At 41.6% G+C, this 113,556-nt stretch carries 99 protein-coding genes, 1 tRNA gene and 1 CRISPR repeat array; of the genes, 46 read left to right on the forward strand and 54 right to left on the reverse strand.

All coding sequences use genetic code 11. The annotated features are described in order from the left end of the window. Positions 1–257: 257 nt before the first annotated feature. From BV372_RS23055 to BV372_RS23085, 7 genes are all read left to right on the forward strand, one after another. The gene (locus BV372_RS23055) at positions 258–2,237 is read left to right on the forward strand and encodes a CHASE3 domain-containing protein (protein ID WP_086688830.1); all 1,980 of its coding nucleotides are present in this window, start codon (positions 258–260) and stop codon (positions 2,235–2,237) included. Beyond that, positions 2,197–3,741 (forward strand): ATP-binding protein, encoded by a 1,545-nt coding sequence (locus tag BV372_RS23060; RefSeq protein WP_086688831.1) that lies wholly within the window; start codon positions 2,197–2,199, stop codon positions 3,739–3,741. Before BV372_RS23055 ends, BV372_RS23060 begins: the two co-directional genes overlap by 41 nt. A gap of 2 nt (positions 3,742–3,743) precedes the next feature. After that, entirely contained in the window at positions 3,744–4,196 is a 453-nt protein-coding gene (locus tag BV372_RS23065; RefSeq protein WP_086688832.1) for a response regulator, read from the forward strand. Between the two features lie 66 nt (positions 4,197–4,262). Then, positions 4,263–6,782: a response regulator gene (locus BV372_RS23070; RefSeq protein ID WP_086688833.1), complete on the forward strand. Its 2,520-nt coding sequence runs from the start codon at positions 4,263–4,265 to the stop codon at positions 6,780–6,782. A 445-nt stretch (positions 6,783–7,227) separates the two neighbouring features. After that, positions 7,228–7,884 carry a DUF1361 domain-containing protein gene (locus BV372_RS23075; RefSeq protein WP_086688834.1) on the forward strand — a complete coding sequence of 219 codons (657 nt, stop codon included), beginning with the start codon at positions 7,228–7,230 and terminating at the stop codon, positions 7,882–7,884. 294 nt (positions 7,885–8,178) lie between these two features. Further along, a complete protein-coding gene (locus BV372_RS23080) occupies positions 8,179–9,351 on the forward strand; it encodes a host attachment protein (RefSeq protein ID WP_086688835.1) in 1,173 nt (390 codons plus the stop codon). Between the two features lie 51 nt (positions 9,352–9,402). Continuing rightward, the gene (locus BV372_RS23085) at positions 9,403–10,224 is read left to right on the forward strand and encodes a hypothetical protein (RefSeq protein ID WP_086688836.1); all 822 of its coding nucleotides are present in this window, start codon (positions 9,403–9,405) and stop codon (positions 10,222–10,224) included. Between the two features lie 138 nt (positions 10,225–10,362). On the opposite strand, the gene BV372_RS23090 is transcribed toward BV372_RS23085, so the two are convergent. Then, complete coding sequence (locus BV372_RS23090) at positions 10,363–12,768, reverse strand: putative PEP-binding protein (RefSeq protein ID WP_086688837.1); 2,406 nt, start codon at positions 12,766–12,768, stop codon at positions 10,363–10,365. A 1,002-nt stretch (positions 12,769–13,770) separates the two neighbouring features. On the opposite strand from BV372_RS23090, the gene BV372_RS23095 reads away from it, so the two are divergent. After that, the gene (locus tag BV372_RS23095; RefSeq protein WP_086688838.1) at positions 13,771–14,211 is read left to right on the forward strand and encodes an MgtC/SapB family protein; all 441 of its coding nucleotides are present in this window, start codon (positions 13,771–13,773) and stop codon (positions 14,209–14,211) included. 48 nt (positions 14,212–14,259) lie between these two features. Here the strand turns inward: BV372_RS23095 and BV372_RS23100 are convergent, their stop codons facing one another. From BV372_RS23100 to BV372_RS23110, 3 genes are all read right to left on the reverse strand, one after another. Continuing rightward, positions 14,260–14,673: a hypothetical protein gene (locus BV372_RS23100; protein WP_086688839.1), complete on the reverse strand. Its 414-nt coding sequence runs from the start codon at positions 14,671–14,673 to the stop codon at positions 14,260–14,262. A 437-nt stretch (positions 14,674–15,110) separates the two neighbouring features. Further along, complete coding sequence (recF, locus tag BV372_RS23105; RefSeq protein WP_086688840.1) at positions 15,111–16,244, reverse strand: DNA replication/repair protein RecF; 1,134 nt, start codon at positions 16,242–16,244, stop codon at positions 15,111–15,113. Positions 16,245–16,404: 160 nt separating this feature from the next. Continuing rightward, positions 16,405–19,263 carry a cation-translocating P-type ATPase gene (locus tag BV372_RS23110; protein WP_086688841.1) on the reverse strand — a complete coding sequence of 953 codons (2,859 nt, stop codon included), beginning with the start codon at positions 19,261–19,263 and terminating at the stop codon, positions 16,405–16,407. Positions 19,264–19,561: 298 nt separating this feature from the next. On the opposite strand from BV372_RS23110, the gene BV372_RS23115 reads away from it, so the two are divergent. Continuing rightward, entirely contained in the window at positions 19,562–21,232 is a 1,671-nt protein-coding gene (locus BV372_RS23115; protein WP_086688842.1) for a transglutaminase domain-containing protein, read from the forward strand. Between the two features lie 291 nt (positions 21,233–21,523). Here the strand turns inward: BV372_RS23115 and BV372_RS23120 are convergent, their stop codons facing one another. Next, the gene (locus BV372_RS23120; RefSeq protein ID WP_086688843.1) at positions 21,524–22,378 is read right to left on the reverse strand and encodes a PD-(D/E)XK nuclease family protein; all 855 of its coding nucleotides are present in this window, start codon (positions 22,376–22,378) and stop codon (positions 21,524–21,526) included. Between the two features lie 104 nt (positions 22,379–22,482). Between BV372_RS23120 and BV372_RS23125 the strand changes: the two genes are divergently transcribed. Further along, complete coding sequence (locus BV372_RS23125; protein WP_086688844.1) at positions 22,483–23,910, forward strand: phosphoglucomutase/phosphomannomutase family protein; 1,428 nt, start codon at positions 22,483–22,485, stop codon at positions 23,908–23,910. 49 nt (positions 23,911–23,959) lie between these two features. After that, positions 23,960–24,238: a DUF1049 domain-containing protein gene (locus BV372_RS23130; protein ID WP_086688845.1), complete on the forward strand. Its 279-nt coding sequence runs from the start codon at positions 23,960–23,962 to the stop codon at positions 24,236–24,238. A gap of 35 nt (positions 24,239–24,273) precedes the next feature. Here BV372_RS23130 and BV372_RS23135 read toward each other — a convergent pair whose 3' ends face one another. Then, positions 24,274–24,516, reverse strand: coding sequence for a type II toxin-antitoxin system RelE/ParE family toxin (locus BV372_RS23135; protein WP_256973411.1), 243 nt, complete (start codon positions 24,514–24,516; stop codon positions 24,274–24,276). A gap of 25 nt (positions 24,517–24,541) precedes the next feature. Then, the gene (locus BV372_RS23140; protein ID WP_086688847.1) at positions 24,542–24,784 is read right to left on the reverse strand and encodes a CopG family ribbon-helix-helix protein; all 243 of its coding nucleotides are present in this window, start codon (positions 24,782–24,784) and stop codon (positions 24,542–24,544) included. A 238-nt stretch (positions 24,785–25,022) separates the two neighbouring features. On the opposite strand from BV372_RS23140, the gene BV372_RS36590 reads away from it, so the two are divergent. From BV372_RS36590 to BV372_RS38430, 6 genes are all read left to right on the forward strand, one after another. Then, entirely contained in the window at positions 25,023–25,196 is a 174-nt protein-coding gene (locus BV372_RS36590; protein WP_179198198.1) for a hypothetical protein, read from the forward strand. 32 nt (positions 25,197–25,228) lie between these two features. Further along, positions 25,229–25,447 carry a hypothetical protein gene (locus BV372_RS23145; RefSeq protein ID WP_086688848.1) on the forward strand — a complete coding sequence of 73 codons (219 nt, stop codon included), beginning with the start codon at positions 25,229–25,231 and terminating at the stop codon, positions 25,445–25,447. Beyond that, positions 25,444–25,713 carry a type II toxin-antitoxin system RelE/ParE family toxin gene (locus BV372_RS23150; RefSeq protein ID WP_086688849.1) on the forward strand — a complete coding sequence of 90 codons (270 nt, stop codon included), beginning with the start codon at positions 25,444–25,446 and terminating at the stop codon, positions 25,711–25,713. Before BV372_RS23145 ends, BV372_RS23150 begins: the two co-directional genes overlap by 4 nt. Before the next feature lie 64 nt (positions 25,714–25,777). Then, entirely contained in the window at positions 25,778–26,008 is a 231-nt protein-coding gene (locus tag BV372_RS23155; protein ID WP_086688850.1) for a DUF433 domain-containing protein, read from the forward strand. After that, positions 26,005–26,292 (forward strand): DUF5615 family PIN-like protein, encoded by a 288-nt coding sequence (locus tag BV372_RS23160; protein WP_086688851.1) that lies wholly within the window; start codon positions 26,005–26,007, stop codon positions 26,290–26,292. Before BV372_RS23155 ends, BV372_RS23160 begins: the two co-directional genes overlap by 4 nt. Positions 26,293–26,353: 61 nt before the next feature. After that, entirely contained in the window at positions 26,354–26,509 is a 156-nt protein-coding gene (locus tag BV372_RS38430; RefSeq protein ID WP_256973412.1) for a BrnA antitoxin family protein, read from the forward strand. Positions 26,510–27,196: 687 nt separating this feature from the next. On the opposite strand, the gene BV372_RS23170 is transcribed toward BV372_RS38430, so the two are convergent. The 5 genes from BV372_RS23170 to BV372_RS23190 form a co-directional block, all read right to left on the reverse strand. Next, positions 27,197–27,919 (reverse strand): Uma2 family endonuclease, encoded by a 723-nt coding sequence (locus BV372_RS23170; protein WP_179198199.1) that lies wholly within the window; start codon positions 27,917–27,919, stop codon positions 27,197–27,199. 150 nt (positions 27,920–28,069) lie between these two features. After that, entirely contained in the window at positions 28,070–29,644 is a 1,575-nt protein-coding gene (locus BV372_RS23175) for an NAD(P)H-quinone oxidoreductase subunit 4 (protein WP_086688853.1), read from the reverse strand. Between the two features lie 235 nt (positions 29,645–29,879). Then, entirely contained in the window at positions 29,880–31,979 is a 2,100-nt protein-coding gene (locus BV372_RS23180; RefSeq protein WP_086688854.1) for an NAD(P)H-quinone oxidoreductase subunit 5, read from the reverse strand. Between the two features lie 417 nt (positions 31,980–32,396). Then, entirely contained in the window at positions 32,397–32,777 is a 381-nt protein-coding gene (locus tag BV372_RS23185; RefSeq protein WP_086688855.1) for a co-chaperone YbbN, read from the reverse strand. 399 nt (positions 32,778–33,176) lie between these two features. Further along, positions 33,177–33,893, reverse strand: coding sequence for an NnrU family protein (locus BV372_RS23190; RefSeq protein ID WP_179198201.1), 717 nt, complete (start codon positions 33,891–33,893; stop codon positions 33,177–33,179). 215 nt (positions 33,894–34,108) lie between these two features. Here BV372_RS23190 and BV372_RS23195 point away from each other — a divergent pair, with 215 nt between their 5' ends. Continuing rightward, a complete protein-coding gene (locus BV372_RS23195) occupies positions 34,109–35,122 on the forward strand; it encodes a LysR family transcriptional regulator (RefSeq protein WP_086688856.1) in 1,014 nt (337 codons plus the stop codon). A gap of 25 nt (positions 35,123–35,147) precedes the next feature. Here the strand turns inward: BV372_RS23195 and BV372_RS35385 are convergent, their stop codons facing one another. Further along, positions 35,148–35,501 carry a hypothetical protein gene (locus BV372_RS35385; RefSeq protein ID WP_143845249.1) on the reverse strand — a complete coding sequence of 118 codons (354 nt, stop codon included), beginning with the start codon at positions 35,499–35,501 and terminating at the stop codon, positions 35,148–35,150. 114 nt (positions 35,502–35,615) lie between these two features. Then, entirely contained in the window at positions 35,616–35,744 is a 129-nt protein-coding gene (locus BV372_RS37810; RefSeq protein WP_256973413.1) for a hypothetical protein, read from the reverse strand. Positions 35,745–35,978: 234 nt separating this feature from the next. On the opposite strand from BV372_RS37810, the gene BV372_RS23200 reads away from it, so the two are divergent. The 3 genes from BV372_RS23200 (at position 35,979) to BV372_RS23210 (ending at position 39,695) form a co-directional block, all read left to right on the forward strand. Then, positions 35,979–37,385 (forward strand): serine/threonine-protein kinase, encoded by a 1,407-nt coding sequence (locus BV372_RS23200; protein ID WP_086688857.1) that lies wholly within the window; start codon positions 35,979–35,981, stop codon positions 37,383–37,385. Positions 37,386–37,544: 159 nt separating this feature from the next. Continuing rightward, positions 37,545–38,573, forward strand: coding sequence for a PstS family phosphate ABC transporter substrate-binding protein (locus BV372_RS23205; protein WP_086688858.1), 1,029 nt, complete (start codon positions 37,545–37,547; stop codon positions 38,571–38,573). 75 nt (positions 38,574–38,648) lie between these two features. Next, the gene (locus BV372_RS23210) at positions 38,649–39,695 is read left to right on the forward strand and encodes a PstS family phosphate ABC transporter substrate-binding protein (RefSeq protein ID WP_086688859.1); all 1,047 of its coding nucleotides are present in this window, start codon (positions 38,649–38,651) and stop codon (positions 39,693–39,695) included. A 28-nt stretch (positions 39,696–39,723) separates the two neighbouring features. Here the strand turns inward: BV372_RS23210 and BV372_RS23215 are convergent, their stop codons facing one another. Continuing rightward, entirely contained in the window at positions 39,724–40,482 is a 759-nt protein-coding gene (locus tag BV372_RS23215; protein WP_017654928.1) for a Crp/Fnr family transcriptional regulator, read from the reverse strand. A gap of 221 nt (positions 40,483–40,703) precedes the next feature. Between BV372_RS23215 and BV372_RS23220 the strand changes: the two genes are divergently transcribed. Next, positions 40,704–41,666 carry a DALR anticodon-binding domain-containing protein gene (locus BV372_RS23220; RefSeq protein WP_143845251.1) on the forward strand — a complete coding sequence of 321 codons (963 nt, stop codon included), beginning with the start codon at positions 40,704–40,706 and terminating at the stop codon, positions 41,664–41,666. 208 nt (positions 41,667–41,874) lie between these two features. Here BV372_RS23220 and BV372_RS23225 read toward each other — a convergent pair whose 3' ends face one another. Then, positions 41,875–42,750, reverse strand: a complete 876-nt coding sequence (locus tag BV372_RS23225; RefSeq protein ID WP_086688860.1) for a Cof-type HAD-IIB family hydrolase — start codon at positions 42,748–42,750, stop codon at positions 41,875–41,877. A 280-nt stretch (positions 42,751–43,030) separates the two neighbouring features. After that, positions 43,031–43,738, reverse strand: a complete 708-nt coding sequence (locus BV372_RS23230; RefSeq protein ID WP_086688861.1) for a choice-of-anchor E domain-containing protein — start codon at positions 43,736–43,738, stop codon at positions 43,031–43,033. 395 nt (positions 43,739–44,133) lie between these two features. On the opposite strand from BV372_RS23230, the gene polA reads away from it, so the two are divergent. Then, complete coding sequence (polA, locus tag BV372_RS23235) at positions 44,134–47,061, forward strand: DNA polymerase I (protein ID WP_086688862.1); 2,928 nt, start codon at positions 44,134–44,136, stop codon at positions 47,059–47,061. A 248-nt stretch (positions 47,062–47,309) separates the two neighbouring features. Here the strand turns inward: polA and BV372_RS23240 are convergent, their stop codons facing one another. The 3 genes from BV372_RS23240 to cofH form a co-directional block, all read right to left on the reverse strand. Then, on the reverse strand, positions 47,310–48,809 hold the full coding sequence (locus tag BV372_RS23240; RefSeq protein WP_086688863.1) for a family 10 glycosylhydrolase: 1,500 nt from the start codon (positions 48,807–48,809) through the stop codon (positions 47,310–47,312). Positions 48,810–49,275: 466 nt separating this feature from the next. Next, complete coding sequence (gene psb27, locus BV372_RS23250; protein WP_086688865.1) at positions 49,276–49,671, reverse strand: photosystem II protein Psb27; 396 nt, start codon at positions 49,669–49,671, stop codon at positions 49,276–49,278. Positions 49,672–49,780: 109 nt separating this feature from the next. Further along, positions 49,781–50,920: a 7,8-didemethyl-8-hydroxy-5-deazariboflavin synthase subunit CofH gene (gene cofH, locus BV372_RS23255; protein WP_086688866.1), complete on the reverse strand. Its 1,140-nt coding sequence runs from the start codon at positions 50,918–50,920 to the stop codon at positions 49,781–49,783. A gap of 632 nt (positions 50,921–51,552) precedes the next feature. Here cofH and BV372_RS23260 point away from each other — a divergent pair. Beyond that, entirely contained in the window at positions 51,553–52,827 is a 1,275-nt protein-coding gene (locus BV372_RS23260) for a glycosyltransferase (protein ID WP_086688867.1), read from the forward strand. A gap of 72 nt (positions 52,828–52,899) precedes the next feature. Here BV372_RS23260 and BV372_RS23265 read toward each other — a convergent pair whose 3' ends face one another. After that, positions 52,900–53,505, reverse strand: a complete 606-nt coding sequence (locus tag BV372_RS23265; protein ID WP_086688868.1) for a DUF3318 domain-containing protein — start codon at positions 53,503–53,505, stop codon at positions 52,900–52,902. A 253-nt stretch (positions 53,506–53,758) separates the two neighbouring features. On the opposite strand from BV372_RS23265, the gene BV372_RS23270 reads away from it, so the two are divergent. Further along, positions 53,759–54,019, forward strand: coding sequence for a hypothetical protein (locus tag BV372_RS23270; protein WP_086688869.1), 261 nt, complete (start codon positions 53,759–53,761; stop codon positions 54,017–54,019). A 103-nt stretch (positions 54,020–54,122) separates the two neighbouring features. Here BV372_RS23270 and BV372_RS23275 read toward each other — a convergent pair whose 3' ends face one another. From BV372_RS23275 to BV372_RS23295, 5 genes are all read right to left on the reverse strand, one after another. Continuing rightward, positions 54,123–55,868, reverse strand: a complete 1,746-nt coding sequence (locus BV372_RS23275; protein ID WP_086688870.1) for an iron uptake porin — start codon at positions 55,866–55,868, stop codon at positions 54,123–54,125. Between the two features lie 147 nt (positions 55,869–56,015). Further along, a complete protein-coding gene (locus BV372_RS23280; RefSeq protein WP_086688871.1) occupies positions 56,016–56,624 on the reverse strand; it encodes a Crp/Fnr family transcriptional regulator in 609 nt (202 codons plus the stop codon). Between the two features lie 1,157 nt (positions 56,625–57,781). Further along, positions 57,782–58,450 (reverse strand): phosphate signaling complex protein PhoU, encoded by a 669-nt coding sequence (phoU, locus tag BV372_RS23285; protein ID WP_086688872.1) that lies wholly within the window; start codon positions 58,448–58,450, stop codon positions 57,782–57,784. Between the two features lie 29 nt (positions 58,451–58,479). Further along, positions 58,480–59,811, reverse strand: coding sequence for a cell wall metabolism sensor histidine kinase WalK (locus tag BV372_RS23290; RefSeq protein ID WP_086688873.1), 1,332 nt, complete (start codon positions 59,809–59,811; stop codon positions 58,480–58,482). Positions 59,812–59,864: 53 nt separating this feature from the next. Continuing rightward, complete coding sequence (locus BV372_RS23295; protein ID WP_086688874.1) at positions 59,865–60,617, reverse strand: winged helix-turn-helix domain-containing protein; 753 nt, start codon at positions 60,615–60,617, stop codon at positions 59,865–59,867. A gap of 473 nt (positions 60,618–61,090) precedes the next feature. On the opposite strand from BV372_RS23295, the gene BV372_RS23300 reads away from it, so the two are divergent. Together BV372_RS23300 and BV372_RS23305 are read left to right on the forward strand one after the other, a co-directional pair. After that, positions 61,091–62,074 carry a hypothetical protein gene (locus BV372_RS23300; RefSeq protein WP_086688875.1) on the forward strand — a complete coding sequence of 328 codons (984 nt, stop codon included), beginning with the start codon at positions 61,091–61,093 and terminating at the stop codon, positions 62,072–62,074. A gap of 67 nt (positions 62,075–62,141) precedes the next feature. Further along, positions 62,142–63,221, forward strand: a complete 1,080-nt coding sequence (locus tag BV372_RS23305; RefSeq protein WP_086688876.1) for a hypothetical protein — start codon at positions 62,142–62,144, stop codon at positions 63,219–63,221. Between the two features lie 451 nt (positions 63,222–63,672). Here BV372_RS23305 and BV372_RS37815 read toward each other — a convergent pair whose 3' ends face one another. From BV372_RS37815 to BV372_RS23320, 4 genes are all read right to left on the reverse strand, one after another. Next, entirely contained in the window at positions 63,673–63,798 is a 126-nt protein-coding gene (locus BV372_RS37815) for a hypothetical protein (RefSeq protein ID WP_256973415.1), read from the reverse strand. A gap of 500 nt (positions 63,799–64,298) precedes the next feature. Continuing rightward, a complete protein-coding gene (hisA, locus tag BV372_RS23310) occupies positions 64,299–65,072 on the reverse strand; it encodes a 1-(5-phosphoribosyl)-5-[(5-phosphoribosylamino)methylideneamino]imidazole-4-carboxamide isomerase (RefSeq protein WP_086688877.1) in 774 nt (257 codons plus the stop codon). A gap of 32 nt (positions 65,073–65,104) precedes the next feature. After that, positions 65,105–65,419 carry a DUF3593 domain-containing protein gene (locus BV372_RS23315; protein ID WP_086688878.1) on the reverse strand — a complete coding sequence of 105 codons (315 nt, stop codon included), beginning with the start codon at positions 65,417–65,419 and terminating at the stop codon, positions 65,105–65,107. After that, a complete protein-coding gene (locus BV372_RS23320; protein WP_086688916.1) occupies positions 65,416–65,763 on the reverse strand; it encodes a DUF2499 domain-containing protein in 348 nt (115 codons plus the stop codon). Before BV372_RS23320 ends, BV372_RS23315 begins: the two co-directional genes overlap by 4 nt. A gap of 224 nt (positions 65,764–65,987) precedes the next feature. On the opposite strand from BV372_RS23320, the gene csaB reads away from it, so the two are divergent. Then, complete coding sequence (gene csaB, locus BV372_RS23325; protein WP_086688917.1) at positions 65,988–67,028, forward strand: polysaccharide pyruvyl transferase CsaB; 1,041 nt, start codon at positions 65,988–65,990, stop codon at positions 67,026–67,028. Between the two features lie 169 nt (positions 67,029–67,197). Here the strand turns inward: csaB and BV372_RS23330 are convergent, their stop codons facing one another. After that, positions 67,198–68,316, reverse strand: coding sequence for a GTP-binding protein (locus BV372_RS23330; protein WP_086688879.1), 1,119 nt, complete (start codon positions 68,314–68,316; stop codon positions 67,198–67,200). Between the two features lie 246 nt (positions 68,317–68,562). On the opposite strand from BV372_RS23330, the gene cysS reads away from it, so the two are divergent. The 5 genes from cysS (at position 68,563) to BV372_RS23355 (ending at position 73,770) form a co-directional block, all read left to right on the forward strand. Then, positions 68,563–70,029, forward strand: coding sequence for a cysteine--tRNA ligase (gene cysS / locus BV372_RS23335; protein WP_086688880.1), 1,467 nt, complete (start codon positions 68,563–68,565; stop codon positions 70,027–70,029). A 32-nt stretch (positions 70,030–70,061) separates the two neighbouring features. After that, positions 70,062–70,397, forward strand: a complete 336-nt coding sequence (locus BV372_RS23340; RefSeq protein WP_086688881.1) for a hypothetical protein — start codon at positions 70,062–70,064, stop codon at positions 70,395–70,397. Next, positions 70,394–70,819: a type II toxin-antitoxin system VapC family toxin gene (locus BV372_RS23345; RefSeq protein WP_086688882.1), complete on the forward strand. Its 426-nt coding sequence runs from the start codon at positions 70,394–70,396 to the stop codon at positions 70,817–70,819. The genes BV372_RS23340 and BV372_RS23345 overlap by 4 nt, the downstream gene beginning before the upstream one ends. Before the next feature lie 95 nt (positions 70,820–70,914). Continuing rightward, a complete protein-coding gene (locus BV372_RS23350; RefSeq protein ID WP_086688883.1) occupies positions 70,915–72,354 on the forward strand; it encodes a TldD/PmbA family protein in 1,440 nt (479 codons plus the stop codon). 69 nt (positions 72,355–72,423) lie between these two features. After that, positions 72,424–73,770 carry a TldD/PmbA family protein gene (locus tag BV372_RS23355; RefSeq protein WP_086688884.1) on the forward strand — a complete coding sequence of 449 codons (1,347 nt, stop codon included), beginning with the start codon at positions 72,424–72,426 and terminating at the stop codon, positions 73,768–73,770. Positions 73,771–74,033: 263 nt separating this feature from the next. Then, a CRISPR array of direct repeats spans positions 74,034–75,151; the repeat unit is 37 nt; unit sequence GTTGAAATACAATCAAATCCCTATTAGGGATTGAAAC. 15 nt (positions 75,152–75,166) lie between these two features. Here BV372_RS23355 and BV372_RS23360 read toward each other — a convergent pair. The 3 genes from BV372_RS23360 to coaD all read right to left on the reverse strand — a co-directional run bounded on the left by BV372_RS23360 (position 75,167) and on the right by coaD (position 77,121). After that, positions 75,167–75,508 carry a Ycf66 family protein gene (locus BV372_RS23360; protein WP_218776758.1) on the reverse strand — a complete coding sequence of 114 codons (342 nt, stop codon included), beginning with the start codon at positions 75,506–75,508 and terminating at the stop codon, positions 75,167–75,169. Positions 75,509–75,991: 483 nt separating this feature from the next. Then, positions 75,992–76,660 carry a DivIVA domain-containing protein gene (locus tag BV372_RS23365; RefSeq protein WP_086688885.1) on the reverse strand — a complete coding sequence of 223 codons (669 nt, stop codon included), beginning with the start codon at positions 76,658–76,660 and terminating at the stop codon, positions 75,992–75,994. Further along, on the reverse strand, positions 76,570–77,121 hold the full coding sequence (coaD, locus tag BV372_RS23370) for a pantetheine-phosphate adenylyltransferase (RefSeq protein WP_086688886.1): 552 nt from the start codon (positions 77,119–77,121) through the stop codon (positions 76,570–76,572). Before coaD ends, BV372_RS23365 begins: the two co-directional genes overlap by 91 nt. Before the next feature lie 509 nt (positions 77,122–77,630). Here coaD and lgt point away from each other — a divergent pair. From lgt to BV372_RS38435, 5 genes are all read left to right on the forward strand, one after another. Continuing rightward, positions 77,631–78,536: a prolipoprotein diacylglyceryl transferase gene (gene lgt / locus BV372_RS23375; RefSeq protein WP_086688887.1), complete on the forward strand. Its 906-nt coding sequence runs from the start codon at positions 77,631–77,633 to the stop codon at positions 78,534–78,536. 177 nt (positions 78,537–78,713) lie between these two features. Beyond that, positions 78,714–79,520 carry a precorrin-4 C(11)-methyltransferase gene (gene cobM / locus BV372_RS23380; RefSeq protein WP_086688888.1) on the forward strand — a complete coding sequence of 269 codons (807 nt, stop codon included), beginning with the start codon at positions 78,714–78,716 and terminating at the stop codon, positions 79,518–79,520. Between the two features lie 202 nt (positions 79,521–79,722). Next, positions 79,723–80,076: a phenylpyruvate tautomerase MIF-related protein gene (locus BV372_RS23385; RefSeq protein WP_086688889.1), complete on the forward strand. Its 354-nt coding sequence runs from the start codon at positions 79,723–79,725 to the stop codon at positions 80,074–80,076. A gap of 300 nt (positions 80,077–80,376) precedes the next feature. Further along, complete coding sequence (gene rlmN / locus BV372_RS23390; protein ID WP_086688890.1) at positions 80,377–81,447, forward strand: 23S rRNA (adenine(2503)-C(2))-methyltransferase RlmN; 1,071 nt, start codon at positions 80,377–80,379, stop codon at positions 81,445–81,447. 2 nt (positions 81,448–81,449) lie between these two features. After that, positions 81,450–81,557, forward strand: a complete 108-nt coding sequence (locus tag BV372_RS38435) for a hypothetical protein (RefSeq protein WP_373270809.1) — start codon at positions 81,450–81,452, stop codon at positions 81,555–81,557. A gap of 385 nt (positions 81,558–81,942) precedes the next feature. Here BV372_RS38435 and BV372_RS37820 read toward each other — a convergent pair whose 3' ends face one another. From BV372_RS37820 to BV372_RS23430, 8 genes are all read right to left on the reverse strand, one after another. Beyond that, positions 81,943–82,122 carry a replication restart DNA helicase PriA gene (locus BV372_RS37820; RefSeq protein ID WP_086688891.1) on the reverse strand — a complete coding sequence of 60 codons (180 nt, stop codon included), beginning with the start codon at positions 82,120–82,122 and terminating at the stop codon, positions 81,943–81,945. A gap of 985 nt (positions 82,123–83,107) precedes the next feature. After that, on the reverse strand, positions 83,108–84,979 hold the full coding sequence (gene uvrC / locus BV372_RS23400; RefSeq protein ID WP_086688892.1) for an excinuclease ABC subunit UvrC: 1,872 nt from the start codon (positions 84,977–84,979) through the stop codon (positions 83,108–83,110). Between the two features lie 726 nt (positions 84,980–85,705). Next, positions 85,706–86,119 carry a response regulator gene (locus BV372_RS23405; protein ID WP_086688893.1) on the reverse strand — a complete coding sequence of 138 codons (414 nt, stop codon included), beginning with the start codon at positions 86,117–86,119 and terminating at the stop codon, positions 85,706–85,708. Positions 86,120–86,612: 493 nt separating this feature from the next. Continuing rightward, on the reverse strand, positions 86,613–87,812 hold the full coding sequence (locus BV372_RS23410; RefSeq protein ID WP_086688894.1) for an LL-diaminopimelate aminotransferase: 1,200 nt from the start codon (positions 87,810–87,812) through the stop codon (positions 86,613–86,615). Positions 87,813–88,048: 236 nt separating this feature from the next. Next, a complete protein-coding gene (locus tag BV372_RS23415; RefSeq protein ID WP_086688895.1) occupies positions 88,049–88,384 on the reverse strand; it encodes a co-chaperone YbbN in 336 nt (111 codons plus the stop codon). Positions 88,385–88,588: 204 nt separating this feature from the next. Next, a complete protein-coding gene (locus BV372_RS23420; protein WP_086688896.1) occupies positions 88,589–89,368 on the reverse strand; it encodes a PspA/IM30 family protein in 780 nt (259 codons plus the stop codon). Between the two features lie 160 nt (positions 89,369–89,528). Further along, positions 89,529–90,242, reverse strand: coding sequence for a PspA/IM30 family protein (locus BV372_RS23425; RefSeq protein WP_086688897.1), 714 nt, complete (start codon positions 90,240–90,242; stop codon positions 89,529–89,531). 198 nt (positions 90,243–90,440) lie between these two features. Next, positions 90,441–91,706, reverse strand: a complete 1,266-nt coding sequence (locus BV372_RS23430; protein ID WP_086688919.1) for a hypothetical protein — start codon at positions 91,704–91,706, stop codon at positions 90,441–90,443. Between the two features lie 267 nt (positions 91,707–91,973). Here BV372_RS23430 and BV372_RS23435 point away from each other — a divergent pair, with 267 nt between their 5' ends. Both BV372_RS23435 and BV372_RS23440 read left to right on the forward strand, forming a co-directional pair. Then, positions 91,974–92,528 (forward strand): DUF721 domain-containing protein, encoded by a 555-nt coding sequence (locus tag BV372_RS23435; protein ID WP_086688898.1) that lies wholly within the window; start codon positions 91,974–91,976, stop codon positions 92,526–92,528. Between the two features lie 1,304 nt (positions 92,529–93,832). Then, on the forward strand, positions 93,833–94,147 hold the full coding sequence (locus tag BV372_RS23440; protein ID WP_086688899.1) for a hypothetical protein: 315 nt from the start codon (positions 93,833–93,835) through the stop codon (positions 94,145–94,147). A gap of 222 nt (positions 94,148–94,369) precedes the next feature. Here the strand turns inward: BV372_RS23440 and menB are convergent, their stop codons facing one another. Next, a complete protein-coding gene (menB, locus tag BV372_RS23445) occupies positions 94,370–95,203 on the reverse strand; it encodes a 1,4-dihydroxy-2-naphthoyl-CoA synthase (RefSeq protein ID WP_086688900.1) in 834 nt (277 codons plus the stop codon). A 139-nt stretch (positions 95,204–95,342) separates the two neighbouring features. Between menB and BV372_RS23450 the strand changes: the two genes are divergently transcribed. Further along, positions 95,343–96,194 (forward strand): Rpn family recombination-promoting nuclease/putative transposase, encoded by an 852-nt coding sequence (locus tag BV372_RS23450; RefSeq protein ID WP_086688901.1) that lies wholly within the window; start codon positions 95,343–95,345, stop codon positions 96,192–96,194. A gap of 137 nt (positions 96,195–96,331) precedes the next feature. Here the strand turns inward: BV372_RS23450 and menD are convergent, their stop codons facing one another. Then, complete coding sequence (gene menD / locus BV372_RS23455; RefSeq protein WP_086688902.1) at positions 96,332–98,113, reverse strand: 2-succinyl-5-enolpyruvyl-6-hydroxy-3-cyclohexene-1-carboxylic-acid synthase; 1,782 nt, start codon at positions 98,111–98,113, stop codon at positions 96,332–96,334. Between the two features lie 124 nt (positions 98,114–98,237). Between menD and folB the strand changes: the two genes are divergently transcribed. The 3 genes from folB (at position 98,238) to BV372_RS23470 (ending at position 101,700) form a co-directional block, all read left to right on the forward strand. Beyond that, positions 98,238–98,606: a dihydroneopterin aldolase gene (folB, locus tag BV372_RS23460; protein WP_086688903.1), complete on the forward strand. Its 369-nt coding sequence runs from the start codon at positions 98,238–98,240 to the stop codon at positions 98,604–98,606. 1,000 nt (positions 98,607–99,606) lie between these two features. Continuing rightward, positions 99,607–100,887, forward strand: coding sequence for a diguanylate cyclase domain-containing protein (locus tag BV372_RS23465; RefSeq protein ID WP_086688904.1), 1,281 nt, complete (start codon positions 99,607–99,609; stop codon positions 100,885–100,887). A gap of 252 nt (positions 100,888–101,139) precedes the next feature. Further along, on the forward strand, positions 101,140–101,700 hold the full coding sequence (locus tag BV372_RS23470) for a sugar O-acetyltransferase (protein ID WP_086688905.1): 561 nt from the start codon (positions 101,140–101,142) through the stop codon (positions 101,698–101,700). A 180-nt stretch (positions 101,701–101,880) separates the two neighbouring features. On the opposite strand, the gene BV372_RS23475 is transcribed toward BV372_RS23470, so the two are convergent. From BV372_RS23475 to ilvD, 4 genes are all read right to left on the reverse strand, one after another. Continuing rightward, on the reverse strand, positions 101,881–102,261 hold the full coding sequence (locus BV372_RS23475) for a calcium-binding protein (RefSeq protein ID WP_086688906.1): 381 nt from the start codon (positions 102,259–102,261) through the stop codon (positions 101,881–101,883). A gap of 400 nt (positions 102,262–102,661) precedes the next feature. Then, positions 102,662–103,441: a hypothetical protein gene (locus tag BV372_RS23480; protein ID WP_086688907.1), complete on the reverse strand. Its 780-nt coding sequence runs from the start codon at positions 103,439–103,441 to the stop codon at positions 102,662–102,664. Between the two features lie 8 nt (positions 103,442–103,449). Next, on the reverse strand, positions 103,450–104,766 hold the full coding sequence (locus BV372_RS23485) for a cytochrome P450 (RefSeq protein WP_086688908.1): 1,317 nt from the start codon (positions 104,764–104,766) through the stop codon (positions 103,450–103,452). Between the two features lie 381 nt (positions 104,767–105,147). Beyond that, on the reverse strand, positions 105,148–106,836 hold the full coding sequence (gene ilvD, locus BV372_RS23490) for a dihydroxy-acid dehydratase (RefSeq protein ID WP_086688920.1): 1,689 nt from the start codon (positions 106,834–106,836) through the stop codon (positions 105,148–105,150). Positions 106,837–106,957: 121 nt separating this feature from the next. Here ilvD and BV372_RS23495 point away from each other — a divergent pair, with 121 nt between their 5' ends. Together BV372_RS23495 and BV372_RS23500 are read left to right on the forward strand one after the other, a co-directional pair. Next, positions 106,958–107,839: a LysR family transcriptional regulator gene (locus tag BV372_RS23495; protein ID WP_086688921.1), complete on the forward strand. Its 882-nt coding sequence runs from the start codon at positions 106,958–106,960 to the stop codon at positions 107,837–107,839. 171 nt (positions 107,840–108,010) lie between these two features. Next, positions 108,011–108,643, forward strand: a complete 633-nt coding sequence (locus tag BV372_RS23500; protein ID WP_086688909.1) for a Uma2 family endonuclease — start codon at positions 108,011–108,013, stop codon at positions 108,641–108,643. A gap of 84 nt (positions 108,644–108,727) precedes the next feature. On the opposite strand, the gene BV372_RS23505 is transcribed toward BV372_RS23500, so the two are convergent. From BV372_RS23505 to BV372_RS37200, 6 genes are all read right to left on the reverse strand, one after another. Next, on the reverse strand, positions 108,728–108,970 hold the full coding sequence (locus BV372_RS23505; protein WP_086688910.1) for a hypothetical protein: 243 nt from the start codon (positions 108,968–108,970) through the stop codon (positions 108,728–108,730). 190 nt (positions 108,971–109,160) lie between these two features. After that, positions 109,161–109,245: transfer RNA gene (locus tag BV372_RS23510), tRNA-Ser, on the reverse strand. Positions 109,246–109,388: 143 nt separating this feature from the next. After that, positions 109,389–111,749, reverse strand: a complete 2,361-nt coding sequence (locus tag BV372_RS23515; RefSeq protein WP_086688911.1) for a ComEC/Rec2 family competence protein — start codon at positions 111,747–111,749, stop codon at positions 109,389–109,391. Between the two features lie 124 nt (positions 111,750–111,873). After that, positions 111,874–112,353: a DUF4079 domain-containing protein gene (locus tag BV372_RS23520; RefSeq protein WP_086688912.1), complete on the reverse strand. Its 480-nt coding sequence runs from the start codon at positions 112,351–112,353 to the stop codon at positions 111,874–111,876. A gap of 114 nt (positions 112,354–112,467) precedes the next feature. Next, complete coding sequence (glyQ, locus tag BV372_RS23525; protein ID WP_086688913.1) at positions 112,468–113,346, reverse strand: glycine--tRNA ligase subunit alpha; 879 nt, start codon at positions 113,344–113,346, stop codon at positions 112,468–112,470. A gap of 30 nt (positions 113,347–113,376) precedes the next feature. Beyond that, on the reverse strand, positions 113,377–113,556 hold a 180-nt coding region (locus tag BV372_RS37200; protein WP_218776759.1), incomplete at its 5' end, for a hypothetical protein.

Here is a 113,556-nt window from a genome sequence, read left to right on the forward strand (position 1 = left end):
TACCCAAAAGATTTGCCTGCTCTACCTCCTGCCATTTTTTAGTTCCATCGAACTCACGTTGCATTAGACTTCTTGCAGAAGTCAGTAAAAGGGAAAGGGGAAAAGGGGAAAGGAACTCAAAACCCTTTCCCTTTAACCTTTTCCCTTTCCCCCCTCTTGCAAAAATATATTTTTGCAAGAGGTCTATTGATAAAGCTGTTCTTGTTAAATGAAATTAGGACAAACCTAACTGTTCAGCTTTTCCAGTAGTGTTGGCAATGCTGCAAATTACTCAAGTTGCATTCAGGCGGAGACTGATCAGCGCGATCGCTCTGCCGATTATTCTGCTATTGCTATTGTCAGGAGCCTCGATCTGGCAAATTACCCGCCTGTTCTCAGCTATGCAATGGGTTGATCATACTGACCGGGTGATTGCTCGGGCAAATCATTTGCAAAAATTGTTGCTGGATATAGAAACTGGAGTACGGGGTTATCAAATTGCGGGAACTCCAGAGTTTTTGGGACCTTACCAGCAGGCTAGCGCTCAGATTAATACTGCTTTTGATGAGTTGGGTGATTTAGTTGCCGATAATCCTACACAGGGTAAACGCTTAACACAGATCCAGTCAGAGCAAACAGTATGGAAAAGCTCGATTACCCAAGCGATCGCTCGTAAACAAGGCGGTGAAGTTGAACTCCTATCAGGGCTGAAGTCTCGCAAACAGAGAATGGACGCGATGCGCCGTCAGATTGCTGATTTTATCGCTACCGAAGAGCAACTACGTAATCAACGCGCCGAAACAGCACAAAAGACTACTGAGCGAGTTGTCTTCAGCAGTATTATTTTGTCGGTAGGAATTGGTAGCTTTCTTGGCTACTTTATCAGGTGGCAGTTGGCAAAAGTTTCCCAGAGTTATGAAAAAGCCCTCTCAACTGCTCAAGAACAAACAGAAATTGCTCAACGTTCTGCTCAAAGACTCGTTGCTTTACATGACATTGATCTGGCAATTTTGGCAGCCGAGTCTATTGAATTGCTGATCCGAACTGCTCTGACACAAATGCATCAATTAGTACCCTACCAGCAGGCATTTGTTGCTCTGTTTGACTTTGATACAGGAACTGGCCGGATTATAGCTGGCAAAAGTGTCGCTGGAGAATTGCAACCTCCTAAAGGTACTCAGATGCCACTGGCAGACTTTGCAGCTGAGCAAAGCTCGCAGCAAGAAATCTACTATGTAGAAGACTTGACAACTGTCAATTCTTATCCACCTGTTTTAGCTCAGTTGCGCTGTGAGGGAATTCGCTCTTGTCTCTGTATTCCCATGCTGGTAGAAGAAACACTGCTTGGGGAACTCTACCTAACCACATCTGAAATCGCCGCTTTTGACAATCAGATTCAGGATATTGCGCGTGAAGTCACAGCACAATTGGCGATCGCTATCCAACAATCTCTGCTACGTGAGCAACTCCAAAGCTATGCCTCAGAGTTAGAACAGCGTGTTAGCGATCGCACTGCTGATTTGCAAGCAGCAAATCAAGAGCTAGAAGCTTTTAGTTACTCCATTTCCCATGATTTACGGGCACCATTACGCACTATGCAGGGTTTTGCCCAGGCATTGCTAGAAGACTACAACACTCAGTTAGACTCGGTTGGGCAAGAATACCTTCAATATATTACTGAAGGTGCCGTGCAAATGGATACTTTGATTTCTGATTTGCTTGCATACAGCCGTCTCAGCCGTGTTGACATCCAACTGCAACCTGTGGATTTAACTTCTGTTGTAGAAGCAGGCTTAAAGCAAATTAGCAGCCAAATTCAGGAGCAACAAGCCAAGGTAACAATAATTCCACCCCTCCCACAAGTAATAGCGCACCGCCCTACCCTAATCCAAGTAGTCACGAATTTACTAAGTAATGCGATTAAGTTTGTAAAGCCAGGAATACAGCCAAAAGTCGAGGTTTATGCACAGGAACAACAGAATTGGATACACTTATGGGTGATAGACAACGGCATCGGTATTGCGCCCGAACATCAGGAGCGTATATTCCATGTCTTTGAGCGACTGCATGGTGTTGAGACTTACTCCGGTACAGGAATTGGTTTAGCCATTGTGCGGAAAAGTATTGAGCGCATGGGCGGACGAGCTGGGGTAGAGTCGCAAATAGGTATCGGCAGTCGTTTTTGGATTGCTCTGCCAAAAGCTACTTTCTATCCTCATGCCACAAACGAATCAAGCACTCCGCATTCTAGTAATTGATGATAATCCAGGCGATCGCGCTTTAGTCATTCGGCAATTGCGACTAGAGTTGACGCAACTCCAAGCACAAGAAATTCGCGATGCCGCAGAATTATCAAATGCGCTAGCAATAGATAATTTTGACTTGGTGATTACCGATTACCAACTGTTATGGAGTAATGGACTAGAAGTTTTACGAACCATTAAACAGCACTATCCTTCCTGTCCGGTGATTATGTTTACCAATACAGGCAGTGAGGAGATTGCCGTTGAGGCCATGAAGTCTGGCTTAGACGATTATGTTCTCAAACAACCCAATCGCTACACGCGTCTATCATCGACTGTACGAGTAGTTTTAGAACGGGTAGAAATTCAACGACGAGCCACCTTGTTGGAAATTCGCCTCCAAGCATTACTTAACCAATTGAAGTTAGGGGTTTTTCGTTCCAACTCATTGGGAGATTTGCTGGAGTGCAACAGAGCCTTTCTGGAGTTATTGGGTGTAAATACATTGGCGCAAGCGCAGGCAATCCAGCCATTTAACTTACAGGAGAATTATGCACAACTAGTAAGTCAGCCTCCGCCTCAGCACCAAGAACTTGAAGTACAGTTACGCCGTGCCGATGGAACGCTGATATGGACTTTGTTGACTACAACCTTGAGCATAATTGAAGGTGAAACCGTAATTGATGGCTTAATCGAAGATATTACTACTCGCAAACAGGCTGAAATTGAAAAATCTCAACTTAACGAAATCCTAGAGCAGCGAGTTAGGGAACGTACCATACAGCTACAGGAAGCAAATTACCAGTTGAGCGAGACTAATCAGAAATTAGCTGTTGCCAATCAAGATTTGGAAGAATTTGCTTACAGTATTTCCCACGACTTACAAGAACCATTACGTGCCATTTCTGGTTTCAGTTCCATCTTGCTCAGTAACCAAGGCGAACAGTCCGAAGTCAATCGTCAAGACTATTTGCGGCGCATTATTACCAGTACAGAACAAGCAGACCGACTCATTGAAGATTTACTGGCTTACAGTCGTCTTAGCCGCACTGATATACCAGTGCAACCGATTAATCTATCTATATTAATTCCAGAAATTCTCAGGCAGTTACAACCAGAATTCCAGCAGCGTCAGGCACAAGTGCGGATTGAAGCGCCTTTAGCTGAAGTTATCGGCAACCGCACCATTTTGATACAAGTTCTTACCAACCTCCTAACTAACGCTATCAAGTTTGTCTCACCAGGAGTGAGACCCCAAGTACGTGTATGGAGTGAGCAACGAGATAGCTTAATCCGCCTTTGGGTGGAAGACAACGGTATTGGGATTGCACAAGAGTATCAACAGCAAGTGTTTCAAGTATTTAATCGCCTACATAGTAATGAAGTTTATCCTGGTACAGGCATCGGTTTAGCTATTGTGCGCAAAGGAGTTGAATGTCTGGGAGGAAACGTTGGTGTGGAATCCCAGTTGCAACAGGGAAGCCGATTTTGGATAGAATTACCAAAAGCTGTAGATTGAAAATGAATCCAGATCCAGACCATATTCTGCTTGTAGAAGACAATCCCAAAGATGTTTTGCTGATGCAACGAGCGCTGCGTAAGGCCAACATCTTCAATTCGCTGCAAGTGGTAAATGATGGCGATGCCGCAGTTTTGTATCTGTCTGGACAAGAACCTTATAGCGATCGCAATATTTATCCTTTACCTGTGCTAATCTTACTTGATCTCAAACTACCGCGCAGGTCAGGGCATGAAGTGTTAATGTGGTTACGACAACAACCACAACTTAAGCGCATACCTGTAGTGGTTCTCACCTCTTCTAAGGAATATGCCGACATCAACCTTGTCTACGACCTGGGTGTCAATGCTTACATAGTCAAACCTGTTGCGTTCAACGATCTAGTAGAAATAGTTAAAACACTTAACCTACATTGGATCATTTTTAATGAAAAGCCACAAGTCGGAACTGCCTAACATCTTTATTCCACTGTTTTGGGCATTTTTCTTACTTGTAATTTGATGCAAGTGCATGGAACTTCGATGTTGCGCATTCTCCTAATAGATGACAATCCTAACGATCGTCATTTGGCTATTTATGCCCTACAGCAAGAGTTTTCTCATCTTCAGATCTACGAGATTGGTCAAGCACAAGATTTAGAGCAGGCAATAACGGCAGGGCAATTTGACCTAGTAATTACCGACTACCAACTGCGGTGGAGTGATGGCTTGACTGTTCTTAAGGCAATTAAAAGCCGCTATCCTGATTGTCCAGTGGTGATGTTTACCAATAGTGGCACCCAGGAAATTGCCGTTGAAGCGATGAAGTCAGGGTTGGATGATTATGTCATCAAGTCTGCCAACCACTCTCTGCGGTTACCTAAAGCTGTTCGCCGCGCCTGGGAAAATACTCAAGCTCAACGCAAAGTAGCAGGACTAGAGACACGCTTGCAAACCCTGCTGAATAATTTAGATGTGGGGGTGTATCGTTTACAGGCGGATGGAACTTTATTAGAAGGTAATCCCGCGTTTTTGCGTCTAGTCGGTTTAAATCATCTTAATAATATTCCCGAAAGTAAAACTCTCGAGTCTTATTTTCAGCCAGAAGAGTATGCCAAACTGCTGAGTCAATTAAAACACAATAGCCAAAGACGCGATGCCTACGGCGGGCTTTGCCTACGCCAAGCTCCAGAGAAAGAGGTGTGCGAAATCCCACTGCGACGAGCTGATGGCACAGTAGTATGGGTACTGTTGAGCAAAACCTTCACGACAGTTAATGGCATCATCACCATTGACGGGTTGATGGAGGATATCACCGAGCGCAAACTCTCTGAGCAGCAACTGCGGGACTCGCTGGCACGCGAACAAATACTTCGTACTAAAGCTGAGGCACTAGAGCACCGCTCCAGCATTCTGGCTGAAGCCAGTCGTCTGTTGGTTTCTTCTTTAGACTACCGCACCACCTTAGCTCTGGTGGCATATTTGGCAGTGCCTACTCTCGCTGATTTATGTCTGGTAGATGTTGTTGGCGACAATAAGTTAATTACGTATAGCGAACCAATTGTAGCGGCATCTAACTCAGAACTAGAAGCACTAGCACTCGAACTCAGGCGAAGCAACCCACCGCCAGGCAATGCCAATTATGGCTCCCCCAAGGTGCTACGAACTCAACAGCCAGAATTGGTAATGGAAATTCCTGATGCCTCTACACGCTTTAGTACACAAGATGCAGCGCATCTCAACTTTATTCAACAACTCAATATCACCTCTTACCTGATCGTGCCACTGCTAGCACGAGAGCGAAAACTAGGCACAATGACATTTGCTTTAGTTCAGTCGCAACGTCGTTATGGTCGAGCAGAACTAGAAATATGTCAAGAACTGGCTCAACGGGTTGCCTTGGCAATTGATAACGTCAGACTTTACCTCGATGCCCAAAAAGCTAATCGGCTCAAGGATGAGTTTTTGGCGATCGTTTCCCACGAACTGCGCACACCGCTCAACGCTATGCTGGGATGGACGAACTTGCTCAGAACTCGGCAGATGGATGCTGCAACTACGGCGAAAGCGTTGGAGACTATGGAGCGCAATGCCAAACTCCAAAGCAAGCTGATCAATGACATTCTGGATATTTCCCGCATTACTCAAAAAAGCCTGCTTTTGAATCTACACCCGCTTTACCTGCCTCCAGTTGTCAAGGCTGTGATTGATGACTTACAGCTAATCGCCCAAGCTAAGTCCATCATTGTTGAGTCAAGTTTTGATGCTGCGGTTGAGCAAGTATTAGGCGATACAGAGCGATTGCAGCAAGTAGTTTGGAATTTACTGTCAAATGCTCTTAAGTTCACGCCGCAGGGCGGACGCGTAAGCGTTGAACTCAAGCAAATTAATTCCTTCGTTCACCTGACTGTCAGCGACACAGGACATGGAATTAGTGCTGACTTTCTCCCCTATATATTCGATGCCTTCCGTCAGGCAGATGCAACCACGACTCGAACACATACAGGATTGGGATTAGGACTAGCGATCGTCCAACATTTAGTTGAAATGCATAACGGCATAGTTTTTGCCACTAGTGATGGCGTAGGCAAGGGAGCCACATTCACAGTGCAATTGCCTGTCTATCAGCCTAAACTAAGGCAGGCCAATCAAGGCGACCAAGTTAGAAGGGAGAATTTTCCATCGCTTCATGGCTTACAGATACTAGTAGTAGATGATGATGAAGACACCCGTGAAATACTCACGTTCATCCTTGAGCAATGTGAAATACAGGTGACCACAGCAGCATCTGCCACTGAAGCTTTAAAAGTAATTTCCCAATCCAAACCTGATATTCTGCTGTGTGATGTGGGAATGCCAAATGAAGATGGTTACTCGTTGATTAGCAAGGTAAGAAGCCAAGAAAAAGACAGAGAAATGATACCAGCCGTTGCCTTAACTGCCTTTGCAAGAGATGAAGATCAACAAGAGGCAATAGCAGCAGGGTTTACCAAACATCTAGCTAAACCTGTCAATCCCTATGAATTAGTGGCAGTAGTCGCCAGCTTGGCTCAACCTACTTAAACTACCTGAGTATGTATTGGTGACTAATGAAAAACTTTATTTTTAATAAATAGTAGTTGTGAATCAAAACATGAAGTTGGCTTTTAAGTGTTATTACTATAAAACTAAGTAGTATTAAATACTTTATATGTTATTTAAGTGCAACAGATTTGTCTCTAATAATTTTCTAGCTATACTAATGGGTTAACCCGCTTAATTAAGAAATGAGATAGTAGCCATTTTCTTTATTTGAGTTAGAACTTATGGTACCCCTTTAATTTTTTCCATCTTATTGTGTGTATTAGGTTCTTACGAACCTAAAAATCTTATTTGGAGTCTAAGAAAATAGATTTTATTGGGGAGTCACAAAAATAGCAGTCCGATTTGAAATTTTTCTCAATCAATAACTGAAATTAACAACATATAGCAAATCGACATCAATCACACCATTGCGAGTGCAGCATCTATGAAAGCGGAATTGATTGAATTGATAGCCAGATTTCTCCAGGTCTTACGAATTAATATGAGATGGATGACTTGGAATCTGTTCCTAGCTTTTATCCCTTTGGCATTGAGTGTTTGGCTATTTCGGAGAAATCGCGGTCGGTCTTGGGTTTGGTGGTTAGGATTCATAGTTTTCTATGCTTTTTTACCAAATGCACCTTATTTATTGACCGATGTCATTCATCTGATAGATGATATCCGCACAATTCAATCAGTGTGGGTAATTACCTTGGTGTTAATTCCTCTTTATTTATTAGTAATCCTGGCTGGATTTGAAGCTTACGTAATATCTTTAATTAATTTAGGTTATTATTTACACCGAATTGGCAAGAGTCAATGGATTATATGGGTTGAGTTGATAACTCATGCTCTTTCTGCTGTGGGTATTTATTGGGGCCGCTTCTTGCGTTTCAATAGTTGGGATTTCATTACACAGCCAGATGCTGTGGTCACAAAAGGTGTAGAGGAACTCCTTGGTAAACAGCCCTTAGTAATTACTTTGGTTACTTTTGTGATCCTTATAGGTTTATACGCGATTATGAAACGAGTGACTTTAGGGTGGGTTCGGCAACCACATACTGAGATACCCATCAATTCACAACAAACGAAAAATGGGTAGCACAGGAGCAGAGGCAGGCCAAAAAGACAAGGGGACACGGGGACAAAGGAGAAATAACCAAAACCACTGACTATTACCTGTTCACCTTTGACCTTAATAGCAGAAGGTAGAAGATATATTTGCCAGTTGGGTAAGTCCTGAGAAAGATGAAACTTCTCTCTCCTTGACGTGAAATAAATCCAGGTAAAACGATTGTGGCTGCAAATGCCGCATCTAGAACGAATTTCATCAAACTTTGGAAATAGTAACGTTCTGATGTGATGTTTCTGGTCACGTTGCTAGGAGGGATATTATATGCAAATAATTTCTAGAGAGGAAATCAAGCCGCTGCTAGAACAGCCAAAGGGAAATTGCGTTTCAATTTATATGCCAACGCACCCAGCTGGTCCAGAAGTACGACAAGATCCAATTCGGTTTAAAAATTTAATTAAAGAAGCTGAAGCGCGCCTGATTGATGCAGGTCTGGAACCGCAAGAAGCAACAGCATTGTTGCAACAAGCCATTGATCTTGATACCCAAGAATTTTGGGAGCAAATGGGAGAGTTGGGACTGGCAATTTTTATCTCTAAAGATTTTTTTCGTTACTATAGCCTGCCAGCCAATTTTCAAGAGTTGGTTGTAGTTACAGACAGATTTCATATCAAGCCACTGCTACCGTTTTTAAATGGTAATGGTCGTTTCTACCTCTTGGCTTTAAGCCAACAAGATGTCAGGTTTTTTGAGGGCACACACTACACCATTAACGAAGTGGAGGTAGAAAATCTGCCTAAAAGCCTAGAAGAAGCTCTTAATCAAGATGAAACTGCCAAAGAAGGTCAGTTCCGCATTGCCACATCTAAGGGAGGAACTGCTAATTCCTTTGTACAGCCAGGTGCGTTTCACGGACAAGGAAGCCCTGATAGAGATCAGCACCAGGAACAAATTCGACAATTCTTTTACGTCATTGATAAAGCATTGCACGAGAAACTGCGAGACGAAACAGCGCCTCTGGTAATAACTGGGGTAGAGTATCTCCTACCTTTGTACAGACAGGCAAATTCTTATCAGCATTTGATGGAAGAAGGTATTACTGGTAATCCAGAAATTCTCAGTGCTCAAGAGTTACATGACAAAGCTTGGCCGATTGTTGAGGCTAATTTTCAAAAGTCACAACAAGAATTTATGGAGCGTTTCCAGCAATTGTTTGGTGGTGATAGTGACAAAGCTACCAACGACCTTAAACAAATCATTCCAGCGGCTTATTATCAACGAGTGGATTCATTGTTAGTTGCAGTTGGTCAGCAGCAATGGGGTTTGTTCGATCCGAGTTCGGAAACTGTTTATCTACACGAAGAAAAAGAAACTGGTGATGAGGATTTGTTAGATTTGGTTGCTACTCATACCTTATTAAACGGTGGTACTGTCTACGCCGTTCCACCAGAACAAATACCTTACAGCACTCCTGTTGCAGCAATTTTCCGATATTGAAGATTATCATGGTGTTGTATAAAATCAGTCTTCATATATACAACACCAATAATGATTTCTATTCGTTCCTTCTTCAATCACTCGTTAATCGCTTTTGCGCTTGTGAGTGTTGCTGCTGTATTGGCTCAAACTGCTACAGCCGCAACACTCACTGGCAAATCCGGCAATGTACAGGTACAAATATCCTATGAGAAACCACAGGAATATCAGTATAAAAATGTGCGGTTAAAAATTATCCGCTCAGGCCAAACGGTTTTAGATCAAAAGCTGCCCCAAGACAGTGAATATGACCGACCTGTGGGGGATTTGTTGGAAGCGCCGGAAAATAAGTTACCAGTGCTAGATTTAGACGGTAATAAAGAACCAGAAGTAATTGCTGATTTCTTTACAGGGGGAGCACATTGCTGTACTTATTCGCTAATTTACCGTTACGACAGTAAATCGAAGCAGTACAACAAGATTCGTCATGAATGGGGTAATGGTGGCTATCGACTCCGAGATTTAGACAAGGATGGATTACCAGAGTTTGATAGTCGAGACGATCGCTTTGCTGCTGCTTTCACTGCTTATGCGGCTTCTGGCTACCCACTGCAAATTTGGCAGTATCGTCAAGGCAAGATGGTTGATGTTACGCGTCGCTATCCCAAGTTAATTGCCAATAATGTCACAGAGCTATGGCAAACTTACACTCAGGCACGCCAACAAGGTGATGACGGTAAGGGATTTCTCTCAGCATACTTGGCGGATAAGTATATGCTGGGTCAGGGAGAAGATGGTTGGCAGCGAGTACAGCAAGCTTATAAAAAAAGCGATCGCTCTCAATTTTTCGCGGAATTACGCAAGTTTTTACGTGAATCTGGATACATTAAATAGTCATTTGTCATTTGTCATTCTTACAAAGTTGAGGCAGTCCGTTGGCGGGGGAACCCGCCCACACGACTGGCTCGACTTTGCGCTTTGTCATTTGTTTTCCCTGTCCCCCTTGTCTTCCTTGTCCTCCTTTCCTAACCCCTACCCACCCTTGATTTGACGCCGTGCGGCTTCTAAAATTAGGCGTTGTTCGGCACGGGCGATCGCCTGATATGTTCGTTCAACTGCTTCTGGTTCTACAGAAATTGCTGTAATGCCCCATTGCACAAGCCGGTCGATGATTTCTGGATACAATGCTGGTGCTTGACCGCAGATTGCACAAGGAATTCCGGCATCTTTGGACATCTGGATCAGTTGGGCGATCGCACCCATGACGGCGGGATGCAGCTCATTAAATCTTCTTGCTAGCTGTTCTTGCTCTCGATCTACTCCAAGCAGAAGTTGTGTGAGGTCATTTGTCCCAATTGAAATTCCAGCTACACCTGCTTTGACATATTCTGGAAGCAAAAACAGTACGCTTGGGACTTCTGCCATAATCCATAGTTGAAACTGCGGTACTTGGGTTAATCCTGCTTGCTCAACTTTTTGGCGGCAAAGGGAAAACTCTTCTACACTACGAACAAAGGGCAACAAGAGCTGGATATTGCTGTAACCAGCTTTCTGTACAGCTGCTAAGGCAGCCAATTCCAACTCAAACACTGCGGGATTGACTAAATAGCTAAAGATGCCGCGTTCACCCAAGACAGACTTTGGCGAAGGTTGGACTACATTAGGAAATGATGGCAACTCATGCGATCGCCAATCCAAAGAGCGATATAAAACTGGTCGCGGTGCAAAACCACGGGCAAATTGCATAATCTGCTCAGTCCAGCGTTCTAACAATTCTGCCTGACGCCCATCTGCTAGCCAGCTATTGGGGTGTTTTCCGTCTAGTATGGTTAGCGTCATCAATTCTGAACGCAATAAACCTACCCCATCTACAGGTAAATCTTGTAGTTGTTCTATTAAGCTGGTTTGGCTCAAATTCAAGAGTAATTGGGTCGCAATTACCGTTTGAGGGCGAGTTAAATCAGAAAGAGGCGCTATAGGTTGCCAAGAATTGCTGTTGGGAGACAATGAGGGTAAGGAGGAATGAGAGTGATTAAGCTGTGAATTTTCTCTTGCACTCCATTTTTGCGGAATGCCTTCTGATGCTATATGTTCTTTCATCCGAGAAACTTCTCCGCGATCGCCATCTACAAGTAATCTGTCTCCAGATTGAATTAAGGCAGTGACATCTGTTGCACTAACAACTGCGGGGATTCCCAATTCTCTAGCCAGGATTGCGGCATGACTGGTCAATCCTCCTTGCTCTGTAATAATACCTACGATTTTTTGTAATAACGGCAACCAATCAGGTTTAATCGTGCGTGCCACTAAAATCACTTCCTGAGGTAGCTGTTCTGGTTTCGATGAAGAATTAGCAGTAATCACATAGGCAGTTGCCGTCACCCGTCCTCTTGCTGCCCCTAGCCCCTTGATAATCTGGAGATGGGGAATTGCAGATTGGGGGGCGCTAACTTGTGTGAGGTAGAGTTTAGGAGTTACAGATTCCTGTGAAATAGTCCATTTGATATAAAATTTTTTACCTAATTCATTTACGAGTTGATTTCCTAAAACAATTACTTGTTGCAAGAAATTCTCTGGCAAAGCATACTGTTTTTGTTGAGTTTCCTCAAGGAGATAGGCAACTAGACAAGTATTATCTAATGCCAATTCTGACTGCGGCAATGATTGCAAGTCATCTTTAGCTGCTGTATTGTCAACACGATAAGCTAAAATTTTACTGCCTAGCTGTTGCTCGATTAATTTCCCGGTTTCTGGTTGGATATAGTAAACATCGGGTAAGACTTCCCCATTAGCGATCGCTACTTCCAATCCCCAAGTAGCGGCAATTTCCCATCCAGAGGTATTGGCGTTGAATAAGCCGCTAGCAATGGCATTGCGTATAGGTTGTACTAAAACTGCTAAATTAACTTGTTGCAAGTTAGTGCCTAAGCGCTGCCAATACAGTAGACTTCTCGCACGAAATAACTGACTCCAAGCACGCTTTAATCCAAGAGCGATCGCCTCCTCATTACATAGGCAAAATACTGACTCTAGCAACCCAGATATATTCCCTACTGCCTGTGTACTATTTGACACCATCACAGTTGGGCGCAAAATCAGATAGTTACTTTCCCATTCTCTAGCTGCTGTGAGAATTTTACCCACCCAAGGCGACGGTACAGTGGCAGTAATAATTTCCTGACGCAAGCGACCAGCTACCTGCTGAAGTTGACGCCAATTAGCGACATCTAGATGCAATGAAGAATGGGGTAAGTCGGCGACCAATGACTCTGAACTATTAAGAGTTTCTAAAAATTCTTGCAGAACTTCTGCCCCAACTACAAAGCCAGGTACTACAGGGTAGCCGCGCTGCATAATTCGGCTCAAGTAAAACGCTTTATCACCTACTTTGGCGCGGTCTTGAAGTTTAATTTGGTCAAGCCAGTAGAGTTTGTCCACTCAATTTTTTTGTTCTTAGTTGTCATTCATTTGCTAAAGCCACTGTCGTGACCATTGCTGTAGCACTTCAGATGAAATCCTCTCTGGTACTTAAGTCAAATCCCTCTTTTTTCTCTGACTGTGCCTTAAACTCCACGCTTTCTTAGCGATGTACGCCTACTGTTTTACCCAATTTTTGGCACAACTAAATATCTAGAGAATCAAAAGTTAAATCGGAAAACTATACCAGTATTAGCTTTTTCCAAATCTGACACTCTTAGTTATTGCCTGAGTCTCCTTACCTTGTAAATGCATAGTTTTCTTTGATTCACGCTACCCGCACTCCCCAAAAGTGATATCTCATTCATTTAATTATTGAGTCTATAGTTAAATCTAGCAATTTGCAGTAAAATGTTAAGATTAGATGATTTTGCAAAATTCAATATTCCTACAATTAATAAGCTTTAATTTACTGGCTGTTACCAATATCATAAATATTACTGCGACTGTTTATTAAAATCATCTATCTCTAGTCGAAATGATCAGTTTCTGTCCTAGAATCCACACAATTATAAATTTTTATCGAGTGTTATCAAAAAAATGTCATACCAAAATTTTGGGTATGAATTAGGTATGAGATATTCTCATCCAGACAGTGGAGTTAAACTCATCAAAGAAGTTAGATTATTTTTTATTACTTTTAATAAGTAAATTACCAATTAACGTAAGATATATAATTACCTATATCTAAAGCAAGTATTGTTCAGTACTGACTATATAGTAATCCGATTTGATTCCTGAACTACTCGTAGAGGTAGGGAACAAGAAACTAGGAACAGGTGAAGTAGTGACGGGTACGCAGATGGAGAACTCTCAATCACGGCTCTGTGGTTCCCCAAATCCCCGATGAGTAACTGCACCCAGCCTTTCGCTGAAAGCGTTCCCAAAGGGTAGGGAAACAACAGAGGTATAGGTGTACCTAGCTTCGCAAAAATCATATAGAAGTACTATATTTGAAGTTCAATGAGCAATGATGATCTGCTAAATGTCACCTTTAGGCTATGCATGGCACTATTGTGTGGGGGAATTATCGGCTTAGAACGGCAGATGAGACATAAACCAGCTGGTTTAAGAACTCATATGTTAGTCAGTCTAGGTTCAGCTCTTTTTACTGTCATACCTCTGCATACAGTAGGACTCAAACCCGGTGCTGACGCACTTAGCCGAGTTATTCAAGGTATTGCAACTGGCGTAGGATTTCTTGGTGCTGGAGAGATATTGCGCGAATCTTCTCAAGAATTAAAGCGACCTGAAGTTCACGGACTAACATCAGCTGCGGCTATTTGGGTTTCGGCAGCTCTAGGAATTGCTGCTGGGTGTGGCTTGTGGCAATTAGCCTTAATTGGCGCTTTGCTAACTTTTTTAGTTCTTAATGTTTTTAAAAAATTTGAAACAAGGAATTAGTAATTAGTCATTACTAAGTATGACTATCAACTGAGAAATAAACAAAAATTAATTAAACAATTTTAAGGCTTTCGTAAAAATATTTTCTGTTGCTCTAGTTTCAAGAATTGATCTCACTAAATTAACAAATTCCCAATTAGTTTGAATATCATTTTCAATTGTTTTACTAGCAGCATAAAAGCTGACATCGTTGTAATTTAGTTCATTAGTAGTGCCAGTTTGAAATCGCGCTTTTCTACTATCCCAAGAAAGGGATTTACCACGTAAAGTAAATTGAAACCATAAGATTTCATCATCTTTTAATTCAAAGAAAACATCAAAATAAGGTTCTTCCCCCTGGAACCACATTCTGGTTATACCTGTTTGCTGTGATTGTTTAAGTAGCTTCTGCTCAATTCCTCTTAATGATGCACCTAGTGCAGCAATCTCATCTTTATTTAATATCTGATTTTGTTGAGACATATCTAAAATTTACTGTAATTCATAATGTTTATAGGTTGGAGATAATATGCTCTATTAAAGGCATAAGTAATAGTACCGTTATCCAATGACAACCCTTCCAGAAATGCGTAATTCAAAATTTGCAAACTTTATTTTAGGCTTTCTAGCTCTTTTTAAGCCTCTCTGTATTGCTGCTGAGGTGTACTAAATTATTGTATTCCATCCACATCAACTCACTGGAATTTATGATAAACGAAAACTAAGTTACTGTGAAATAATGCTAAATAATTTCAGTAAATTCAACTAGAAAATTGGAGTTTTTACTAATAATAAATTATGTTAAAAATATTATAGTTTTCTTTAACTTTCTTAAACAATATTTATGACAAACTGCTCGACATTTACCTTCTGGGCATGAATGATAATTGCCAGCAACGATTTTATTTTTGTTTCTGAATTTAGTAAATAGCATTAGGCAATGAGATCTCTCCTGACTTGACAAGCAGAATTTGGGATGAATTCAACCACTGTGAGTCAAAAGAGCCTAAGTGAGTTGTTGTAATTAAAGTTTGAAATCGATCTTGAATAGCATCAAGTAACTGATTTTGACGGTATGGATCTAATTCTGCTAAAACATCATCTAGCAATAACAGTGGTGCCTCTCCCACAACTTCTTCAATGAGTTGTAATTCGGCTAATTTGAGGGCTAGCACCAAGGTTCGCTGCTGACCTTGGGAACCGTATTGACGAGCGGGTGTTTGGTTAATAATTAATTCTACTTCGTCGCGATGAGGGCCAACAAGAGTAGTGCCTTGGCGAAGTTCAGCAACTGCTCGCTGCTGAATTTTTTCTAGAAAAGCTTGCTGCACTTCTTGGGGATAGTTTTCCCCCAAAGGCACACTAGGCGCATATTTGATCTGAAGCATTTCCGTACTACCGCTGATGCTAAAGTGCCACTTGGTAGCAATCGGTGCCAATCTTTGTATAGCTCGTTCGCGCCGTCTAATGACTCTTGTACCTGTGGTAGCTAACTGTGCATCCCATACAGCCAATTGTTCTGAATGCTGAGTACTGAGTGCTGAGTCTTGAGTATTTTTTAAAAAAGCATTGCGCTGCCGCAAAACTTGATTGTATTGCTGCAAAATATGAGCATAAACAGGTTCAAGTTGAATTAATAGAGTATCGAGCCAGCTGCGACGACCTTCGGGACCGCCACGCACTAGGTCTAAATCTAAACTAGAAAACTCCACTGCATTCAAAACGCCGAGAAAATCCATTTGACGGCGCACAGACTCACCATTAAGAGCAACGCTGCGACGACCATTACGACGGAGACTTAATGTGAGGTCACTAACACCAGCTTTGCGTTCTAAGGAGGCATTAATTTGGGCGATTTCCTCTCCTTCTTGAACTAAATCACGATCGCGAGCTATTCGGTGCGATCGCAATGTCGCCAGCAACTCCACCGCCTCCAACAAATTCGACTTTCCCTGAGCATTGTTACCTAGCAAAATCGTTTTGGCAGCAGTAAACTCCACTTTTTGGTCTTTGTAATTGCGAAACTGTCGGAGGTGAATGGATTTGAGATACATAGTGGAGAGTTGAGAGCAAGGGGAGAGGGGGGAGACAAGGGAGAGGGGGGAGACAAGGGAGAAGGGGGAGACAAAGCAGTATTTTTGGCTTATCCTCCTTGTCCTCCCTATCCCCCTGTCCTCCTTGTCCCTCATATCCTCCTCATCTTCCATCTCCTGGTCACACAGTCTTTTTGCCAACTAATCGGAAGAATATCTTCTCCAATTCCACCCAAACAAACATTAAGGCACTAAAGCCAATACAAACAGCCAATTCCGTACCATTTAGGAAGTGAGTTCCGAAGAAATTTCGCAGCGGTGGAACGTAAATTAGCATCAGCTGCAAAATTGTGGTGACAACCACAGCTCCTAAGACAAAGAGATTAGAGAAGGGATTCATCTCTATGGTTAGTCGGTTATTTGAGCGAATAGCTATCGCATGACCCATTTGGGCAATACACAGGGTAGTAAATACCATTGTTTTCCAAGCATCGCGATCGCCTTGATATCCGGCTGCATGGGTATGGTTGTAAGCCCACCACATTAAAGCAATTGAGATAATCGCAAAGATGATACCAATGCGAATCATGTAAGAACCCAATCCCCTAGCAAAAATACTTTCACGAGGGCTGAAGGGTGGACGCTTCATCACATCTGGCTCAGGGGGTTCCACAGCTAATGCAAGAGCTGGTAAACCGTCTGTTACCAAGTTCATCCAAAGAATTTGTAAAGGTGTGAGGGGAACACCTCCCAAACCAATTAAAGGTGCAGCAGCAATTGTCAGCACTTCACCGATGTTACTGCCCAGGATGTATTTGATAAAGCGGCGAATGTTGGTGTAAACGACTCTACCTTCTCTAGTGGCGGCGACAATTGTGGCGAAGTTGTCGTCAAGTAGCACCATGTCGCTGGCTTCTTTACTGACATCGGTGCCGGTGATGCCCATAGCAATCCCGATGTCTGCTTGTTTCAAGGCTGGCGCATCATTCACACCATCGCCTGTCATCGCCACAAATCTACCCCGACGTTGGAGTGCTTTCACGATTCGCAGTTTGTGTTCTGGGGAAACACGAGCATAAATACTTACTAGGTCAACATGTTGCTCTAGTTCCTCGTCGCTCATCCGCTGTAATTCCTGGCCTGTGAGGACACGAGCGCCATCCTCGGCTATACCCAAATCAGTAGCGATCGCTCTGGCTGTCAATTGGTGGTCACCAGTAATCATTACTGGGCGGATACCTGCTTCTCGACATTCTTGGACTGCTGCTCTTACTTCTGGGCGTGGTGCGTCCAGCATTCCTACCAATCCCAACCACACCAAATTTTGCTCTGATGTCTCATCTGAGCCTTCTGGTGGTACTTCCATAAGGGGTTTGTAGGCAAAACCTAGCACCCGCAAACCTTTACTCGCCATTTGGTCGTTTTCTGAGAGAATTTTTTGGCGTTGTTCTTCAGTTAAGGCCACTGGGTGCGTACCCAGATAAATTTGACTGCAACGCGCCAAAATTAACTCTGGGGAACCCTTAGTAAACATTAAATAATTTTCTGATTGCAGAAAACCCGCGATCGCTGGGTCAATTCCCGTCGAAGAAGATTCACCTGTAGCGACTTCTTCAACCTGAGAAATGACACTCATGCGCTTGCGTTCTGAAGAAAAGGGAAACTCCGCCACTCTAGGTAATTTACTACCCCACTGATCTTTTTCGATCCCAGCTTTTCCTGCCAGAGTGAGCAACGCACCTTCGGTGGGGTCGCCTAAAATCGCCCATTCCCCTGTTTCTTTTTGCAGCACAGAATCATTACAAACAGCACAGGCGACTAGCAAAGCTGCGATTTCGGGATGCTCATCCACAGAAATTTTCTGCCCGTTCAATTGAAAATCGCCTGTGGGTGCGTAACCTTCGCCTGTAACGCGAAAAGTAGAATTGTTTGTATAAACTGATTGCACCACCATTTTGTTCTGAGTTAGCGTCCCAGTTTTATCAGAACAAATGGTAGTTACAGAACCCAAAGTTTCTACCGCTGGCAGTTTGCGAATTAAGGCATTACGGCGTACCATGCGCTGAGTTCCCAATGCAAATGTCACAGTAATCACGGCGGGTAAACCTTCTGGTACTACAGCCACCGCCATACTCAAGGAAACTTCTAAAAGTTCTTGTAAGTTGCTAAAACCTCTAGCCTGGATGATACCGCCGATAACAACTATTCCGACGAGAATCAAAGAACCGGTAACTAGGACATTGCCTAGTTGAGTCATGCGCTGTTGTAAAGGTGTCGGCTCAGTTTCCACTGACTGCAACATGGTAGCAATTTTACCTAGTTCTGTTTGCATTCCAGTGTTGGTGACCAGAACCTTGGCGCGTCCTTGGACAACTTCCGTTCCTTGAAATACTACATTCAGGCGATCGCCTAATGATGTATCTTCCGGCAATTGTAATGTTGCTTGTTTATTCACGGCTTCGGCTTCACCAGTCAGTGCCGATTCCCGAATTTGTAAATTAGATTGTTCAATTAAGCGCCCATCTGCGGCTATCTGCACCCCAGCTTCCAGCAGCATCACATCCCCTGGAACTAATTCTTTAGCTGCGACATCAAGCAGTTTGCGATCGCGGATAACTCGCACTAAAGGAGAGGAGAGTTTTTTCAGGGCTGCAAGGGCTTTTTCTGCACGGCTTTCTTGCACATAGCCTAGGATGCCATTGAGGATGACAATGGCCATAATGGCGATCGTATCTTTGAATGGCACTTCACCAGGCTTTAAGTTGCCTCCTCGCCAAGCCACAAGATCTAAAACCCCAGAAATTATGGCTACAGCAATCAGCATCAACAACATGATGTTCTTGAACTGATCCAGCAGAATCTCCCAAGCGCTACGGCCACCATGTTCTTCAAGTTCATTGGGTCCGTATTTATGCAACCGCTGTTCAACTTCTTGGGGTGTCAAGCCACTGTCTGCATTACTATCAAGCAGGTCTAGCGCTTTATCAACTTCTAAACTATGCCAAACGGCGGCACCTTCAGGCAGAGAATTAGCAGACATCGTGTAAGTCACAGGAAATGGTTACAAAATTCGATCATAATCATAATGTTAGTGATGACTGGAAAACCATCAACTAAAGTAACATTAAGGCTTTCGTTAAGCTGTATTAGTGTAGATGTGATTCCTGGCATTTGTCACTTTCTCCTCTGGGGATTTGTGTGTGTTATTTCCTACGGAAGAGTTTTTTTGGAACGCATTCCACTGATAATTGTAAGTAACACCAGTCTGAAGCTTGGTCACATGGGACCTACTACAATTTATTCTAGGCGTGCTAAACGGTTAAATGAATATGCTTAATATGAGTTTTGCACTCCCCAGTATGACCGTTAGCCAGATGTTTGGGCAAAGAACAATTCGACCGCTTAGTGCTGCCGCATTGGGTGGCATTGCTTTCATTAAAGATACACTCATTGCGATTGATACTGTTAAAGGTCATCTGCTAGAGATTGACCCTATATCTGATAACAGCAAAATTCTGAATCCTCACCAAGTCAAGGAATTTACTGAAGTCACAGGTCTAGCAGTATGGGAAGATACCCTTTGGGTAACCCGTGGCAACAGTGTTTATCGTTGCAAGCTAGATGCTTTAGGTCTAGAACATTTCGTAACATTGCCTTACCCGGCTGACGGTGTTGCTGTTTGGGAATCAACTGTCTATGTCAGCTGCCAAAAGTTAGGTTATATCTTGATTTATGAATCCAATACCCGCAAAGAAATTACTAGATTTTATGCGCCTGGAGTTGGTGTCGAAAATTTAGTAGTTAGCCAAGACACTCTGTGGGTTAGCGATCGCACAGAACAAACAGTTTATTGTATTGATCGGGCAACTGGGGAAATTCAATTCAGTGTGCTGACCCCCTTTGACTCGCCCACAGGTATAGCCATACATAAAGATGCTGAGACAGAGAAAGAAAGTCTTTATGTCGCTTATGCTTCTGAGGAACCTTATATTCGGGATAATCCTAATGCCGATCCCAATCATGAGCTAACATATCGCGATCGCACTTTTATTCATCCCCTGTATTATCATTACGAGCCAGAGAAGCGTTACGCCCTCTCTAATGGCTATCTCATCGAAATGTCCTACGCTGAGGAAATTTCACCCTTAGAAGAGGTCTATTTAACAGATTTAGAGTGGCGGATAGCCTTACCCTCAGAAACCGAACGCCAAAAGGTGAAACAAGTTGAACCTATTGGTTTACCTTTTACAGAAGAAGTGATCGATGGGCAAAGGGTAGCTGTATTTAAATTTGCTACCCTTACCCCGGGTGAACGCCATATATTTGGCTGGAAAGCAATTTTGGAAGTTCGAGGAATTAAATATCGCATCACACCTAAAGATGTGGAAAATATTCCCGAACTATCACCAGAATTTGAAACTCGTTACCTGGTGGATGATGATGATTTAGCAATGGATAGTACCATTGTCCGCCGTGCTTCTCGGGACGCAGTTGGTTCGGAAACCAATCTGCTGCGGAAAATGTACAACATCCGCAATTACGTCTACGATGAGTTGTCCTATGGTATTAAACCGTACATTGATACGCCAGATATTGTTTTAGAACGGGGTGTTGGTTCCTGTGGCGAGTATGTTGGCGTATTGCTGGCTCTGTGTCGTTTAAACGGTATTCCTTGTCGCACAGTCGGTAGATATAAATGCCCCCCGCATGGTGAACTGCAAGGTGTGCCACTGCAACCAGACTTTAATCACGTTTGGTTAGAGTTCTATATACCGAATATTGGCTGGTTACCAATGGAATCTAACCCTGATGATATCGGGAACGCCGGCCCTTATCCTACACGCTTTTTCATGGGCTTGTGCTGGTATCACATCGAAATTGGCAAGGGTATTTCTTTTGAAACTCTAAGCAGTCAAGGTGTACGTCTCACCAAAGAAGATATCCCCCTTGGCGACTTGGCGATTAATCATATTCGGTTCACAATTCTTAAAGAATTACCACCTTTTTGAAGAGTCAAGGGTCAAGACTCAAGGGTCAATAGCCATTAAGTATTTCATCCTTGCCTTGTCCTGCTTTTCCCTTCTAGCTCATATTTCTTATTGCACCAAATTTGTTGAAGATTGCTGGAGGAGCCTTTAGATAAGAGACTTTCAAATAAAAAAATATCCCATCGCTGTTAGAGCAGGAAAGCAGGAAGCAAGGGGGAGGAAAAGTCGTGTTGAGAACAGAAATTGGGATAACTGATCTTTTGGAGATACCTTAAGAGTTTTTAATCCAAAATCTAAAATCCAAAATTGGTATTAGCCATTAACCTTTAATATGGGCATAGCGAAAGATTGAGGCTGTTGAATATCAGCAAAATCGCAGATAGAGCGAAATGGGCAAAAGTGGCAGTGAGAGCCGGGATTGGGCGGAAATATCTTACTGAAATCACTAGTCTCTTGGTGATATTTTTGTAAATCTCGCTGGTGCTTTTGGGCAATGTGAGCTAACTCAAATTCTAAGGATGCTAATTCGCTATGATTGATCCGAATTAATTCGGATTTTTTACAAAGTTCTAAATTATAGAACGATGCGACAGCTTCATGTGCAGGATAAAGATAACGAGCAGCTAAGAGATAAACTAATGCCTGGCGCTGGTCAAAAGCAGCTTTACCAGTTTTAAAATCTAAAATATGTAACGTGCGATCGCTATCAATAAACACACAGTCCATAGCCGCATATAAACGGAAGCAATAATCATCCTGGTCAATTAAAATTGGTTTGGGAAAGCCTTCATCTCCTGGAGTTAATTGGAGGATTTGTTTATTCAACAGCAAAGGAGCGTCGTGATATTTTTGCAAGATTTGCAGCACGCGCTGTTGAACTTCATCAGAGGAATGGCTTAATTTTAGCAACTGAGCAACTTTGGCTACACCGTCTGTTTGGTTTAACAGATGTCGATGATGATGAAATTCGTACACGCCTTTTTGGGCGAGTATACCAATTCGCTGGGGTGCCGTAGCTTTGGCTAATAATGCTTTAACTTGTGGTTCATGCTGACGTGCTTTGACAAACCCCCGTCTCATCTGGCAATGCCAGCGTTCTTGCCCTATAGCTGGGGCAACTAAAGACCAAAGGTGATAACTGGCAAAAGGTCGGTCGGGGATTGACATTGCTAACGCGCAGTGAGAAAAATAACGGTGGAGATACTTGCGGCTACGCACGCTTTGCGCGAAGCTTCCTATAGTAGTGAAGTTGGACGGGAGACTGTGGCAAAATGAGCAACCGTAGCAATTCCAGCAAGATTAAATTTGGCACGGATGGATGGCGAGGCATTATCGCTGATGATTTTACTTTCCCCAATGTGCGGAAAGTTACAAGAGCGATCGCTAGTTACCTTGAAACGGCCTATAGCAAAGACAGGCCAGTACTTGTTGCCTACGATACTCGATTTTTAGCTGACCAGTTTGCCCAAACAGCCGCCCAAGTCTTGGCTGACTTGGGATGGACGGTAAAAGTTACGGATCGGGATTGCCCCACACCAGTAATTGCCTACAACGCCCGTCACCTAAATTCGGCAGGGGCGTTGATGTTTACGGCAAGTCATAATCCTGCACCTTACTGTGGGATTAAATATATCCCTGACTATGCTGGTCCTGCCACTCCAGAGATTACTGATACTATTGTGGCAAATATCGAAAGTGCATCGGATGAGCCACCAAGTGGTAGCTCATCGGGTTCTATTTCTATTTTCGATCCGAAACCAGATTATCTGCAATTTCTCTACACCCTAATTGATGTAGAAAAAATCAAAAGCGCCCAGCTGAAGGTAAAATACGACGCTTTGTATTCTACTTCTCGCGGTTATTTAGATGAAGTTTTGCAACAAAGTGGTGTTCAGTTAGAAAGTTTCCATACTTGGCGGGATGTTTTGTTTGGTGGCGGAATGCCAGAACCTAAAGGTGAACAACTCGTTGAGTTAGTTGAAGCAGTACGGGCTGGTAAAGCAGATTTAGGTTTAGCAACCGATGGCGATAGCGATCGCTTTGGCATTGTCGATGAACAAGGTAATGTCCTCACCCCTAACACTGTGCTGCTATTACTAGCACGTCATTTAATAAAAAATAAAGGTAAAAGTGGCGCTATTGTCCGCACTGTAGCTACAACTCACCTATTAGATAATTTCGCAGCTAAATACGGGCTGCCAATTTATGAAACAGCAGTAGGCTTTAAATACATTGGTGAAAAAATGCGGGAAACCACCGTATTGATTGGTGGAGAAGAATCAGGCGGTTTGAGCGTTATCGGACATATTCCCGAAAAAGATGGCGTTTTAGCCGATATGTTAGTAGCAGAAGCGATCGCCTATGAAGGTAAACCCCTAAGTCAACTAGTCAAAGAAGCGATCGCAGAAGCCGACGGCCCGCTTTACAACAACCGCCTCGACTTGCACCTTACAGAAGCCCACAAAACTGCTGTTATCGACTTCTTCACCAAAAACCCACCCACAGAAGTTGTGGGAATTAAAGTTAAAGAAGTTGGTCGCAAGGACGGTATTAAGCTCTACTTAGAAGAAGGTAGCTGGATACTCTTGCGTCCCTCCGGTACAGAACCACTGGTACGCGTATATCTAGAAACCAATTCACCCGAAAAACTCACCAAAATTGCCCAAGAGATGGAGAGTGCGATCGCTAAACTAGAGTAGAACCTCACCCCCAACTCCTCTCCGTATACGGAGAGGGGAGTAACTAATTATGAAAAGTATTGCTAATTTGTTGATATCTATAGTTGTAGCTGTGTGGGTAATGGCGATCGCGCTTCTTTCAGTCCAAAATGCCACACTAGTACGGTTAAAATTCTTGTCATTACAATCGATTCAAATACCAGTAGGTTTAGTGCTGGCTTTTTGTGTTTGTATCGGCTTAGTTGGTATAGCAGTGCTGCAACCTCTGTGGGGTCTTGCTGATTCTAGAAAAGGGAATTCTCGGTTTGATGAAGATGCCGAGTTCTTTGTTGATGATGAAGATTTTTAAAGTGTGAAATTATACGCATATTTGCCCAAAGGGTTTCAATTTGGATAACGCTTTGACGTATGAAGTACGCGAATAATTTCTACTGACTCTTCTTTTATTCGATAAATAATAATGTACGGAGTGTTAGGTATGACAAGCTCTCTTGTACCTTCCACACGTCCAAGTCGGCCGATAAAAGGATAATTCTCCAGTTGGCTTGCAGCAGCTTGAATCCTCAATATTAATTCCTTTGCTGCTTCTAGATTGTCTTTTTGGATATAGCTATGCGCTTGTTCCAAATTACGAAGCGCACGACGCAGCCACCTAATTTGCATTGGTGAGTCTGGTAAAAGTTGCCTTTACTTCTTCATCACTGGCAAAGTCTCCAGCATCCGCTTCAGCGATTCCCTTTTGAATCTCTTCGATTTGCCACTGATGCATCTGTATATAAGCTTCTATCGCTTCATTCAATACGTAACTGCGATCGCGGTTTATTCCTGCGGCAATTAAATCAAGTGTGGCTTTCTTATCGCTATCTATCCGAAAGGTTATGTTTTCTTTGCTCATTGTCTTATCAGAACAATTTGTATTGCATAATATTATCTTGCATTATTTGGCAATGCAACGCAAGACAAAGTCAAATAAGGGTATGGGCGTTAATTTCTGAGGCTTGGAAGCTTGGTGCTGGAAAAAAAGCCTGCATTCACAGGCTTTTAGAGTTTTTGGGAAGGCGATCGCTCTACGATAAAATCAAAATGTCCACTCATGGTCTGGATCATCAAGAGCAGCGCGGACAGAAGCTAAGTTGGCAAGTTCTTTAAATGGGCTTGATTTAGCTATTTCTGTGATTGAATTTAAGGTAAGTGCTAGTTGTTCGTTATTACCAGATGCGATCACCTACACATCACCAGATAAGCTAAAAATGAGCGATCGCTGGAAAATACCCAAACCTGTGAACTATAACAGAACGGTAAAATAAATAGCAGGTCTTTTTTACAGCAGCTTTACAGTATGAGCCAGCTACTTGAACAGGCGATCGCACGAATAAAACTACTTCCGGAGAATGAGCAAGATGCTATTGCTGCGCTGATCTTGGAAGAACTTGAAGACGAAGCCCGTTGGGACAGAGCATTTGTACAATCTCATGATGTGCTGGCTAAACTTGCAGCTGCGGCTTTGGTTGAAGATCAAGCAGGAACAACCCAAGAGTTAGATCCAGAAACTCTGTGAAATCTAGAACAACCGCTCAGTTTCGCAAAGCATTTGCTCATCTTCCCAAACAGGTTCAGCAACAGGTACGCGAAGCCTATCGACAGTTTAAGCAAGATCCCTGGCATCCTAGCCTTCGTTTCAAGCAAGTGCATCCCAAGCTACCTATCTACTCTGCTCGTGTTAGTAAAAGTTATCGCGCTGTTGGTGTGCGAAACGAAAGCGGTATTGTATGGTTTTGGGTTGGTATCCATGCCGATTACGAACAGCTACTCTCGGATTTGTAGTCGTCAAGCTATAGAAATTACATAAACTTAAAAATGTTTCAATTAACTAAATCTATTCAGTCTTATGCCTGTAAATTACCAAGACATTATTACGATTGAACCAGGAAAGCGAGGTGGTAAGCCTTGCATTCGAGGTATGAGAATTACTGTATATGATGTTTTGTCATATCTTGCTTCTGGCATGACATACGAGGAAGTGCTTAATGACTTTCCTTATTTAACACAAGAGGATATTTTAGCTTGCCTAAGCTATGCGGCTGATAGAGAAGGGCAAATGCTGACAATGCAAGCATGAAGTTACTATTTGACCATAACTTATCGCCTCGGTTAGTAGATAGACTTGCTGATATTTACTCAAACTCTCAGCATATTTTTGTCTTAGGTTTGGATCAAGCAGATGATCTAACTGTGTGGGAGTATGCACAACAAGGTGGATTTACTGTTATAACCAGAGATGCTGATTTTAATGAATTGAGTGTTTTGCGAGGATTTCCTCCCAAAGTGATTTGGATTCGTCGTGGTAATTGTTCAACCAATCAGATTGAAGAAATTTTGCGATCGCACTTAGAGGATGTTTAAGCTTTTGAAAACAACCCCAGTTTTGGCGTTTTGACACTGTATTAGTATTGCAAAGCATTCAATGGAAACTGAGTATAATTTTAGCCAAGGTAAGCGGGGAGCAATCGAGCCTTCACCATCAGGAAAAACTCCAATTACAATTCGCCTAGATGATGAATCACTGGCATGGTTTCGTGACCAAGTTAACGCAGCAGGCAGGGAAATTACCAAACTTTGATTAACGATGCATTGCATGAGTACATTCAGCAGCGCCGTGAACCTTTGGAAGAAATATTACAGCGAGTTTTGCGACAAGAACTTTAGTTGTATTGGAAAATGAGGTGGCGATCGCCTACACATCACCAGATAAAATAAAAACAAGCGATCGCTTGGACAAACTATACTTTTAAAGCAGAAGACAAAAGTTCTGATAGGTGAGCGCAACTGTTACAAGCTAACACTTCAGCACATGGAAACTTTAGGTTAGTTGTAGTTTCAGAAAATCAATAAAATCCAGCAGTTCTGTATCAGAGAGATGATGACGCGATCGCCTACCATATTTCTGCTGTAAATACTCCCTTCCTTGCTCGGGAGACCAATTTAATTGTGCTAAATATGTATCTGTTTGAGCTATTAAAACTGCATGGAGTTCAGATTGTCAAGCAAATTAACATTAAGCCCATCTAATCTACGGCTATTAGTCAAATAAGATATTCCAGCACTCTCAACAACCGTAGAGTGGACAAAAAAACTTAAGCTAAAAATTAGCATAGCAACTCGTATCAACCGTGCACACTTTACAAGAAATGTGAATCAAAGTACAGATGATAAAAGAGCTTTCGTCTAGATACAACACCCAGTAGAAAACATTGTTTTGCCTTGAAAAAATGCACTTTACACAAGTGTCCTCACCTTTGCGTGAGGTTTAAGTCAAACTTTCAGGTTCTACACCCAAATCTCTTAACCTTTCTTCTAGTATTTGCGCCCTTTGTTCCGCTTCTAAGCGCTGCTGTGCCTCAAAATTAACTCGTTCTTCCGCTTCCTGAATGCGTTCTTCTGGTGTGAGTAACCTTTGCCCTTGCTCGTCGTACCAGTACAACCATTCCCGTGCAATACCTTGATAAATTCCTCGTTCTCGCCCAATTCCTAAACCAATCTCTGGTAACCAAACAGGACTACCTGACATGAGTAAATATTCACCATCCACAAGTCGATAAACTTCTAAAAGCGGCTTTTTCCGGCGTAGAGGATTGTAGATAGCGTAGTATAAAATACCTAGTTTTTTGGCATAAAATTCTTTCCTACTACTGTATTCGCCCCGATGTATTTGGGAAGCAACCTCTAGTACCAAAATTGGTAACTCTTTTTCTTCCCATAACACATAACTCAAGCGTAAGTATTCATCTATGAAGCGCTTAACTCCCAAGCTCAGAAAACCATCAGGGACAAGAGCTGGTTGTTTGGGGTCATAATAAATACCCATATTTACACCAAAGAACCAATCCCAACGCTCTGACCAGATCATAGCCAGCGTACTTTCGAGCAAAGCAGGGATTAGATGTTGTAATTGATTATCCACAGGGGTGTCATCAGAGTTGGGTAGCTCTTCGGAAGATGGCAAACAGTGCAACGGGTTGTAGTTTAACATGAGCGGTATGGCAAATACTGACTCTAGATAGATTGTAGGGAATGAAGTTAACTACGCACACTAATGCTTTGCATATTGATAATAAGCATTAAAAAAGAGCGGAAATAAAACCCGCTCTCAAATTAGTAGTATAAAACTATCAATCTTTCCCTAATTACCAATGTCCGGAGCAATCAAAGAAACCTTTGGTGCTTCTTTTTGTTGTGCTAATGTCGGCACTGAATCACGCAAACGTGCTGTTAACTGTACTGTTGTTGAGTCATACATCTGAGTCAGCAACTTTGGATAGAAACCAATACCAATAATTGGTACTAACAAACAGGCGATGATAAAGACTTCACGAGGTTCGGCATCTATCAGTGCTTGGTGAGAAACTAATTCTTCGTTCTCTTGACCGTAGAAAATTTCCCGTAACATCGATAGCAAATAAATTGGCGTTAAAATTAGACCAACTGCCATCAAGAATACCACGATGACTTTGAATGTTGAGTTATATGCATCGCTGGTAGCAAAGCCTACAAACACCATTAATTCTGCTACAAAACCACTCATGCCTGGCAAAGCTAAAGAAGCCATAGAACAGGCTGTAAACATAGCGAAAATTTTCCGCATCTTCTTACCGACACCACCCATTTCATCCAGCATTAGGGTATGTGTCCGGTCATAAGTTGCACCAACCAGGAAGAATAAACTTGCCCCAATCAAACCGTGGGAAACCATTTGTAATACTGCCCCACTTAATCCTAAATCTGTGAAGGAGGCAATACCAATGGTGACAAAGCCCATATGCGAAATTGAGGAGTAGGCAATTTTCCGCTTCAGGTTGCGCTGGGCAAAGGATGTCAGGGCAGCGTAGATAATATTCACTACCCCTAATATCACCAATACTGGCGCAAAATAAGCATGGGCATCGGGTAGCATTTGGGCATTCATCCGAATTAAGGCATAACCACCCATTTTCAGGAGAATACCTGCCAGTAACATATGCACGGGGGCTGTAGCTTCACCGTGAGCATCTGGTAGCCAGGTATGCAAAGGAATGATTGGCAACTTAACGGCGTAGGCAATCAGAAACCCAGCATATAGTGCTAGTTGGAAATTGAGAGCGAAATCTTTAAGAGCGATCGCTCGCATATCGAAAGTTACTGTATCGCCGTAAAATCCCATTGTCAGGGCAGACAGCAAAATAAACAGCGACCCGCCAGCGGTGTACAAAATAAATTTTGTCGCCGCGTATTGCCGCCTTTTGCCCCCCCAAATTGACAGCAGGAAGTATATCGGTACTAGTTCCAGTTCCCACACCAGGAAAAATAACAGCATATCCTGCACGGCGAACACGGCAATCTGACCGCCATACATTGCCAGAATCAAGAAGTAAAATAACTTCGGCTTAAACGTTACAGGCCAGGCCGCTAAAATCGCCAGCGTGGTAATGAATCCAGTCAAAATAATCAGGGGCATTGATAAGCCATCTGCCCCTACTGACCAATTCAAATCCATCTGGGGTACCCAGGGGTAACTCTCGACCAACTGCAAATCGGGATTTGAGAAATCGTACCCAGTATAAAAAGCGTAAACAATCAGTGCGAAATCTATCAGCCCTACAATCAGGGAATACCAGCGCACTGTTTTGCCATCTTTATCTGGGATGATGGGAATTAGTAGCGACGCGACTATTGGCAACAGAATAATCGTCGTTAGCCACGGGAAATTAGCTGTATTCATCGCAATTCGTCTGCAATCAAAATCATGTTTGGCAAAAAGTCACTAGCTATTAAGTAACAGCTTTTTAGAGATTTGGTCTCCCTTGTTAGGTTGATTTAATAAAAATGAAGAAAGATGAAGGTAGGTAAATGTATCAACCTGCCTTCATCTCTATCAAAGATACTATTTGACTATTCACTAAACACTGAGCTATCAGAAGTAATGTTTCGCCATTACTCAGAAATCAGCACTGAAATTAGGTAATACCAAAGAGAATCACTAAGCCCAAAACTGCACCAAAGATAATCAAGGCGTAGAATTGAGCACGACCGTTTTCTAAGTATTTCAGACCCTCACCACTGACAAGGGTGAAAAAACCTGTGAGGTTAACAGCACCATCAACAACTCGGAAATCCACTTCCATGACTTGTCTCGCTATACGACGCAAGCCGATAACGAAGACACGATGGTAAATGTCATCAAAGTACCATTTGTTGAGGGATAGCTCATAAAGTGGTTTGATTTTGGCGGCGATCGCAGCTGGGTCGATTTTACCCCGCAAATACATCAAGGAAGCCAAGGTAATGCCAATTAAGGAAATACCTACGGAAGCCCCCGCCATAATGTAAAATTCCGTCGGGTTAAACTCGGCGGCTTTTTCTAGAACTTCGGTGAGGGTTTCACTGGGCGGGAAGATAAATTCCTCGAAGTAGTTGGCGTAGGGTGTGCCTACCAAACCAATCAAAATCGAAGGCACGGCTAAAAGTGCCAAAGGTAGGGTCATTGTCCACGGTGACTCATGGGGAGTATCGCTGTGATGCCCATGAGAGTCATGGGAGTCATGATGAGCGCCTGTGGCAGCCAATTCACCTTTTTTCATGGCCCCAGGTCCAAAAGTTGGGGCTGGTTCTGCTGACTCTAACTCCAGGATGATTGTCGCTGCTTTCTTGAGCTTATCCTTGATTTTATCGTCAGTTCCCCGGAATTTGCCTTCAAATGTCATGAAATACATTCTAAACATATAGAAAGCCGTAATTCCGGCGGTTAGCCAGCCAATCATCCACAGAAATGGATTAGCCTCAAAAGCTTTCCCCAAAATTTCATCTTTTGACCAGAAACCGGCAAAAGGTGGAACACCAGAAATTGCCAAGCAACCAATTAAGAAGGTAATCCCGGTGATTGGCATATACTTGCGCAATCCCCCCATCAACCGCATATCTTGAGCTAATACGGGGTCGTGACCAACGACTCCTTCCATACCGTGGATCACGGAACCGGAACCCAAGAACAGCATCGCCTTGAAATAGGCGTGGGTCATCAGGTGAAATAATCCGGCGCTGTAGGAACCTACTCCCATTGCCATCACCATGTAACCCAACTGGGAAATGGTGGAGTAAGCTAAACCTTTTTTGATGTCATTTTGGGTAATCGCAATGCTTGCCCCTAAAAACGCCGTAAATGCCCCTGTAAAAGCAATTACGTTCATTGCTGCTGGCACATGCTCAAAAACTGGGTACATCCGGGCAATCAGGAACACCCCGGCTGCTACCATTGTTGCGGCGTGGATTAAGGCCGAAATAGGGGTCGGGCCTTCCATCGCATCCGGTAGCCACACATGGAGAGGAAATTGGGCTGATTTTGCCACCGGGCCCAGGAAGACTAAAATCGCCAACAGGACAGCCAGAAAATTGCTGACAGAACCCGATTGTACTAGTTGAGCTAGGCGATCGCCCATGACACCAAAATCAAAGCTTCCTGTCGCCCAGAACAGCCCCAAAATGCCGAGTAATAGACCGAAGTCTCCCACGCGGTTGGTGACAAATGCTTTTTGGGCTGCATCTGCTGCTGACTTGCGATCGTACCAAAAGCCGACCAGCAAGTAGGAGCACATCCCCACTAGTTCCCAGAATATATAAACTTGCACTAGGTTGGAGCTGACCACCAGACCCAACATTGAAGAACCAAACAAACTGAGATAGGCGTAAAACCTGACGTAGCCAGGGTCATGAGCCATGTAGCCATCGGTATAGACCATGACTAAGAAAGCTACTGTGGTCACAATCACCAGCATCAGAGCTGTCAGGTGGTCGATCGTGTAGCCCATACTCAGGTGAAAATTGCCTGCTGCTGCCCATTCTAGGGTGCGGATATAAGTTGGATGTCCTTGAATTTGGCTCCACAGCAAGGCAATGGACAGCCCCATCGCTGCTCCCATTAGGGAGATAATCACTACAGCGTTCAGCTGCCGCAGGCGGTTTGTCACCTGATTTATCGAAATTAATCCTAGACCGACCAGCATTGCCCCCAAAAGAGGCAATACAGGAATCAGCCAGGCATATTGATAGATTACTTCCATCACTGACGCGTACTTTTAGGATTCTTGACTAAGTTAGGACAGCGCTGCCGACGGTCTTGAGAAGACTGGGGCGGAGAAAAAAGTTTATAGACACTGTCTTCGGTCGCCAGAATTGTACTCTTTTGGAGAACTCGCAGGGTAGCAAGTGGCATTTTAAGTGCACAGGCGACTGCATTAGCGCATCATCACTTTAAAGCAATCTCCGTTGCGGTCAACTGTCCGTCCTCAAGCAACTGTCTATGTCGAACTGTTAATAATTGTGACATACACCCTTTAGCATAAAATACCCCACCCGGAGGTCTTTGGGTGGGGCGTTAAGCTTGGTTTTAGATTTGCTTTAGTAAGGTAATACTTAATAGTCAATCGTCAAGAGTGAAGATACTCAAAATTGAGTATTGACTTTTGACTTTTTTATGGCTATCGACATCCTAAATCTACTGTTTTTTGGCTATTGTAGGTTTGAGAGCGATTGCTGTAGCTAGCTTTGATGTCTTCTAAAGCTAGACGTAAATCGTCTCTACCACGAAAACCCTCAAGACGATACTGGATAGTGCCATTTTCAATTAACAGTAAAGTAGGCAGTGATTTTAGTCGATATGTAGTAGACAATTTAAAATTTTGGTCAGCATTAACCCCAACTAACTTAATTTGCTCCCCGCATTGGGCTTTAAATTGCAACAACAAGGGATGGATAATGCGGCACAAGCCACACCAAGGTGCTTCAAAATTCACTAAAACCGGAATAGGAGATTCTAAAACTTCTTGAGTAAATGTCCGCTCACTAACCGACAACACCATGACGCCTCTAAAATTATAGGGTTTTTATATCAAACTAACTATCAACAGCTAGCGTTGGCAAGCCACTTCTGTCGATAGACGCTCTCAGGGCACAGATAGTTAATCAAAATTGAGCGCGTTGTTTGCGGCACTGATAAAAAGCCAGCGCGACATTAGTGGTGGCTTTTTTGGGATTTTCAAATCTTGATAGCCACTGCTGCCTAGGAATTCAGGTTGAATCTGCTATTTATCCGCGCAAAAGTTATTTACCAGCAACTACCAATATAAATTCTTCAACCGACTACATCCACCCCCACTGACAGCTATTTGAATTTATCCTACATTGATTTGGTAGCAATTGATAAGTTGAGATTTTCATGTATTTGAGTAGTATCTTCTGATATTGGGGATCGCCTAAAGCTACCATGTTAGCCTACTAGTTGCTGCCAATAACAGGGGGTGCGACCACCAAAGCAAAGCTACAAATATGGCAACTCCTAAATAGGCAGGGCGAAGAAATTCTGACCATTTAAGACATTGACGACCTTCTATAATTGCGCGAAAAGGAATAATTGAAGTCCGTTGTTTAACAATTTCAAAGGCTTCTCCATAGCGTAGACTCAGGCGGCGATCCCCGTGCCAAACACCAAACAAGTGATGCAACACTAGCCCAATTGAGGTAATCAGGGTAAAGGAAGTACCTAGCCAAAGAGTATGGGCAACACACCAAATTATTTGTCCTACCATTTGGGGATGACGTGTGATGCGGATAATTCCCGATTCGTAAAGATAGACCTGAGGCTTTTGAATGGCGGCAATTTCTAGTAGATTGAAGGTAGCAGGATACAAAAATAAAAAGGAAATCGCTGACAGCACCCAAACTAAAATCTGCACACCTGGTACATCTTTTACCTGCCAAAGTTGCAAGCCATCATAACGGTGATTAAAAAAGTAAATAATTAATACTACAGCTAACGGCAGGCTGACTAAGGCAAATAAAATCCGATAAAGCCTTGGCCCAATGTATTCTTCTGCCCAAGGACGTAAAGCAGCTCCCCCACTGTGAGCGATCGCAAAAACTAACTGTAGCCCCAATATGACAAAATGACTGGGGGTTAACCAAGAAATCAGCATCATACTTATACGTAAGTGAAGTAAATTAAAGAAAACTTAGTACAGTACAACCAATACCACAAAGTATTTAAACGGGGACTTTAGTCAAGATGTTGTGCTACTGTCTTTTTCGAGTCAAGCTTCCAAGTTTAAGATGCAATGAATCATGCCGACCTCGCTGGGTGTGAAATGCTGATTTCTTGCCAAAGCCGCTCCTTTCTTGTTTGTGGGTTTAGCCTATGTCTGACCTTCCTTTCACTTTAGATCAGTTACGTATTCTCAAAGCGATCGCCGTAGAAGGGAGCTTCAAGCGCGCCGCTGATAGTCTTTATGTCTCCCAACCTGCCGTCAGCTTGCAAGTGCAAAATTTAGAACGGCAGCTGGATGTCCCTTTATTTGATCGAGGAGGACGTCGTGCACAATTAACAGAAGCTGGGCATCTACTTCTGAGTTACGGGGAAAAAATTCTTAGTCTGTGTCAGGAAACCTGCCGTGCTATTGAGGATTTACAAAATCTCCAAGGTGGCACTTTGATTGTCGGTGCTTCTCAAACCACTGGCACCTATCTGTTGCCCAGAATGATCGGGATGTTTAGACAAAAATATCCCGATGTGGCAGTACAATTACACGTTCACTCGACTCGCCGAACCGCTTGGAGTGTAGCTAACGGACAAGTGGATTTAGCCATCATTGGCGGCGAAATTCCCGGTGAATTAGCAGAATCTTTAGAAATGATTCCCTACGCTGAAGACGAGCTGGTGCTGATTTTACCGATCTTTCATCCCTTTAGCAAACTCGAAACTATCCAAAAAGAAGACCTTTATAAACTACAATTCATCACTCTAGATTCGCAATCGACTATCCGCAAAGTAATCGATCAAGTACTAGCACGCTGTGAAATTGATACGCGACGTTTCAAAGTCGAAATGGAATTGAATTCGATAGAAGCAATTAAAAATGCCGTGCAATCTGGTTTGGGGGCTGCTTTTGTTTCCACCTCCGCCATTGCTAAAGAGTTGCAAATGGGCGTGCTGCACTGTGCACCTATTGAAGGTGTCGTTGTTAAGCGCACACTGTGGCTGATTTTTAATCCAAATCGTTATCGATCCAAGGCAGCAGAAGCTTTTAGCCAGGAAATTTTACCCCAGTTTGCTACCCCTGGCTGGAACCATAACATGTTAAAACTGTCGCAAAAAAAATTAATGGTAAATACATTGGATGTAATGACGCCAGTCGCCACTGACGACGGTTAACCTTTGGTCTATTAGTTATTAGTCATTAGTGAGCTAGTGCTATCTTGGGAAGCCACAAACTTGGGGAGGCAGTGCGTTGCGGAGCCAGTTGCGTGGTGTTAGCGCAGCGGTGAGCCAGTCCGGTGGACGGGTTTCCCGAGGCACTCCGTTGGGCGGGTTCCCCGACTTGTAGGAAGTGCCGTCGGCATAAAGGAACCAGCGCGTTCGGTCGCCAGACTTGTAGACGCCGGAAGCGGCTTCCCGCAGGGTAGCGACTGGCGTGAACTGGCGTTCCCCGTAGGGGTTCTCGCAGAGTACCCGTAGGGTAGCGGCGTAGGAGCGACTGCCGAAAGGGTTTCCCGACTGAGCAAACTGGCGTGAGCTTGCCTCTGTGAAGCAACTGCCGTTGCTCTGCCGGCTTGTAGACGCCCGGAAGGCAGCTAATCTACCCTGTGGGAACCTTCTTCTTCTGCAAAGATGCTAACGCGGTAAGCGCAGCTATGCCCGAAGGGCTTTACGAGGGAACGAGAACGCCTAACGGCGAACCCGCAGGGTAGTAAGTGACGTGGTTTCCCCCATGAGCAACTAGCGTAGACGCCCGGAGGGCGGCTTCTCGTAGAGTACCCGAAGAGTCATGAGTCATTAGTTAAAGAGACTATTATTGCTGCACGGCAGTTAAATGTCTGTTAAAGGAAATTTATCCTAAGCTTTTGCCTGTTGCACATGTAAAGTACTTACTCTACTCTTGCCGCTTGTCAGCATCTACTAAAGCGGCTGACGCCGAAATTGCAAGGTAGGGGAAATTTATATACGCCGCGCTGTACGATGGACTACTAACTATGGACTCCTGACTATGGACTATTGACGAATAACTAAAATGGAAGTTTACTGCACTCGTCCACGCTGTCCGCGTCCACAAAACTATTTTGCGGATTTAGATGATAATACGACGCTGAAAACAGCCCAGCAAAAATACTGTACTACCTGTGGAATGCCACTAATGCTCGATGGTCGATATGTACCAATCAAGCTCCTAGGTAGGGGAGGGTTTGGAGCCGCATTTTTAGCGCGCGATCGCCGGATTCCAGGAATGCGCCAATGCGTAGTTAAGCAGTTTCAACCTACGGGGAATTTAACTTCTACTCAATTGCAATTAGCCCAGCAGTTATTTGAAAGAGAAGCAGAAGTTCTTGCACAAATAGGAAACGAACACGAGCAAATTCCTGACTTATTTGCTTTCTTTCCAATGACCATTCCCAGCTTGCATCCAGGACAGCAGGACCAGTTTTTTTATTTAGTACAAGAATATATTAATGGGCAAAATCTTGAGGAAGAATTAGCTACAAAAGGTAGATTTTCTGAACAAGAAATTTTAGAAGTACTACAAGAAATTCTCAAGGTACTCACGTTTGTTCATGACAGAGGCATTATCCATAGAGATATTAAACCCTCAAATATCATGCGTCGTCGTGATGGCAAACTCTTTCTGCTAGATTTTGGTGCGGTCAAGCAAGTGACAAATGCTCCTGCAACGTCTTCTACAGGAATTTATTCTATGGGATTTGCACCGCCTGAGCAGATGGCTGGAAATCAGGTCTTCCCATCTACAGATTTATATGCCCTGGCTGTAACTGTTTTGACCTTGCTAACTGGTCAAGAAGCAACTAAGTTATTTGATGGCTATAGTAACCAGTGGAATTGGCGAGCACAAGCTATTGTTAATCCTCGCCTAGCTAATATTTTAGACAAGATGCTCCTCTCGGCTGCAAATCAACGCTTTCAGTCAGCCCAAGAGGTATTAGATGCATTGAGAGAAATTTATACGCCACAGTTAGTACCACCTACAGAAATTCCATCTAGACCTCATGTGGTTACATCGCCACCAGTCATACAAGGTACTAGTCCTGTTGCCTCACCATCGCCACCGATTATACCAGCCTTTTCTACATGGGAATTGTTAGGAGGAGCCGCCTTTAGTGGGTTTGAAGGCGCATTAATCGCGATCGCTGGTTTCAGTCTGCTACATAACCCTATTGTTACTCTAAGTATTTCATTTGTGATTTTGGGAATACTGATTTTTGCCCAAGCGAGAAGGTGGATAGAAAAGTTAGATTTATTAATTATTCCAGGAATTACTCTTGCTATTATCTTTTTTGTGCCCTTGTTACGTGGTGAACTTAGCATTCAGCAAGTTTTGGTATTAGCAGTTGCCGCAGCTTTAGTAACTATTGCATTAACAGCACTATTTCGTCTGATTTATAAATTGCTTTCTCTGATTCTTTAAGCCCTCCCCTTTTAATAAGATTGCTTAGAGCGACTGTCCTAATTGACAAGTGGGACTTTTTGCCAAGTTTAGTAACGATAAATCATTAACCTAGTCTTAACCTAGACTAAACCTCAAAATGGGACATTGCGTTTATAGATAAAAATCAAAATAACAACTATGTCGCCAAAAAACGGGACTAATGAAACTGGGGTTTTGGTTTTAACTTTGGCGATTACACTAGGGTTAGTAGGTGGTGTATTTTGGTGGTTGGCTAACAATTCTGGTGTGATCAATAGTTTGACTATTAATCAATCCCGCCCAAATGAAGACACATTTACCCAAAAAATAAATGTTCCCTCAGGGTTGTTTAGTTATGGGGGTAGTACAACTTGGGCCCCCATCCGCAAAGAAGTAGACCCAGAAATTCAAAAGCTTTGGACTAAATATCAATTACGTTACACCGATCCCACTACTGGTGCTCCTGGTTCTGGTACGGGGATTAAAATGCTTTTAGATAACCAGCTGGCTTTTTCCCAGTCATCTCGCTCCCTTAAAGATGAGGAATACCAGAAGGCAAAACAACGGGGCTTTCAACTAAAAGAAATTCCTGTGGCAATTGATGGGATTGTGATCGCAGTTAATCCCAAGCTTCAAATTCCGGGTTTAACTCTAGTACAACTTAAAGATATTTACACGGGAAAGGTGACTAACTGGCAACAGGTGAATGGTCCTAATTTAGCGATTACACCTTATTCTCGGCGTTTAGAGGAGGGAGGCACGATCGAATTTTTTGATCAAAATATCATGGGAGGAGAAAAATTTAGTACCAATGTACAATTTATCCCGACTACAACTCAAGCCTTAAAAGAAGTTGCAAATAATCCCGGGGGAATTTACTATGCCTCTGCCCCGGAAGTCGTTGGACAATGTACTGTTAAGCCCTTACCACTAGGACGAAAATCCGATCAACTAATTCCGCCTTACAAAGAGCCTTTTATTCCCCTTCAAAACTGTCCGCAACAGCGTAATCAAATAAATGCAGCCGCTTTCCAAAAAGGTGAATATCCAATCACTAGACGGTTATTTGTAATTATTAAACAAAATGCACAAAGCGATCAACAAGCAGGAGAAGCTTACGCTAACTGGCTGCTGACAACTCAAGGTCAGGAATTAATTGTTAAAGCCGGATTTGTCAGAATTCGCTAATAAAATACCCGTAATCTAAACTACACTCTCAAGTAGTCAGTACTTGTATTTAAAAGACATACAGGCTCATGTGCTATGTCCCAAAAAAATGAAATACCTATTCTTATCTTGTCTCTAGCAATCACTGCTGGGCTAATAGCGGGTGGCTTCTGGTGGTTTACCAGAAATTCTGGCTTTAATCTCAATCAAAGTAATTCTACAAACACAAATAACCCCCAAGCTTCAATAGAAAAACTTAGCGGTAAAACCTTCATTTCTATAAAAAATGTCCCTACAGGATTATTTAACTACGGAGGCAGCACATCTTGGGCACCAATTCGATTCACAGTAGATTCAGTAATTACATCAGTGCGCCCAGAGTTTCGCTTGCGTTATGTAGAACCCAGCAAAGCAACTCCTGGTTCTGCTACTGGTATACAATCACTCATCGACGGTCAACTAGCCTTTGCTCATTCCTCCAGACCAGTTTTGGATCAAGAGTTGAGCCGTGCCCAGAAGCGTGGCTTTAGTCTCAACCAAATTCCTGTGGCAATTGATGGATTAGCAGTAGCAGTTAATCCTAGCCTAAATATCCCAGGGTTGACATTGGACCAGATCAAGTCTATTTACACTGGCAAAATTAATAATTGGAGTCAAGTGGGTGGTCCTAATATTCCAATCAAGCCTTATTCCCGCCGCATCACCGATGGCGGCACAGTAGAACTTTTTGTCCAAGACATATTGGGTGGTCAACCTTTTGGATCGCAAGTGGAATTGGTCTCCACAACCACCCAAGCTTTACAAAAATTAGCTGGTAGTCCTGGTGGTATCTATTATGCTTCTGCCCCAGAGGTGGTTCCTCAATGCTCAATTAAACCCTTGCCGTTGGGGCGGACGCAAGGGAATTACACTGCTCCCTACCAAGAACCATTTGTCCTCCCGAATGAATGTCCTGGTAAACGAAACAAATTGAACATTGAGGCTTTTCAATCTGGAAAATACCCGATTACACGCAATCTGTTTGTGGTGGTCAAACAGACTGGTCAAATCGAGCAGCAAGCAGGTGTTGCTTATGCCAACTTACTATTAACTGAGCAGGGGCAGGAACTGATTACCCAGGCTGGGTTCGTCAAAATTCGCTGACACCTGCTATTGATAGCAGATCTGAACTTTAGCTCGCTCTATTAATCGACTCTGCGGGTAAGCAAATTAGATTGTCCCCTTGGGTAAGAATTAAGCCACGTTGACGTAACTTGCCCATTAAACGGGTAACGGTAACACGAGTCGAACCGATCGCACTACCAATTTGGGCATGGGTCAGGGGGAAAGGCAGACAATAGCCGCGGATAACATCGGGATCGGTTTCGCTCATTGCAGGCTCCCCATATTCCTCAATCAACAAAGTGAGGAATCCTAAGAGTCGGTCAATTGTGCGCCGTTGTCCCAAAGCACTCAGCCACAGCAACTTACGTTGGTGCTGATATCTAAAAGCATCCATAACTTCGCGACGGAAGTGAGGCCAGTTATCCAAGTCGTGCCAGTACATCCACAGCACCGCAGTTTGGTCAACATGGGCGTAAGCCTGGAGTGTGAAAGGTGACTGAGCAACAATTTCAAACGGTTGTCCGGCTCCGACAAAACCCAAGAAAGCTTCTTCTGGAGTTCTATTGATGCGTCGAGATGTTAGTTGACTGGCAGTAGCGCTGACTTGGGCGGTTCCTACCATACGAATCGCACCCCTTTGCACCAAATATAGCAATCCAGGTCGAGCTGGAATGCGCTCATCTTTGCTGAAGGTGCGGCAGCGGTAGTGTTCTTGAGCCCAATCAAGAATGCGTTGCCAAGTCAAAAAAGGACGTGAGGCCTCTGAAAAGGAGGATGGAGATTGCATAGGTAACAAAGAGCGTTCGGCTGAAGACAAAGACGTCATAAAAAGGTGCAAGGAGTGTCTTTGTGTTGGCGAGATAGGCTTAACGCCTAAAAGCGCCAGCCATCCAAAGAATAGAAAGCAAATAACTCTCTACTCTTTTTGTTATACTTCTTACTGTACAATGATGGTAGTAAAGTTTACCCACTATTCATTGAATATTCATCAAATTTTATTCTACTCTCATTTTTCTTTATCTAGAAGAAACTTATAACTTTAGATAGATGACAGAAAATCAACAAATTGGGGATGAGGCTGTCTTCATCAATAACTACGTGCATTTTCAGCTACTAGTTAGTAAATACACAGCAACTAAGCAGTTAATATACAGCCGCATAATTAAGTTCCCAAGTGTTTATACCTGTCAGCCAGAAATGCTATGCATAAAAGACAGAAAATTTCCTCTATATAAAGCTAGAGATGCAAAAAGGATTTTATATATTTCTGGTATAGCCCTGCGGTTAGAAAAATCTCAGAATCAACAAGCTCTGATTATAGCTAATGAGATAGCCTCAGACTTATCGGCGACTTGTGGGGACGTTTTTAGCATCCAAATTGTTCCCCCAGGCTGGATTCATTTAGAATTGACTCACCCAATCTTAGCGGCTTGGTTACAAAATCTTGCTGTGGGAAGTTTGTTGGGAGGGCGGGATCAAGGTAGAACAAATAATCTTACAATTAAAAATCCACAGCACTTGTTTACTGTGCAATACGCTCATGCCCGCTGCTGCTCGCTATTGCAGCAGGCTCACCGAGAAGAACTAATTAAACTCAAGGAAGTGCTTTCAGGCACAGAAATAAGTTTTGAGCAGCAACAACCACTACTTAGCATTTCCGAGCCAGCTTTTTGGAGTATCTGCTTACCTCAGCCCATACCTTGGCTCAGCAGTGATGCAAAACTTCGCCTAAATCACCCAGCTGAAAGTCGTTTGATTGGTGAGTTAGTGCAGGTGGTGGATGATTTAGAGTGCAAGACTTTTGGCAGTGCAGTTAATTGGGAAAAAGCCGCGCTGGATTTGAGTCAAGCTTTTGAAAATTTCTGGAGCGAGTGCCGCATTTGGGGCAAGATAAAAATTACATCCCCACTACTAGCACAAGCAAGACTGGGATTGGTCATGGCTACTCAGTCTGTATTAAGGCTGTTACTCAAAGACAAACTAGGGGTTTTTGCTCCTTTAGAGTTATAAGTAAAGTAGTCTTTATTAGCATGTTATTTCTCAGTAAACCCTCTGAGGAAAGAAATATAAATTTATATAACATCTATTGACTCAATTAATCACATCGGCTATATTATCAGGTGTGTGAGGAGCGAACCAGCAGGGGCACCGAGACGAAACACGGCCAGTCGTCGGTGTCCTTTCTGATTTTATATAGGGCAAATTGTTTGGATCAGCCCTAAGATAGTAAAAATTGTTCAATTGCTACTGCGGCTCCATCTTCCTCTACAGTAGGAGCTACCCATTGAGCGATCGCTTGCACTGCTGCTGGCGCATTCCCCATAGCTATACCAACGCCAGCATACTCTAGCATTTCTAAATCATTGAAGTTATCACCAATAGTCATAACGTTAGTACTTTGCAATCCCAATAGTTCTTCTGCTAGATAACGCACAGCAGTTCCTTTGTTTACAGAGGCGTTAGTCGCTTCAAAAAAGGTGGCAACAGATGTTGTCAGGTAAAGTTCAGCAGGTGTATATTGGCGGCGCAAATTTCCTAATATCTTGTCGATCACATCGGTGTCATCACACAAAGCCAGAACTTTTGTTGGTTCATGATTTAAAGCTTGGCGCAAATCACCTACAGGAATCGCGGTGATGCCAGAACGTTCTGCGTAGATTTTGGTTTCTCTTGTTAATTCCCGCACATAAAGTTGGTCGTTGATATAGAAATGAACAGATAAGAGCGATCGCAACTGTGGTTGTTCAAAATAGTCTAGTAACTGGGATGCAATCTCTCTAGAAACAGTCAAATGGCGATGAATCTTCTGAGTAGCTGGGTCTTGAATCCAGGCTCCCTGATATGCTGCTAAGGGTAAAACAGAGCTAATTTCTTGGTGAAAGCGCAAAGCTGAACGATACATTCTACCAGTAGCGATCGCTACTTGAATTCCTCGCGCTTGTGCTGCGGCGATCGCTTGCTTTACGGGTTTGCTAATAGTGTTAGACTTTCCTGAAATTGTGCCGTCTATATCTAAAACCAGTAGTTTAATTTCTTCTGTAGCTATTGCTGGATTGCCAGTTGATGCAAAATGAGTAGCAGCTGCTTTATTCATGAATTCCCCAAGTTTTGAACTCCCAGTAAGAGGTTATACCATTTTTGATTTCAAAACAGCAGTTTATGTTGTTTGATAAACAGGCAAAAACCCGGATTAATTGAAATCCGGGTTCTATATATAGCCAACTGTCAAAAACATCTGCAAAAACAGTAATACTTAACCAATATAAAACTGGTAGTATATATCAGCTATTATGTCATCATTTGCAATGACTAACGATAGCATCAACTTGTTAATTTCTCTGGCGACAACGTAAACTCCGCCATTGACAGAAGGTCTAAAAAGTTGACATCTTGAGTCGGGTTTTCTTGCTTTTTGACAACATACCAATTCCTGCAATTAAGCCAAGCCCAAGAGCAGCAGATGGTTCAGGTACAGACTTCAATTCATCATAGTCATACGTGACTTTTATAGCTGCTTTGGCTTCTGTGGTGATGGAGGAAATCATGTTACCTGATCCTGTAACCCCTGATTGGGCTAAAGCTGAGAATAAGAATTCCAGGTTACCACCACCAATAAAAGACTGCAAAAATTGGCTATCAGTATAGGTTTTTGTATCAGATTGTGAAGCTGACAATCCCGTAACACTTTGTCCAGAAGTTCCGCCAAAATCTAGAGTGCCGTCAGATGCACCAACTTGGTAATTAAAGGAATTTTGGGGATTGAGAGCAAACAAAGACTGATTATTTAGTTTTAAGCCTAGGTTACTAGCAAGATTGACTGTTACTGGAGTTGAACTGGGACTAAGATTTTCAAATCTTGCTGTTCCCAATAAGTCCCCAGCAAATTCTATTTTTACACTCTTGAGCGTACCAAGAGAGGCATCAAACTTTTGAACACTAAGAGGTGAATCAATGATATTTGTTAGCCCAAATCCTGTGGAACTTGAACTAGTGAGAGAAGCTGCATTAGCCACTCCACTTGTAGCGACAATACCTGCGAAGGTTGTAGCAGTAGCTAAAGCCTGGAAAAATTTGGAATTCATAGACTGATTATTTTCTGAAACTATGATTGCGATATTCCTCATCTATTTCTAACTTTGAAATATTACTTTTAGCTTTGTTAAATATACTTAATTTTATATGAATGTTTTATGAAGTAAAAAGTGGAAAATAATTATTTCCCTCTTAAAAAGCTATTTGTTTAAACTTTCATGAGTAGAGCTAGCTTGAAAGTCAAAAGTTAGAATTGTACAGTCTTTTCATAACTACGGATCTTCAGTACTGAAACAGTAAGTAGTTCTGAGAAGGGTTTCCCTTTGTAAGAAACTGCGGTAGGGTATTTTGACCAGTACACAGCAATACTAGTAATAATTATGATGCTGAAGCTGCGTCGCTGTTACCTAGTTCCGAGATGTAAGCTTCTGGCTAAAATAAGGCTATGTCCCAAACTTCCTTTTCTACAACAGCAACACGTCCCACATTCATCCTCGTAGATGGACACTCACTAGCATTTCGTTCCTACTTTGCTTTTGCTAAAGGACGAGACGGTGGGCTACGTACAAAAACGGGGATTCCCACTAGTGTCTGTTTTGGCTTCATCAAATGCCTGCTAGAAGTCATGGCAACACAACAGCCACAAGCAATGGCTATAGCCTTTGATTTGGGCTTGCCAACCTTCCGTCATGAAGCCGACGATACCTATAAAGCTGATCGCCCAGGTACACCAGAAGATTTTGTACCTGATTTGAAAAATCTCCATGAGTTGCTCGCAGGCTTCAATCTGCCGATTTTTACGGCTCCAGGCTATGAGGCAGATGATGTTTTGGGAACTTTAGCACAGCTAGCCACTGCGGCTGGATATAAAGTGAAAATTCTCACAGGCGATCGCGATTTATTTCAACTCATCGATCTTGAAAAGCAAATCACTGTTCTTAATTTTAGTCCAGATGCCTGGAAACGCTCTACAAGTGGCATCACAGAATTTGAACCAGAACAAGTTCAAGAAAAGCTTGGTGTCTTACCTACACAAATTGTTGATTTTAAAGCCCTTTGTGGTGACAAATCAGATAATATTCCTGGCGTTAAGGGAATTGGTGAAAAAACAGCAGTACAGCTACTTCATACCTACGGTTCCTTAGACAATATCTATGCCCATTTAGATGAAATTAAAGGAGCAACTCAGAAAAAACTCGCAACAGGTAAAGAAGATGCTGAAAAGTCACGCTACTTGGCAAAAATAGTTTTAGATGTGCCGCTAGAAGTAAATTTAGAAGATTGTAAATTCACAGGATTTGATCAAAACGTTCTCGTACCAATTTTAGAAAAATTAGAATTCAGTCGTTTCTTAGGTCAAATCAACGAACTCCAACAAAGATTTGGGGGACAAGTTGCAGAACTTTCGGCACCAACAACAGCAGCACAACTCAGCACTGACGATGACGATGGTGATTTGTGGTTCTTTAGCGCTGCTGATACAGCAGTAGCAGCTACAAAACAGCCAGCTTCAGCAATTCAACCACAAATTATTAATACCGAAGCGAAACTCACCGAATTGGTGAACCTATTGCAAAAATTTACCAACCTAGAGCAACCTTTCGCTTGGGATACCGAAACTACAGATTTAGAACCACGAGACGCTGCTTTAGTGGGTATTGGTTGCTGCTGGGGAACAAAACCAGATGAAATAGCCTATATTCCTGTTGGTCACAAAACTGGGGAGAATCTAGAGCAAAATCTGGTGCTAGCAGCATTACGGCCAATTCTTGAAAGTGCTGATTATCCCAAAGCTTTGCAAAATGCAAAGTTTGACCGTTTAGTTCTCAGGTGTCAAGGAATAAAATTGGCGGGAGTGGTATTTGATACCATGCTAGCCAGTTACCTGTTAAATCCAGATAGTAGCCATAATTTGAGTGATTTAGCTCAAAAATATCTGGGTTTAACTGCTAAAAGTTATGTAGATTTAGTTCCTAAAGGCAAAACTATTGCTGACTTAGATATTGCTACTGTCGCAGATTACTGCGGTATGGATGTCTATTCTACATTTGGATTAGTGCCAAAGTTGCGTGAGGAACTACAGAAAATTCCAGCTTTATATCAACTAATGTTGGAAGTGGAACAGCCGCTAGAAGAAGTTTTAGCGGAAATGGAATACACAGGTGTTCGGATTAATTCAGCTTATCTCAAAGAACTTTCACAGCAATTAGAAACAGATTTGGCCAAGTTGGAAGAACAAGCTACTGAGATAGCTGGAGAAAAATTCAACTTAGGTTCTCCCAAACAATTGAGCTATATATTGTTTGAAAAATTAGGTTTAAGTACTAAGTATTCGCGAAAAATTCAAACTGGTTACTCTACAGATGCGGCGACGTTAGAGAAACTCCAAGAAATTGATCAAACTGGTTTTGTGGATGGCATCATTGAGTATCGTACTCTGTCTAAATTAAAGTCTACTTATGTAGATGCATTACCAGCATTAGTACGTCCAGATACTCACAGAGTCCATACAGATTTCAACCAAGCAGCAACATCCACTGGTAGGTTATCTTCTTCTAATCCAAATTTACAAAATATTCCGATTCGGACAGCTTTTAGCCGCCAAATTCGTAAGGCATTTTTACCAGAACCGGGCTGGTTAATGGTGGCTGCTGATTACTCGCAAATTGAGTTACGCATATTGGCTCATTTAAGTGAAGAGCCAGTTTTGGTGCAAGCATATCAGCAAAATGAAGATATTCACACTGTGACAGCAAGGTTAGTATTTGAGAAAGAAGATGTCACATCAGACGAACGTAGATTAGCAAAAACCATTAACTTTGGTGTGATTTATGGCATGGGTTCTCTGAAGTTTTCTCGTTCAACTGGCGTAGATAAAGCCATTGCTAACGAATTTATTAAGCGATTTAACGAACGCTATGCAAAAGTATTTGCATATTTGGAGCGTGTAAAAAAAGAAGCGATCGCCCAAGGTTATGTAGAAACAATTCTCGGTCGTCGTCGTTATGTTGAGTTTACCAGCAATAGTTTACGGCAATTAAAAGGCAGCGATCCAGAAGCTATTAACCTCAGTAAATTAAAAAATTTAGGTCCTTACGATGCAGGTTTACTGCGCTCCGCAGCTAATGCACCAATTCAAGGTTCTAGTGCCGATATTATCAAAATTGCAATGGTAAGACTGCATGAGGTTTTGAGTAAATATCAGGCGCGGTTGTTATTACAAGTTCACGATGAATTAGTCTTTGAAGTTCCACCCTCAGAGTGGGAAGAGTTGCAACCACAAATTAAATCAGTCATGGAAAATGCCGTGCAGTTGAGTGTGCCTTTAGTAGTTGATGTACGTGCTGGGGAGAATTGGATGGAGACGAAATAAAGAAATTGAGATATTTAGACAAATTTGCACACAATTTTTAAGTTAGCTCAAGAATTGCTTGCAGCTTTAAAAATTTGTAGTGCGGTTAAATTCTACTTTGGAAATGTTGGAGACTGGATGCGGTCTGTAGCCTAAATTGGTTAACTTGGTACTCATCTTCAACTAAGGAATAAGTTTTTAACCACTTAATTTTTCTCTATAAAGGCAGAAAATCTCCTCTACCTATCAACTCTAGAATTTTCCAGCAATTACTGATTGCGACAAAACTTGCGATCGCCATCATTTTCAGGGTATTGCCAAGAATAGGCAAAATGGCTCACTCCTTTGATTTGGGGGGCAAATTGTCGAAGCGCCTGCATTTGTGCTTCTAGAGATGGACGATTGCTAATCGAGGCTCCCCATTTACCCGCTAAGGCTGGAATCACTTGCGTACCTGGTTTTGCCATACTCAAGACCCGTTGTATTTGCGCCACAATACAACTGGCATCACCGCAAGTTGCATAAGCCATAGGATGCCATTGTAAAGAGCTAGGAAATCTATCCCAAGGCTGTAAGCGCGAATCATACCCTTGTCCTAAAGTTTGGTTACCTTCAGGGAAAAACACTGCTCCTGCGGGAATACCTTGTTGCTGTGCTGGATAACTTGCTAAGGCGACAAAATCCAGGATACCTTGCATGGCATGGGCAACAGCGAGCTGCCACAAATCCCATTGCAAAAGCGGTTGTCTGTCAATGGGATTGAGAAGAGATTTTTGCGCTGCTGACAAAGTTCGACCTTGCCATAAGGCTTCTCCTTCTTGAGGATAAAGTTGATCGACTTCAGCAATATCTGCTGCGGTTACATATCCCTTACTTAAAAAGCGCCGAATCAAATCTAGCCCTTTGTTATTTTGTGCTCGTCGAAATAAAGCTTCTTGGGTTGCTGAACTAAATAGCCATAAGTCTGTAACTTTGGTAGCTATAGAATCACTTCCTGCTTGACGCGGATAGCGCACATAGTCAAACAACAACCCATCTGGGCGACGGCGCAGTACTTCCTGCACCATTTGATAGTAGTCGCGTTTCGCCTGTGAGTTGTATGGGTCGATAAATACATGAGTGCCGTTATCCACAACATATAAGCTAGTTTGACCTTTGCCATTGCGCGCGATCGCTCCTTCTCTGTCTCGACGCTGGGCATAGCTATAGCCAAAATTGATAGTGTACATCCAGGCGTAAACCTTCAAACCCCGTTGTCGCCCTTTTTTAATCGCATTGGCGAGTAGATCTGCCTTTTCTGCACCTGGGGTACGGATCACAGAAGGCCAAATTGTCGGGTTAGCTGCTGCTGGCAAAAGTACCCGCCCATCATAAAACACTTCCAAATTAACTTGGTTATAGCCAAGGTTAACAATTCGATCCATAATTTGGTCGAGTAAACCAGGATTAATGTCACAAGGATACAAGCGCAACCAAATTGCTAGATTTTGCGGCCAGTTACGATTACGGCACTCCTTTATTTCCTGTGCATGTTGTTTTAATATCTGCTGGTAGCGCTTTTGGGCATCTGGATTGCCTCTAAGTGCTGCAAGACGTAAGTTATCTTTTTCTTTGACTGCTGTTGATGATAACTGGCAATATTCCTTGACTTGGGCTTGTACTGGTTGGGCCACAAAATTGGGAATTAAAAGGCTACTACTGAAAACAGCAGCAAGAAGGCGTCGGACAAATAACTTTGATTTTGTAACTTTCAAGGAACGGTTAAACATACTTCAAGGTAGCAGGGCAAAATACTAAACTTCTTGTAGAAGTTAGGTAAAGCATAAAGATAAAGTCAAGGGTAAAAAAATAAAATTTTCCTTGCCCCATAACCCTTTCCCTATCACTTACCAAAAGTACTTGTACAAGATGTCTGATCGTCAACCTCAAATTACATTAGCTGAGGGTGATGCGGATCAAATTCTATATTCAAAAAATAGGGGTTTTGAAGCCTATTTTTCCAAGACTCTCAAACCCCTATTTCTGTTGCCGTATTTTGTTATTTGGTTAAGTTCTAGGAGATACTCAGGTAATTTCCCAATTTCTGGTTATTTGCTTTCTCGTCAATGATAATACCTGGCATATATGTAAATCAAAAGTCAAAATTTAAAAGCTGTTTACCTGATGAAACTAAACTTAACAAATTAGTCAAGAGCCTGAATCAAGTTAGGACTCTTGACTCTGTTTTGTGGAGAGTTAAGCACCGCGCTTCAACGCCGTCTCTACCTGATTAAACTCCTTTTCTAAGCGATCTTTGAGTTTTTGTGGCACAGGACGATTGGGATAAGAACTGTAGTGTCCTGCTAGAGAGTTTAAGGCTGTTCGCATGGTAGTAAAGGAGCTCAAACCAGAAACAGAGTTAGCTCGCTGGTAGCGAGCTGAAAAGTCATTTATTTTTTGACGCGCTTCTGCTTGAACTGCTGCTTTATTTGGTGAATCTTCTGATATTTCTAGGACATTTCTTAAAATCTGGACTACCGCTAAGGTGTCTTGACGATAATCCCCTGTCAAACTATCAGGACTAGAACAGCCCATTAAGCTGATGGCTACAACTAAAACCAGGGCAAGCAGACGCGACCAATAGCGCTTCATAAGCATTTAGTGAAACAACGCATAAATCAACGTCCATAGTATCTTGGATTGGTATCTTGGGGATCATTCAAAGTGCTAAGTGCTGAGTTATGCGTTGTTACTCTTATTCTTAATTCATTACTTTTTGATACAGAGTATCTCTTTGATAGTAAGGTCGTCCTAACGAAGCGATCGCTATTTGTAAGGTTTCTACTTCCATTGATGTACCGCCCAAGGCTCCTGCCATTGTGGTAATGTGTTCCTCCATCAATGTGCCACCGATATCGTTGCAACCCCAAACTAAAGCCTCTTTAGCACCAGTCAGCCCCAGCTTTACCCAACTCGGCTGATGATTGGGAATCCAATTTCCTAAGTAAATCCGCGCCACAGCAGTCAGTAGCAGACTATCAGTTAAAATTGGTTGATCGCGTCCCACTCGACGGCGTAAAGCTTTAGGTGCTTCTTGTCCAACAAAAGGTAATAAAATAAACTCAGTAATTCTCGCCGAATAGCCGCGGTTAATCGCAGTTTGTTGGAGCGATCGCAATTTTTCTAAATGTCCTATTTGCTGTTCTGGACTTTCGATATGTCCTGAGAGCATAGTGCTAGTAGTGTACAAGCCTAATTGATGCGCTGTACTAACAATTTCTAGCCAAGTAGCTGTGTCAATCTTCTCCGGACACAGTACGCGCCGTACCTCATCATCCAACACCTCAGCTGCTGTTCCTGGCATTGAACCTACACCAGCATCCCGCAAAGCCGCAATCACATCAGCATAATTCAGTCCATCAGCTCTGGCGATAAATTGCACTTCCTGAGGAGAAAAAGCGTGCAAGTGTAGCTGGGGAAATTCCTGTTTGATGGTTTTCACCAACTTGAGATAATAAGGCAAAGATTTACCGTTGACCTGAGCTTGTGGGTTTAATCCCCCTTGCATACAGATTTCCGTTGCGCCCCGTCGCACTCCATCTGTAGCTTTCTCCAAAATTTGTGCCCAATCTAACCAGTAAGCACCATCATCACCATCATCACGCCGGAAAGCACAAAAACTACAGTGCTGCTCACAAATGTTAGTAAAGTTAATATTGCGGTTAACTACGTAGGTGACTGTATCACTGGCTTGAATGCGGCGGAGTTTATCAGCTGTGCTTTGAATAGCAGCGATCGCCTCTGGGTCTGTTTGTTTTAACAATACCACTCCCTCTGCGGGAGATATATCGTATCCCATTAGGGCATGGTCGAGAATAGCGTCAACAGTTTTAATAACCACAGTTCATCAAACAAAACCACATTTCTCATTTTGGCAATAAATTAGCTGATGCGTGTCACAGGTGAAAGGAATATCTATAGTATCTATTCCGGGTGTGACTTCCTCAAAATTTTCTATAAATGAGAATACCAAAAAATATCAACCCAAATAATTTTAATAGCAATTTTTTGTAAAATAGGATTGCTATTTTTATTTTTAAATATATTATCTTGGGATAGTTTTTTGTTTAAGTAACAAAAATAAAATTTTATGGTTATAGGTTATTAATTAAACTTTTATATTTCAAGTTAATTTAAAATATTCAGATACAAACAGATAAACACTCTGTAAAAGTATTATTGCTCCAGAAATAATGTATAATACTCAAGTGATACGATTAATAAGTAACTTAACATAAAGCCGCTATGGATTAATCTGCACTCATCTCGCTCTTATCGCACCTGTTTAGCAGTAGAGCCAATGTCCATCAAGGTAACGTGTAAAGTTAGGTTACTAGGCTGAGAAAAGTTTATATAAAATGTTAATCAACATCAATAAATAGCATAAAAAGTAGTGTAGTTTATATTAAAATCCAGCTAATTAGCAAGATAATTGTTCATTAATATACTCTTTTACTATTTGGATTCTGCTGAATGACTCACAGCCAAACCAATTCACTATTATCAGTCCCAACTGGTAAATTACAAATATCGGAATTGCCTCCTAAAATTGCAGATACTAATGGAGAAGCTATGCTTCTTTCTCTAGTAATTCCAACTTACAAAGAGCATGACAATATCAAGAATGTGGTTAAGGTATTGAGCCAGTTGTTGGATGAGTCTATTCCGGGACAGTATGAACTGATTGTGGTAGATGATGATAGTCCAGATCGAACTTGGGAAGTAGCACAATCCCTCACAGAGAAATACCCACAATTGCAGGTAATGCGACGCCAACAGGAACGGGGGCTATCTTCGGCGGTGATTCGTGGATGGCAAGTGGCAAGAGGAAGTATTTTAGGAGTGATTGATGGAGATCTACAGCATCCACCGGAAGTTTTGACACAATTGTTGGCTGAGATTGAACAGGGTGCGGATTTGGCAGTAGGTAGTCGTCATGTAGAAGGCGGCGGTGTTAGTAGTTGGAGTATTATCAGACGGTTATTGTCTCGTGGCGCTCAGGTTTTGGGATTGATTATCTTACCAGGAGTACTGGGAAGAGTTTCTGACCCCATGAGTGGTTATTTTATGGTGCGTCGAAATGCGATCGCAGGAGCAACACTCAATCCCGTAGGATATAAAATTCTCTTAGAAGTAATTGGGCGGGGAAGAGTCTGTGAAATTGCTGAAGTGGGCTATGTGTTCTGCGAACGCAAAGAAGGTGAAAGCAAAGTGACATGGAAGCAATATGTCGATTATTTACGCCACTTACTACGGTTGCGTCTTTCCACAGGACGTTTAGGACGAGTTAGCCAAGCTACAGGAAAGTTAGAAAAATTGAGTCAAAACATTGGTTTCCCCATTGGTCGATTTCTGCGCTTTGGGTTAGTGGGACTCAGTGGAGTATTTGTAGATATGACAATACTTTATTTGCTCAGTGACCCCACAACCCTAGCTTTACCTTTGACTCGCAGCAAAATCATTGCCGGTGAAATTGCCATTTTCAATAATTTTTTGTGGAATGATGCTTGGACCTTTGCTGATGTCTCCATGAAGCAGCAGGAATGGCGTCAACGTTTGAAGCGCTTTTTAAAATTCAATTTAATTTGCTTGGCTGGATTGATATTAAATGTACTAATTTTGAATTTAGTATTTAATTTCCTCATTCCCAACCGCTACATCGCCAACTTGATTGCGATCGCAATTGCTACTATCTGGAATTTCTGGGTGAATTTGAAACTTAGCTGGCGGGTAACTGACGTTAAATAGCTATCAAAAACTGTTACCTTTACCCAGCGATCGCTACATTGAATTTTCCACACCAGAATTTTTGACTCCTTGCTACTTTGTATAACTTTCTGGTAAACCCACAGGTGAAAAACCAGCGATCGCCCGTAAGTTTTGGCAACGGATCAACTCGGTAAAATTTAAACCAGAACGTCCCTCAATCTTGGCTATTTCTTCAATTGCAGATAACAAATGTTCGGCGGCTTCAGCTTCTGAGTAACCCCGCCGTTGTGCTATGCGAATTGCGGCTGCATCAGCATTTAATTCTAACTCTGGAGATTTATTAGTACGCCAGATCCGAAAGCTGGCGATCGCGCTTAATCCTACTGCGATCACTACACCTACTACATCTGACTGTGTTGATTCTATGACTCCACCCAACAGCCCTACTAGTACTACACCCTGATAAATATCAGGTTTGAACCACTTCACTCCCGTCAACCAGCTAACCGTTTGCAACAGCAGTAAATCTCTTTGTGATTTTGTCAAACGAAACCATAAATCGAAATTAATATATATTGGTCGCTCTTGATTCCAAGGCAGTGGAAAGAAACTATCAATTACCTTTGCTTGCTCAGGTTTACTGACGATTTTTGTCATCATACGTCCCGAAGCAGGCATTACATCTAGCAGACGGCGAATTTCAGCGTTTGGCTCCATAAATTTAATGATTAGCCATCATATGCATAGTACCTAATTCTGCAAAGAATTAACATTTCGTGCTAATCTTTGATTTGTGATAACTTCTCATGACAGTTACCTCAGCAAATTGTTATTTGTCAAAGGCACAGACCAAAGTATCAAAAAATTAATAGAGTAGTGTATAGTGTAACGGGATTGTATGGTACCCGTTTGCATAGAAGTTCAAAACATCAAGGTTTTGGATAACCATTAAGATTTAAATTTTAATTACATGGACGCTTTTGCTCCCACCCCGCCTGAATGGACAAATAAGGCAATTCATGCTCATCAGTTTTGCTGTCCTAACTGCAATTCAAGTAGCCGAGAAGCAGTAAACGTTTGGATGAATCGGCGATCGCCTGTGATGACAGAAGACCATCGCCGCAAATGGCAGGAGTTCTACAATTGTCACTGTGGTTATGCATGGTGGGCTTGGAGTAGCGATCGTCCGCCAACAGATCTGTCTAATCAACGGGATTTTAAGCCCACATAGCTATTGTTTACCATATAAAAAAAACCCGCCTCTTGGCGGGTTAAGTTTTAGTTATTCATAGGTTAATGGCGCTAATCGCATCATTACTAACTCATAACCAACTCTAGAAAGTAAAGGTGGTACGGAGAGTACCTACGTAAATCGTGTCGTTTCTGTCGTTATGCTCGGGATTGAAGATCACCAACAAAGCTGGGGTGACAGAAATATTATCACTTAGTGTCATTCTGTACTGTCCTTCTAGGTGATAGGAAGTACCTGCATCTTTCTGCTCTACACCGTTAGTAGCTCTAACGTCACTACTTGTTACTTTAGGTGGTTGACCAAATATAAAACCAAGTACATTACCCTTTTTGCCAAAGTCTTGGAGAGCAGCGGTAACGCCCCAGTAGAAAAGGTCTGCATTATTACCAGGGTTGACAGTGTAGCTAGTTAATGGTGCTCCACCAGCAGGGTTAGCAACAGTTGACGTAACAGCCGCACTGTTCGCAGCTTCGGCGTTACTATAGCCTACCCAACCAGAAAAAGTTAACTGAGTACTAGGTTTGAAGACAGCTTCAAAACCGTAATGGTTAGCGGAAGTAGGAACATTACCAAAGGGTGTACTTGCCAAGTTACTACCTGTAGCTTCAAACAGGTTTACACCACCAAGATTATTTTGAAAGGATCGGACGTAAGTTAATCCCAAGTTAAGTGTCTTGCTGGGTTGGAAAGCTATCTGAGCCAAGGCTGCATAGTTACCGTCAGTTAGACCTGCGCTCTCCACAGGACTACTAGCGGTGTTAGTCCGACCACCAGCTAAGTAACCTACAGACGCACTTAATGCTCCATTGGGATTAAAGGTTATGGTCGCACCCGCGCCACCTTGCCCTTGTCTGTAAATGGGGCTGAATCGACCATAACGGGAAATAGACCCCTTGGCGCTGCTAGCAAAAACAGGGTTGAAGCTGTTAGTGTTTTCCCAAAACTCACCATTGTTGGCATCAACCTTGACGCGTAAAGCATCGCTCAAGTTGAAAGCATAGTTGATTTTATCTATGGCAACGCTATTGGGATTAGTATCAAATCCGTCATATGCCAGACGGGTCATGTTGGTACCCGTGGAAGCAGCGCCATAAATAGCGTTGCCGTTATTGAAAACATTCCCTGCTTGCAAACGGATTTGCAATTGATCCTTACCAGTGAAGCTGCTGAGCAAGTTTAGACGAACTCGGTCATTAAAAGTTATGTTACTGTCTAAATTTCTTCTTGGAACAATTCCAGCTGGATCGTTGATCAGCGTCCGGGAGCCAATGGCTTGATCGTCGCCAAAGGAATCAGATACGCTGAAAATCGCTTCACCAACCAACTTAGTAGTAGTAGAGAACTGATTGGCTTCTAGTTCAGCAGTACGGGCTTCTAAGGCATCCACACGACCGCGTAAAGTAGCTAATTCAGCCGCAAATTCTTCTTGTAAGCGCTGTAAGGTAGCTAAATCTTGTTTAGTTACCAGGTCACTGGTAGCTGTTGCAATTAACTCGTTAACTCTGTCTAAACAAGCATTCAAACCAGCAGCGAATTCATAACGCGTTAAGGCACGGTTACCACGATAAGTACCGTTGGGATAACCTGCAATACAGCCATAGCGCTCAACCAAGGATTGTAAAGCCTGAAATGCCCAGTCTGTAGGCTGTACATCCGAAAATTGTGAAACGGATGTAACCTGATCCATGCCGCTAGAGTCCTGCGACAACTGAGTAACAGGGGTTACCTGTTCGTTAGCTTCAGCAGCCAAGCTACTATTAGCAGCCAAAAATGTAGTAGCAACAACAAGTGGGCCGATCTTTATAAGATCCCAGAATACTTTTGTCATTGTTCTTTTTCTCGCTCACACCTAACTAATTCACTCTAATGTAAACTTCCCAAAAATTTTGAAATTGGGGAATCTACTTATTAAGTCAACAATGATTTTACCAAACTTAATTGGTAATTCTTACAAGCAAACCAAGACTATATTACCCTATTTTGTGATGACTTTATTAGGTAAGCGAAGAATCATCCGTCGTTTATTACGCAAAATTTGCCCTTCTTCTTCAAATTGCTGTAAAAGTCTTGTTATGGTTACTCTTGTCGTATTTAAAACTTCAGCTATTTCTTGATGAGTCACATTTAGGGCAAGCAGTTTGCCATCTTCTACTTCCCGACCAAATTTTTCACTTAACCATACTAAAAATTGCCACAAGCGTTGTGATATAGGTTTACGATGTACTATACTTAGCAATTCCTCCGCTTGTTGAATGTGGGACAATAAAGCGTCTATATCTTGATGCCAAAGCTGAGGTGGCACAACACTCACTTCCACGCTTGTTAAAGATTCAATTTGGTAGGGTTTGATTTTAGATAAGGGATAGCCAATGATATCGCCTGGTCCCCAATAACCAAGAGTAATAAATGTTCCATCTTCACTCCAAGTTAAGGTACGAACGGCTCCCCGCTCAATTCGCCAAAGTACTTCACTCCGGAGTGGAATTACCTCTCTACGAGTAAATATCCTTTGAGGTAACTGTCCATTTACTATGAAATTATTTAATTTAGTAGAAGATTCTGCGGTAGGACTTGGGGAATACATTCAGATATAGGTTTGATGGAGTAGAAATGCTTGAATGCTCGAAGAATAGCCGAGATTACTTTGATACTTGATTAATAAATTATAAGGTTTGGGAAAATTAGTTCAGAAGTTTTTTTTACTATGGATAGTTATAGAAATTCTACTCAACAAAAATATTCAATGATAAAATAAATGATGGCTGTTTTGGGTTAATTATTTATAGTAATTTTAAAATTTAAGACTAAGGATGATTTCATTTTTAATTATAAATCTATAAATCATTTGCATAAAAGATTAAAGTCATTGGAATATCTGATTCTGAATATAGATATTAGTTAATAGTAGTCCGGACATATGAGTCAATTTAAATTATTTAGTTTTGTTTAGAATTGAATTAGTAGATTATTTTTGCGTTGACTAGGTTGATTTAATTAAAAGTTAACTAAAATCTTCATACTTAACTATATTGGGTGAAGAAAATTTCTTGTTTGGCATACTTTAGCAAAGTTAAAAGGATTTACTGATATTTTTAGCTAAAACTAAGTATTACTTTTGACAAAATTGTTAAACTTTTTAGAATAGAAATCTGTTATGCTCCATACATTTCTCTACTTAAATAACTCTCAGATAATATAAATAAATAAGACTAAGTATTTTTTAAGTAGAACCCCTGATTCTTGCTTATCTTTTACTAGCTTGTGATCTTGCTTTGATTATGTTAAATTACATGTACTTTTTTATACAAAATTTTATCAACTTAATATTGATCTCCTTGAACTTTTTTTCCTAAACATAAAGGTATCCAAACAGTCATACTTATCATTCTGACTGCGCAAGAAGTATCACTGTGTTATTTTGGCTTAACTTTAAATTTGAAAGTTTAAGAATAGGTAAGCTTTTAGTGAAATGTATGCGACTTCACTAATTTTTCATTTGATATTTTGCTTTTATAGTCGATATTCCGCCAGTATCGTAAAAAGTTATAGTAATTGAAACTCTCAGCTATCAATGCTTTCAGCGATTATGATGCTTTAAGCAAGCTCTGTGAAATATTGAGTTGAAAAAGAAATACTGATGTTTTGGCGTGTGCTGCTGTGACTAATAGGCCAGCAAAGCATACCTAAGGATTGGCTATTAACCAATTCCCAAGCCCTGATTTTAGGATTTAGCAGTTTTAATTAGGAACGTTGACCAGTAACAATATATGCTACTCGTTGACCAATGTTAGTGGCGTGATCTGCCATGCGTTCTAGGCAGCGAATTGCCAAGGCTAAAAGCACAATTGGTTCTACTACGCCAGGAACATCCTTTTGAAAAGCTAAAGTCTGATAAAGGCGTTCATACGCATTATCAACAACATCATCTAATCGCTTAACACTTCGCCCGCCAGCTTCATCCAAATCAGCTAAAGCCACTAAACTAGTAGCTAACATAGCCTGAGCGTGATGGGACATAATTGCAATCTCTGGTAAAGACGCATGAGGCGGGTAAGGAAAAATTTTAATCGCAATTTCAGCAAGATCTTCAGCGTAATCCCCAATCCGTTCTAAATCTCGCACTAGCTGCATAAAAGCACTCAAGCAACGTAAATCTTGTGGCGTAGTTGCTTGCAGTGTCATGATTGCCGTACAGTCTGACTCGATTTGTCGATAAAAGCGATCAATTTTTTTATCTAACTGCGGAAGCGCCTCAGCTGCTGTTAGATTGCGGGAAAATAAAGCTTGGTGGCTGAGACGAAACGATTGTTCCACCAAAGCTCCCATGCGTAAGACATCACGCTCTAAGCGCCTAATAGCGCGCGCCAGCTGGGGTCCATCGGGATTGGGGCTATAAAAGACAGCTTTCACACTTGTATTCTCAAACGTGAAGATATTTTTTAACTATAGTCTTGGCTTGAAGTATTTGCCATTACTTCCGGAAGTTGTACTTGTATCCATGCTCCACCAGTTTCGGGGTGATTCATAGCTTTGATTAAACCACCGTGGGCAAGAACAATTTGCCTGACTATTGCTAAACCTAAACCACTACCAACAATTGTAGTTGTGGAATTATTATCTTGTACTGAATCCCGAGTCCGTGCTTTATCTCCTCGGTAAAAACGCTCAAAAACATGGGGTAAATCTGTTTCTGAAAATCCAACTCCGGAATCAACGATATTGATTTCTAGGGTCGGAGAAGTAGGATTGCCCTTATGGGTATCTTTTGCCGATAAAATTTTGGCTTGGACTTGAATAGTTGTACAAGGAGGACTGTATTTAATACTGTTGTCTAGCAAGTTGAGAAAAACTTGGTACATCCGGGAGCGATCTGCTTTAATCCAGAAAGATTCTGGTCCAGAATAGTTAAGATTGAGATGCTGCCTTTGTGCCAATGGTTCTAAAGTTTCCCAAACAGATGCAATTAGCGATCGCACTTCCATTGCTTCAGGATGAAGTTGGATGCTTGGGTCTGTTTCCATTTGAGTAAGATCTAACCAACCTTGTACCAAGTTGATCAAGCGATCAACTTCTTGCATGAGGCGGTTAACCCAACGATTTAAAGGTGGTTCTAAACGGTTTTGTAAAGTTTCCACAACTAAACGAATTGAAGTCAGTGGTGTTCTAAGTTCGTGTGCTAAATCCGAAAAAGAACGATCTCTGACTTGATTCATATCTAGCAGGGGTTGGCGATTTTCTAAAAATACTCCCACTTGCCCTTTATGTAAGGGAAAGCCAGATGCTCGTATAGTCAGAGATTTTATTTCTAACATTGCTGTTGCATTCTCACAAGAAGGGTGAAACACCCACTCTTTGACTCGTGGTTGTTGGCAATCACGAGTTTGCTCAATTAAACGGTCAAGTTCATAAGAACGCACTAATTCCAGTAACAACCGCACTTGTCCTGGTTGCCATCTCTCCAGATATAATATCTCCCGAGCTTGCTGATTGCACCACAGCAGTTGATTTTCTTCATCTACCTGCAAATATCCCAATGGTGCAACATCTAGCAGTTCTTGGTAAGTTTCCAGTGACTGCTGTAAATCCTGCCGTTGCTGCTTCACTAACGCAATTTCCTGCCGTAAATGAGGAATCAGCGGCAGTATTACCTTAGAAGAGTGAGAATTTAAAGGTTTGAGTACTCGCTCCAGGTAGCGGTCTAGTTGAACCTGTTGCCAAATCCAAAACCCAACGCCTACTGCTAAACCCAAACAAAATCCCAATAAAAGCATTTAAGTCATTAGTTTTTTGATAACAAGTAAAAACTAACAACTATCCTAAGCAATTATCCAAATCGATAGCCAAAACCTCTGACAGTCACAATGTACTCTGGACGACTAGGATCTAGCTCTAATTTTTCCCGCAACCAACGGATGTGAACATCTACAGTTTTGCTATCTCCAACAAAATCTGGTCCCCATACTTGATCCAGCAATTGTTCGCGCGACCATACCCGACGGGCATAACTCATAAACAGTTCTAGAAGCCGAAACTCTTTGGGTGACAGACTCACTTCTTGACCGCGAACCAGCACGCGACACTCTTGAGGATTCAAGCTGACATCTTTATACTTTAATACGGGTAGTTGCGGCAATGTGCTGAAACGCTGGCGGCGAAGTAAAGCACGGCAACGAGCAACTAACTCCCGCATACTAAAGGGTTTGGTGAGATAGTCATCTGCTCCCACTTCTAAACCCAGAACACGGTCAGTTTCACTACCTTTGGCACTAAGCATCAAAATTGGTACTGGGTTTCCTTGATGGCGTAGCAAGCGACAAATATCTAAGCCATTGATCTGCGGCAGCATCAAATCAAGGATGACCAAGTCAAAGGAAACTTCTCCTGAATTCGGTTCAAAACTTTTGAGATATTCTACAGCCGATCGCCCATCAGTAGCCGTAACTACTCCATAGCCTTCTTCTTCCAACGCTACCACTAGCATTTCCCGTATTAGTTCTTCATCTTCTACTACTAGAACGCGGCTGGTTTGCCCTATATCCGCTTTGGCAGAAAACTTGGTTGATTCGCTGGTATACATTGAGATCACAAAAGTTTGGGTCTGTACTGCTATCAAGTCGATGACTGAATCAATTATCGAGCCTCAGTGCATTTAAGCCTTCAAGCATAATGCTCTACTTGATAAAATGTAACATTCATCACAGAATCTTACATATTATAAATCACTACGGCTACAAGCAGATAAGAGCGTTTTTGAGAGAAGGAAATATTGAATTTTTGTATATCCGCAATTCCTGCTTGACAATAGCGAAACTAGTTGAGTATATTTTCTATAGTACATAAGTACTATAAACTAAAGAAAGCTTTCCCATTGAAACAAGCGGACACTTGTGTAGATAGTTATTAGGGATTTTAAGTGTCTGTTGATTTTTTGTTTCAGTATTTGCACTGCGTGAAAAACGCATATTTACAGGCTACTCTGATGTCTGCATAGGTAAGTCTTGGTATGGCTTGCTACTCACTACATTGTTGCATGTTTAAAGGAGTTGGAAGATGACTACAGTTGCAGTCAAAGACAGCAAACAACAAATAGTACAAGCATTTCAACAAATTATTGCAGAAAGGAAAAAATTAGATTCAAAAATAGCTACGAAACAAGAAGAAGCAGCAAAGGCAAAAAACCAAGAAATTCTGGTAGCTGCTTCTACATACACTGTTGATAGTATTGTTAAAGGTTTAGCAGATTTACAATTAGAGTTTGGTGGCATTGTCAATGCCCTATCTGAAAAATTAGCTCAAGAAAATTCTAAATTAGATGAATTAAACCGAGCTATAGAAATTGCCAATCAGCAGTTACAAGAGCTTCAGCAGATCAGAATTGTAGCAGACGCTTTAGATATTTTAAATCAAGAACATCAAGAAAAATTAAAAATTTTAGAACAAGAAATTGCCAGTAAGCGAGAAGCTCTTGAGAAAGAAATTACCACTAGGCGTAAAGAGTGGCAAAAAGAGCAAGCAGAATACGAAGAAGCACTACAAGCTTATAACGATTTATTAGTTAAACAACGCACCTCAGAAGCAGAAGAGTATCAATATAAGTTAGAAACAACTCGAAAAATAACTACAGATGCATATGAGGCAAGAAAACGCAACTTAGAACGGGAAATACAAGAAAACACTCAACAGAAACAGAAAAACTGGGCTGAACGTGAAAAAATCCTCACTGAACGTCAACCTTTGTTTACAGAATACGAGAAAAAAGTAGCAGCATTTCCTACCGAGTTGGAAGAAGCAGTTAAGAAAGCCAGAGAAGAAGCAATTAAAGAGACAAGTCAAAAGGCTAAAGTCGAAGCTGATTTGTTTGAGAAAGAGTGGGAATCTAGCAAACAGAGTTATGAATTAAAAATTCAATCTTTAGAAGAAACTATTCAAAAACAAACTCAGCAAATTGAAGGAATTTCTGCTCAACTACAAACTGCGTTGAAACAGGCGCAAGACTTAGCAATGAGAGCTTTTGATAGTTCTAATACTAAATAATGATTAATTAGATGATGACAATTTTAATTGTCTTGATAAGTGAATTTTGAAATCATGGAGATTTGTTGTGGTAGTTAAAAAACCAACTGATAAGAGCACTAAAGCTGAGATCCTTCAAGCTTATGAAGAGTTAGCAAAAGAGACAGCAGCCGTTAAAACACAACTGAATCAAGCACTGAAAGAAAACCAATCTGTTGCTAAAGAGAAGCCCAAATTAGAGCCAACAACTACTATGAATCCACAATCTACTGTTCAGCAAAAGATGAATTATACAATTGAAAGCTTGGCTAAAATTCAGTTAGGCTTTGGTAGTGCGGCCAATGAATTATCCGAACAGCTAACTACGCAAGCCTCTAAATTAGCAGAAATTAGAGAAAATGTAGAAAAGGAAGTAGAACAGCTAAAGCAACTACATAATTTAGAAATATCTGAAGATATTTTGGATACTTTAATTACTAACTATGAAGATAATTCTAAAAACTATCAAGAAGAGTTTAGTCAGCAGAAAGAAGTATTATTACAAGAAATAGATGATCAAAGGAAAACTTGGATAAAAGAACAAGATGAAAGTAACAGATTAATCAAAGAAAGAGATGAAAATCTCAAAAAGACTCGACAAAGAGATGATATTGAGTATAAATATAATTTAGAACTGCAACGGAAGTTAGCAAAAGATGAATACGAACAGCAGCAAAAAGAATTAAACAAGCAATTAGAAGAATTTCAGCAAGAAATAGAGAAAGAGTGGGCTGAACGCGAAAAAATAATTGCTGAACGCGAAAAACAATTTGAAGAATATAAAGCTAAGGTAGAAGCATTTCCAAAAGATAAAGAAGCTGCTCTCAAAAAAGCAACAGAGGAAGGTAAGGGCATTGCTTACTATCAAGCTAAAATAAAATCAGATTTATACAGTAAAGAAGTAGAAGGGCAAAAACGTTTTTATGAACAGAGATTGCAATCTTTAGAACAAAATATTACTAATCAAGATACTCGCATTCAAAACCTTTCTAAGCAACTTGAATCTGCCCTCAAGCAAGTTCAGGATTTAGCAGTAAAAGCTATTGAAGGAACTGCAAATGTAAACTCATATCAAGCAATTAAAGAAATAGCCTTAGAACAAGCAAAAAGTCAAGTGAAGAACAAATAAGCTAATTGTATTTTCCAAATAAATGTAGAGATGTAACTAGAGTTACATCTCTACAAAATAAAACAGGATTTTTATATTTATCAAAAGTCTTGATGCAGAGTTAGTTGTCTCTTTTAGGCGGAATACCATTATTTATCGGTTTTTTTCTGCTTGCTGCTTGATTAGCTATATTTTTATTATTTGATGATTGCTGAGAATTATTTTGTGTGTTGGACATAAGACTAAACCTGTGAATAATTTATTTATCTATGTTTTAAATCTACATAGTGTGCAGCTAAATCTCCGGAAATTATTTAAATACTTTATATTCAAGAGAATTCAAAACAGTTAAAAAATAGGTATTCAAAAAAATAGAGACGCTATAACTTTACGTCTCTAAAACAGAGGAAACCCATTATTTTTATTTAAAAAGTTTAAAAATTAAATTCTCAAAAATTCAATAACCAGACACTTAGTTTGTATCATCCAATTTTTTAGGCTGCTGTTGATTCTCAGGCTTTTTGTTGCTGTTGAATCTGATAGCACCAGGCTCAGTTTTGGCTGGCTTGCCATTGTTGGGAGGTTTTCGACGAGCCATAGAAACACAATCTTTGATAGTTAACTCTCTACAAATTGAACTACAGGAGTATAAATTATTAATCCGGAAAATTTAGGAAAAGAGCTAACGTGTAGCCTAATATATCTTGCTGCTGGTAGATACTCATCAATTTTCCGTAAAAGGATGAGTGTCCCATATCTCCAGATGTTGACTTTTCCACATGAGTATCCCATTTTGGCAGTCGCCCTCAGACTAGAAGTCTGGGGCTACATAAACAAAGCCTGCCTCCGCAGGCTAGATGTCGCCAGGGATTTTTCCTAGGTGAGATGCTTGCCCTTTCTATTATCCCCAGATGTTGACCTTTCCACGTGAGTATCCCATTTTGGCAGTCGCCCTCAGACTAGAAGTCTGGGGCTACATAAACAAAGCCTGCCTCCGCAAGCTATATGTCGCCAGGGATTTTTCCTAGGTGAGATGCTTGCCCTTTTGATCTTCTGGCCGGATTAACTTTGTAATCTGGTTACAGAGGGGAGGTAATGTTAAGCAAAGGTGGAAAAATCTAGATTGGGTGGAATATCTTGAATACGTCCTGGACCGATCGCACGCAGTGCTTCTTTGAGATCAATATCACCAGTGTACAAGGCACGACCTACAATTACACCAGTAACACCTTGTGGTTCCAATGCCAACAAGCTTAACAAATCGGTAACAGAACTCACCCCTCCAGAGGCAATTACTGGTATAGAAATTGTGGCAGCGAGTTCTCGCAACGCTTCTAAATTCGGACCGGCGAGAGTTCCATCGCGGTGGATGTCGGTGTAGATGATCGCAGCTGCTCCCAATTCTTGCATTTGTACAGCTAGTTGAGTGGCTAAAACTTCTGAAGTTTCTAGCCAACCGCGAGTTGCTACTAGTCCGTTACGGGCATCAATACCGATAATAATCTGTTCGGGAAATTCTTGGCAGAGTTGCTGTACTAGCTGGGGTTGTTCTACGGCAATAGTTCCCAAAATCGCCCGCTGTACGCCTATATTCAATACTTGCTTTACGCTGGCCTTGTCGCGCAATCCCCCGCCTACTTGAATCGGTACTGATACCGCTTGGGCGATCGCTTCAATTGCGCCCAAGTTTACTACTTTACCGGCTTTAGCACCATCGAGATCAACCACGTGTAGCCTAGCAGCACCCTGATCAACCCACTGTTTGGCAACATCAGCAGGGTTTTCACTAAAAACTTGCGATCGCTCGTAGTCTCCCTGATAAAGTCGCACACAGCGGCCTTCTAGTAAATCAATTGCTGGAATTACATCCATTTACCTCATCCTCAATGCAATCACAAAGCTAGCTATACGTGCGTTTTTTCTGTGGAAGTTTTGAGTTTTAATTGCCTTACAGCTTGCCAAAAACCCAGCACAACTAAGATATTAGCAAGGGTCAAAAACACTTCTGCACCACCATGCAACCAATCGACATCTGCCAAAGCTTTGCCATAATGAACTTTGGCATAAATTCCCGCTGGGATGGTGACACCCACAAATACTAAAGTGCCGTAAAATCCATACAAAGCCAAACGCGGCATTTGCTTACTGCGGCTGATAAACCACAAGAAACCCAAATAAGGAAACAGTGAAAGGGCAAAAAGGGCGTCTTTAGATATCATCGCTCTGATTTGATAGGTTGGGCTGCAACAGGATTAATTTCTTTGTGAGCAGTCTTGGTGGAACGCCAAATCCACACCGCAGCTGCCCAAAGGGTAAAATTACCAACTAAGGTCATGGTAGCTTGAAGCGTTACCAGCCATTCTAAAGATTCGGGATTGTCGAAATAGTGCCAAGTGCAAGCACACATAGCACTAACCAAAGCCGGTAACATGGCGAAGGATAATCCCCACCAAGTCCGGTTACCAGTGAGTTCGCCGTAAGTCCAGATTAACCAAATGGCGGCAATCCACTCAATGACGCTAGAAACATGAATAATCCAGGTGGGAATTGAAAGGGCGTGCATAAGTAAGTCAAAAGTCAAAAGTCAAGAGTCAAGAGTCAAGAGTTATTTCTCCGCGTCTCCGCGTCTGTTTGTCTTTGTTCCCTGCTCCTCATCCCATCTTCCCACAAGAAAAATCTAATTTTTTGGGAAGTATGCCAGCCATCTCACCTAACATTTGTATAAGTGATAGATAATCAGGTGCAAAGAAAGTCGAATAGCTCAATCCAAAATTAAAAATGAAACCGATGCGGGCGTTATTATCTGGGTATTACGGAAAAGGTAATGGTGGTGACGAAGCTTTATTGGCAACGCTGTTGCAAATGCTACCGCCTCATGTCACACCTGTAGTGCTTTCTGGTAATCCTGACCAAACCCGCGATCGCTATGGTGTAGAATCTCACAATCGCATGGCTGTTTCAGCTGTACTGCAAGCTTTGCGCTCTTGTGATGCTTTTATTTGGGGTGGTGGCAGTTTAATCCAAGATGTTACCAGTGCCATTAACCCATTTTATTATGGGGGATTGATGACTTTGGCGCAGAAAATGGGTTTAAAAACCGTAGCTTGGGCCCAGGGAATTGGTCCCTTGAAACGTCCGCAAACTCGTTGGTTAGCCAGACAGACTTTTGCTAGTTGTACCAAAGTTAGTGTACGCGATCGCGCTAGTGCTGCTTTGTTATCTGATTGGCAAATTCCTTGTCTGCTTGCGCCCGATCCAGTTTGGGCTTTGGAGTCCAAGCCAGTACCCGGACTTTGGGATTTACCTGCGCCTAGAGTTGCTGTAACTTTGCGATCTCATCCTCAACTTACAGAAATGCGCTTAGCAAATTTAACTCGCGCTTTGGCTGATTTTCAAAAAGCCACGCAAACGTTCATTTTACTCCTGCCATTTCAAAAGAGTGAAGATTTAGGCATTGCTGAGGCAATTCAACCCCAACTCAAAGATGTTAGCCAGATTATGTGTCTGGAAGATCCGCAACTTTTAAAAGGTGTCTATCGCGGTGTAGAGATGGTTATTGGGATGCGCCTACACAGCTTGATCATGGCAGCAGCTGAAGGTTGTCGCTGTTTTGCTCTCAGTTACGACCCCAAAGTGAATCGCCTCATGGAAGACTTAGAAATGCCTGGGTGGGATTTGGCGGCGATACCAGAGCAACCCAATTTAATTAGTACAACTTGGATGGAGCATTACGCCAATGGCGATCCACTGTCGCCGGAGCAAATTCAGTCTTTGGTGGATCGAGCCTTAATGCACCGTGAGTTGTTGAGTGAAGCATTAATAACTTAGACTTCTTGCATAAGCCGATTTATTTGGATATTGAACCACAGATAAACACTGATAAACACAGATAAATATCGGTGTTCATCTGTGTCCATCTGTGGTTTTTTTATTTTTATTCAGTTTTTTGCAAGAAGTCTATTGGTCATTTTCATAACCAATGACAAATAACTAAAAACTACTTACCGAAGCCTTTACCTCGACTAACAGAAGGAAGACAAAGGCAGTTTTCTATCTGACTGAGCAAAGTTTGGCTATCTAAATGTTGACCAATCAACACTAGTTGGTTTTTTGGTTTACCTTTCCACTCATCATCATCCATTGTGAAACGCTTGCCGCACAAGTGGAAAATATGACGTTTGGGGCTTTCATCAAACCACATAATACCCTTTGCCCTAAAGACATCAGTGGGTAGTTGGTTATCTAAGAAATATTGAAACTTCCTAATAGAAAAAGGCTTATCACTTTCAAAAGACAATGAGGTGAAACCATCATTTTCTAAATGGTCGGAATGATGGTGATGATGCTCATGGTCATGGTCATGATCGTGATGGACATGACCGCATGTTGAATGATCGTGGTCGTGGTCATGATGGTCATGATCGTGATCATGATGCTCATGTTCATCCGCCACATTATCAAAATACTTGTCAGACTCAAACAAACCAACACTCAGAATTAAGGGAAGTGGCACTTCTGAACGCGTGGTGCGGAGAATTCTTGCTCCTTCCTTAACTTCACCAATTTTTCGTTCTAATTCATTTAAAGCAGCTTCATCAACTAAATCTACTTTGTTCAAAATAATGACATCACCATAGGCAATCTGACTATAGGCTGCCTGAGAGTTAAATAAATCTAGGCTGTAATTCGCCGCGTCTACTACGGTAATAATTGAATCCAAACGAGTTAAATCTCGTAGTTCTGTGCCGAGAAATGTTAGGGCTACCGGCAATGGATCTGCTAGTCCCGTTGTTTCTACAACTAAATAATCTAACTTCTCTTCACGTTCTAAAACTTTGTAAACGGCGTCAACTAAATCACTATTAATGGTGCAACAAATACAACCATTATTTAATTCCACCATGTTTTCATCGGTGGAAACAATTAATTCATTATCGATGCCAATTTCACCAAATTCATTGACTAAAACGGCGGTTTTTAAACCCTGCTGATTAGTCAGGATATGATTAAGTAATGTTGTCTTACCACTACCAAGGAAACCTGTAATAATTGTTACAGGTATACCTTGTTTTGGCGCATCCATTGCTTGAGATTCAGGAGTAACTGCTGATTGCATAGCGCTCTAATCAAAACAAATAAAGTCAAAAAGTAGGAGTGTAGCGCAGAGAGTCCAGAAAACACTAGGATAAGGATGCTGGACTCTCATCCCAGGTGCTTTACCCTATTATTACGTATCTACCTATTTCAAAATTATTATCTGAAGCTGTACTTGCTTTAATCTGCATCTAGATAGGTAGTCAAGATGTTTACCACAATTAGGTTTTACCATTCTGAATCTTGAATTTTGAATTTTCAACTGCTTATGACCCTAACCCTTTACAATACCCTCACCCGTCGCCAGGAACCCTTTGAAACAGTAGAACCGGGCAAAGTTAAGATGTATTACTGCGGCGTGACGGTATACGACTACTGTCATTTGGGTCATGCCAGAGCTTGTATTGTTTGGGATGTAGTGCGGCGATACCTCCAGTTTATCGGCTATGAAGTGCGCTACATCCAGAATTTTACCGATATTGATGACAAGATTCTGAATCGAGCGCGGCAAGAACAATCATCAATGGAAGCTGTTGCGGATCGCTTCATTAAAGCCTATTTTGAGGATATGGGCAGGCTGGGAATCAAACAAGCTGATGAGTATCCCCGTGCTACCCACACGATGAATGGCATTCAACGGCTGATTCACGATTTAGAAAATAAAGGCTATGCTTACCCCTCTGCTGGTGATGTTTACTATGCTGTGCGGCAGTTTTCTGAGTATGGTAAGCTTTCTGGGCGGAGGTTAGAAGATATGCAAGCTGGCGCGAGCGATCGCGTAAACTTGGAAGATCCAGAATACCAAAAGAAAAAAGACCCCTTTGATTTTGCTCTGTGGAAAGCGGCAAAACCTAATGAACCTGCTTGGGAATCACCTTGGGGTGCAGGTCGTCCGGGATGGCATATTGAATGTTCGGCAATGGTACGCGATCGCTTGGGCGATACCATAGATATCCACGCTGGCGGTGCTGACTTAATTTTTCCCCACCATGAAAATGAAATTGCCCAATCTGAGGCGGTGACAGGCAAACCTTTATCTCGCTACTGGCTGCACAACGGCATGGTAAAAGTCGATGGCGAGAAAATGTCCAAGTCTTTGGGAAACTTTACCACCATCCGAGATTTACTGAATCGCGGGGTGGAACCAATGGCGGTGCGTTTATTTGTCCTGCAAGCCCAATATCGTAAACCCATTGATTTTACTGATGAAGCGATTGCTGCTGCTACCAACGGCTGGCATACCTTAAAAGAAGGTTTGCTGTTTGGCTATCAATATGGTGAACAACTTGGTTGGGAATTAAAGGACACAGAGGTGCGGGGACATGGAGAAGAAATCTCTACCTCATACATAGAACGTTTCAAAGAAGCCGTGAATGATGACTTTAACTTCCCTGGTGGGTTAGCAGTAATCTTTGAATTAGCTAAGGAACTGCGCCGTGAAGGAAATATCATTGTGCATGAAGGCAAAACGGAAACACCAGCAGATGAATTACGCCAACAATGGCAAACACTTGTCACCTTGGCTGGAGTCTTAGGTTTAGAAGCAAAGTTAGAAGATGAAACTTCTGTGAGTAATGGTTTGAGCGATGTAGAAATTGAAGATTTAATTCAACAACGCCAAGCAGCCAGGAAAGCAAAGAATTTTGCCGAAGGCGATCGCATTCGTGATGAACTACAAGCTAAAGGTATTACTCTAATTGATAGTAAGGATGGCACTCGTTGGCACAGGAGTTAACAATTCAAGCAAAGAAACAATAGGATGAAAAAATGATATCTTCCCAATCAGCAAATATCTTAGACTTTAATATCCTTTTAGAAAAAGATAACACTGGCAAAGAAACTGCGATTGTACTAGAAATTCCTGAATGTCGAATTACATCTGACACCCGCCAGCAAGCATTGGATGGAGTACGTCAACTTCTGGCAGAACGTTTAGCTAAAGCAGAAATTGTTTCTTTGCAAATGGAACTGCCTTCAAATCCCCATCCTTGGATGAAATTTGCTGGAATGTTTAAGGACGATCCTCTATTTGCAGAAATTGCCGAGGACATTAGAAAACAAAGACATGAAACTGAACAGGAATCTTCAGCAAGTGATGTATGAGTAGATGGATACTCGATACAGATCATGTGTCCCTGTTCCTTGAAGGTAATCGCAAAGTCATTACAAAAGTTTCTCAAATATCGTTTGTAGCTATCACAATTATTACAGTTCAGGAAATTTTCAACGGGTGGATGGGTAAGCTTAACGATCCATCCCAAGCTGAAAATTTGGTTATAGTCTACACAAAACTTTGGGAAACAACAGATTATTTTAAGAGCGTCGTCATATTAAACTTTGATGAAACAGCAAATGCTTGTTACGAAAGGCTGTTGAAACAACACCCAAAACTCAATAAGAAAAGGCTGCAAAAAGACTTTCGTATTGCTGCGATTGCTCTGTCTACAAATAGCATCATGGTCACACGTAATTATAAAGATTTTTCTCAAGTTCCCAACCTGCGAATAGAAGATTGGACAGTATAAACAATAAACTTTTGGTAACAAGCTGTAGGCAAGCGATCACAACGCAATAGAATTGTCGACAATAATTTCTTCATTTTGAATTTTGAATTGATATTATGTGGTCTGAATTAACAAAAGCGATCGCTGATCTCAATATTCCTGTTGATTGGGCTGGTATTAGAGTTGTTAAAGAAACATCCTCTAACCGTCATGTTCGTGATGGCTTACCGCAAGCTAACGGCAAATACTCCACAATGGGAGCTATGCTGGAAGTTTTGGTAAATGGCTGCTTAGGGTATGCTGCTACCAATTCTTTAGATATTGCTAGCTTACAAGCTGCTGCGGAAATAGCGTATAAACAAGCACTAGTAGCCAGCGAATGGTGGATTTATCCGTTCGGTGAAACTGAGCGTCCTAAAGTTGTGGGTGAATATATATCACCATTTTTAGAACCATTAGATGCTCTCAGTCCTGGGGAAATCAACGATTTGCTGGTTCGGATTTGCCAGACGTTGAAAGTTAGCGACAAAATTGTGCAAACCACAGCTAGCTTTAATAGCAGCGAAAAAGAGACATGGTTTGTCAGCAGTAATGGCTCCCAAGTGTACCAAAAGTTTCTTTCTTTGGGCAATCATTACGGAGCTACTGCCCAAGATGGAGCGATCGTTCAGCAGCGTACCAACAACGGTTGGCACGCAAACTGTTACCAAGGTGGACTGGAACTATTAAAACAAGAAGGCTTATGGCATCGGGTGCAACAAGTTGGTGCGCAAGCAGTCGAACTATTGACAGCAAAGGAGTGCCCGAATACACGTACTAATTTAGTGTTAGCACCAGACCAGATGATGCTGCAAATTCATGAAAGTGTTGGACATCCTCTAGAAATTGACCGAATTTTAGGAGATGAGCGTAACTACGCCGGAGGTAGCTTTGTCAATAAAAGTGATTTTGGCAAGCTAGTCTATGGTTCGCCATTGATGAACATTACCTTCGACCCCACTGTACCTGGTGAATTTGCCAGCTATGGCTTTGATGATACTGGTGCTGAAGCAACACGCGAGTATGTGATCAAAGGAGGCGTACTACAAAGGGGTTTAGGTAGCCTAGAAAGTCAAGCCAGAGCCGATGTAGCAGGTGTAGCCTGTGCCCGTGCTTCCTCTTGGAATCGCCCCGCGATCGACCGCATGGCAAACTTGAATTTAGAGCCAGGAAACGCCAGCTTTGACGACATCATCGCCGGGATCGAACATGGTGTTTACATGGAATCTAACCGTTCTTGGTCGATAGACGATCGCCGTTATAAATTTCAGTTTGGTTGCGAGTATGCCAAATTGATTGAAAACGGTAAACTTACCAAAACCCTCCGTAATCCCAACTATCGAGCCACAACTCCAGAATTTTGGCAAAGCTTAATCAAAGTAGGTGATGCTTCTAATTGGCAAATTTACGGTACTCCTTTCTGCGGGAAAGGAGAACCGAATCAGGCAATTTGGGTAGGACATGGTTCACCAGTTTGTCTATTTGCTAACGTCGAAGTGTTTGGCGGTGGTAGTTGAATAGTCATTTGTTATTTTCCACATTCCCTTGTCTGTTTATCTCCCTCATCTTCTTCATTTCCCCTGCTCATGAAAATTGACGAGTTATCTGCTTTAGAAGTCAGCTTTAATCAACTAATTGAAACTCTACTAATCAAAAAAACTGCAACTGAAGAATTCACTGTGAAACTTAGCAGTGAGCGGAGCCAATTTACTCGTTTTAATCACGCTAAGGTACGACAAACTGGTTACGTCGCTGATGGTTGGATTGAACTGACTTTGATGGAAGATCAGCGCAGTAGTTTTCGGCAGTTTCCCTTCACTGGCAATTGGGACATTGATTGGCAAATAGCATACAACTCTTTACAAGAGTTACGTGCAGAGCTTCGCTTGTTACCTATCGATCCATATCTAGTTTTGCCATCGGGAAATAATACGAGTAGGGAAGTACATTTTGGTAAATTATTAGCAAATGAAGATGTAGTACCAACAATATTAGAACTAGTTGCAGAATTAGATTTTACTGGAATATATGCTGGGGGAATCGTCATTAAAGCTTATGGCGATTCTCAGGGGCAAAAACATTGGTTTGCCACAGATACATTTACTTTAGACTATTCTCTATTTAGAGAATCAGGACAAGCAGTTAAAGGCACATTTGCAGGTAGCAATTGGAATCAATCTGCTTATCAAACTAGAATTAGTGAAGATAAAAAACAATTAGAATTACTTTCCCTCGCCGCTAAAGAATTACCGAGGGGAAAATATAAAACTTATTTTGCACCCGCCGCAGTTGCGGATTTAGTAATGATGCTTTCTTGGGGGGCTGTGAGTGAAGCCGATCTCCGACAAGGTAACAGTGCATTGGCTACGCTATCTCGGCAAGAAAAATTGCTTTCCCCAGAGTTTAGTTTAAAAGAAAACTTTCAGCTAGGATTGGTGCCGCGATTTAATGAGTGGGGAGAAATGGCAGCACCGGAGTTACCGATAATTCAAAAAGGATTTTTAATAAATACCTTAATTAACTCTCGGACTGGCAAAGAATATCAAAAAATTGCTAACGGTGCTAATAGCTCAGAAACTTTACGTGCGCCAGAAGTGAGTCCGGGAAATTTGGCATTTGAGCAGATTTTGCCAAGTTTAGATACAGGCTTATATGTATCGAACTTGCATTACTTGAATTGGAGCGATCGCCCCACAGGTAGAATTACAGGTATGACCCGTTATGCTTGTTTTTGGGTAGAGAAAGGAGAGATTATCGCCCCCATCGAAAACTTGCGTTTTGATGACAGCCTCTATCGCTTTTGGGGAGATAATTTAGTTGATTTTACCAATTTTCAAGAATTTATCCCCGAAGTCGGAACCTACGAAAGCCGTCAACTTGGAGGTAGCCTGGTTCCAGGGATGTTGGTAGAAGATTTTACATATACCTTGTAATTAACTACGGAATTGCGTCAACCAGTAGCTGTTAAAGAAACGAAGTGCGAAATTTTAGCTGAATTTACTGCTGTACAAAGGTTTGAGCCTTATTACCCAAAAAACAGGTTGACGCAAGCTCTATAATCCTGATTGGGAAAGGATTTCAGGAAAAAACTTACCTCATCTCTTGACGATACCTAGTGCTGGAATGCTAACATGACTCCAGATCGACGCCACCGCACCTTGAAAACTAAATACAGTCTGCCTTTCAACACTGAGCGGTTGAAATACAATCAAATCCCTATTAGGGATTGAAACATTTCATGATCGTAATTACTGCTTTCAGTCCGGGGTTGAAATACAATCAAATCCCTATTAGGGATTGAAACCATCGTCAAAACTACTCTTAAGGCTCCCGTGAAAAGTTGAAATACAATCAAATCCCTATTAGGGATTGAAACTTCATTGTCTTCATTGGATTCTCCAAAGCTTTTGGTTGAAATACAATCAAATCCCTATTAGGGATTGAAACCATGCAAAAGCGAAATACAATCCATTTTTTACCAGTTGAAATACAATCAAATCCCTATTAGGGATTGAAACCTGACTTACAAAACTTACATCAACCCAGGACAAGGGTTGAAATACAATCAAATCCCTATTAGGGATTGAAACTGAACAAGCAGCGGCGAGAGTCGGTACCATCCTTAGGTTGAAATACAATCAAATCCCTATTAGGGATTGAAACTACATAAATCAGCTACGGCTTCTTGCGGAGTAGTTGAAATACAATCAAATCCCTATTAGGGATTGAAACATCCTCCCACGCTAAACACTGCCTTGGCTATCACAGTTGAAATACAATCAAATCCCTATTAGGGATTGAAACGGTTTCGATGTCTACAATTTATTGGGCAAAGAATGCAAAATGTTGAAATACAATCAAATCCCTATTAGGGATTGAAACAAAGGAAGGCGTACTCAAGGGGAGATTGCTTTAAGTTGAAATACAATCAAATCCCTATTAGGGATTGAAACAGTTTTTTAGGAGAATTCTGCTGGATTCATAAACTGTTGAAATACAATCAAATCCCTATTAGGGATTGAAACGCCAACAGTACGCCCTAATAGCACCATCCGAGGCTTTAGTTGAAATACAATCAAATCCCTATTAGGGATTGAAACCAAGATATTCGCGCCAAATGGACTTAATGGACTCGTTGAAATACAATCAAATCCCTATTAGGGATTGAAACTTTACTTTGGGATAACTCTCGTCTATGGATGGATGGTTGAAATACAATCAAATCCCTATTAGGGATTGAAACATTTCTTTCTTAGGAACAGAAAGCCAGCAACTTCGTTGAAATACAATAAAATCCCTATTAGGGATTACAACACAAGCTTAGCTATACTATCTATTTCTGTAAACTTCATTGATTAGAATATCTTTAACGCTGAAGTAAATAATTAATATAGTTAATAAAAACTGGGCAAATTGTAAAATTGGATCTAATCGCCAGCCCTGAAAAACAAGAATAAAGCCACAAAGCAACATGACACTTGGTATCAAGAGTGCTTGAAGAAGATAAATAACCAAAGCTATACTGTTAAGTCTGCTAGCACGTCTAAATAGCAAAAATACCATAAAAATCATATAAGATATACCGAAGATTATATATAGTATTCCCATCAAGCTAGCTGTATTTAAACCGAAATTAACTTGCATAAATAATAAAGCATTCAAGATGGACATAATATATATGATTCCTCAATATTTAATGAATTTATCTACTAATAAAGTTCAGTTAGGCTGGAATAATTACAACGTAGGAGCACGGCGCTAGTAAGATTGTCTAGTTGTGAAAAATATTTTCGATGTTCCCTACAAAGATCCTTAACTGAACCGTATTGATTTATCTACCGCTAGGATTTGTCTTATTATATGGCTTTAGGTTACGTTGTTATAGTCCCGACTTGTTAAAGAAGTCGGGACTCTTGGATAAGCTCAAAATTAATGACAATTGCCCTTTGCTTTATTTCAAAATGGACTTTAAATTTATTTTTTTAAATAAAGTATTGTTTAAAATTTAGGAACATAGTAAACTGCCACACAGTTTTTTGCGGCTAATCATTAGCCAAAATGTTTTCTGTGTTGACATTATCTAATGTTGAATTTTTTATCAAATCCTCGTTCTATTTCTTCATATGACTAAATAGGTAATTTTCATAATCAAGCTTATCTTTTCTTAGCTGGTGAAGAATTTCGCTGCGGCGGCATCTCTGCTCGCAGTTCTTGTCTACCATTGGTGATAATTCGCAACATATCTTTAAGATCCTGTTCAATACCTTCTAAGACACTATCAGCATATTGATCGGCACCATTTTCAATTTCTTGAGCTTGAGCGATCGCTGTTTGTCGCATTTCCTCTAACTCTTGCATACAAGCACGACGCTTTTGCTCAATTTCAGCAAGAGTTTCTTGCATCATGGCATCGCATTCTTTTTGTACTTGTCGTCTTAGCTGTTCAGCTTCACGCTCTGCCTGGTTGATAACATCGCTTTCAGCGAGGATTTGCGATCGCTTAGCTTGAGCTGCTTCAACAACTTGCTGGCCATACTCTTCTGCTTCCAGCAAAATTTCCTCTTTTTGATCGAGGATCGATGCTGCTTCTTGAAAAACTGATGGTAAAGAAACCCTAATAAAATCAAGCTGTTCTAACAGCTTTTCATCATCTACTAGCGTGCGTCCAGTCAGCGGAATTCTCAGACCAGAAAGAATGATTTCCTCTAAGCGATTGAGTTCCTCCTGAATGTCTACGCTTCCAGATCCTTCGGGATCGTCGTGAGGGGGGTGATTGTTTCCGTTGTGATTGGGTTCAGCATTGGAGAGTTGTGGTTGTAGCATTGGTATATTTCTAGAGCAACGTGCGCAGGAACGAGATGATCGATAGAGCCACCAAACCTTGCAATCTCTTTTACCACACTACTACTTAAAAAACTATACTCATTGGAGGTGGCTAGAAAAACAGTCTCTATCTGAGTGGAAAGAGTTTTATTAGTATGAGCCATCTGAAGCTCGATTTCAAAGTCTGAAACTGCTCGCAAACCCCGCAATAACACTTGTGCTTGCCGCATTTGAGCGTAGTTGACTGTTAGACCATCAAAACTATCTGCTTCAACATTTGGCAAATGTCTTGTAGATAGGCGAATTTGTTCTAACCGTTGCTGCACGCTAAAAAGTGGGGTTTTGTTAGGGTTGCGCAATACAGCTACAATCACCTCCTCAAACAGCCGACTAGCGCGCTGAATGATATCCAGATGTCCCAAAGTGATGGGATCAAAGCTACCAGGGTAAATAGCAATCACAATCTTCGATACATCAAAGTTATGTAGGCGATTATATCTAAACCTGCTTCTAAAGCCATTGAATCTTAGAGAAATACTATTTTTGTTAGAGAATTTAACGATACTAAGTAATCGTTATCATCTGCGTACACTAGGTCTAGATAAAAATAAGTTCGTAGTGAGTTAGCGCTGTCTTGGGAACCCGCGCAACGCACTGGCTCTGCATGAGCTGCTAACGAAACCGAAGGGTTAGGGCTTTAGTCCTAGATTTTTAAGCACTTAGAGCTGATTTTAAGTTAGTGAAGTACAGATTATACGCCACAAATCCAGGCATCAAGCCTGTTTTACTTCTGAATTCTGGATTCTGACATCTTTATTTTGCTGTAAGTGCTTACTACAAGTTTGAAAGGTTTTTACCTCAAAGCAAAACCTGCTCTAATTGTCTTATATACTCAAAGCTCCTAGCTTCTTGTCCTATGATTGGAAGCTGCTAACGCTGATTAATAATTTAGTTATCTAGGTACTTTTGCATGGCACTGGATCTTTCCACTTTGCCTTTGGCATTTCAGTTTACTTCTCCAGGTCCTATTCTCTGGAGGATAGGGCCAATAACTATTCGCTGGTATGGCTTATTAATCGCCACAGCAGTGCTAATTGGTGTCAGCCTTTCCCAGTACTTGGCAAAACGCCGTAACGTTAACCCGGACTTACTTAGTGATTTGTCAATTTGGCTGGTGATTGGGGCAATTCCGGCAGCAAGGCTATATTACGTTTTGTTTCAATGGCCAGAATATGCTCAGCACCCAGAGCGAATTATCGCCATTTGGCAAGGGGGGATTGCGATTCATGGAGCAATTCTAGGTGGGCTTGTGGCAGCGTTAATATTTGCCAAACTCAAGCAAGTTTCTTTTTGGCAACTAGCAGATTTAGTAGCGCCTTCGCTGATTTTAGGGCAGGCGATCGGACGTTGGGGAAATTTCTTTAACTCGGAAGCTTTTGGCGACCCTACCAATTTACCTTGGAAATTGTATATCCCAGCAGATCGTCGTCCCCCAGAGTTAGCTAATTTTGAGTACTTCCATCCCACTTTCCTCTACGAATCTTTATGGGATTTAATGGTGTTTGCCTTGCTGATAACGTTGTTTGTTAGAAGTTTGCAAGGAAAACCACGCTTAAAGATAGGTACGCTATTTCTAACTTATTTGGCAGCCTATAGCCTAGGACGCGTGTGGATTGAAGGCTTTCGTACTGATAGCCTAATGCTAGGGCCGTTGAGGATGGCTCAAGTCGTAAGTTTAATCGGAATTCTTTTAGGATTAGCTGGGTTAGCTTGGCTTTACTTAGCTAAACGTCCTTTGCCAGATGTCGTTTCCACCTCTAGGAGTAATGGAGCGATAGAGGGGATGAGGGAGACAGGGGAGACAAGGAAGAAATAACTCATTGCTCCTTGACTCTTGAGCAAAAACCCAAAATAAAAAATGCCCTAGAGTGTTCTCCAGGGCTTAACCAGGGTGCATCTACCATTACTCTCTACTAGGGAAATAGAGTTTATCCGGAAAGACACTGAGAATTTATCAAAAATTTTTTTTGAAAAATTGCCTTAGATAATTTATATGAGTAAATTTACTGAGAATATATGTTTTCCAATAACCTTACATTCACTAGAACCAAAGGTTTACATTGTAGGTGCAGGTCCCGGAGATCCTGATTTATTAACGGTAAAAGCGCAAAAACTACTAGCTGTAGCGGATGTAATTTTATTTGCTGATTCTTTAATACCCGAACAAATTTTAGATCTTTGCCGCTCAGATGCAGAAATTATTCGGACTGCGAATAAAACTTTAGAAGAGATTGTACCGCTGATGATAGAACGGGTGCGATCGCATAAATCTGTTGTCCGCCTCCATTCGGGAGACCCTAGCCTCTACAGTGCTATCTACGAACAAATGCAGCTTTTAAAAGAGGCAGAAATTCCCTTTGAAGTGATTCCAGGGATCAGTGCCTTTCAAGCCGCCGCCGCCAAACTGCAAGTCGAACTAACTGTCCCTGGTTTAGTGCAAACTATCATTTTGACGCGCATCAGCGGACGTACAGAAGTTCCTGCTAGTGAAGAACTAGCTACTCTGGCAGCACATCAGGCTAGTCTTTGCTTATATCTGAGTGCGCGTCATGTTGAAGAAGCACAAGCCAAGTTACTACAACACTACCCAGATGAGACCCCAGTAGCGATTTGTTTTCGCGTAGGCTGGCCTGATGAGAAGATTCGGGTTGTTCCGCTTACGGAAATGGCAGATTGTACCCACAACGAACAGCTAATTCGCACCACACTTTACATTATCAGTCCGGCACTTTCGCCAGCAACAGCGCGATCTCGCCTATATCATCCTGAACATAATCATCTATTTCGGTCTAGTCATTAGTCATTTGTCATTTGTCATTGGTTGTTCTGCTTATTCCTTCTGTACCCTCTATCTTCCTCTCATCTCAGTGCCACGGGCAGTTTGCTCAAGTCGGGAAACCCGCCCACGCAACTGCCCTCCTCTGTGCCTCTGTGGTTCGATAAACTAAATAAGATAATTGCCATCATTCAAGTTGGCAATTTTGAAATTTGAATTATTTACTATGCCATTAATTAAAGTACAGACTTCTGTATCTGCTCCTGAAAAAGCTGAAATTGAGGCAATGCTTAAAAGCCTATCAGCTAAGTTAGCAAAGCATTTAGGAAAACCAGAATCCTATGTAATGACAACTTTTGAATCAGAAATTCCAATGACTTTTGCTGGTACTACAGACCCAGTTTGCTACATTGAAATTAAAAGCATTGGCACAATGAAACCTGACCAAACTGAGAGTATGAGTCAAGATTTTTGCCAAGAAATTAACCAAGCACTAAGTGTACCTAAAAATCGCATTTATATAGAGTTTGCAGATGCTAAAGGTGCGATGTGGGGCTGGAACGGTACAACATTTGGTTAGATGCTCATTTATTAAAATTTATAAAATTCATGGGAGATTGGCACAGATTATATGCAAACCAGAAGTGCTATATATCCCAGTTTCTTTTCTACTCATCACTACTAAATTTGTAAGTGAAGGACTGATTGGGAATTATCTGTTGTGGACAAGCATGGGGGAAAAATAGATTGTATTTCTGTCCCTGGACAAGAAGCGGAGTTAAAGATTGAAATACCCATGAGCCAGAAAGCGGTTAAGTCAACTCCGGTATTGAACCAGAAGTTATAGGATAGAGATCCTAGCATCAACTCGTGATTATTTATGTCTGTTACGCCGCTGAGTTCTCAAGTTGACTCATTCAACCCCAAACAGTTAGAAAATATCCCTCCCTTATTAGGTGCTTCCGTTGCTGAATTGACTGCTTGGGTGCAGCAACAGGGACAACCAGCTTATCGAGGTAAGCAATTGCATGACTGGATATATCACAAGGGAGTGCGATCGCTAGCTGATATTTCCGTTTTCCCTAAGCAATGGCGTGCGGAAGTCGCTGAAATTCCCATCGGACGTTCAACTATACACCACCGCGCTGTTGCTCCCGATGGCACAATCAAGTATCTGCTACAACTTGTAGATGGACAAATTGTAGAAACCGTTGGTATCCCCACCGATAAGCGTTTAACAGTGTGTGTTTCTACTCAAGTGGGTTGTCCAATGGCTTGTGATTTCTGCGCCACTGGTAAAGGCGGTTACAAGCGTAACTTAGCACCTCATGAAATTGTCGATCAGGTGTTAACGGTGCAAGAAGATTTTCAGCAACGAGTCAGCCATGTAGTATTTATGGGCATGGGGGAACCGTTGTTAAATACTGAGAATGTATTGGCATCTTTGAGATCCTTAAATCAAGACGTGGGTATTGGACAGCGATCGCTAACTGTCTCTACAGTCGGGATTCGCGATCGCATCCGTCAGTTAGCCCAACACCATTTACAAATAACTCTCGCTGTCAGTCTTCATGCGCCTAACCAAGCACTAAGGGAACAACTTATCCCCAGCGCGCGCCCCTATCCTCTAGAAGACTTGCTGGCTGAATGTCGGGAATATGTGGAAATCACTGGCCGCCGCGTCAGTTTTGAATACATACTGCTTGCTGGTGTTAATGATTTACCAGAACACGCCCTACAATTAGCGAAATGCTTGCGGGGTTTCCAATGCCATGTGAATTTAATTCCTTACAATCCCATTCAAGAAGTAGATTACAAACGCCCCAACAGCGATCGTATTCAAGCCTTTGTCAATGTTTTAAAGCAGCAATTTATTGCTGTCAGCGTCCGTTACTCCCGTGGTTTAGAAGCTGATGCAGCTTGTGGACAACTCAGAGCAAGTAAAAATTAAAAATGCAACCGACTGTGGAGCAATTTAGAGAGTTATTTCGGTTAAGTTACCAGTTAACCAAGATGCTCATACCAATAAATCTTGTCAGAAGAGATGAAAGGACAGACTAATTGGTGATTCTTGCTGGACACGAGATTGAGATAACGGTTGATCAACAAGGGATAGTAAATTATGACCAAACCTGACTTTAAAACAATGGCTAAAGCAGAGTTGAGGGCTGACCTAAAATGTAAGAATTCAGCACCCAGGAGTCAGAAGTCAGAATTTAGAGGTAATCTAATAGATTAGTAAATTGATTGATCAAATATTTCTCCTTCTTCTTTAGCCTTTCTGGCTCCTGAATTCTGACTCCTAAATTCTTACCCTAAAATTATTCAACGCCAGCGTGAACAACCATAGTGAATAAATCTATTAGTAATATTAAAAGCGCTGTGCTACTAACACAACGCTCTTTTTTTTAACTAAAACTTGTCACTACAGTCGAGAGGAAAAAGTTTACATCTTAGCATGAATACCAGGAGCATAAGCCTCAATGACTCTGCCAGTGCGAGTGCAGCTGATCATTAAGTAGTCACAACTGGGGCATTGAGTTCGAGTTATTTGACTCTCATAAATATAGTGACGTTCAGCTTTACTACCACAGTTTGGGCAGCAAATTTGTTGTATCATCAGCATGTTAAATTCCCTGGTTGTAATGATTTTTAGTAAGTAAAGACAGCCAATTAAACCAGTCAATATTTTGGTTTAATACTACCTAATCACAAGCCTTTATATTTGGCTAATTTCTCTAAACGAAATTCAAGTTTGTAAAAACTATCCCTATTTTCTAGTTATTATCCTAGTAGATCTATGAGTTTATCATCTCACTTTAGATATATAAATTAAATTTTGCTTAAGCTCCTATTTAGAAATTTACTGATCCCCAACGCTAATCCCTCTATATCAGTTGATTTATAGTGATCTCCAGCAGAAGTAAGTATATTAATAGCAAAAAGCCAAAACTAGAACAATACTGTATATTTAGTCACAAAAATATTATTTTAAGCTTTACTTAAGATTTTTTCTAGCTGACATGGGGATGAAATTGTCGTAAAACAATTTAATTAAAACTTCCAATGCTCATGATTAAGAGCATTGGTTATCTCTGCTAGCCTAGTTGTTGGTAATGGGTAATGGGGAATGGGTAATCGGTAATGGGTTGTCCCAGTTTTCAATTACCCATAACTTCTTCCTTGGGTGTAACCTTTATAGAGTATTTCTATTTGATTTGTGAACTTACTTATAGAGGTAGGGAATAGGGAATGAGGAATAGGCAGCAGGGAAGAAGAGAGCTAGAAGAGTAGGTTATTTTTTTTTAAATCAACTCTAATTTTTATAAAACAAAAAATCATATCGATTGAAAAAACCTTTGCAACACATCAATCATCTGTAGAGAAGTACAGTCTCGCATTGGTATCAACTTAAGCTCAAATGTTTATCCCATAAGCGTTTGACCCCACCGCTGTTTTGTCTGACGACAAATTAGGGTAGGGTAACGAGGGACTGATTGGTAATTGAGTGGACTCAATATCAAGTCTTTACAAGGGTTTGACGTTAAGTTGACACAGGTGAAAGCCTTGCGCGCCCCTATTTTATGTATTTGTCGTTCCTAAATCATTACTCAAGCAGGATGAAAATAATCGTAGATTTCTTGAGCCAAACGCGGCCCTATGCTGGGAACTTCTGCTAGTTGTGCAGGTGTTGCTTGCCGAATATAATCAACAGAGCGAAAATGCCCCAAAAGCAGCTTTTGACGATGATGTCCCAAACCAGGAATTTCATCTAAACGCGATCGCTTTAATTTATCACTGCGTTGTTGGCGATGGAAAGTCACAGCAAAGCGATGGGCTTCATCACGCAATCTTCGCAACAATTGCACTCCTGGTTGTTCAGTTTCGGTTTCTAAAGGTAGGGATTCTCCTGGTAGAAAAATCTCCTCTCGCCGTTTAGCCAGACTCACAACTCGCAAGTCTTCTAATAAATTCATCTCTTGCAAAATGGCGACAACCGATGATAATTGACCTTTACCGCCATCAATCATCACTAAATCTGGCCAGTCAGGATTACCCAAGCGTTGTAATTGCGGATCTTCAATATACTTGCGAAAGCGACGCTGGATTACTTCTGCCAAACTAGCGAAATCATCTGAGTGTCCGGCTGTGACTGTGGGATTTTTAATTTTGTAGTGGCGATAGTGCTGTTTAGCAGGTAAGCCATCGATAAACACTACTTGGGAAGCAACTGCATTCGACCCTTGAATGTGGGAAATGTCATAACCTTCGATGCGGTGGGGTAAGTCGGGTAAATCAACAATCGCAGCTAAATCTTGCATTGCTTGCTGGTTGCGATCGCCCAATTTTTGCATTCTTTGCAATTCATATTGGGCATTGCGCTCTACCATCTCAATTAATTCTGCCTTAGTTTGCCGTTGGGGCGCTAAAATCGTAACTTTTCTACCTTTACGCTGGCTTAAGACATCTGCCAATATTTCCGCTTCTGGTAACTCATGCTGTACCAAAATTTCGATGGGGATTTCCACTGAGTCAGCAGTTTGGTAGTGTTCTTCTAACACTCGTTGTAAAATAGCTCCTGGTTCAGCGTGCGCATCCGCTACAAATGCCAAGCGTCCTACCAATTGCCCAGCGCGAATTTGAAACAATTGAATATAAGCAAGTTGTTCATCAGCTGCCAAGGCGATCGCATCCCGCGAAACTGTATCATCTGGTAAGGATACTTTTTGCTGTGCCGTCAGCGACTTTAACCCAGCTATTTGGTCGCGAATTCGCGCCGCCGACTCAAAGTTCAACGCCTCTGCGGCTTTCTCCATCTGCTGTGTCAAGATCTCAATCAGTTCTTGAGTTCGACCTTGAAATACCATCGCCACCTTCTGTACGGTTTTGCGGTATTCTTCTGGTGTAATTAGCTGTTGACACACACCTGGGCAGCGTCCTAAATCATAATTTAAACAAGGACGGTCTTTAAACAGTGGTTGCGGTCGTTGTCGCAGCGCAAAAATGCGTTTAGATATGCGTAATATTTCTCGTAATAGACCTGCATCTGTATATGGCCCGTAAAACTTATCCTTTTCCTTGCCTAATTGGCGTTTGCGGGTGATGAAAATTCGGGGATAGTCTTCTGACCATGTGATGCAGACATAGGGATATTTTTTATCATCCTTGAGCAGCACATTAAAATAGGGCTGGTGCTGCTTGATTAAATTGGCTTCCAGCGCCAAGGCTTCTGCTTCGGTATCGGTGACGATGAATTCAATTTCTGCCACCTGTTTCACCATTGTGGCAATGCGATCGCTTTTGTTGTACCCGTCACGGAAATAGGAACGCACGCGCGATCGTAACTTCCGCGATTTACCTATGTAGATGATGCGATCGCCCGCATCTCGCATAAAATAAACACCCGGTTCCGGCGGTATCTCGGCTAGACGGCTTTCCAGGCGTTCGGTATCTTTAACCAGTGTTTGAGCAGCTTGTGTCACGACCAGATTTAGGTAAATTTACAAATCCACCTATTTCTATTTTAAAGAAAATATATTCTTTTGTGTTAGTTTCCCAAGCTTTTGATTAAGTCAATATTAAGTACAAACTCAAAAAGCATGACTTCTTAGATTAATTCTTCCTTCACATCAGTTATGTCAATTTCGCTTGATTACTTATCAATTTAAAGCACCTCACCCCGGCTTTTTCTAAGCACAAAATTTTCTCAAGCCATAAGCAGGCAGGTGATTCAGGGTTAGGGCGTAATGTCTGTGGGTATTAGAAATAACTAGCCTAAATCGATATTTAGTAAATCTCGATATATTTCAGCTAGCTTTAATATTTTCTATTTACTTTAAATTTTTAACTAACTCAAAAATTGAATAATTTGGATGAAACAAATATTGTTCGTTATTACGAGCTAACCTTGTTTGGCAATACTCCAAAGATAAACTTATAGAGTAAACACCTGGTACCTACGTTTTTCAACCTCAGTCCTTAAAAATAGGAGTTTTTGGTTATACTCGAACGCAAGTTACAAAGGAAAATTATGTCAGTATTCACCATAAACTGCATTCAACAATTTTTCAAGCCTTACACCCTCCACTATGTCAGACACAATGAAGAATGAAAATCTTTAAACTTCTGTCTATCTTCAAGACAAAGTTTAAAGATTTTGTCCTTTTAGCGTTGGCAGCCAGTTATATCCATTGATGCACATATACTTATCAAGAAGCTAATTTTTCTTCAATTGTCATTATTAACTCTTTAAGATTGACAGGTTTAACAAAGTAGCGACAAGCCCCCAAACTCAAGGCTCGCTCTTGATCGTCCCTAAAAGCAAAGGCTGAAACTACAATGATAGGTATCTTTGATAAGGCTTGGTTATGCTGGATTTTTTCTAGCAATGAATAACCATCAATGTCTGGTAATTTTAAATCCAATAATATTAACTCCGGCTGGAATCTTTCGACAGTTGAGAATAAAGCAGAGCCTGCTGATAAACCTTGGACATTAAATCCGCAGTAACTGAGATAGTCACTCAGCAACATTCGATTAACATCATTATCCTCAATTAGCAAAATTCGTCTATTTTGTTGCGACTTTAATCGCTGATTTATAGAGAGTAATTGTGCTGTCATTGTTAGCTATAATCTGATATAAAATTCCAAAATTATGGTCCAAAACCCAACCAAAACTCCCTAGCCGATCTTAAAAAAATAGCAAATTCGCTAAATGCAATACGGTTTAAATTTAATAAATCGAATTTCGCTGCTATTTACATACGCTTCATAATATTATCCCTAAAATAGGGCTTAACTAAAAAATTAATATTTTCTTTAGCTAATTTTCTATTGGTTTGTGGTAATAAATAATTGGCTAATTTTCCAAAATTTTAGCGCTGTGATTATTATATTTAAATTTTATATTGGGAATCGCCTTCTAAGTCTGAATTCTATGAATTCCCTCTATTCAATGCAAAATAGCCACCATTAACTGCTTATACCAGCGTCTGGTGGCTTGGCTTTTCTGCATTTGGCAACTGGTACTCGCATACCTCAAACGTATCAATCAATGTGAGGAATGGTGTGTTACGGTAAGCCAGTACCGTAGTGAAAGAGTGTATTTATATTCCTAAAGGAACTCAGCAATTCTCTCAACAGCAGTTTCTAAAATAGGTGGCTCATGTACTAAGGCAAAGCGAACATACCCTTCACCAGATTTGCCAAAACCAGCACCAGGAGAAGCTGCCACTCCCGTCTTTTCTACTAGTCGTGTACAAAATTCTCGAGAATTCTGACTCCAAGCAGGAGGTAACTGTGCCCAGATATACATTGTGGCCTGGGGAGTGGGAACATGCCAACCAATGCGGTGTAAAGCGCTAATGAATGTATTGCGACGTTGGCGGAAGGTAGCAACAGCTTTTTCCACTCCTGTTTGGGGACCAGTCAAGGCAGCGATCGCACCATTTAAAATTCCCCGATACTGATTAAAATCAACGGCTGCTTTTACCTGACGTAAAGCCCGAATTAGCTCAGCATTACCAATGGCATAGCCAATCCGGAAGCCACCCATATTGTAGGACTTGGAAAGAGTGAAAAATTCTATCGAGATACTTTTATCTGGGTCAGCTTGCAGAATTGAGGGAACTAAAGATTGGGTATTGGGAATGTTATTTTCTCTAGATCCAGACTCTGGAAATACCAAATCTACATAAGGAAAATCGTGAACCAGGACGATATTATGTTGCTGGCAAAAGGCTACTGCTTCTTGGAAGAAGGCTAAAGGAGCGATCGCGGCGGTGGGATTGTGAGGATAACTTAAGACCATCATCCGCGACTGTGCCAAGACAGGAGCGGGAATATCACTAAATACAGGTAAAAAATCATTTTCTGCCAGTAGTGGCATTGGGTAAATTTGACCGCTAGCTAAGTACACTCCTCCAACATGGGAGGGGTAGCCTGGATCGAGCAACAAAGCAAAATCTCCAGGGTTGAGTATTGCCAAGGGCAAATGAGCTGTACCTTCTTGCGAACCAATTAGGGGCAGTACCTCAGTTTCTGGGTCGACTTTGATACCAAATTTGTTTTCGTACCACTTAGCAGCAGCTTGGCGAAAACCTTGAGTGCCGTGAAACAGCAAATAGCCGTGGGTACTGGGGTCGTGAAGAGACTGAGCGATCGCTTCAATTACATGAGCTTCTGCTGGTAAATCAGAAGACCCTAAAGACAAGTCTATGATCTCTCTACCAGCAGCCAAAGCAGTGGCTTTGGCTCTATCCATATCTGCAAATACATTAGATTGCAGGGGTTGTAAACGCTTCGCAAATTCCATAAAAGTCAATGGTCAATTGTCAAAAAAGATGCAAGAGAACAGAAGTTAACCCCATACCGATAGCGGTTTGCGGTTAAGCATAATACAACTTTTGGAGTTGGGGGAATAGAGAACGGGCAACAGCTTTTCTGCTCTTTGCCTAGACCAGTATGACTCTTAAGCAAATTTATCTGTTCTGCTCCCTTTTTCCTGCCCCCTGCCTCTTCTGGTCATTACTTTGGACTCTTGACTATTAACTAATTACTATTTAAATGTGTATCTAAGAGGCTAAGTAATTTGTCTTTACCAATGACTCCCTCAGAGGATACCAATAGTTCCTGACCTTTTATCAGCCTGATGGCAGGTACACCTTCCACTTGGTATTGCTTAACAGTAAGTGGGTTGGGGTCAACTTCTATTTTAACGACTTTGAGGCGATCGCTGTACGTGCTGGCAGCATAGTTCATCAGTGGTGACATGAGTTGACAAGGCCCACACCAGGAAGCCCAAAAGTAAACCAATACTGGCAGATCGGCTTTCAAAACTTCGGTTTCAAACTCAGCATCAGTTATGGTGATTACACCTTTACTCATTGCAGTCTCCATCAGGTGGCATTGATCAAAGTTGGCACACAAAATACTCTATCCCAATCTGAGTGCTGAGTGGTGAGTCAACAGTCAACAGTCAAAAAGCTTTGGACTGTGACTCTCGACTGTGGACTCAGCACTCAAGGCTGAGAATGCGAAATCCCACAACCAAACGTTGTGGGACTAGCTTGAAGAAATTATTCAACAAAGTTACATCTGATCCAATTGCTTGCGTAAAGAATCCAACTCAGCATCTACTACTTCATTAGATTTAGGAGATGTAGTTTGTTGTTGTGGTGGTAATTGGGGTTGATTTGGTGAACTAGCAGGCCCTAAGGTCATTTGGGCTTTCAAAGCGGCCAATTCATCATCAACATCACTACCTGATTCTAAAGCTGCAAATTGGGTTTCTAAATCAGTACCTGCCAACTCTGCTGCTGACTGGGCGCGGGCTTCTTGCATCAAGACTTTTTCTTCCATGCGCTCAAAAGCCGACATTGCACTGCTAGTATTCATCCCCCGCACCATGCCTTGGAGTTGCTCTTGGGCTTTAGCAGTAGTAATCCGAGCTTTGAGCATTTCTTTCTTGGTCTTGGCCTCAGAAATCTTGCTTTCTAGCTGAATTAAGTTACGCTTGAGGGTGTCAACTTGAACGTTTTGCTGATCTAGGCTAGTTTTGAGTGCAGTGCTAGTTTCAGTGTAAGTCTTTTTACGTTCTAGGGCTTGCCGCGCTAGGTTTTCATCACCTTTTTGCAGCGCTAGTTGGGCATTACGCTGCCACTTATTGATTTCATTTTGGGCATCATTATACTGCTTCTCAGTGCGTTTTTGAGCAGCGATCGTTTGGGCAACACCCTGACGCAGCTGTACTAAGTCTTCCTGCATCTCCAGGATGGCTTGTTCCAGCATTTTTTCGGGGTCTTCTGCTTTATTTACCAAGTCATTGAGGTTAGCACTGACTACTCGCTTAATCCGATCAAATAATCCCATAAGTTTGTTTTTTCCTTGTGTTGTTTACGCAATTTGTTGGACAGTTAAGCTTTTTACTGTTTAATAGCTACTTATTCCAATGTAATCTTTCCCGTCTGGAACAGTACCTCCCAACACCCCTTAATTGTTAAGATATACTCCCGCCTCGGTAATTGCCCAATCATTCAGAATCTGGACTTTTGGGTAAGTGCTGTTGTATATGCGTGTTATTTGCATCATCTAAAACTTGCACTTTCATCGCTGCTAGCTCGGCATCAATATCATTTGTAGATTCCAACGTAGCAAATTGCTTTTGCAGCTCATCGCCGCCAAGTTGAGCTATAGCTTCTGATTGAGCCTCTATCTGCAAAACTTTTTCTTCCATCCGCTCAAAGGCGTTTAAGCTGCTAGTAGAAGAAACCCCACTGAGCATTTCCTGTAGCCGAACAGACGCTTCCGCCGAGCGGGCACGGGCAATGTACAGATCTTTTTTAGTTTTCGCTTCCGAAATTTTTAACTCTAGGGTTCGCATATCCTTTTTGAGTTTGTCCACCAAATCGGTTTGCTCTGACTTTTGGCTAGAGAGTGCTCTAGCAGTTTCTTGGTAAACTCGACGTTTGGTGAGAGCTTCCCGTGCTAGCGTTTCGTTGCCTTGTTGCAGTGCTAGTTGGGCGCGGCGATACCATTCTTCAGCTGTAGACTCAGCAGCCGTTGCTTGCCGTTCAGTACGTTTTTGGATAGCGATCGCTTGTGCCACTCCCCGTCGCAGTTGCATCAAATTTTCCTGCATCTCTAAGACAGTTTTTTCCAAAATCTTTTCTGGATCTTCCGCACTGCCGATCAAACTATTCAGGTTAGCCCGAAACACCCGCAGGATACGCTTCATCACTTCCATGTCGGCTCTCCATTCACTGTTTGCCAGTCAGTAAGCAATTCACAATTTAGAAATCAAAACAAGGACAAGCAAGGTAAGGGAGAAATAATTAATGCCTCATCCCCGATGCCCAATGACCCTTGCCTCTTGACTCAGCACTTGTTCAAAGCAAGATATGGGAATTGATATTTTCTTCATTATCGCCTAGATTTCCGCCGCTTAAGGCTGCTGAACTCTGGCTTGAATTCCGTTTTTCTGTAGTAATTGCAGATGTTTTTGAACTTCCTTTTGAGTTTTAAAAGCACCTAAATAAATCAATTTGTTATCGGGTGATAAATAAGCATCAGGAACTACTTGCCGTGCTGAGGCGAAAGCGCGATCGTCTTGATTATCGATAATTACATGATAAAACCCATCTGCTGAAGGTTTGGTTTGGGCGTTGAGTTCTGTTTGAATGGCAGGTGAGTTAGTTTCTAAAGGTGAATTGCTCGGAGCTAAAGGCTCCTCCACCTTTGGTGATGGTACTACTGCGATCGGATTTACAGGTTGTGGAGAAGATAATTCTATGGGGGGTTTTGCTGGAGGAGCAACTGGTTGTGCGGGAATGGGGTTAGGTAATACTACCGGATTTGCTTGGGCTTTAGGTTTTAAGCCAACAACATCATTTGGATCTTTGACTTCTGGAAACTCTTTGGCAGCGAGATTAGGATACTTGGGTATAGGTGTAAGTAATGCCTCAGGTTGAGGCTGGGAATTACTGACAACTCCTGTAGTATTGTCTGTAGAAGTAGGAGATTTAGAATTAAATAATTTACCAAAACTCAACTGTGTCAAGCCTTTAGGATTGAACGCTACGTAGCCTAGAGTCAGACTTGCTACTAATAGCAGTAGCATAGAACCAATACCCAAAGGTGACAAAATACCATCATTAGAACTGCTCGGCTTTTTCGTTTGTGGTTGTTCGTCTGTCACACTGCGCAACAGTGCTTCACTTGATTCTAAATAGTCATCAGGCTGGGTAGGGGTTTCATCTGCCTCTAAAAGATTATCGTCTTGATGAGCCTGTCCTGTAGGTACTATGCTGCTAGCAGGATTTGCTGGGCGTGGCTGTGGAGAAGTTGGTGTTTGGGCAATATCTGGGGTGGGAGACAGCAGTAGATGATCCATATCCTCAAACTGTGTCGTATTTGTTGCTGGTTCCATCTGAGGAGTATCAGATATGACAGCAGGTGGGATGTTGGGGTTGATTTCTGCTGCTTGAGATTGCTCTAGAATCGCAGCGGCGATCGCTTGAGGTGAACTGCCAATATAACTAACTACGCGGGGTGGGTTTGCAATCCTTGCACTGTTGCGCGTGCGTCGGTATCTAGCTAACTCTTGATCTAGCTGTACTTCTAAACTTGCCAGTGCGGCACCTAGTGCTGGCTTTAAACCAGGTGTTTTAGACGATTGATTACCAGAATCGATTCGAGGGTTTTGACTCATTGCCTGCTCCATAAAGCTGATACAAAGCCGGACATGTCCAGACATTAATTTTTACTTTTTGCTGCTTGCGGAACTGTTGACAGCATCCCGTCCACAGGTAGAAACCTTGAAAATAGCAGCGTTTGCTAAATATAGCTCTCATTTGAAGGCAGTACACTACCAACGCAGTGTCCTCCACAAGGAGCTAGCTCATTTTTTAGTATCTTGAATGAATTTTTATAGTATAGATCCGAGAACCAAGCTCAATTTTTACGCTTTTTTTGCAAGATGTCGTTTAAATCAGTTAATGATATTTTAGATGTTCTGGAAAAGCAGGCTCAATGGCAAGAACAACCTTTTCAACGCTTGCTACAATCTTGGGCAGAAGTTGTCGGAGTCGTAGTTGCCGCACATACTCGACCATTATCGATTCAGCGTGATGTTTTGCGGGTGGCAACTTCTAGCGCTGCTTGGGCGCAAAACCTGACTTTTAAACGTCAGACCCTACTTTTGAAATTGAATGAAAAACTGGCGACATCTTTGATGGATATTCGCTTTTCTACTGCGGGATGGCAATATTCTCCAGCAGCCCAAAAGCCGCAAGCAGAGGTTTTGCCACGCGAACATCCTAGTTATCTGGGTGATTTAAGTACCTCTTCCCAGGAGCTAGCGCCTAATACTGCTAATCCCAATAATCCTAATGCCGCTTTTGGGCATTGGGCTAGGGTGATGCAAGAGCGATCGCATGGTTTACCCCTTTGCCCCCAGTGTCAATGTCCCAGCCCACCAGGTGAACTTCAGCGATGGCATGTTTGTTCTTTTTGTGCTGCCAAGCAGTTATAAACAAGGCAGCCCCAATGAAAAAATTTCATCGCCATGTATGAAAGGGGGACAAGGAGATTGAAGAAGAATCCAGAAGCCAGAACTCAGGAATCAGAATCAATTAGTGGGGGATTCAAACCCGCCACTAATTGTAGACCGCTAAATTAAAAATTTAGCGGGGGTCTTAAACCCACTTATTCATCCGCTAGTCGTACAGAATTCATGCGCTCATTCTGACTCCTGACTCCTGAATTCTATTTAGATAACTTCTAACTCTCAACTCAGCACTCAGCACTTTCAAGTCAGCCATTCACGCCAGGTTTTGGCACAACCAAGGATGAAAAAAATTGTTTGTATTAGGTATTTAGTGAAATGGTGTAAGGCATGGGGAATTGGCTATCTACATCAATCAGTATTTGTCGACCTAAAATTTTCCTGCTACCCCACCATAACAGCCGTCATGAAAATCTTTACTCGTCTGCCCTCTAGCTTATCTTTCACCAAAGACTCCTTGTTTTGATTTAGATATCTTAATTTTTCTTCATACATATGTCTTTATTTGTATCGGAAATTGGGATAAATAATATTGTTTAAGATTACTAGAGCAGTTTTTTACTAAAGACTTTTCATTCCAATGCTTTTTGGAGAGGTTGCTGCAAGAGGAAACCATTGCTAGCAACTATTTCCACGTACTACAAACTATCCCATCCAAAATTACTATGGCGCATACCCCAGAATTTTATTTTGAATTTATAAATGGCTTTTGAGATCGTTGCTAAATTACTATTGTGAGTTTTGCAGATGTGCTTAATGCATCTAAACACCCCATAGCCAGTTTGCTTATGACTATTCTTGTGTTTTCACCTTAAAGGCATTTGTTTAAACATCAGCATTATTGGCAAAAGTGCTTGCTGATTCTAATTCTGTAGAATTGCTGCTGAATTAGCTGACTACTATCCTCAATAATCTAGTTTTCTATTAACTAGACAGTTTTCTGTTGCATTATGCCAGATATATGCTCAATAAGCAAATTAATCTACCTTTAATCCTATTCCTTAAGGATGAGATTAAGAAGAGAAGCAAATCAAAACTTTTGCTTTTAGCGTTGATCCCCAACTGTTTTAAATCAAAATTTAGCATGTGTACACTCTAGCGATCATTGAAAAATATAACAAGATTCTAAAAACATCATAAAGTTAATTTTTTCATTGGGATCGCTAAAACCCATAGCTAATAATGGATTTTGGCTTTACTACGTATTTATATCTAGAAGCAGAATATAAACAGATAAATTGATCCTAGACAGCACTAAAAGATGAACCCAAATGAAACCTAATAAATTTTTGACATCTGCCTGTAGATATTGCCGCCATTACAACCCAGAGGGTCGCCGTGGCGGAATGTGCCAACAATTAGGAGCGCCAGTTCAAGGAAGTTGGAAAGCTTGCTCTTTAGCGCTTCCTCCTTTTGCACCTTCTTGGGAAACTTTAGAAGGTGCTTGGAGTCTGCCAGATGCAAAACCAGTGGTAGTTGCTTGTGCCACTCTAGCTTCAGATTTAGAAACTACTAGTCTTGTTCCTATTGAAGAAACTTCTACCTGTACTGCTGAACAAGCAAAAACTGAAACAGTACTAATTTAGTCATCCATATTATTCTCTGGCTGATACCAATTTTGAATTTTAGAGTTGGGACCCGAAATACTTATAGTTACCTTGTTTCTTCTATTTGAAGCAATACTATACAGCGTAACTTGGTATGAGTTTGTATTTTGCTATTAAAATTTGCCTTTAACATTTCTGGTGCTGTAAAAATTAACTTCTAGAAAAATCGCGCCTTGTATTTAAGGAGCGATTTTTGCATTTCTAGGGTAGCCAAGGGAAGTCGCGAAAATTTGGGGGACGCTTTTCTAAAAACGCTTGTTTGCCCTCAGAACCTTCTTCTGTCATGTAATACAGCAGGGTGGCATTTCCAGCTAGTTCTTGTAAACCAGCTTGTCCGTCACAATCAGCGTTGAATGCTGCTTTCAGACAACGAATTGCGATCGGGCTTTTTTCTAAAATTTCTTGCGCCCATTGAATACCCTCGGCTTCTAATTGTTCTACTGGCACAACAGTATTCACTAAACCCATTTCTAGAGCTTGTTGAGCATTATATTGACGACAGAGAAACCAAATTTCTCGCGCTTTTTTTTGCCCGACAACGCGGGCGAGGTAGCTAGCACCAAAGCCACCATCAAAACTCCCGACTTTGGGGCCAGTCTGCCCAAAAATAGCGTTATCGGCAGCAATTGTCAGGTCACATATTAAATGTAAGACGTGTCCACCACCGATCGCATATCCCGCTACTAGGGCAATTACTACTTTCGGCATCGAACGAATTAGGCGTTGCAAGTCTAAGACGTTGAGGCGGGGAATACCAGCATCGTCAACATAACCAGCCTGTCCCCTTACACTTTGATCGCCACCAGAACAAAAAGCATATTTGCCATCAGTGTATGGTCCTATTCCCGTAAATAAGACTACCCCAATAGTGGTATCTTCGCGGGCATCACAGAAAGCATCGTAAAGTTCAAAGATAGTTTTAGGGCGGAAAGCATTGCGTTTATGAGGACGATTGATAGTAATTTTGGCGATACCATCAATTTTTTGATACAAAATGTCTTCGTAGGTTTTGGCAGTTTGCCAGTTAATTTGCATTGGTATGGAGACCGCTGTTGTGCTTGAGAATTTTATCGCGGACGAAGGGATAAGCGATACCTACGGTGGGCTACGCCTACGCTAAAATTAGTCTCTCCAGCCTTTACAATCAAGTCTGGTAATTGACTCGCTGTGAAAAATGCGACGCGACTCTATCTTTTATAAATTGTTCAAGCAATTTCCGGGATTGCTGTTTGAATTGGTAGACTCACCACCCCCAGATGCAGCTGGCTACCAGTTTGAATCGGTTGAGGTGAAAGAAACAGCGTTCCGGATTGATGGAGTATTTTTACCACCCGCCAATTCTGCTTCCAAAGTAGTCTTCTTTGCTGAGGTGCAGTTTCAAAAGGATGAAGACCTCTACCACCGCTTCTTTAGCGAGTTGTTTTTATTTCTGTACCGTCACTCCATCCGTTACGATGACTGGTTTGGAGTAATAATTTTTCCTTCTCGCAGTCTTGAACCCACGAATTCCACAATTCATCGCGCTTTGTTGGAGAGTGGTCAAGTTCGGCGTGTCTATTTGCATGAGTTGGGGGATTTACGACAACAACCTTTGGCAATCGGGTTAATGTTGCTGACAAATATCACTTCTGAAACAGAAACAGTGGAAGCAGGGCGGTATTTGCTGGAGCAAGCACAGCAACAATCGGAACAAGCAATAATAGATTTAGTGACGACGATTATTCTCTACAAGTTTTCTACATTAAGTCGAGAGGAGATTGAAGCGATGTTAGGACTGAATTTGGAGGAAGAACCACGGGCTATTCGGGAAGCAAAAGAACAAGGACGTGAGGAAGGAAGAGAAGTTGGTCGAGAACAAGAAGCGCGATCGCTTATTCTAAGACTATTAAAACGGCGATTTGGTGAGCTTCCCGATGAACTTCAGACTCAGATTCAGGCGTTATCACTGGAAAAGTTGGAAGCTTTAGGTGAGGCTTTGTTGGATTTTTCTACTCTTGCTGATTTGGAAGGGTGGTTACAAGATTAAGCAAGAGGGTAAATCTCATGCAAAAGCGCAAAGAGAAGGGCGATCGCACTCCGGTAAAATTCTCATGGCTATAAGTAAAGCATCTCGAAGTGAACTTGGCAAACACGCGCGATATCTTATCCTACGCTTGATAAAGCTTACGAAGGATTACAGGTCATTTCGCTAAACTTCCTTAAATTCTCCTGTCGCCACTTAGCGTCTACTTTACGATTAGTCCGCAACTCTAAAACCCTAATTCCCTTATCTGGAAGTGGGTTTAATCTTTGCTCCAACTGCTGCCAAGAAGTAATTAATTCATGCTCTACACCGTAAGTGGCGCATAATTGAGAGAAATCGATATTCTGGGGAGTGCCAAAAAACTCTTCAAATGGTGGGTCGAATTTGGCAATGGGTAACATTTCAAAAATTCCACCGCCATTGTTATTAATTAATAAAATTGTGAGATGTCCGACAAATTTATTGCGGATTAAAAAACCATTGGTGTCATGCAATAAAGCTAAATCTCCTGTTAGCATCACAATACTTTGATGGCGATGAGCAATTCCTAAAGCTGTAGATAATGTGCCATCAATGCCGTTTGCACCTCGGTTAAAATGCGATCGCACTCCTAAATTATTCGGTTTCCAGAAAAATTCCACATCCCGCACAGGCATACTGTTGGCGATAAATAGCGGTGTTCCCGGCGGTAAAGTTTGGGAAAGCAACCACGCAGCTTTACCTTCAAATAACTCTTCCATTTTCACCAAGGTTTGATCGATAGCTTCCCTCACATGCGTTTCTGCTGTACACCACAGTTGCAAGTAGTCAGGAAGAGATGAGGAAGACGAAGAAAACTTTTCTCCCTTGTCCCCTTGTCCACTTGTCCCCAGATCTTCAATACTCATCCGCAAATGAATCGTCCTCCCATGAAGAGGATCGAGGTTTTGGTCGCTGGGGTCGATTACCCAACGTCGCGCTTGTGTAGCACTAATCCAAGTACGCAGTTCTTTACTTGTGGGCATTTCTCCTACTTGAATCACCATTTCGGGTGTTAGCTGTTTTGCAAGTTGGGGATTTCGCAAAATCTGGTCGTAGGTAGAAATTAAGTAGGGGTTGAGGTCGGCGTAATTTCTGGCTGGGGAAAGTCCTTCTGCTAGGACAGGCCATTTCAATGTTTGGGAAAGTTGCGCGATCGCTCTACAATACTCCTGTGGTTGCTGTGGTTGGGCAACACCAGCGATAATAATTCCGCGATCGCATTGTTGCCATTCTTGGGGAATGGGCAATGGAGAATGAGCAACGGGGAATGGGATGGAGTTTGTGACTGCTGCAAAAAATTCTTCTGGGTGAAAGTGCGATTCTAAATAGCTGAAATCAGTCCCATCAGGAAGAGGTGCTAAGGGGTCACGTAGGGGAATATTTAGATGTACTGGCCCCTGGGTAGGAGTTTGCGATTTTTCCCAAGCGTGGATTATCGTTTGTCGCAGATAACCTAGCATTTCTATATCTGGGCAGGGTAAAGCTAACTCTGTTTGCCAGGTTGGGTAAGTGCCATATAATTTCAACTGATCTATCGTTTGACCAGAGTGGCAATCTCGCAATTCTGGTGGTCTATCAGCAGTTAATATCAACAGAGGTATGCGACTTTCTTTAGCTTCAATCACCGCAGGATAAAAGTTTGCTCCGGCTGTACCAGATGTGCAAACTAGTACTACAGGCTTACCGCTAGCCTTGGCTTGTCCCAAGGCAAAAAAAGCGGCGGAGCGTTCATCTAAAATAGAAATCGCTTCAATCTCAGGCATTTGCTGGGCAAAGGCGATTGCTAGAGGTGTAGAACGAGAACCTGGACAAATGACGGCACAAGTTAACCCTAGGCGCTTTAGCGTCTCCGTCAAGATATAAGCCCAAAGTTGATTAACATTTTTACAGGCGTTCAGCATTCCAGCAAACAGAGAGATAAGTTCATCGTTAACTACTTAAGCCTATACTGCAACGCAAAAACCGTGAAGGTAAGGTGACAGATCCAGTTAAAATCCAAAATGCAAAATTCATTAGACAAGTTTTATGGACTGCATTCATTTAACGGGAATTCGCAGCTATGGCTACACGGGGTACTTACCTGAAGAACAAGTGCTAGGACAATGGTTTGAGGTAGATGTAAGATTATGGCTGGATCTTTCTACGGCTGCTAAAACTGATGCGATCGCAGACACCATAGATTACCGCAGTATCATTAGCTTGGTGCAAAATCTCGTGAAGACATCCAAGTTTGCTTTGGTAGAAAAGTTAGCTGGTACAATTGCAGATTCTATTCTCCAACAGTGCGATCGCGTCACACAAGTCCAAGTAACTCTCAGCAAACCCGCCGCACCTATTCCAGACTTTGGTGGCAAAATTAGCATTGAATTGACACGAAATAAGCCTCATCCCTAAAGCACACTGGCACTAATTTACGAAATTTTCAATTCCAAATGCCCTACTTGAACTCTTTGGTCTATTATTTTTCAAATTGGTATAACTCAACGACTTTGTCAAGTCTGAATTGGTGGATATAGATGATGTGGTGACGTGAGAATTTAGAAACACTGAAAGTCAGAAATATATACTTCATCGCGTCACCTTTCTGTTCACATTCTCAGCCTCACTAGATAAAAGTTGTCTTGACAATGTATTTGCACAGATACCGCAGAATATTCGCAGCTATTCCTGTTGTGATTACTCATTGCGTTACTACATTGTCCAATACACAAAGCTTAACTTTGAAATTTGTTTAAGAGGGACTATATTTTTCTCTAATTTTCTGCCTTAGCAGTTCGCGCTCCGGAAATTATAAAATAACTATTTTATACATCTAACGTATTTTTGCTATTTAACTTTATATAAGCAATTCACCGTTTTTATTCCAAAATATTGCTTAAATTAAAGTGTAATTTAATACTTTTATTAAAGTAAATTCTCTGTTTTTGTAAGCCAATTATATTAATATTCTTAAACCAATTGCTAAAAAGTGTATCAAAAAAAAACTAAGTTGAAATCAAATCTATTTATTGGTTGTCAGCACTTGGATTAATTTTAAATTACTTCTATAATGGCATTTCTTCAGATATTTTATTCACATCTGAATTCCTTTCTATATTACGTAAATCCCGCAAGCACTTGTAATTTTTATGATTGAAAATTGCCAAATTGCCAAAATATATCTTTGGTTTTTAATAACTGTATGGCAATTTACATTTCAAAATAGTTACTTACGTTATTAACTGGATATCAACTGTATCAGCAATCAAAGAATATGTTAATTAAAAACTTAGTTATTATTTTAGCTAGCAACTACACAGGTAGATTATAGATTGATTATTATAGGATTATTGATTTTCAGAGTGAGTCGAGACTGAAAACAGAATCTGAACCTTAGCCAACAGATTAGTCTAACATGTTCGCCCACAAAATCCTAGTTGTTGAGGATGAAGAAATCCTAGCTTTAGATATAAGAAATAGTTTGCAGAAGCTAGGATATTTTGTTCTAGAAGTTACTGCTTCTGGTGAAGAAGCTATCAAAAAAGTCGCTGAGACAAATCCACATTTAGTATTAATTGATATCTGCTTAGCTGGGGAAATCAATGGTATTGAAGTTGTGGATATTATTCAAAACCATTTCCAAATACCCGTTTTATATTTAACGGAGTACTCGGAAGATATTACATTTAATAAAAGGCGACTCAGTGAGCCTTTTAGCTATATTCTCAAACCATGTGCTGAAAAAGACTTACATTTTGCCGTTGAAATGGCTCTTTATAAGCACCAAATGAACAAAAAATATGAGGAAGAAAAACAGAGACTGACAGCTATTATTAACAGCATGGGCTGTGCAGTAGTAGTAACATATGCTAACGGCAGCATCCAAATGATGAATCCAGTAGCAGAAGCGCTTACAGGTTGGAGACAAGATGAAGCTTATGGGAAAGATTTGGGAGAAGTTGTAACCTTAATTGACAAAGATATGGACGAAGTAATAGATAATTTAGCCAGCCAGGCAATACAAGCAGGTGAGACATTGAATCTACCGGATAACTGTACCCTACTGGCTAAAGATGGCACAAAAGTACCCATTGGTGATTCTGTTGCACCCATCCGCGATGTTGACGGTAATATCAATGGAGCAGTTTTAGTTCTTCAAGATATTACTAAACGCAAACAAAACGAGGCAAGACTGCTCCGCAATGCCTGTCATGATGCACTAACAGCACTACCCAATCGAGTTTTGTTTCTCGATCGTCTTAGGCAAACAATTGAACGCAGCAAACGACGAAATGATTATAATTTTGCAGTTTTATTTTTAGATTTAGATGGCTTTAAGGCGATTAACGATCGCTTTGGACACGCAATAGGAGATGATTTTTTAGTAGCGATCGCTCGACGCTTAGAGTCATGTTTACGCAGTGGCGATACTGTCGCCCGATTTGGTGGTGATGAGTTTGCCGTGCTTTTAGAAGACATCAAAGATGTTACAGACGCTACTAATGTAGCTAAGCGCATTCAAGAATCTCTAAGCGTACCACTTATCCTTCATGGACATCAAATATGTCCCACTGCTAGCATAGGAATTGCTTTGAGTAGCGGTAGTTATGAAGAGCCACAAAACCTACTCAGAGATGCTGATATTGCCATGTACCGTGCTAAGCGGCAAGGAAAAGCTCGTTATGGCGTATTTTGATTAAAATCTTAGGGGTCAGTTGTCATCTATAAATTTTTTCTGAACCTAGATTTTCCAGATCGTTACTCAATCACCAGTTAACTTTTACTCAATTCTCGCTAGGAAAGCATTAGCATTACTATGTACCTCTGAGCCACTTAGCTTGATTGTCAAGCCGGCTTATGTATCATAATAGTAAGTAGCAAAATCTAACAAGATTGTAAATTTATCCTCTGCTATAAATCCTATTCAAGCGAGTCTCAGAATTCTGTTATGGAAAAAACAGAAAAACAGAAAATGCTGGCAGGCGAGTTATATTTTGCAGAAGATCCGGAGTTAGTTGGTGAGAATAAGCGAGCCTGTCGTCTCCTGCGAATGTACAACGCTACAACAGAAGAACAACAAGAGCAGCGACGACAAATTTTGCAAGAATTGTTTGGAAAGTTAGGACAAAAAGCATCAATTGTGCCACCATTTCACTGTGACTACGGCAGTAATATTTATGCTGGCGATAGATTTTATATGAACTATGGCTGTGTAATTTTAGACTGCAATACAGTTCATATTGGTGAAAATGTGATGTGCGCTCCTTATGTGCAGATATACACTGCCTACCATCCTATAGAACCGGAAATTCGATTTTCTGGCAGGGAACTGGCTGCCCCGGTTAAAATTGGTAATAATGTCTGGATTGGTGGCAGTGCAATTATTTGTCCTGGAGTCACAATTGGTGACAATACTACTATTGGTGCTGGTAGTGTAGTAGTCAAAAATATACCTGCAAATGTTGTTGCTGCGGGAAATCCCTGCCGTATTATTCGGCAGTTATCTTAGAACTTAATTGATATAGTGCAGCATGGCAAAAATCACTATCCAAGACAAAAGAATGGAAAGTTTGTAAAATAAGCAATCTTTCTTCTACTGAATCGGTTTACTCAGGACCTAACTGGGGGTGTCTACAAACACTCCTTAAGAGTATTGTCGAATTACCTTTTTGCACTAGAAAATTAACTTTTAGAACTTGTATCCTCTAGCAAGCCAATATTGCCAGTCTGCAAGTGCTTCTTGGGTTTCATCATCAGCATCAATGGCTTCTATTTCTGATAGCCGCGCTGTAAACACATCTTCATCTTTGCCATCGGGATAGACTACTTCTACAAACATATCTTTTTCACACTCATCGTCAGGTGCCATTCCCAAGACTTCAACTTGTTTTTCCTGGGGTGACGTTGATTTGCGTCCCTTCTTTGTCCACTTGGCCATAAAAGGAAAGTTCAGAGTATCGTCGAGGTAGTAGTACCAACCCATCGCCCGTTCCTCTTTGTCTTCAGCATCGACAATTATCTCAGTTTCAATGCGATGCTCTCGGGTTTTATCAAGTTCAACACTAGGCATAAGATCCAGACTTGCTTAGAGTAAATTTTCAAATATGTATACCTTTTTGGCAATAAACTGTCAATTAGCTAGATGTTGCCTCACTTAAGCGCGATCTCATAAAATTCTTAAAATTTCACTTATTTTGCGAATTTATCCAATAAAATGAGGAATTTCAGGCATTAAAGGTAAATTTACAAACATTGGCAATAATTCGTGCAAAACAGTTAGCGTTCCTATCTGATTTGTAAACTTACTCGTAGGATTAGGGAACAGGCACTCGGGCTAAAATCACGGGAAAATTTTTATAATTCATACTATTTCACTTTAATAGTGATACAAATACACGGGTAAGGGTTTAGCAATGCTAAACCCCTACGAAAGATATATCTGTATCAGGATTTTTTTGAATTGGTATCACTCACTGCCTTTGAATGACGGTGTGATTTGGATTACTACTCAATTTCACTTCTGAAATTTTTATATCAATTGTGTTTGAAGCAATCAAGTCTGCTGCCTCTTGCAAAAGCTCATGCTGTTCTTGTTGAATTGCCTCTAATCTATGAGAAATTTCTACCAATCTTTGCTGTTTATCTTGATAAATTATTTGAGAATCTTCTGGTAGCAAAGCTGACATTTGACTAATTGGTTGAGTATTGGTCATTTTTTGAAGAGCAAAAGTACCAAATTTGCTTAAGGATAGAAAGCTAACTTTTATTAAAGCCTGAATTAATTTGATTGGTACTTGTAGAATTGACCAACTAGCTGCCTCAATCAAGCGCATTATCGCTTTGATAATACTCCAAACTAGAGCTAGTATGAACACCAAAATTACACAACTAATAATCGGGTGATTAGTTGCCCAACTGAGTATTTGAACCAGCTTTAAGAAAAAAGGATGTTGTGCTAGCCAGTCATTCATCGAAGAAGCGATCGCTGTTTGAACTGCTACTGATGTTGTACTCTTAATTTGCTCAGCAGTTTGCAAACTCTCTTCTACAGAACCTTTAGCTTGTTCCCAAGTTGTCGTAACTGTATTAATTGCTTTATCGGTAGCTTGATTTGCCGTTTCTTTGAAAGACTGGCCTGCTTGTTGTGCTGAGTTGGTTAGAGAGTTCACACTATTGTTGACAAAATATTTCGCTTGTTGAAAGCGTTGCCAAATTCCTGCCGACAAATTGATGTCTATTTGAGGTGCCATAGAACATTTCACCGAGGCTGAAATCGAACCCGTAACCCATCTTTGGGGCGATTCGTAGGAATTCGTACTGTAGCTAAACTTTGATTGGGCAATATTTCCCAATCATAGCTGCGTAAAAGATGGGCAGCAACAATCTTCATTTCCATTTTGGCGAAGGCTATGCCAATACAGATGCGTGGTCCACCGCCGAAACCAATTAAACTAAAGGGATAATTCTTATTTTCTTGGCGTTCTTGGCTAAACCTGTCTGGATCAAAACGTTCTGGCTTAGAATAAATTTCTTCTAGGCGATGAGTTACAGGAATTGAATACAACAGTTGCCAACCAGCCGGAACATGAAAGCCTTGAAATTCAAACTCTTTAATCACACCACGAAAACCACCTCCAACTGCTGGGTGTAGTCGTTCAACTTCCAACAAAACCTGCTCTAGATAAGGCATTTGACCTAATTGTTCTAAACTCAAAGCACCTTGATTAGCAAGTTGCATTTGCTCTTCCCTAACGCGTTTCATAATCTCGGGATTACGTGCTAACTCTAAGCACAACCAAGTCAACATTGAAGTTGTAGTTTCATGTCCTGCAAAAAGTAACAGCACCGCTTGAGCGATGAGTTCCCTTTCACTCATGCTATTACCTTCTTCATCTCTAGCTTGAATTAACAAACTCAGAGCATCTTTAGTCGGGTTTTGCTGCCGTTCTCTGATAACCTTAGTTACATGCTCTAGAATTTGATTGCGAGCTGCTACAGCTTTGCCAAATTTAGTAAATGGTAGTGGTAATCTGTTAATCGAAAACAAACCATTTGACAGCGCTTTAAATAACTTACTCAAGCGCACATTTTCATCACCAGGATTAGTTCCCAATAACAACTGACTAGCAATATCAAATGTCAGTTGTTTAAATTCCTCAAACCAAATAAACTCCTGTTGTTTTTGCCATTTTTGGAGATAGCTAAGTGTAATCGCTTCCATTGTGGTGACATAATTTGCTAATGCTGGCCCATGTAAAGCTGGCATCATTAAGCGGCGATTTTTGCGGTGTTCCTGTCCATCTTGGAGAAAAAGAGATTCGCCTAGCAATATTTTGAAATTCTCCGGCCATCCCTCACGCCAAGAAAAATAGTCCATGTGCTTGGCAAGAACGAACTCAACCGCTTCTGGTCCTACCATTGCTACAGTTGGTCTACCTAAAAGATTAGTTCTAAAAATAGACCCATACTGCTGATAGCGCTGGTTAACAAAGTTGTAGGGGTCAACAATAAATGCAAGTGTCTCACCTAATATAGGTAAACCAGAGTTTCCGGGTGGTAGTTGAGAACTTTTCATTGTGTCAATTATTTTCTGCTAATCATTAACATTAGCAAAAACCAACACAATAAAAGTAAGGGCGCGTTTACCGCACCCTTACCAATGTATTCACTGTGACCCGACTATGCAATTACAGTAATATCAGTGCTAGTGAGCGTTGCCTTATTTGTTAACTGGGCTATTTGAACTTGTGCCACGCCCCCAATTCCATCTGTATCAAAGAAAAGGTTACCTGTATTTTTATTGTAAATAAAGCGATCGCTCGCTGTGGTAGAACTTGTACCAGACCTGAACAAACTGGGGTTATTTAGAAAATAAAAATTAAAAAGGAAGCAGTCTGGCTCCGCTTAAGCAATAGAATCGGAAACATTCTGCCTCCAGTCAAGAGGTAATTAGTAATTAATTAAACAAATCCAAATCAGTTACTGCACCGAGACTGCTAGAAGCTACCAATTTGGCATATTTAGCTAATACACCTTTGGTATAACGAGGTGTAGGCGGTTGCCAATTGACACGACGACGAGTTAATTCTTCATCGGATATGTTCAACTGTAATAGACGAGCATGGGCATCGATTGTGATGCTATCACCTTCTTCCACAAGGGCGATCGCACCCCCAACAGCAGCCTCCGGTGCAACGTGACCTACTACCATGCCGTAAGTACCACCGGAGAAACGTCCGTCGGTAATTAATCCGACAGCATCGCCTAAACCAGCACCAATAAGCGCTGAGGTGGGAGCCAGCATTTCCCGCATACCAGGACCACCTTTTGGCCCTTCATAGCGGATGACAAGCACATCACCAGCTTGAATCTTACCTGCAAGAATTGCATCTAAACAGGATTCTTCTGATTCAAATACTCGTGCAGGTCCAGTAATTGTTGGCTTTTTCACGCCAGTAATTTTAGCGACAGCACCTTCTGTTGCTAGATTGCCTTTAAGAATCGCTAAGTGGCCTTGGGCATACATTGGATTATTCCAAGGACGAATCACATCTTGGTTAGCAGGTGGTTCTTCTGGTACATCTGCTAATATCTCTGCAATTGTTTGACCGCTGATTGTCATGCAATCTGGGTGTAACAAACCATGCACAAGTAGCATTTTCATCACTTGGGGAATGCCACCAGCTTTATGCAAGTCCGTAGCCACATACCTACCACTTGGTTTTAAATCACACAAAACAGGAACCTTGGCACGAATAATTTCAAAATCATCCAAAGTTAGTTCTACACCAGCAGCACGAGCGATCGCCAGAAAATGCAACACTGCATTTGTTGAACCACCCACTGCCATAATTACAGAAATGGCATTTTCGATAGATTGGCGGGTGATAATCTGGCGGGGCAAAAGTTGTTTACGAATCGCCTCTACTAAGACGAATGCCGATTTTTCTGTACTGTCAGCTTTTTCTGCATCTTCAGCTGCCATTGTGGAAGAATAAGGTAAACTCATCCCCATTGCTTCAAAAGCAGAAGACATGGTGTTAGCTGTGTACATACCACCGCAAGAACCAGCACCAGGACAAGCATGGCGTTCGACTTCTATTAGTTCATTCTCGTCAATTTTGCCAGCGCTGTATTGACCTACAGCTTCAAAAGAACTGACAACAGTTAAATCACGGCCGTTGTAGTGTCCAGGTTTAATTGTGCCACCGTAAACAAAAATAGCAGGGATATTCATGCGCGCGATCGCCAGCATTGCCCCTGGCATATTCTTATCACAACCACCAATCGCCAGCACACCATCCATACTTTGTCCTGTACAGGCGGTTTCTATGGAGTCTGCAATCACTTCTCGCGACACTAGGGAATATTTCATCCCTTCAGTTCCCATCGAAATCCCATCACTAATAGTAATTGTGCCGAACAGCTGTGGCATTGCTCCAGCACTTTTAACAGCAACCTCAGCCCTTTGCGCTAGTTGGTTTATCCCCATATTACAGGGAGTGATTGTGCTGTAACCATTGGCAATACCAACAATGGCTTTATTGAAATCCTCATCCTGAAAACCAACTGCACGCAGCATAGCGCGGTTAGGCGATCGCTGCACCCCTTGTGTGACAACTTTACTTCTGAGATTCTCTGACATTGTTTTTTCACCCATTGCTCTAGCATCGAGCAAATCTCTGTAGGAGTATCATAGGTATACTTTATTTGATATGTCCAATATATATTTATTTAAAATTGAGATTTATAAAGTATTAAAAATTATGGAACTACGACATCTGCGCTACTTTATTGCTGTAGCTGAGGAACTACATTTCAGTAAAGCCGCAGAAAGACTGCATATAGCTCAACCGCCTCTTAGCCAACAAATTCAGCAACTAGAAGCAGAACTAGGAGTACAGCTTTTTCATCGCAAAACTAAGCGACAAGTACAGCTAACAGAGGCTGGTAAAGTCTTTTTAAAAGAGGCTTATCAACTACTGTTACAACTAGAAACAGCAATAGCACTGACTCAAAGGACTGGAAGAGGTGAAACAGGTCAATTGAGAATAGGATTTACTAGTTTGGTAATTTACGACCTATTACCCTTGATTTTGCGACAATTTCGCGAGCAATTTCTAGAAGTAGAACTAGTCCTACTGGAGTTAACTACAAGTCAACAAGAGCAAGCACTGAGAGATTCCCTGATTCATGTGGGTTTTGCTCATCCGCCTTTGGAAGATGACACAATATCTTACCAGTGTATTCACAGAGAAACCTTAGTTGTGGCTTTGTCTTCAACTCATTCATTGGCTCAAAAAGAACACATCTCGGTGCGATCGCTCCTAAATGAACCTTTGATCATGTTTCCTCGGTATTTAGCACCAGGACTTTACGATCGCATCATGAGTCTTTTTCAGCAGGAAAATTTCAAACCTAACATTACTCAAGAGGCGATTCAAATGCAAACAATTATTGGACTAGTATCGGCTGGAATGGGTGTGGCGATAACACCATCTTCTCTACAGAATCTTCAAAGGTCTGGTGTAGTTTATCGTCCTCTACTAACAGAAGTACCTGTAATAGAAACTGCTGTAATTTGGCAGCCAAGGAGTTTAACGCCTATTGTCGAGAATTTTTTACAATTAACTCAAAAGTTTATCTAATCCTTAATAAAATGCTTATAATTAGCACAATTAAATTATTGAAATTATTGCAATAAGTAAATAAAGCGCTTGGGCAAGTAGTTGATATTGATTTGAGTGAATACTATATTAATGATATAGGCAAAATTTTAGAAATTTTATCTAGTATTCTGACAGAAGAAGTATTGTAATATGCTTGTAAAGTCAACGCCTGCCGAACAAAGAACAGTGCTATACAACATTAGCTGGGAAACTTTTGAAGCCTTATTGAGAGATACAGGTGAGGACAGAGGTTCTAGATTTGCTTATGACTGCGGCACTTTAGAAATTATGACCCCACTGTTTGAACATGAAAATCCCAAAATTCAATTTGACCGCTTAATTTTAGTTATAGTAGAAGAATTAGGAATAGAAATTAAAAGTGCCGGTTCTACAACATTGAAAAGTCGATTAGCAAATCGAGGTATAGAACCAGACAATTGCTACTATATACAAAATGAATCGAGAGTGAGAGGAAGGGAGACATTAAATTTAGAAACCGACCCACCACCTGACTTAGCAATTGAAATTGATATTACCAGTAGTTCAATCAACAAATTCAGGATTTATTCAGCCTTAGGTATACCTGAACTTTGGAGATATGACGGGCAGAATTTAAAATTTTATCAGTTGTTAGATGGACAATATATCGAGTGTGAATTTAGTATTGCTTTCCCCCTAGTATCTGTGAACGATATCAGCAGATTCATTCAGCAAAGCAAAACTATGGGCGAAATTGCTTTGTTAAAATCCTTTCGCACTTGGATTAAGAAAAGTATTGCATAAACTGAATATTCATAACATTTCTTATTTTCATAGTTGTAAATTATTTTTATTTATAGACTTTAGGAAAGTTTTATTAATAATTAATTATTCAGTATCGCAACTTTGGGATATTGATTTAAGCGCAGATGGCTCTGTAGCAAATTCCCTGATAACATCCCATTTTTCAAGTAACTTCTCAAGTATTATATAACGGCACTTCTTATCGAGCTTAAGATTTTTAAAAGTAGGTCTTTTTAGTTCTTTCTTGACTTTATTAGTACGTGATTCTGGAACAACTATATAAAGTGGAAAATTCAAGTTTGGACAAAGCGTTACTAAATCTGCCATTCTTAGCAAACCTGAGTAAATAATAACCAGGTTATTATTTAAAAAAATAAGTTTATTTGCCCACAAATACAGTACAAAGCTCTCACAGGTTCATCAATTTATGCTGATAAGCTTAGTTATAGGCAATTCACTATTGAAGTAAAAGAACAACTCTTGGCTGCTCGCTCTAAAAAATTGTCAATCTTTAAAACGGAGAGGGGGGGATTCGAACCCCCGTTGGGTTTCCCCAAAACGCATTTCGAGTGCGTCACCATCAACCACTCGGACACCTCTCCAGCTATTGATTCACAGATTCAAGTATCTGTTCTCTATCTAAAACCTGTGAATTGCAGAAATGCCATCGCATCTCCTATGCAATCATAACATCACATATAGATAAAACGATCGCCTCAAAGCAACCTGCAAAGAGCAATAGCATTTATAGAACAGAAGACTTGCTTTCTGTTGCTTGGATAAACGCTTCAAAATCACTACCAGGTAGCCATTGGATAGCGCCATCTCGTCCTGTAAAGAAAAGTTTGGTTTGGCTTTGGCTAAGTTCAGACAACACTTTTGGCTCAAGGTCGGCAGAAGATGCGATCGCAACTTGTGGTTGTAGGGCTAAAACTAAATCTTTCAAAGATTGCGGTACACACCATAGCACTTGTGGGCGAGCTAAACCCCCAGACTTGACTAGCTGTGCTATCTCTTTAGACTTAAGATTACCGATTAGTAACCAATTTTGTCCTTGAATTTGTAGTTGTAAAACTGGTAACTGGTCATTAATTAATTGGGCTACGACTGGGCCAGCAGTCATTGCTTGACCAAGTGCCAAAGGTTGGTACACACCTTGACGTTTTTGGATTTCTTGTTGAATTACCTGAGTTTCAATGACGTTTTCTGGCTTGGGGGGATAGCTATAAAAATTTTTAATCGGTAAACGTTGCAATACTTCCAACCAACCACTACTTTCATGATCTTGAAAATCAGTTGCGATCGCCCAATCGATTTGATTGACACCTTGCTGTTGTAAAAACGGTAGGATTGTAAAGCGTCCTGTACTTTCGTCGCCACTATTAATCAGGGTGACTGTTCCTCGATCTTGAATTACCACAACCGGTTCTGCACCTGCTGCAAGTACAGTGATTCTAAACAAGGTGTTGGCAGAATGCCAAACCGGGATAAGTACTAAACCTATAGCAATACAACTAGCGAACCACCAGCGTTGTCGCCACCAACGCACCAATACCACCAATAAAATTATTGTATAAATAGCGAGCATCTGCCAAGGAGATATACTGCCAACAGCAATTGAGTTTCCTGGTAAGTTGCTAAAAAATTTCACTAATTTGATGAGCCAATCGCTGGGGTAATGCAACACTCCAGCCAAAACACTTCCTGCTTCTGGCCAAATCAATGCTGCTAAGGCACTGACAATTCCACCTATACTCAGAATAGAAATGAATGGGGTGCTAATAATATTGAGTAGCAGACTGTAAGACGGCACAACCCCAAAAACGAAAAGTTGCAAAGGTAAAGTCCAAATCGTAGCAGCTAAAGGAACAGCAATCAAAGAAGCGATCGCAGGTGGTAACCAACCCAAGCGTTGAATTATGGGTGGTACTGTCACAATTAATCCCAGTGTCGCCAAAAAGCTCAGTTGAAAACCTAAGTCCCAAATCCATAAAGGATTAAATAGCAATAATAAGGTAGCCGCCAGTAGCAGTGAACCCAATTGTTTTACCTTTCTTTTTAAAGCTAGTCCCACTAATGCAGCAAAACCCATAATTACGGCTCTCAGCACCGCAGGCTGAAAACCAGTTAAACTCAGGAAAATAATTAAACCCAAAAAACCCAGAGTAAATTGAGTTGCCTTTTTTGCTCGCCTCGTTAACTGTAAGATCACACCCAGAATCAACGAAGTCTGAAACCCCGAAGCAGCCAAAGCATGAGCTAATCCTGCTTGGATAAAAAGATCGCGAATATCATAAGGTAAATCAACAGCTTTGCTGCCTAAAACCATTGCACTCACAAGTGGGCCTTCTGGGATACCCAACCACCGAACTTGCGATCGCACAATTCGCTCTCTAACTTGCCACCATCCCCATTTACGTTGTTCCTCATCTAAAATATTTATCTGTCTACCCGTTAAACCAGCAAATGTTGCCTCTTGTTTCAGAAACTTCTGAAAATCAAAAGCACCAGGGTTTGATGCTGCTTTTGGTTTGTACAAAACTCCCGTCACAGCAATTTCTTGACCTGGATATAAACCAGTAACCTGAAGTATGGGTACTGTCACATACAACTTACCCGTTACTCCTTTACTGACACCTGCTGGCCCATCATTTTTTTTGACTTCATCTAGCTGAGTTGCTTCTAACCAAAATTGCCCTCTCTGACTGCGAGTCAAGCGCGGCGTACTCGCTACTTCACCACGGACAATTACAAGCTGTTCTTGATTACTACTATTTCCTGGTGGGACAAATTTACTAATGTCTTTTGCTCCAGGTTCTGGCACTCGCCATTGAAAATATAGGGTAGCCAGCAAGCCTACCAAACCAGCAGCTAGCCAGACTCGGGGATGGGGAGTATTTTGCCAAAAGCTAGATGTGGGCTTAGCCTTCGTTCCAGCATGTTCTGCTTTTTGAGCAAGTTGCCGTGACTTGAGAGAAGCTAATCGCAACAGCACTGCTGCCAATATCCCTAAAACCAAAATCCACACACCACCCCAAGGCACTGCTGTAAACAGCAACCCTAGAATATAGCCAATACAGATAATTACACCACCAGCCTGAATCATAAGACTTCTGATAAAAGTATTTGCTGACTATAAAATAAAACCCGCACATGCGGGCTTTGTTTGTAGAGCCAGTGACTTCCAGTCTCAGGGGCACAGGCTTGTAAAACTTTTTGGAATAACTGTATCAAAAAGATGTGCCCAACTTAAACCCCAGTAAAGCGTGGAGAAACAAAATAGAAAGTGCTGTACTGCCTAAATAAGCATGAATAGTACGTAATATCGCTTTATTCCCTAAAAATCCACTTAGAGAGATTGCAGCGTTGATCAGTAGCAGTAATAACACAATAGAACCTGTAAAAAAATGGGGACTTTCTAGAATTGGTTGATGCTGCATTACCAAAGACAACACCCCACCTGTATAACCCGCCGCCAGAAAGAAAAAAAGCCAGGGTGCTAGTTTACGATGCTCACTACGACTTTTAATTGCTCCATCTTGATCTTCAACAAGTCTTCCCCGCCAACCAGCTAGCCCCACAAAACTACCCATCACAAATACAACAATCGCCATCATTAATGGATGTCCCCAATGGATAATGGGTTCCGGGAGTCTTAGAGAACGAAACCAAGCAGCGATTGGTTCTAGTAACTCGCTCCAATTCAACATTTCTCACACACCATAACTATTTGGTCTAAGAGATAATACCAAACCTCCCTTTTTGAGGGAGGTTATCAAGGATCTAGCCAAGTGGTAATTATCCTCAGTGTCAGTCTCTAGTGTTTAACTTACGGCATTTTTGAGCAATGGAAAACCCAACTTCTCTCTTTGCTCAACATATAAAGTAGCAACCTTCCGTGCCAAATGCCGAATCCTGGCAATGTAGCGAGTCCGCTCAGTGACTGAAATTACGCCCCTTGCATCCAGCAAATTAAAAGTATGCGAACACTTAATTACATAGTCTAAGCCTGGTAACACTAATCCTCGCTCTGTCAATTGAGTAGCTTCCTGCTCATATAAATTAAACAGTGTTAGCAGCATCTCCGGATTCGACGCTTCAAAGTTGTAAGTACACTGTTCAATTTCTGATTGGAGGAACACATCACCATAAGTAATATTGTCCGTCCAGTGGATCTTAGTGATTGCTTCCACCTGCTGGAGATACATTGCCAATCGCTCAAGTCCATAGGTAATCTCAATCGATACAGGACGGCAGTCAATTCCTCCACACTGTTGGAAGTAGGTAAATTGAGTAATTTCCATTCCGTCTAACCACACTTCCCAACCAGTACCCCAAGCTCCTACTGTTGCATCTTCCCAGTTGTCTTCTACAAACCGAATATCATGGTCTTCCGGACGGATACCTAACGCCCTCAAGGAATCGAGATAAATTTCTTGGATATTATCTGGCGAAGGTTTAATCAGAACTTGGTACTGATAATAGTATTGGAAGCGATTGGGGTTTTCACCATAGCGACCATCTGTAGGACGACGACATGGTTCAACATACGCAACAGCCCAAGGTTCAGGTCCCAATGCTCTTAAAAAAGTATGCGGATTCTTAGTGCCTGCTCCTTTCTCAATGTCGTAGGGTTGGGCAATCAAGCAACCGCGAGCACTCCAGAATTCATGCAATGAAGCTATTATCGACTGAAAATTCACGCTCTACCTTTCCTTCTTCACCACAGTGCATCAACCATTGTTACCTAAACCTAGCACTGTGAGGAGTTTTGGGACGCCAAAATAAGTCCGAAAAAAATTTTTCCGAAAAGAGTTGACAAACCTAAGTAGGCTCGATATATTAGATAAGTGCCTGAGAGCGAAGCGAGAAAAAGCGACGCGGTCAGGAGACCGAACCTTGAAAATATTATA

The organism is Nostoc sp. T09, assembly GCF_002154695.1.
Classification (GTDB): Bacteria; Cyanobacteriota; Cyanobacteriia; order Cyanobacteriales; family Nostocaceae; genus Aulosira.

Excerpts from the sequence above, each read along its gene's own strand:
- BV372_RS23055 (WP_086688830.1), top strand. The coding sequence starts at position 258 with ATGCTGCAAATTACTCAAGTTGCATTCAGGCGGAGACTGATCAGCGCG.
- BV372_RS23060 (WP_086688831.1), top strand. The coding sequence starts at position 2,197 with ATGCCACAAACGAATCAAGCACTCCGCATTCTAGTAATTGATGATAAT.
- BV372_RS23065 (WP_086688832.1), top strand. The coding sequence starts at position 3,744 with ATGAATCCAGATCCAGACCATATTCTGCTTGTAGAAGACAATCCCAAA.
- BV372_RS23070 (WP_086688833.1), top strand. The coding sequence starts at position 4,263 with ATGTTGCGCATTCTCCTAATAGATGACAATCCTAACGATCGTCATTTG.
- BV372_RS23075 (WP_086688834.1), top strand. The coding sequence starts at position 7,228 with ATGAAAGCGGAATTGATTGAATTGATAGCCAGATTTCTCCAGGTCTTA.
- BV372_RS23080 (WP_086688835.1), top strand. The coding sequence starts at position 8,179 with ATGCAAATAATTTCTAGAGAGGAAATCAAGCCGCTGCTAGAACAGCCA.
- BV372_RS23085 (WP_086688836.1), top strand. The coding sequence starts at position 9,403 with ATGATTTCTATTCGTTCCTTCTTCAATCACTCGTTAATCGCTTTTGCG.
- BV372_RS23095 (WP_086688838.1), top strand. The coding sequence starts at position 13,771 with ATGAGCAATGATGATCTGCTAAATGTCACCTTTAGGCTATGCATGGCA.
- BV372_RS23100 (WP_086688839.1), bottom strand. The coding sequence starts at position 14,673 with ATGTCTCAACAAAATCAGATATTAAATAAAGATGAGATTGCTGCACTA.
- recF (WP_086688840.1), bottom strand. The coding sequence starts at position 16,244 with ATGTATCTCAAATCCATTCACCTCCGACAGTTTCGCAATTACAAAGAC.
- BV372_RS23110 (WP_086688841.1), bottom strand. The coding sequence starts at position 19,263 with ATGTCTGCTAATTCTCTGCCTGAAGGTGCCGCCGTTTGGCATAGTTTA.
- BV372_RS23115 (WP_086688842.1), top strand. The coding sequence starts at position 19,562 with ATGAGTTTTGCACTCCCCAGTATGACCGTTAGCCAGATGTTTGGGCAA.
- BV372_RS23120 (WP_086688843.1), bottom strand. The coding sequence starts at position 22,378 with ATGTCAATCCCCGACCGACCTTTTGCCAGTTATCACCTTTGGTCTTTA.
- BV372_RS23125 (WP_086688844.1), top strand. The coding sequence starts at position 22,483 with ATGAGCAACCGTAGCAATTCCAGCAAGATTAAATTTGGCACGGATGGA.
- BV372_RS23130 (WP_086688845.1), top strand. The coding sequence starts at position 23,960 with ATGAAAAGTATTGCTAATTTGTTGATATCTATAGTTGTAGCTGTGTGG.
- BV372_RS23140 (WP_086688847.1), bottom strand. The coding sequence starts at position 24,784 with ATGAGCAAAGAAAACATAACCTTTCGGATAGATAGCGATAAGAAAGCC.
- BV372_RS23145 (WP_086688848.1), top strand. The coding sequence starts at position 25,229 with ATGAGCCAGCTACTTGAACAGGCGATCGCACGAATAAAACTACTTCCG.
- BV372_RS23155 (WP_086688850.1), top strand. The coding sequence starts at position 25,778 with ATGCCTGTAAATTACCAAGACATTATTACGATTGAACCAGGAAAGCGA.
- BV372_RS23160 (WP_086688851.1), top strand. The coding sequence starts at position 26,005 with ATGAAGTTACTATTTGACCATAACTTATCGCCTCGGTTAGTAGATAGA.
- BV372_RS38430 (WP_256973412.1), top strand. The coding sequence starts at position 26,354 with ATGGAAACTGAGTATAATTTTAGCCAAGGTAAGCGGGGAGCAATCGAG.
- BV372_RS23170 (WP_179198199.1), bottom strand. The coding sequence starts at position 27,919 with ATGTTAAACTACAACCCGTTGCACTGTTTGCCATCTTCCGAAGAGCTA.
- BV372_RS23175 (WP_086688853.1), bottom strand. The coding sequence starts at position 29,644 with ATGAATACAGCTAATTTCCCGTGGCTAACGACGATTATTCTGTTGCCA.
- BV372_RS23180 (WP_086688854.1), bottom strand. The coding sequence starts at position 31,979 with ATGGAAGTAATCTATCAATATGCCTGGCTGATTCCTGTATTGCCTCTT.
- BV372_RS23185 (WP_086688855.1), bottom strand. The coding sequence starts at position 32,777 with ATGGTGTTGTCGGTTAGTGAGCGGACATTTACTCAAGAAGTTTTAGAA.
- BV372_RS23190 (WP_179198201.1), bottom strand. The coding sequence starts at position 33,893 with ATGATGCTGATTTCTTGGTTAACCCCCAGTCATTTTGTCATATTGGGG.
- BV372_RS23195 (WP_086688856.1), top strand. The coding sequence starts at position 34,109 with ATGTCTGACCTTCCTTTCACTTTAGATCAGTTACGTATTCTCAAAGCG.
- BV372_RS37810 (WP_256973413.1), bottom strand. The coding sequence starts at position 35,744 with ATGACTCATGACTCTTCGGGTACTCTACGAGAAGCCGCCCTCCGGGCG.
- BV372_RS23200 (WP_086688857.1), top strand. The coding sequence starts at position 35,979 with ATGGAAGTTTACTGCACTCGTCCACGCTGTCCGCGTCCACAAAACTAT.
- BV372_RS23205 (WP_086688858.1), top strand. The coding sequence starts at position 37,545 with ATGTCGCCAAAAAACGGGACTAATGAAACTGGGGTTTTGGTTTTAACT.
- BV372_RS23210 (WP_086688859.1), top strand. The coding sequence starts at position 38,649 with ATGTCCCAAAAAAATGAAATACCTATTCTTATCTTGTCTCTAGCAATC.
- BV372_RS23215 (WP_017654928.1), bottom strand. The coding sequence starts at position 40,482 with ATGACGTCTTTGTCTTCAGCCGAACGCTCTTTGTTACCTATGCAATCT.
- BV372_RS23220 (WP_143845251.1), top strand. The coding sequence starts at position 40,704 with ATGACAGAAAATCAACAAATTGGGGATGAGGCTGTCTTCATCAATAAC.
- BV372_RS23225 (WP_086688860.1), bottom strand. The coding sequence starts at position 42,750 with ATGAATAAAGCAGCTGCTACTCATTTTGCATCAACTGGCAATCCAGCA.
- BV372_RS23230 (WP_086688861.1), bottom strand. The coding sequence starts at position 43,738 with ATGAATTCCAAATTTTTCCAGGCTTTAGCTACTGCTACAACCTTCGCA.
- polA (WP_086688862.1), top strand. The coding sequence starts at position 44,134 with ATGTCCCAAACTTCCTTTTCTACAACAGCAACACGTCCCACATTCATC.
- BV372_RS23240 (WP_086688863.1), bottom strand. The coding sequence starts at position 48,809 with ATGTTTAACCGTTCCTTGAAAGTTACAAAATCAAAGTTATTTGTCCGA.
- psb27 (WP_086688865.1), bottom strand. The coding sequence starts at position 49,671 with ATGAAGCGCTATTGGTCGCGTCTGCTTGCCCTGGTTTTAGTTGTAGCC.
- BV372_RS23260 (WP_086688867.1), top strand. The coding sequence starts at position 51,553 with ATGACTCACAGCCAAACCAATTCACTATTATCAGTCCCAACTGGTAAA.
- BV372_RS23265 (WP_086688868.1), bottom strand. The coding sequence starts at position 53,505 with ATGGAGCCAAACGCTGAAATTCGCCGTCTGCTAGATGTAATGCCTGCT.
- BV372_RS23270 (WP_086688869.1), top strand. The coding sequence starts at position 53,759 with ATGGACGCTTTTGCTCCCACCCCGCCTGAATGGACAAATAAGGCAATT.
- BV372_RS23275 (WP_086688870.1), bottom strand. The coding sequence starts at position 55,868 with ATGACAAAAGTATTCTGGGATCTTATAAAGATCGGCCCACTTGTTGTT.
- BV372_RS23280 (WP_086688871.1), bottom strand. The coding sequence starts at position 56,624 with ATGTATTCCCCAAGTCCTACCGCAGAATCTTCTACTAAATTAAATAAT.
- BV372_RS23290 (WP_086688873.1), bottom strand. The coding sequence starts at position 59,811 with ATGCTTTTATTGGGATTTTGTTTGGGTTTAGCAGTAGGCGTTGGGTTT.
- BV372_RS23295 (WP_086688874.1), bottom strand. The coding sequence starts at position 60,617 with ATGTATACCAGCGAATCAACCAAGTTTTCTGCCAAAGCGGATATAGGG.
- BV372_RS23300 (WP_086688875.1), top strand. The coding sequence starts at position 61,091 with ATGACTACAGTTGCAGTCAAAGACAGCAAACAACAAATAGTACAAGCA.
- BV372_RS37815 (WP_256973415.1), bottom strand. The coding sequence starts at position 63,798 with ATGGCTCGTCGAAAACCTCCCAACAATGGCAAGCCAGCCAAAACTGAG.
- hisA (WP_086688877.1), bottom strand. The coding sequence starts at position 65,072 with ATGGATGTAATTCCAGCAATTGATTTACTAGAAGGCCGCTGTGTGCGA.
- BV372_RS23315 (WP_086688878.1), bottom strand. The coding sequence starts at position 65,419 with ATGATATCTAAAGACGCCCTTTTTGCCCTTTCACTGTTTCCTTATTTG.
- BV372_RS23320 (WP_086688916.1), bottom strand. The coding sequence starts at position 65,763 with ATGCACGCCCTTTCAATTCCCACCTGGATTATTCATGTTTCTAGCGTC.
- csaB (WP_086688917.1), top strand. The coding sequence starts at position 65,988 with ATGCGGGCGTTATTATCTGGGTATTACGGAAAAGGTAATGGTGGTGAC.
- BV372_RS23330 (WP_086688879.1), bottom strand. The coding sequence starts at position 68,316 with ATGCAATCAGCAGTTACTCCTGAATCTCAAGCAATGGATGCGCCAAAA.
- cysS (WP_086688880.1), top strand. The coding sequence starts at position 68,563 with ATGACCCTAACCCTTTACAATACCCTCACCCGTCGCCAGGAACCCTTT.
- BV372_RS23340 (WP_086688881.1), top strand. The coding sequence starts at position 70,062 with ATGATATCTTCCCAATCAGCAAATATCTTAGACTTTAATATCCTTTTA.
- BV372_RS23345 (WP_086688882.1), top strand. The coding sequence starts at position 70,394 with ATGAGTAGATGGATACTCGATACAGATCATGTGTCCCTGTTCCTTGAA.
- BV372_RS23350 (WP_086688883.1), top strand. The coding sequence starts at position 70,915 with ATGTGGTCTGAATTAACAAAAGCGATCGCTGATCTCAATATTCCTGTT.
- BV372_RS23355 (WP_086688884.1), top strand. The coding sequence starts at position 72,424 with ATGAAAATTGACGAGTTATCTGCTTTAGAAGTCAGCTTTAATCAACTA.
- BV372_RS23360 (WP_218776758.1), bottom strand. The coding sequence starts at position 75,508 with ATGTCCATCTTGAATGCTTTATTATTTATGCAAGTTAATTTCGGTTTA.
- BV372_RS23365 (WP_086688885.1), bottom strand. The coding sequence starts at position 76,660 with ATGCTACAACCACAACTCTCCAATGCTGAACCCAATCACAACGGAAAC.
- lgt (WP_086688887.1), top strand. The coding sequence starts at position 77,631 with ATGGCACTGGATCTTTCCACTTTGCCTTTGGCATTTCAGTTTACTTCT.
- cobM (WP_086688888.1), top strand. The coding sequence starts at position 78,714 with ATGAGTAAATTTACTGAGAATATATGTTTTCCAATAACCTTACATTCA.
- BV372_RS23385 (WP_086688889.1), top strand. The coding sequence starts at position 79,723 with ATGCCATTAATTAAAGTACAGACTTCTGTATCTGCTCCTGAAAAAGCT.
- rlmN (WP_086688890.1), top strand. The coding sequence starts at position 80,377 with ATGTCTGTTACGCCGCTGAGTTCTCAAGTTGACTCATTCAACCCCAAA.
- BV372_RS38435 (WP_373270809.1), top strand. The coding sequence starts at position 81,450 with ATGCAACCGACTGTGGAGCAATTTAGAGAGTTATTTCGGTTAAGTTAC.
- BV372_RS37820 (WP_086688891.1), bottom strand. The coding sequence starts at position 82,122 with ATGCTGATGATACAACAAATTTGCTGCCCAAACTGTGGTAGTAAAGCT.
- BV372_RS23405 (WP_086688893.1), bottom strand. The coding sequence starts at position 86,119 with ATGACAGCACAATTACTCTCTATAAATCAGCGATTAAAGTCGCAACAA.
- BV372_RS23410 (WP_086688894.1), bottom strand. The coding sequence starts at position 87,812 with ATGGAATTTGCGAAGCGTTTACAACCCCTGCAATCTAATGTATTTGCA.
- BV372_RS23415 (WP_086688895.1), bottom strand. The coding sequence starts at position 88,384 with ATGAGTAAAGGTGTAATCACCATAACTGATGCTGAGTTTGAAACCGAA.
- BV372_RS23420 (WP_086688896.1), bottom strand. The coding sequence starts at position 89,368 with ATGGGATTATTTGATCGGATTAAGCGAGTAGTCAGTGCTAACCTCAAT.
- BV372_RS23425 (WP_086688897.1), bottom strand. The coding sequence starts at position 90,242 with ATGGAAGTGATGAAGCGTATCCTGCGGGTGTTTCGGGCTAACCTGAAT.
- BV372_RS23430 (WP_086688919.1), bottom strand. The coding sequence starts at position 91,706 with ATGAGTCAAAACCCTCGAATCGATTCTGGTAATCAATCGTCTAAAACA.
- BV372_RS23435 (WP_086688898.1), top strand. The coding sequence starts at position 91,974 with ATGTCGTTTAAATCAGTTAATGATATTTTAGATGTTCTGGAAAAGCAG.
- BV372_RS23440 (WP_086688899.1), top strand. The coding sequence starts at position 93,833 with ATGAAACCTAATAAATTTTTGACATCTGCCTGTAGATATTGCCGCCAT.
- menB (WP_086688900.1), bottom strand. The coding sequence starts at position 95,203 with ATGCAAATTAACTGGCAAACTGCCAAAACCTACGAAGACATTTTGTAT.
- BV372_RS23450 (WP_086688901.1), top strand. The coding sequence starts at position 95,343 with ATGCGACGCGACTCTATCTTTTATAAATTGTTCAAGCAATTTCCGGGA.
- menD (WP_086688902.1), bottom strand. The coding sequence starts at position 98,113 with ATGCTGAACGCCTGTAAAAATGTTAATCAACTTTGGGCTTATATCTTG.
- folB (WP_086688903.1), top strand. The coding sequence starts at position 98,238 with ATGGACTGCATTCATTTAACGGGAATTCGCAGCTATGGCTACACGGGG.
- BV372_RS23465 (WP_086688904.1), top strand. The coding sequence starts at position 99,607 with ATGTTCGCCCACAAAATCCTAGTTGTTGAGGATGAAGAAATCCTAGCT.
- BV372_RS23470 (WP_086688905.1), top strand. The coding sequence starts at position 101,140 with ATGGAAAAAACAGAAAAACAGAAAATGCTGGCAGGCGAGTTATATTTT.
- BV372_RS23475 (WP_086688906.1), bottom strand. The coding sequence starts at position 102,261 with ATGCCTAGTGTTGAACTTGATAAAACCCGAGAGCATCGCATTGAAACT.
- BV372_RS23480 (WP_086688907.1), bottom strand. The coding sequence starts at position 103,441 with ATGGCACCTCAAATAGACATCAATTTGTCGGCAGGAATTTGGCAACGC.
- BV372_RS23485 (WP_086688908.1), bottom strand. The coding sequence starts at position 104,766 with ATGAAAAGTTCTCAACTACCACCCGGAAACTCTGGTTTACCTATATTA.
- ilvD (WP_086688920.1), bottom strand. The coding sequence starts at position 106,836 with ATGTCAGAGAATCTCAGAAGTAAAGTTGTCACACAAGGGGTGCAGCGA.
- BV372_RS23495 (WP_086688921.1), top strand. The coding sequence starts at position 106,958 with ATGGAACTACGACATCTGCGCTACTTTATTGCTGTAGCTGAGGAACTA.
- BV372_RS23500 (WP_086688909.1), top strand. The coding sequence starts at position 108,011 with ATGCTTGTAAAGTCAACGCCTGCCGAACAAAGAACAGTGCTATACAAC.
- BV372_RS23505 (WP_086688910.1), bottom strand. The coding sequence starts at position 108,970 with ATGGCAGATTTAGTAACGCTTTGTCCAAACTTGAATTTTCCACTTTAT.
- BV372_RS23515 (WP_086688911.1), bottom strand. The coding sequence starts at position 111,749 with ATGATTCAGGCTGGTGGTGTAATTATCTGTATTGGCTATATTCTAGGG.
- BV372_RS23520 (WP_086688912.1), bottom strand. The coding sequence starts at position 112,353 with ATGTTGAATTGGAGCGAGTTACTAGAACCAATCGCTGCTTGGTTTCGT.